This window comes from Nonomuraea sp. NPDC050643, assembly GCF_040654715.1.
GTDB lineage: Bacteria > Actinomycetota > Actinomycetes > Streptosporangiales > Streptosporangiaceae > Nonomuraea.
On record NZ_JBFAIM010000003.1, the window covers coordinates 1 to 113,017 of the forward strand.

The window sequence follows — 113,017 nt, forward strand, 5'->3', positions numbered from 1 at the left end:
AAGAACACGGTCATCATCATGACCACCAACCTGGGCACGCGAGACATCTCCAAGGGCATCGGGGTGGGGTTCGCCAAGTCCAACGATGCCGATTCCAACTACGACCGGATGAAGTCGAAGGTGCAGGAGGAGCTCAAGCAGCACTTCCGGCCGGAGTTCCTGAACCGGGTCGATGACATCGTGGTGTTCCATCAGTTGACGCCGAACGAGATCATCAAGATCGTGGATCTGATGCTGGCGCAGGTGGATGCCCGGTTGAAGGATCGGGACATGGGCCTGGACGTGTCGCCCGAGGCCAAGCAGTTGCTGGCGGATCGGGGTTACGACCCGGTGATGGGTGCTCGGCCGTTGCGCCGGACGATCCAGCGTGAGCTGGAGGATTCGCTGTCGGAGAAGATCCTTTACGGTGAGCTCCGGCCCGGCCAGGTGGTGAAGGTGGCCATCGAAGGCGAAGGCGACAACGCCGTATTCACCTTCAAGGGTGAGTCGTCCTCGACGGTTCCCGACTCGGCCGCCGCGATCGCCGCGCCGATCCAGAACTGACGGCGCCCCCGGCGCCTCTGGTTCGCTGGAAAGCCCCCGTGTGACTTCGGTCACGCGGGGGCTTTCCGCATGTTCGGAGGTCGTTCTTGGGCGTTCGGCCGTCCGGCCGGGGCGGCCCGGTGTAGCGTGAGCGCGGCTCATCATCCCGGACAGGCGTTACGACGCCCGGGGGTGGCTCGGGGTGCCGGGACGGGGTCTGGGGCCGGTGGCGGGCGTTCAGGGCCTCAGCGGGGCTGATGTGACGGGGGTCACTTCCAGCGCGGGCGTTTGACCCGAGAGGCTCACTTTCTGGACGCGGTGATGTGAGAAAGATGTCGTCGTTGCGTAATTGTTGGGCGCTCGGGTATACCGCCACCGCGAGTAGTACTACACTGCGTAGAGCTTCGCCAAGTCTCATCCAAGTGAGCCACAAGGGCGTGCTCCTAAGTTGAAGGCTGCTCCCACGGGAGTAGCCAGGAATCAACTCAGGGCGGACGCGCGCGCCACCCGTTAGCAGGCATGCTCACATGGTTCGCACGTCCGAGGCGGGCGACGGAACACACACAGCAAGCCGTGGAGGAAACCGATGCGCCTGCGTCACATTGACGGAACGCTCGTTCACCTCGCCTACAACGCAGGCGTCCACCCCGCTGAAGACCTGGAGAACCTTATTGCCCATCTGACCCGTTACGCGGTCCCGGTGCGCAAGAGGCTGGGTGTGGAGCGGATGGGGATCGGGCTGTGGCTGTCGCCGAGCGTCGCCGATCACCTCACCGCCGACCGCATCGAGCTCGTACGGCTGCGCCGCTCCCTGGAGGAGCGCGGTCTCGAGGTGGTGAGCCTCAACGGAACCGGCGGGCGCAACCAGGAAGTCCCCGGGCCCGACTGGGCCAAGCCCGAGCGATACCGCTACACCATGGCGCTGGCCAAGATCCTGGCGTTCCTGCTGCCGGAGGACGTGCGGTTCGGGAGCATCTCCACGATTCCGATCGGCTGGCGGCGCGACTGGCCGGCCGACCTGCACTCGATCGCCACCCGCCGGCTCGAGCGGCTGGCGCGTGAGCTGCGCGGCATCTACAGCGTGACCGGCAAGACGATCAGGGTCGGGTTCGAGCCGTGGCCCGGGTGCGTGCTGGAGACCACCGAGCAGGCCCTCGAACGGGTGTGCGGGATCGACTCCGAGCACCTCGGCGTATGCCTGGACGCCTGCCACCTCACCTGCGGGACAGAGGAGCCGGGCGCGGCCCTCAAGGGGCTGGCCGAGGCCGGTGCGCCTGTGGTCAAGCTGGGGCATGTGCACAATCACACGGGGGAGACGCGGAGCACGGGTGCCGTGCTGCACGACACGCTGACGGCGATGTTGTCGGGGGCGGTGAGCGGGAGTGCCCACATCGAGGTCGAGACCCACAACCTGACCGTTCCTGGGCGGGCCAAGGGGCCGGGGGCGCTGGTGTCGCTGCTGGCCGAGGAGCTGGCCTGGGCTCGTACGAACCTGACCAGCCTGGGGCTCCAGCTCGCAGCCTAACAACCATCCCGCCAAAGGCCGTCCTCACTGGGCGGCCTTTGCCGGTCCTATGGGCAGCCTCCCACTCGCCCCAACGGGACGGCCTTTCGCCAGTCTCACGGGGCGGCTCCCACCGTCTTCACCGGCCCGTCTTCACCGGCCCGTCTCCCTAGCCATCGCCCCGAGTCATCTCGCTGGGCTGGTCCCCGATAGGTCGTCGGGTTGGGTTGCCTGGCTGGCGGATTCACGTTGGTCTCGCTTGCCTCTCGCTGGCCGTCCTTGCCGAGTTATGTCGCCCGGGCGTTCGGCTGGGTTGCTTGGCTGGGTGGTCTCGCGTCGGGCTCGCTGGTCGTCTTTGCTGGTCGGCTGGTTGGGCCGCTTCGTTGGGTGGCGTTGTTGTGGCTTTTGTGTCGTTGTGGGGTTGGGGTGGTTGAGGGTTCAGAGGGTGCCGAACCAGCCGGGGGTGTCCAGGCGCCAGGGGTTGGCTGGGGTCATTTTGCGGAGGTCGGACTCCAGGGCTCGTAGGCGGTCCTCGCCCAGTTCGGTGGCCCAGTGGGCGCGCAGGGTGTCGAAGATGTGGGCGGAGCGGGTGAGGGCGTCCAGGCCGTAGGGGGTCAGGCGGACGATCTTGCGGCGGGTGTCCTCGGGGTCGGCGGTGCGTTCCACGTACCCGATGCGTTCCAGGGTGTCGATGGTCTTGCCCGCGGCCTGTTTGGAGACGCCCAGCAGGCGGCCCAGCTCGACGGCCGTGGTGCCGGACGGGCCGATCGCCTGCATGACGAAGCCGTGCATGGGTCTGATGTCGGGGTGACCCTGTTTGGCGAGCTCGGCGTGAAGCTCGTCGATCAGCGTTCTGAACGCGAGCAGGAGGCGGAGTGGCAGTTCGAAGCCTGGGACGTCGCTTGACACGATAGACAACCTGGTTAACTATATAGACAACGTGGTTGCCTATGTTAAGGGGTTCGTGGCGTGACTGTCATACGTGACGCTCAGGCGCGGCGGTCGGAGACTCCGGGCGGAGTCATGACGACGTTCGCTTCGCCGACGCAGGGAGGGGCCTCGCGGTCCCTGTGGAAGGTCGAGGCCGTGCCCGGCGCCGAAGGGCCGGTGCACGACTTCGACAGCGAGCAGGTGTGGAGCTGGATCGCCGGGGCGGCGACCGTCGAGCTGGGCGGTGAGACGTTCTCCGTCGGCGCGGGGGACACCGTGGTCATGCCCGCCCGCACCGTGCGGCGGGTGCTGGCCGACCCGGCCGCCGGGTACACGGCTGTGGTCACGGCCGCCGCCGGCGCCCGCGCGCTCGCCCCTGACGGAGCCGACTACGGCACGCCGCCGTGGATCGCGTGAAAGGAGATGCCGATGACCGTCGTTCTGTCGGGCGATGCCCGTAAGACCGAGACACCCAACGGGGTCATGACCACCCTGGCCTCCCCGACGCAGGGGGCCGCTGGACAGGCCGTGTGGCGGGTCGACGCCGTGCCGGGCATGGTGGGGCCGGTGCACGCGTTCGACGCCGAGTTGCTGTGGACGTGGCTCGACGGGGCCGCCGTGGTCGAGCTGGGTGGTGAGCGGTTCGAGGTGGCGGCGGGGGACACGATGGTGTTGCCCGCGGACGTGAGCAGGCAGATGTTCGCCGATCCGGAGCGCGGGTTCGTGTCCGTCGTGGTCGCCCCGGCCGGGGCCCAGGTGTACAACCCGGACGGCGTGTCGGAGCCGGATGCCTGCGACCTGGCGCCCAAGAACACCGAGCGCCTGGTGCCGGTCTGGGCGCGTTAGACCGCGATGTACGCGGCCGGCCCACGCCAAACGAGGTGGACCCACCGAGGCTGGATCGGGTCGCCGTCCACGGGAAGGTCCGTGGCGGGGTGGAAGGGCCTGCCGTGTAAGGGTTGTGCGTTCTGTGTGCGGGTTTGGGCGTTTCGTGCACGGGGTGGGCCTGTGTGTTCGCGTCGTGCGTGGTCAGTTCACGGCGGGTGTGGGATCCGGTCCGTCAAGCGTGTGTACGGTCGGCTCGGGATCGACGCGATTGGTCCACGGCGTGCGCCATTGGTCCGCGGTGCGTGCGAGCGGTCCGCGGTGCGTGCGAGCGGTCCGCGGTGCGTGCGAGCGGTCCGCGGTGCGCGCCGTCAGCCCGCGGTGCACCCCAAGCAGCCCGCGGTGCGCCCCCAAGCAGCCCGCGCGTCATCGGCTCCCGGTGTTCGCGGAGGCCCGTGGTTCACGCTGCGGACGGGAGTGGCTCGCGATCGGCCCGGGGTCTGCGCGGTAAGAGATGCGTGGGTGGGGCCCTGTGGGTTGTCACCTGGTGGGCGTGGGTGGTCAGGTGTGGGGGAGGCGGTAGGTGCCGTCGTCGAGGGCTTCGGCGAGGCCGTCGGTGATCAGGCCGTCGAGGGCGCGTTCGCGCTGCACCGCGTCGTCCCACACCACGTCCAGAGCCGCCTTGGGGACCGGCCCGTGGGCCTCGCGCAGCACCTCCAGGAGGCGGCCGCGGCACTGGCGGTCGGTGCCCGCGTACGTCTGGCCCTTGCGGGCGGGGCCGGTGTGCGGCGGTTTGCCCGCCAGGCGCCAGGCGCACAGGTGGGCGATCGGGCAGTCGGCGCAGCGTGGGGCGCGGGCCGTGCAGACCAGGGCGCCCAGTTCCATCACGGCCACGCCCCACCGGGCGGCGCCCAGCTCGGGGAGGAGTTGCTCCGCCAGCCGCCGCTCCGCCGCCGAGGTGGCCGTCGGCGGGTATTCCTCGGCGCTGACCGCCCTGGCGAAGACCCGGCGGACGTTGGTGTCGAGGATCGCGTGGCGGCCCCCGTAGGCGAAGCTGGCGACCGCGGCGGCGGTGTATTCGCCGATGCCGGGCAGGGACAGCAGGGTCGCGTGGTCGGACGGCACCTCGCCGCCGTGCTCGTCGGTGATCGCCTTGGCGCAGGCGTGCAGGCGCAGCGCCCTGCGCGGGTAGCCGAGCCGGCCCCAGTGGCGTACGGCCTCGCCGGGTGGTTCGGCGGCCAGGGCCTTGGGGGTGGGCCAGCGTTCCATCCAGTCGTGCCAGATGGGCAGGACGCGGACGACGGGGGTCTGCTGGAGCATGATCTCGCTGACCAGCACGCCCCAGGGGGTCGCGTCGTCGGCGCGCCACGGGAGGTCCCGGGCGTTGTCCTCGTACCAGTGCAGAACGGGGGTGCGTAGGAGGTTCGGCTCAACCACGCGGTCAAGCGTATTGGGAGATGGCCAAGTTCGGCGTGTCGTCACTCGCAGTCGTCGCCCGATTACCATCCTTGCTGTATGGATCCGGATTCGATGCGTGGCGACGGCCCCGACGTCTACTGGCGGCGCCGAATGAGCGTGCTGGTGGCGGTGCTCGTCGTGGTTGCCGTGGTGGCGTGGGCATGCTCGAGCGGGGGCAGCGGTCCCGGACGCACGTCCAGCGCGCAGTCCACGCCGAGCGTCACGCCCGCCGCCGATCCGCTGCTGGCGGGCCTCCGTACGCTCGCCATGGGGACGGCCAGCCCGTCGCCCACCCAGGCCACCCCGAAGGCGTCGCCCAGCGCGCGGCCCAGGCGGCCGGGGGAGATGTGCACCGAGCAGGACCTGGTGCTCAGCCTCCAGGGCGGCAAGGAGCAGATCTACGCGGGCGACAGCCGGCCCGGCTTCATGGTCACGCTGGTGAACACGGGGCCGGTGATGTGCAAGGCCGACGTGGGGCCGCGCGCCATGGAGGTGCGCATCACCTCGGGCGCGGACCGCATCTGGTCCACGGCAGACTGCGTGAGCGGCGCGGGCACGGACGTCCAGGAGTTGCAGCGGGGGGTGCCGTACGTGCGGGCGCTGGAATGGGACCGGCGCCGGTCGAGCTCCGACTGCCGCGCCACCCCGGCGACGGCCCTGCCGGGCACATATGTGGCCACGGTGCGCATGGGCAGGATGCGGAGCGCCAAGGGGGTCTTCCACCTGCGGTAGCGCTGGGGAACCCGGGTCAGACGTAGCGTTCGAGGATGGAGGACTCGGCGAGCCGGGACAGCCCCTCACGGACGCTGCGGGCCCGGGACTCCCCGACGCCGCCGACCGCCTGCAGGTCGTCGATGTTGGCCGCCAGGAGCTTCTGCAGGCTGCCGAAGTGGTTGACCAGGCGGTCGACCACCGTGGCCGGGAGGCGGGGGACCTTGGCCAGCAGGCGGAAGCCCCGCGGGCTGACCGGGCTGTCGAGCATGTCGGCGCCGTTGTGGCCGAGGACGTGGGAGACCACCGACAGGTCGAGCAGCTCGCTGCCCGACAGCTTGTCGAGGTCGTGCATGGCCTCGATGAGGCGCTTCTGGCGGCGGCCCGCGGGCGCGGGGAGGTAGTCGCGGATGACCAGCTCCCGCTCGGAGTCGACGCCGGCCACCAGCTCATCGAGCTGGAGTGACAGCAGGCGGCCGTCAGTGCCGAGCTCGACCACGTAGCCCTTGATCTCGTCGGAGATGCGGCGGACCATCTCCAGCCGCTGCGCCACGGCCGAGACGTCTCTGACCGTGACCAGGTCTTCGATCTCGAGGGCGGACAGGGTGCCCGAGACCTCGTCGAGGCGGTGTTTGTAGCGTTCGAGCGTGGCCAGGGCCTGGTTGGCCTTGGACAGGATGGCCGCCGACTCCTCAAGGACGTAGCGGATGCCGTCGAGGTAGAGGGCGATGATGCGCATCGACTTGCTGATGGCGATGATGGGCAGGCCCGTCTGCCTGGCGACGCGCTGGGCGGTGCGGTGGCGGGTGCCGGACTCGTCGGTCGGGATGGACGGGTCGGGCACGAGGTGCACGGCGGCACGGACGATCTTGTGGTCGCCGCTCACCACGATGGCGCCGTCCATCTTGGCCAGCTCGCGGAGCCTGGTGGCCGAGAAGTCGACGTCGAGCTCGAAACCGCCGCTGCAGACCTCTTCGACGGCCCTGTTGTAACCGAGCACGATCAACCCGCCGGTCTGCCCGCGCAGGATTCGCTCCAGGCCGTCGCGCAGAGGTGTGCCCGGCGCTACAGCGGCCAAGGCGTCGCGACGGCGGTCGTCAAGACTCCTATCCACCTGACCCCCGTGTCGATCGGTCACGCCCAGCTTAGCCGCGCTTATGTGACGTGTGTGAGAGCGTCCCAGACGTTCTCCGCCTGGATCACCTCGAAGCCGGGCGCGAACGCCACCGGCCCCACCGGCACCAGAGCCTGCTGCCCGTTACGCCGCCGGGTCCCCTCTTCGAGCGACCCGGTAGGGACGAGCGCGCGCTTGAACCCCAGCCTGGACGCCTCCGTCAGCCGTCTGCGCACGTCCTTGACCGGCCGCAACTCCCCGGCCAGGCCGACCTCGCCGAGCGCCACCAGACCGGCGGGCAGCGGCTTGTCGCCGGCGGCGCTGGCGACGGCCAGCATGACCGACAGGTCGACGGCCGGGTCGGCCAGCTTGATGCCGCCGACCGTCGCGGTGAACACGTCGCACCCGCCGAGCCGGGCGTTGAGCCTGCGCTCCAGGACCGCGAGGACCATCTGCACGCGGAAGGGGTCGAGGCCCGAGGAGGTGCGCCGGGGCTGCTGGGCTTCGGTGCGGGCCACCAGAGCCTGCACCTCGGCGGGGAGCGGGCGGGTGCCCTCGACCGTGACCGTGACGCAGGTGCCGGGCACCGGCTCGCTGCGCCGGGAGACGAACAGCCCGCTCGGGTCGGTGATGCCCTCGATGCCGCTCTCGTGCAGGTCGAAGCAGCCGATCTCGTCGGTGGGGCCGAACCGGTTTTTGATCGCGCGGACCATGCGGAGCCTGGAGTGGCGGTCGCCCTCGAAGTTGAGCACGACGTCGACCAGGTGCTCCAGCGTGCGGGGGCCGGCGATCGAGCCCTCCTTGGTGACGTGGCCGACCAGGACGGTGGCCATGTTGCGCTCCTTGGCCAGCCGCACCAGGTTGGCCGCCACCTCCCGCACCTGCGTCACCCCGCCGGGCACGCCGGTCGCCTGGGCGGAGCCGATCGTCTGCACCGAGTCGACCACCAGCATGCTGGGCTGGACCTTCTCCACGTGGGTGACCAGGGCCGACAGGTCGGTCTCCGCGGCGAGGTAGAGCTGGTCCTGGATCGCGCCGATACGGTCGGCCCGCAGGCGCACCTGGGCCGCCGACTCCTCGCCCGTCACGTAGAGGACCGTTGTGCGCTCGGCGATGCTGGCCGCGGCCTCAAGCAGGAGCGTGGACTTGCCGATGCCCGGCTCGCCCGCCAGCAGCACGACCGCGCCGGGCACCAGGCCGCCGCCGAGCACCCGGTCGAGCTCGGACACGCCGGTCGTGCGCGCGGTCGCCATCTCGGCCTTGACCTGGCCGATCGGCAGCGCGGGCGCGCTGGTGGCGCCCGGCTGCACGACGTTGACCCCGCCGCGCGCGCCCTCCTCGTCGACCGTGCCCCACGCCTGGCACTCGCCGCACCGGCCCACCCACTTCGTGGTGCGCCAACCGCACTCGGCACAGCGGTATCCGGGCTTCTGTGCAGTCTTGGCCATGCGGAGCAGGCTAGCGGCTGGCGCCGACATTCTTCGAGATCTCCGGTACGGGATCCGCGCCGGAGCGCCCGCTCATACCGTGAGGGTGGCGTCGAGCGGCCAGGAAGGCGGGTGATCGGTGAACCCGCTCGCGGCAGAGAAACCCGGCCAGGGGCGCCGGGACGAATCGGCCGTCGATCGGGAGGATCGGGAGGATCGGGAGGATTACGACAGGCCCAGCTCGGAGACGAGCATGCGCTTGGGCTTGGCCCCCACGATCTGCTTGACGGGCTCGCCGTTCTCGAACAGCAGCATCGTCGGCACGGCCAGCACGCCGTAGCGGGCCATGATCTCGGGGTTCTCGTCGGTGTTGAGCTTGCCGATCGTCAGGCCGTGCTCGGCCTCGATCTGCTCCAGCACGGGGCCGACCATCCGGCACGGCCCGCACCACTCGGCCCAGAACTCGACCAGCACCGGCTTGTCGCTCTTGAGCACCTGCTCCTCGTAGTTGTCGGTGGTCAACGTGATCATCTTTATCCCCTTACGAAGCAACCTGGGCATGACTGGGCGAGCTGCGCGGCCACTTCGGCCCGGCGCGCGAGCAGGACGCGGATCTCCTCGTCGATCTCGGTGAGCTTGCGCTCGTAGACCTCGACCGACTCGGAGCACGAACCGCCCGTGCTGTGCCCCCGGCGCAGGCAGTCGACGAACGGGCGGGTGTCCTCCAGCGTGAAGCCGACGCTGAGCAGGGCCCGGATCTCGGACACCAGCCGGACGTCGTCCTCGGTGTACTCGCGGTAGCCGTTGGGACTCCGGCGGGCGCTGAGCAACCCGTGCTGCTCGTAGTAGCGGAGCGAGCGGGTGCTCACCCCGGTGCGTTCCGCCAGCTCACCGATGCGCATATGACCACGGTAAACGTTGACACCGACGTCAATGTCAAGCCCTAGAAGTGGCGCCAGCGCAGGACGTTCGGATAGGCCAGTTCCAGGCCGGTCGTCTCGGCGATGGCCTGCTCGGCCACCTCGGGCGTGAACTCGATGCGCAGCACCGCCTCCAGGTCCGCCCGCCGCAGGAAGGTCATCCTGAGGTCGAGCGGCCGGCGCTGCCAGCCCTGCCGGTCCCAGAACGACTCGACCTCACGCGCGTTGTAGGTCGGCACGGTACGCGAGAACCAGCGCCCGAAAGACCCCCGCGTGGCGTCGAGGTCGACGACGAAGGCCGCGCCGCCGCGGCGTACCACGCGGGACAGCTCGCGCAGCCCCGGCTCGCAGCCGGGCCCGAAGAAGTACGCCCAGCGCGCCATGGCCACGTCGACCGAGGCGTCCGCGAGCGGCAGGTTCTGGGCCGCGGCGGCGTGCACGGTCACATTGGCCAGCCCGGCGCAGCGGCGGCGGGCCAGCAGCGCCAGGTCTCCGTGCGGCTCCACACCGATCACCTGCGCCGCCTCGGCGGACAGGACCGGCAGGTGGTAGCCGGTGCCGCAGCCGATGTCCAGCACGGTGGCGTCGTCCCAGGTCCGCAGGGTGCGCATCGCCGCGTCGGCGGCGCCCTCGGGGTCGACGGCGCGGTTCTCCAGCTCGTAGACCTGAGGGGTATTCCAGATATTCGGGCTCGGGATCGCGCCTCTGGCAATGCGGGGCATGTTCCAACGGTAGGCGCACTCACACCTCGGGCCCGCACCTCGGGTGAGCCGCGCCCGGCGGGCTCACCTGAGAGGCTCGCGCGCCAGATCGGCTTCACCGGCTTAGGCTGGCAACGTGGCTGATGTCATCCGCGTGCCCAATGCGAAGATCGCATTGTCCACCGCTTCGGTATATCCGGAACGCACTCCAGACGCGTTCGAGCTCGCCGCTCGCCTGGGCTATGACGGCGTCGAAATCATGGTCGGCGCCGACCCGGTGAGCCAGGACATCGACGTGATCGAGCGGCTTTCCGAGCACTACGAAATACCCGTTCTGGCCATCCACGCGCCCTGCCTGCTCGTCACGCAGCGGGTCTGGGGGCGCGATCCCTGGGCCAAGCTGGTCAAGGCGCAGAAGGCGGCCGAGCGTCTCGGCGCCTCGACGGTCGTGGTCCATCCGCCGTTCCGCTGGCAGCGCGACTACGCGAAGGACTTCGAGTCGGGGCTGGCCAGGATGCGTGACGAGACGAATGTCACGTTCGCCGTCGAGAACATGTTCCCGCTGCGGGCCAGGGGCAACGACGTCGTGCCCTACTCGCCCGACTGGAACCCGACCGACTACGACTTCCCCCACGTCACGCTCGACCTGTCGCACACGGCCGTGTCGGGCACCGACGCCATGGAGATGGCCGTCAAGCTCGGCGACCGGCTCGCCCACCTGCACCTGGCGGACGGTCTCGGGGTGACGAACAAGGACGAGCACCTGGTGCCGGGCCGGGGCAACCAGCCGTGCGCGCCGATGCTGGAGCGCCTGGCCGGCACCGGCTACACGGGGCTCGTGGTCCTCGAGATCAACACACGCAAGGCGGCCAGCCGGACCGAGCGGATCGACGATCTGGCGGAGGGGCTGGCCTTCGCCAGGCTGCACCTGGCGGCGTCCACATGAACATGGGCCCCATCAAGGATCTCGGCAGGGTGTTCGACCGCGTGGCGGACGCTTACGACGCGGGCAGGCCGACCTATCCCGACGAGGTCTACCGCGCGCTGAGCGAGGCGTCCGGCGTCGAGCTCGAGGGTGCCACCACGGTCGACATCGGCGCGGGCACCGGCATCATGACGCGCGCCCTGAGAGCCCGCGGCTCGCAGGTCATCGCGGTCGACCCGGGTGGGGAGATGCTGGCCAAGCTGGTGGAGCGCACGGCCGACGAGGAGGGCACCCCTGTCGCGGCCGTGCTGGCCGACGGCAACGCGTTGCCGCTGGCCGACGGCGTGGCCGACCTGGTGACCTACGCGCAGTCGTGGCACTGGCTCGACCCGGTGTCCTCGATCGCCGAGGCGAGGCGGGTGCTGCGCCCCGAGGGCGCGATCGTCGGCTGCTGGAACCTCAACCACGCGGCCCAGGCCGACTGGCTGGCCGCCTATGAGGCGCGGCTGGCCGCGGAGGTCCCCAGCTACTACGGCCCGGCGGTCGAGGAGTGGTCGGTGCCGCCGATCGCCTCGGCCTTCGAGGTGATCGAGGAGCGCTGGATCCCGTGGACCCGGCTGGTCGGCATCGAAGACTTCCTGCTCGGCCTGCGCTCCCACTCCTACATGGCGGCGCTGTCGCCGAGGCGGGCCGACGAGCTCGTCGAGCGGCGGCGGGGCGAGCTGCGCGACGCGTTCCCCGAGGGCGTGCTGTCCGTGCCGATGCGGGTCTACCTGGCGGTGGGCCGGTGACCCCAGAGAGCGCCGCGCGGCGTCCGGGGCGCCGGCCGGGTTCGGCCGACACGCGCGGTGAGATCCTGGCGGCGGCGCGGCGGGTGTTCGCCGAAAAGGGCTTCGACAAGGCCACCGTGCGCGGCATCGCGCGGGAGGCCAAGGTCGATCCGGCGCTCGTGCACCACTACTTCGACACCAAAGAGGGCATGTTCGCGGCGGCCATGCGGTTGCCGGTCACCCCTCACCAGGTCATCCCGCTGCTGCTGGAGGGCCCGCGCGAGGAGATCGGGGAGCGGCTGGTCCGGTTCATCCTGCGGGCCACGAGCGCGCCGGAGACGCGCGAGCCGATGGTGGCGCTTATCCGCTCGGCGATGACCAACGAGCAGGCGGCCACGATGTTCCGGGAGTTCATCTCCAACGCGCTGCTCTACCAGGTGGCCGACCGGCTGGAGGTGCCGCACCTGCGGGTCGAGGCGGCGTTCGCGCAGATGTTCGGCATGGTCATGGCGCGCCACGTGATCAAGCTGGAGCCGATGGCGAGCGCGACCCCCGACGAGCTGGTGGAGCTGCTGGCGCCGACCGTCCAGCGCTACTTCGCTGGATAGAGCATTGTTCGGTAGATGGCGGTGACCATAGGGTATGTCGCGTACCCGAGTAAAGTTACTCGTGGGTAGGATCGCGTCAGATGCCGGCGAAGCGGGTGACCGTACGCTGACAGCCAACGTCGTCTGTGGGAGGACCCGTGCTCTGGGTAGCCATCATCGGGCTTGTCATGACCGTCCTGGCGGTCGCCGTCGCAGGCCGCAGGGCGCTGTTCCTGTTCAAGCTCGCCACCGTGGGGCCACCCGCGCCCGAGCGGATCGAATACGCCAAGACGCATGCGGGCGATGAGGTCAAGGCGCAGATCGTCGAGGTGTTCGGGCAGAAGAAGCTGCTCAAGTGGACGCCGTCGGGCGTCGCGCACTTCTTCGTCATGTGGGCCTTCTTCATCCTGCTGACCGTCTACATCGAGGCGTACGGCGCCATCGTCCAGGGGGCGATCACCGGCACGCCCGACTTCCACATCCCGCTCATCGGGACGTGGGGGGTGCTGGGCTTCCTCCAGGACTTCATCGCGGTCGCCTGTGTGCTCGGCCTGATCGCCTTCGCCGTCATCCGGGTCAAGAACTCGCCCAAGACGCTCGGGCGCAGCTCGCGCTTCTCCGGCTCGCACCTGGGCGGCGCGTGGCTCGTGCTGTTCATGATCTTCAACATCATCTGGACGCTCTTCCTCGCCCGCGGCGCCGCCGCCGCCAACGGCAACTTCCCCTACTCCTCCGGCGCGTTCGTCTCGCTCGCGCTCGGGGACGCGCTGCCGCAGAGCGCGCTGCTGGAGGAGATCGCGCTGCTCCTGCACATCGGCTTCATGCTGGTGTTCCTGGTCATCGTGGTGCACTCCAAGCACCTGCACATCTTCACGGCGCCGCTCAACGTGCTCTTCTCGCGCCGCCCCGACGGCCTCGGCGGCGCGCCGGAGATGCGGGTGGACGGCAAGCCGGTCGACTTCGAGGACGAGGACCTCGACCCCGAGCGGCTCGGCCGCGGCAAGATCGGCGACACCACGTGGAAGGGCTTCCTCGACTTCTACTCCTGTACGGAGTGCGGCCGCTGCCAGTCGCAGTGCCCGGCCTGGAACACCGACAAGCCGCTCTCGCCGAAGATGCTCATCCTCGACCAGCGTGACCACGCCTTCAAGGTGGCCCCCTACCTGATGGCCGCCGCGGGCGGCGTCGAGCACAAGGACACCGACGTGCTCGCGCTGCTGGAGAAGCCGCTCGTCGGCGAGGACGGCGTGATCCACCCCGACGTGCTGTGGTCGTGCACCAACTGCGGCGCCTGCGTCGAGCAGTGCCCGGTGGACATCGAGCACATCGACCACATCCTCGACATGCGCCGCTACCAGGTCATGGTGGAGTCGTCGTTCCCGTCCGAGGCGGGGGTGATGGTGAAGAACCTGGAGAACAAGGGCAACCCGTGGGGCATGTCCGAGATGAAGCGGGCCGACTGGATCGAGGAGCTCGACTTCGAGGTCGAGCTCGTCGAGGACAAGATGCCCGAGGACGCCGAATACCTGTTCTGGGTGGGCTGCGCGGGCGCGCTCGAAGACCGGGCCAAGAAGACCACCAAGGCCGTCGCGGAGCTGCTGCACATCGCGGGCGTGAAGTTCGCGGTGCTCGGCCCGATGGAGGCCTGCACCGGCGACCCGGCCCGCCGGCTGGGCATGGAATACCTGTTCAACATGCTCGCCCAGCAGAACATCGAGACGCTCAACGAGGCGGGCGTGAAGAAGATCGTGGCCACGTGCCCCCACTGCTTCAACACCCTCGCAAACGAGTATCCGCAGCTCGGCGGCACGTACGAGGTCGTGCACCACACCCAGTTGCTGGCGAGGCTGGTGGACGAGGGCCTGCTCACCCCGATCACGCCGATCGAGGAGAAGATCACCTACCACGACCCGTGCTTCCTCGGCCGCCACAACAAGGTCTACTCCCAGCCCCGCGACATCATGTCGAAGGTGCCGGGCGTCACCACCCAGGAGATGCACCGCCACAAGGACCGGGGCTTCTGCTGCGGCGCCGGCGGCGCGCGCATGTGGATGGAGGAGCGCATCGGCAAGCGCATCAACACCGAGCGCGTGGACGAGGCCCTGACCACCGATCCCGACACCGTCTCGACCGCCTGCCCGTTCTGCATGGTGATGCTGGGTGACGCGATCAACGAGAAGAAGAACAACGGCGAGGCGAAGGAGTCGCTGGAAGTCGTGGACGTGGCGCAGCTCTTGATCAAATCAGTCAAAAGCGCGTCCTGACCACCGAAAGTCGGACTCCTCCACAAGCCTTGTGGAGGAGTTCCGCATGTCAACGGGTGTGACGACAAGAAATCTGGCATCCACATAACGGGAAAATCACGGTAACCTCAACGTCGCATGGCTCTATTCGACGGGGAGGGGGCTCGTGATGGGCGTCGTCGTCACGGACGCCGAGGTCACCCTGGCCGACGTTCTCTCCTTGCGACTCGCCATCGACGAACCACTGGAAGACGGCACCGAACTCGTTCTCAGGCATCGCACCACGGGGGTGGAACGCGACGTGCTGCTCGGCACGCCAGGCGCGCGGGCCCGCGAGGCCACGCTGGCGGTCTCGCTGGAGCCGCTGGAACTCAGCGCCGGACGCTGGGACGCCTATCTGCGCCGTGACGGCAGGCGCAGCAGGCTCCGCAGCGTCGATCCCGGCTTCTCCCTTGACCATCTCGACACCTACGCGCTGTGCAGGCGCACGCTCGCCTACCGCTCCTACCGCACGCGCAACGGCTTCCTCGCGCTGAAGATCTCCGACGCGGAGCCGGTGGCCGAGGTGCGCTCCATCTGGTTCAGGGAGGGCCGGTTCGAGGTGATGGGGCTGCTGGCGTACACGGGGCTCGAGGACGACGACTCGCGTCACGAGGCCACGCTGACCCTCGACCGCCGCCAGACGAACGCCCGGGTGTCGGCCACGGCGACCGTGCAGGGCGTGCGCTTCCACGCGGCCGTGTCGCTCGTCGACGTGCTGGCCGCCGATCCCGACGGCGGCGGCACCTGGGAGCCCGCGCTCGAGGTCGAGGGCGTGCCCACGCCGCTGCGGCTGGGGGCGCGGCTCGACGACGTCGACGGCAAACGGCGCCGGCTGCACTATCCGTCGGCCAAGGTGGACGGCGTGCCGATCAGGCCCTGCTACACCGCGGACGACGAGCTGCGGATCGAGGTGGGCGGATGAAGGTCAGCCTGGTCCTCGCCTCCGCGTACGGCATGCGCGGCGACGTACACGCCACGCTGAACCTCGCGACCGCCCTGGCCGAGCGGCACGACGTCGAGGTGATCAGCGTCCGGCGCCAGAAGGAGAAGCCGTTCTTCCCCGTCGGCCCCAAGGTGGCCATGCGCAGCGTGATCGACGCCCGGCCCGGGGTCAGGCACCTGCTCCCGCGCGGCCAGGTGCGCACCGAGGTGGCCCTGTGGCGGCTGCTGCGCAACCTCAAGTCCGACGTCCTGATCACGACCAGGCCGGGGATCGGCGTCCAGGCCGCCAGGCACGCGCCGCGCGACACCATCAAGATCGCCCGTGAGTGGGGGCGGCCGGCGGTGCCGGGTCCCGTCAAACGCTTCTACCCGCGGCTGAGCGCCGTCGTGACGGCCACGGAGTCGGCCCAGGAGGAGTGGATGAAGCTCCTCGGCGACGGGCCCGAGGGGCCGGCCGTGCACGCCGTCCTGGACGCGCTGCCCGGTGGCCCCTGGCCGCGCTCGCGGATGGACAACAGGATCGTGGCCGCCGGTGGGCGGTGGGTGCCGCTGAAGGCGTACGACCGGCTGATCAGGGCGTTCGCGATCGTGGCGGACAAGCGGCCCGACTGGCGGCTGCGGCTCTACGGCGGCGGCCCGGAGGAGCGGCGGCTGCGTTCGCTGGTGCGCGACCTCAACCTGCACAACCACGTCTACTTCATGGGCACGACGCCCGACCTGGCGGGCGAGTTCGCCAAGGCCTCGATCGTGGCCAACACCTCGCGCAGCGAGGACCTGGGGATGACGGTGCTGGAGGCCATGGGGTGCGGGGTGCCCGTGGTGGCCTTCGAGGGGGCCAGGGGGCCCAGGGAGTTCGTGGCGACGGGCTACAACGGCGTGCTGGTGCCCGAAGGCGAGGGCGACCCGCACCTCTTCGCGGCGGCGCTGCTGGCGTTGATCGACGACGAGCGCAGGCGGCGCTCCCTGGCCGCGGGGGCGCTGGACACGGCGGTGCGCCATTCGGCCGACGAGGTGGTCGAGCAGTGGGAGAAGCTGATCGCAGATCTCCGCTAGTCATACCTGTTACGGGTACCGTAGAAGCATGCATGGGTACAGCGGAGACAAGCAGGCATATCTGACGCGCCTCAGACGGATCGAAGGGCAGATCAGGGGCCTGCAGCGGATGGTCGATGACGACGCCTACTGCATCGACGTGCTGACCCAGGTCTCCGCGGCCACGCGGGCGCTGCAGGCGGTGGCGCTGGGGCTGCTGGAGGAGCACATCTCGCACTGCGTCGCCGACGCGATCAACAGCGGCGGGCCCGAGGCCGAGGCGAAGGTGAAGGAGGCTTCGGCGGCCATCGCGCGCCTGGTCCGTTCATAGAGCGATTGACTAGTTATGTGAAACCCCGGAAACCCTTGTTCCTGACCCCTTAGGAGTCGGGAACTAGGTCCCCGGGGCTAGTAATCGTCAGTCCTTCAGCGGCTCGCCGAAGTCCGCAATCCGAGCGCGTCGTCGAGTTCGTCCAAGGTCAACCGCCGCTCACTGACTGCGACGGCGGTCAGCACCTCGGCGTAGAGCGCAATCTCGTCCAACGCGACACGGTCGTGGACCCGAGAGTCCAGGTCATCGTGCCCCACCGCGTCGTCCTTCCTTCCGCAGCCCACACCCTCTACGAGGTTACGGCGGACGCCCCTCCGGGCGACATGGCCCATCGGAGTCATTCCTTTCCGCGCCTCGGGGGCCCCACCGGAGTCATTTCCCGAATCCGAGATCACAATTCAGCGAAATGGCTGTTATCGGAAGTGTTAGAACGATATAGGCGGAGTAAGGGTGAAATATCGGTATTAGTGGTTTAGATGGGTCCGGTGTGGTCATCGTCCCGTTCGTGGACGATCTTGCGTACGAGTGCGGACTGTCCCGCCAGCCCGCGCTCGGGCACCTTGGCCCCCGTCAGCCGGCCCCACGCGAGCCCCATCGCGTACGCGGCCCCGAGCACCTCCGCCGCGCTTCCCCGGTCGGGAGGCGCCACCTCCAGCACCGGCGCCGGCGCGACCGACACCCCGCCGGGACGGACCGGGAAGCCCTCCGGCTGCGTCGACTCGGCGGCCGACGTGCTCGTGAGCCCCGCCTGCCGCAGCTCCTCGTAGGCCATCCTGAGCCGGTGGTCCAGCCGCGCGGGCAGCGTCTCCCTGGAATCCGACAGGTCGGCCAGGAACGTGGCCGCGGCCCTGGGCGGCTCGGCCGTGAACGCGAGCGCCTCGACGAGGTCGTAGAGGGTGTGGGAGAAGTGCTCCGCCGGGTCGTTCTCCACGAGCAGGGCCCGGCACAGCCGCGCGGGGCAGCGCTCCAGCCACGCCCGGCGCGTCTCGTCGTCCTCGCCGGCGTCGCCCAGCCCCGGCCGGCGCAGCATGGGCTCGACCATCGTGAGCAGTGCCAGCGCCCGCGGCCTGAAGCGGGTGTCGAGGAGCAGGATCTGGGCCGTGTCCGCCATGACGGCGGCGAGCCTCAGCGCGGCCCTCGAACGCCCGGCGCGCAGCCGCTCGGCCACGAGCGTGACGAGGTCGAGCAGCGGCGGCGCGGGCAGCCAGCGCACCCACTCGTCGCCGGGCAGCGAGCGGCGCAGGTATTCGCCGAAGATGGTGATCAGCCGCTCGTTGCCGTCGAACGCGGGCGCGTACGCGCACCACATGATCGTCCCCCAGACGGCCGCGACCGTGCTGGGCACGTCCGAAGCGAAGATCTCACCGAACGCCGTCAGCGGGTAGTCCAGCTCTGACTTGCGCCCGCAGGCGCGTACGAGCACCCTGAGCTGCTCTGTGAGGCGCTCTGGCACGTCGGGCCCGACGAACGCCTGGGTCGAGCCCGGCTCGGCGTGGAAATCGTGGCCGTGGGGCACCACGGCGTCGGGCAGCGCCGCCGCGGCGTGGCCCACCTGGCGCGCCCGCGTGCCCCTGGGCGGCGGCGCGAGGTGCCACCGGCCGTCGGCCGGGTCGTGCAGATGCCAGCGCGCGTGGGCCCCGAAGAGCCACCTGTCTCCATCGGGGGTCACAAGTATTCGCGCGGCCAGCACGTGGGCTCGATCGGGCACCGAAAGCCCCTGCCAGCGAGGGTCCGCGACCATCGCGCGGACCTCCGCCTCGGCGGAGGTGAACGCATCCCAGGGTGGCACGGCCGTCATCGTACTGGGCATACTCGGATCATCCATCGGCATTTCACGGCAGAATGTCCGCTATGAGGGCGAAGGTAGCAGGGATGGCGGCGGTCGTAAGCGTGCTCTCCGGGTGCGGTACGTCCCCGCTCGCACCGCCGACGCCCTCAGGGCCCGGCGTGCTCACGCTCGACAACGCCAAGGCGCCCGCGCCCGGCGGCGAGGTGGGCGAGGCCTCGACGGAGTTCGACGACGCGGCCGACCTGTCGGTGTGGACGAAGCTCAGCCAGACCGAGAAGGACGTCGACAGGATCGCCAAGTACGACGTGAACAAGACCGCGAAGGGCTCGATGTACCTGGAGCCCAAGACCTCGGCCTGGTTCGACGGTTTCCGCGGGCCCTTCGTGTACCAGGAGCTCGCCGGGGACATCGTCATGCACGCCCGGGTCAAGGTCGAGGGCAAGAAGGGCGGGCAGCCCCAGCGGAAGTTCTCGCTCGGCGGCCTGATGGCCCGGCAGCCCGGCTCGTACGCCAAGCCCAACTGGGTGTCGGTCACCACGGGCACCGCCGAGAAGAGCGGGCAGGTCGAGGTGAAGTACACCCAGGACGGCAGCTCGAAACCGCAGGAGCTGGCCGTCAAGAGCGGCTGGGTGGAGCTGTCGCTGGCCAGGGTGGGCCGGGTCTTCGTCGCCCTCTACAAGGAGGAGGGCGGCGCGTGGAAGGTCGGCCGGCGCTGGCCCTCGACGCTGCCCGACGTGCTCCAGTGGGGGGTGACCGCCTACAGCGACTGGGACAGCTACAGCCTGCTCAAGAAGGACGCCACCAAGGGCAACGCCAAACAGGTCAAGGGCAACCCCGACCTCAAGCTCACGGTCGACTTCATCCGCTTCCTGAGGCCGGAGCTGCCCGAATACGCCGACCCGCTCAACACCGCCTCGGTGTCGGACGAGGTCCTGATCAAAGCGATGACGCCTGCCGGTGCCTGAGTGCCTTGGCCATGTAGTTGTCCGGCGTGCGGGCGAAGGAGTCGCGATCGCCGTCGGTGAGGTCACGCACGATCTTGCCCGGCACACCCGCGACCAGCACGCCCGCGGGGATCTTCTTGCCGGGGCCCACCAGCGCTCCGGCCGCCACCAGGGTGCCCGCCCCGATGCGGGCGCCGCCCAGCACGATGGCGCCGATGCCGATCAGCGCGCCGGACTCCACATGGGCGCCGTGGACCATGGCCTTGTGGCCCAGGCTGACGCGGTCTTCCAGGATCGCGGGCTCGCCCGGGTCGGAATGCAGGCAGCACAGATCCTGTACGTTGCACTCCTCGCCGATCTCGATCCGCTCGTCGTCCCCTCGGAGAACGGAGCCGTACCAGATGCTGGACGCCCGGCCCACCCGTACGCTGCCCACCACGACGGCGCCGGGCGCTATGTACGCATCGGGATGTATGTCCGGCACTGCTCCGTTGTCCAACGCTGCTATGTACATTCGAGACATCGTAATTCCAGCTCGGGGTATGGCGTTCGGGTTGCGGACGTGGGCAGATGGCAGGAAAGTCGTTTCCTAACGTCTCGTCGTCAGACCCTCACAACCCGCAGTTTTCCCCCGCCTCACGCAAACCACCCTTAGGTAACCCCCATGATGAACCAGCACGAGAGCATTCCCGATCTGATGCAAGAGGACACCTTCGAAGTCGTGATGCGCGGTTACAACCGCCGTCAGGTCCACGACTACATGATCCGTACCCGTAACCAGATACGGGATCTGGAAGAGCGGCTGGCACGGGCGATCGATCAGGCCGAACAGGGCCGCATCGAGCTGGCGGAGGCCAGGCGGCGCATGGTCGAGACGCCTCAGAGCTATGAAGACCTCAGCCCCAGGCTCGCGCAGATCCTCCGGCTCGGAGAGGAGGAGGCCGCCTCCAAGCGCGAAGACGCCGAGGCGGAGGCCGCCAGCGTCCGTGACGCGGCCAAGTCCGAGGCCGAACGGCTCGTCACGACCTCCCGTGAGACCGCCGACAAGATCCTCACCTCCGCGCAGGCGGAGGCCGAGCGGCGGGTGAGCGAGGCCACCCAGGCGGCCGAGCGCATGCTCGCCCAGGCCGGCGGCGACGCCGAGGAGCAGCTCACCTCCGCCCGCACCGAGGCCGAGGAGACGCTGAGCCAGGCGCGCGCCGAGTCCGAGCGCGTGCTCGCCACCGCCCACAACGAGTCGGAGCAGCTCCAGCAGTCGGCCGCCGCGCAGGCCGAGCAGCTCGTGGCGCAGGCGCGTGGCGAGGCCGACACGATGCTGGCCTCGGCCCAGCAGCGCACCGCCACTCTGGACGAGCAGGCGGGGCGCCGGGTCGAATACCTGAGCAACACCCACACGGAGGTCGTGCGGCGGCTGAACGAGATCAGCTCCGTGCTCGGCGACCTCATGCGCAGCGAGTCGTCCGCCGGTCCGCTGGTCCCCGACGCGGCGGCGCCTCCCACGCCGTCCTCGCCGCAGGACGACGTGCGGGTCATCGTCGAGGACGACGAGCCCGAGTCCAGGCTCGAGCCGCAGCCCGAGCCCGAGTCCAGGCTCGAGCCGCAGCCCGAGCCCGAGTCGCGGCTCGAGCCTGAGTCCGAGCCCGAGCCCGTGCGGAAGCCTCAGGAGGGCGTCTCGGACGACACCGACGTCAACATCGTCAGGCTGTCAGAAGCCCACAAGTAACCCCCCGCAGACGCCCTCGGTCCTCGTGGAGGATCGAGGGCGTCAACGCGTCGACAGGTAATACTCACCCCGGGGTGAGAGCCGGTAGCCGGTCTCCAGGCTGATCGTCAGGCCGAGGGACTTGAGCTTGCGGACGTTGAGCTTGAACCTGGCGAGGTCCTGGCCCACCTCCGGCGCCAGGTCGGCGGTGGAGGGCCACGCGGTGGATCGGGTCCGGCCCCCTCGCGTCGAGGTCGGACAGGAGGGCGGCGCGGTCCGCGTACCCCGCCGCCCTGGCCGCCTCGTCGGTGAGGTCGGTGCGAGCCGTGACGACCTCCACCGCCGTGACCTCGGCCATGAGGCCGTCGCCCATCCGGTAGCGCCCGCCCGCGGTGACCTGAGCACGCTTCCAGCGCCTGAAGGCCAGCGTGATCGAGCCGTCGCGGACGCCCTCACGCAGTCGTCGTTCGAACAGCATGAGACCGATGGTACGGAGCGGAAGCCCCCGCCCCCGATAGGGTCGGAGGCTTCCGCGATCGTGGCCCCTCCTGATTGGTGGCCCGGTGCCGGGGCCGCCGAGACGCAGGACCCGGCACCGGGCGGCTTGTGTGCGCAGACCGCGGAACGCTCCACGGCCTGCGTCAAGGAGGTGCGGGGCCGGCCCGCCACGGATGTTGCCGGCCGGCTCGCCTCTCCTGGTCCCGGAGCTGGTCGCGCAGTCCGCCCGGGTCGTCCGCGTCGATGGTCATCGCACATCCGGCATCGCGCTGCGCCGCGCTCAGCGGATGGTGTCTCGTGGCCCACCAGCGGCCCGCGTCGCTCCGCCAGATGGTCCACTGGGGGTATTCCCGGGCGATCTCGGCAAGGTGCCGATCAACGGACATCGCTGTCCACCTTTCCCGGGCCCCCAGGCGAGGTTTCCATCTCTTTAGAAGATGAGGCACCTCTCTAGAGAATTCAATGATCGTGACGGACAGGTCAACCTATCGCTTGACAGATCGGGTTGAACTACGCGTCGAAGTCGTACTGGAGTACGTACGCCGCCGAGTCCAGCACCATCTCGTTGAGCTCGACCGGCAGCCCGCCCGACGTGTACGCCGTCCGCGAGATCACGATCACCGGTGTCCCGCCCGGCAGATCCAGCAGCGCGCTCTCCCGGGGCGCGGGCATGCGGGCGCGTACCTCCTCGGTGAAGTGGACCGGTGGGACGCCGAGGTCGCTCAGCCTGGCGTAGACGCCGCCGGGCCCGGTGTCGGTGAGGGTGATCGCGGACCCGGCCACCAGGTGGGCGGGGAAGTAGGAGCTGGCGAGCTGTACCGGCCTGGTGTCGACCGAGTAGCGGCGCCGGCGTACCCAGACCTCGCCGCTTTCGAGGATGCCCGCCACGTCCTGTGTGGCTCGCTCCAATTGCACCTCCACCCGGTCCACGGTGAACGGCCGGCCGCGGGTGTCCGCATCCCAGATGGCCCGCCCCTGACCCCACTGCTCTCGTGACAGGCGGCGTGAGCCGTGCCTGCGTATCGGTTTGAAGAGCCGCACGTAAACCCCCGAACCTCGTTTGGGCACCGCCAGCCCTTCGTTGATCAGTACGGCAAGCGCCTGCCTGGCGGTGGCTCGTGCGATTGCGTATTCGGCCATCAGCGCGTTCTCGCCCGGTAGTCGGTCCCCGTCGCGCAGTTCGCCGGACAGAATCCGGGCGCGGAGGCCGTCGGCGATGCGTCGATAGATAGGGGGCTCGTGGGGTACCGGGGATTCAGACAACTTTGATCACCCTCTGTCACCAACCAGGTTGTGGCGTCTCCAGAGAACTTGCCCCGTCTTGTCCACGATCGCACAGATACAGAGGTTGGTCGCGAGCTTCTTTTGAGCGGATCGTGCCCGTGTGGTGAATTCCAGGGCGTTTTAGCGGGCCGTTACCGTGGAACGGTCCTGGCCGGTATTCGATCGGCCCACCAGCGGCGAGTAACCAAAGCGAAGATCACAGCACCCGTGGTGTTGAGGAGGACGTCGTCCACCGAGGAGAACCGGCCCAATCGGAGGGTGTACTGGAGCACCTCGACCAGGACCGAAAATGCCGCCGCGACCGCCGCAACGCGGCCGAGACGGGACATTCGGCGGCTGCGCACCGGTAGCAGCGCGCCGAGGGCGGCGAAGACCAGCAGGTTGCCTCCGACCTGCACCAACACCGCGTCCCATGGCGCGCCGAGCAGGTCCGTCAGGTCGGCGAACGGGACGAGGCCGACTCCGGCGGCCCCGTCCGACGGCGTGAGGATCATCCATATCCATGGAGCGGTCCCGACCGCGATGCCGACGTCGGCGATCGAGACGCGCAGGGGCGCCGGATGGCGGGCGCGAGCGCGGTGGCGGAAGAGAAGCAAGATTGCCAGCAAGGCCAGGGGGAGCGCAAAGGTACCAGCAATAATGACGTTTCCCCACAATTCCCACGTCCGCGCCATCCGACCATGATGACGATTGATCTAGGGGTACCGGAAGATGTCCTTCTGGACAGGTCCTCCCGGCCCGGGAAGGCGGGCGCGAAGGGTCACGGGCGGACCGGCAGGTGCTCGCCGAGGAACGCCGTCGCCACCGCCCACGTACGCTCCGCCGCCGCCGGATGGTGGAACATCGGCGCCTCGCTGTTGTGGAAGGCGTGCCCGGCCTCCTCCTCGACGTGCATGACCACGTTCGGCCTGCCCTCGGCGGCCTTCTCCACCACGGCCACCCGCTCGCGCGTGATGAAGGGGTCGCTCCCGCCGAACACCAGCAGCAGCGGCGCCTCGACGCGCTCCATCAGGCCGGTGGCGTCGGGCACCGCCGAGCCGTAGAAGGACAGGACCGCGGTCAGCTCGACCTGCGTGGCCAGCATGTAGGCGATCGAACCGCCCAGGCAGAAGCCCAGGGCGCCGACCCCGCCGCTCACCTCGGGCAGCGACCGCAGGTGGGAGACGGTGAGCGCGGAGTCGGCCACGCCCTGCGGGAAGTCGAAGCCGGCGGCCAGGTCGATCGCGGCCTGCGTGCCCTCAGGGGTGTGCTCACCCTGCCAGTGCGGGTGGAGGCGCCAGAACAGGTCGGGCGCGGCCACCACGTAGCCGCGGGAGGCGAGGTCGATCGCGACCTTCTCGATGTAGGGGCCGACGCCGTAGATCTCCTGCACCAGGAGCACGCCGGGGCCGCTGCCCGCTTCGGGCAGCCACACGCGGACGTCGAAGGTGCCGTCGTGGGCGGTGACTTGGTCGGTTCGGGTCTGCATGTCCACCAGCATCGCGCATGGCGCGCGCCGCGTTCCGGCGAGACGATGCGATGACGACACGACGACACGACGACGACACGACGACGACGACACGACGACGACGACACGACGACGACGGCTCGATCGAGGGTTCCGTGACCCGGGACACCTTGTTGTCCCGTCCCCCACGGCGATCTATACCGGGGAGTGAGGGAGAGATGAGGAGACTGTTGTGCTGACCCACTTCATCGGCGGCCAGCCGGTGGCCGCGGGAAAGACCTTCCCCGTCCACGATCCGGTGACGGGCGCCGTCGTCGGGCAGGCCCACGAGGCCGATCCCGAGGTCGTCGACCGCGCCGTGCGCGCGGCCAGGGAGGCGGCGCGAGACTGGGCGGCGATGCCCGCCGGTGAGCGCGCCGGGTGGATGCGGCGGCTGGCCGAGGGCATCGAGGAGCGTTTCGACGACCTGGTGGCGGCGGAGATCGCCGACACCGGCAAGCCGCTCGACCAGACCCGCACGCTCGACATCCCGCGCGGCATCGCGAACTTCCGCGCCTTCGCCGAGATCGCCGCCCAGCGGCCCGACGAGGCCTTCCACCTGTCGGGCACGCTGAGCTACACCATCCACAGGCCGCTCGGGGTGATCGGGGTGATCGTCCCGTGGAACCTGCCGTTCCTGCTGATGACCTGGAAGCTCGCCCCCGCCCTCGTCGCGGGCAACACCGTGGTGGTCAAGCCGTCGGAGCACACGCCCGGCTCGGCCGCGGTGTTCGCCGAGATCTGCGCCACCGCCGGGCTCCCGTCCGGCGTCGTCAACATCATCTTCGGGTACGGCTCCGCCGGGCAACTCCTCGTCGAGCACCCCGGGGTGGACGCCGTGACGTTCACCGGCTCCACCCCGACCGGCACGGCGATCATGAAGTCGGTGGCCGACCGGGTCAAGCCGATCTCGTTCGAGCTGGGCGGCAAGAACGCCGGGCTGATCTTCGACGACTGCGATCTCGACCGGGCGGTCGAGGGCAGTGTGAAATCGGTCTTCACCAACGGCGGCCAGGTGTGCCTGTGCACCGAGCGGCTCTACGTCCAGCGCTCGATCTTCGAGGAGTTCTGCGCGCGGCTGGCCGTACGCGCCCAGGAGATCGAGCCGCAGCCCATGATCTCCTCGGAACACCGCGAGAAGGTGCTGTCCTACTACGCCCTGGCCCGCTCGGAGGGAGCCAAGGTGCTGACAGGAGGCAGTGTCCCCGTGTTCGGTGATCATCGCGATTCCGGTTATTTCGTGGAACCGACCGTAGTGACAGGCTTGTCTGAATGGTCGCGGTTCAACAGGGAGGAGATCTTCGGTCCCGTGTGCCACGTCGCGCCCTTCGACAGCGAGGCCGAGGCGATCGACCTGGCCAACAGCAGCGAGTACGGCCTGGCCGCCACCCTGTGGACCACCAGCCTCGACCGCGCGCACCGGGTGGCCCAGAAGCTGGAGGCCGGGCTCGTCTGGGTCAACACCTGGTACCTGCGCGACCTGCGCACCCCGTTCGGCGGCGTGAAGCTGTCGGGCATCGGCCGTGAGGGCGGCACCCGGTCACTCGACTTCTACTCCGAACCCACCACCATCACCATCAAACTGGAGCAGCCCGATGCATGACGAATGGTCCCAGGCCGTGGACGCGCACGCCCAAGCCGCCGATCGGCTGATCGAGGCAGTGCGTCTGGGCAAGCCGTGCGCACCGATCAGGGACCTGGTCAGCACGGCGGCCGGCGGCTACGCCGTGCAGGAGATCAACACGCGGCGGGCGCTCGGCGAGGGGCGGCGCCCGGTCGGCAGGAAGATCGGCGTGACCAACGCGCTGCTCCAGCAGCGCTTCGGGATCGACCAGCCGGACAGCGGCATGCTGTTCGCGGACATGGCCTACGGCGACGGGCAGCCCATGCCGCTGGAGCGGTTCCTGCAGCCGCGGGCGGAGGCCGAGGTCGCGCTGGTGCTCGGGGCGGATCTGCGGGGCGGGCCGTTCACGATCGCCGACGTGCTCAGGGCGGTGGAGTTCGCGCTGCCCGCCATCGAGATCGCCGACTCGCGGATCGCCGACTGGGACATCACGCTGGCCGACACGATCGCGGACAACGCCTCGGCCGGCGCGTTCGTGCTGGGCGGCACGCCCGTGCCGCTCATGGGGCTGGACCTGCGGGCGGCCACCATGACGATGACCCGCGGCGGCGCGGAGGTCTCGACCGGCTCGGGCGAGCTGTGCCTGGGCAACCCGCTCAACGCCGCCGTCTGGCTGGCCACCCGGCTCGGCCCCACGGACCACGCGCTGCGGGCCGGGGACGTGGTGCTGACCGGCGCGCTCGGCCCGGTCGTGCCCGCCGGGCCCGGTGACGTGTTCGAGGCGCGGATCGAGGGGCTCGGATCGGTGCGGGCGGTGTTCGGCAAGTGAGACCCAAGGCCATCCGGGTGCCCGGCAAGGCCACTCCCCGAGGGAGGTTCCCGCACGTCAAGCGGGCAGGCGACTTCCTGTACGTCTCGGGCACGAGCTGCCGCCGGCCGGATGACTCGTTCGTGGGCGTGGAGGTCGACAAGTACGGGGCGACGAACCTGGACATCCGCGCTCAGACCAGAGCGGTGATCGAGAACATCGGCGACATCCTCAAGGCCGCCGGTGGCTCGCTCGCGGACCTCGTGCAGATCACCACGTACCTGGTGAACATGAACGACTTCAAGGGCTACAACGAGGTCTACGCCGAGTTCTTCGACGAGGAGGGCCCCACGAGGGCCACGGTCGCGGTGCACCAGTTGCCGCACCCGCATCTCCTCATCGAGATGCAGGCCGTCGCCTACCATCCACAGGAGCGATCATGATTCCCCCCATTGACTTCACCAAGTGGATCGACGAGCACGCCCACCTGCTCAAGCCGCCGGTCGGCAACAAGGTGGTCTTCGAGGGGGCGGACGACTTCATCGTGATGGTGGTCGGCGGGCCCAACGCGAGGACGGACTTCCACGTCGACCCGTACGAGGAGCTGTTCTACCAGGTGCGGGGCAACATGCACGTCAACGTCGTCACCGAGGACGGCCCCGAGACCGTGCACATCCGCGAGGGCCAGATGTGGCTGCTGCCGCCGCGGCTGCCGCACTCGCCGCAGCGGCCGGAGGCCGGCTCCGTGGGGCTGGTGGTGGAGCGGATCCGGCCGGAGGGCACGCTGGAGAGGTTCCAGTGGTACTGCGCGGCGTGCGGCCACCGGGTGCACGAGGTCGAACTGCAGGTACGCGACATCGTCAAGGACCTGCCGCCCGTCTTCGAGGCGTTCTACACCGACGAGAAGGCCCGCACCTGCGCTCAGTGCGGCGCTCTGCATCCTGGCAAGGGTTAGATGACCATCGACGTCCACACGCACTACGTGCCCAAGGGCTGGCCCGAGCTGGGCTGGCCCGGGGCGCCGAGACTGAGGATCGAGTCGGAGCGCGAAGCGACGATCCTCGTCAACGACCAAGATTTCCGGAAAATTCAGGATGACTGCTGGAATCCGCGGGTCCGGCTGGAGCGGATGGACCGGGACGGCGTGGACCGGCAGGTGGTCGCGCCCACTCCCGTCTTCTTCGGCTACGACCGGCCGGCCGCGGAGGGCGTGCGGATCGCGAAGGTCTTCAACGACCTGGCGCTGGAGATCTGCCAGGACGAGCGGCTGATCCCGTTCTGCCAGGTGCCGCTGCAGGACCCCGGCCTGGCCTGCGCCGAGCTCGACCGTTGCCTGGCCCAGGGCCACAAGGGCGTGGAGATCGGCAACCACGTCGGCGACCGCGACCTCGACGACCCCGGTGTCGTGGAGTTCCTGCGGCACTGCGCCGAGCGGAGCGTTCCCGTCTTCGTGCACCCCTGGGACATGCCCGCGGGGCCGCGCGTCGCCCGGTGGATGGCGCAGTGGCTGGTCGGGATGCCCGCGGAGACCCACCTGTCCATCCTGGCGATGATCCTCGGCGGCGTGTTCGACCGGGTGCCGGACACCCTGCGGATCTGCTTCGCGCACGGCGGCGGCTCGTTCGCGTTCTGGCTCGGCCGGGTCGAGAACGCCTGGCACCGCAGGCACGACCTGGTCGGCGTCTCGGAACGGCCGCCGTCCCACTACCTCGGCAGGTTCAGCGTCGACTCTGCCGTCTTCGACGAGCGCGCGCTGCGGCTGCTCGTCGACACTCTCGGGGAGGACCACGTGATGCTCGGCAGCGACTTTCCCTATCCGCTGGGCGAGTCACCCTCGGGTGACCTGATCCGGCGGGCCGGCTTCCTGTCCGGCACGGCCCGCGCCAAGCTCCTCGCAGCCAACGCCGAGGCGTTCCTGGGCTGAGGAAGGGAGCTTCCCCATGCGCGTTCCCGTGCTGGGGCTGGTCGTGTTGCTGGCGGCCGGATGCGGCGGGTCGCTGCCGCCGCCCGACGAGGACGACCGTCCGGTCAAAGTCGGCGCGATCATCTCGCAAATGGGCGTGTACGCCATGCTCGGCGACGACATGGAGACCGCCATGCGCCTCTACCTCGACGACCACGGCGGCCGCCTGGGCGGCAGACCCGCCGAGCTGCTCGTGGCCGACGACGGCGGCAGCCCCGAGCTGGGCCAGAAGGAGGCCAGGCGGCTCATCGACGACGAGGCCGTCAACGTGATCACCGGCCTGATCGCCTCGCCCGTCGCCGTCGCGGTGGTCCAGGAGGCCGGCCGCACGCCCGTGGTGATCGCCAACGCGGGCGCCGACGAGCTGGGCGGCCCGAACGTCTTCCGCGTCTCCTACACCAACCACGACCACGGCGAGGCGGCCGGCCGGTACGCCGCCGAGCGGTACCGCGGGCAGAACGTCGTCCTCATGGCCTCCGACTACTCGGCGGGCACCGAGACGCTCCAGGGTTTCGCGGACGGCTACGGGGCCGGGCCGCTCAAGCGGATCCTGACGCCGTACGGGAGGGTCACGGACCTGGAGCCGTACTTCGAGCGGATCCCGCCGGAGGCCGAGCTGCTGTTCGCGTTCTACGCCGGCGGCGAGGCGACCGCGTTCGCCAGGGCGTTCAAGCGGCTCGGCTACGACACCAAGATCAAGCTGCTGGCCTGCATGAACCTGACGGACGAGGACGTGCTGCGGGCCACCAGGGCCGACGCCGAGGGCATCACGAGCGTCGGCATGTACTCGCCCGCCCTGGACAACCCGGACAACGCCGCCTTCGTCGCGAGATGGCGGTCCAGGACCGGTCGCAACCCGTCGGCGGTGGCGGTGCAGAGCTGGGACGCCATGCGCCTCATCGACGAGGCCGTGGGCCGGGGCGGTGATCTCGTCCGCCGGCTGGGCGAGCTGGGGGAGCTGGGCGGGCCGCGCGGCAGGTTCCGGCTGGACGCGAGCCACAACCCGGTGCAGAACTGGTACGTCCGGGAGTATCACAATGGGGTGAATGGGGTAATTGCCACCATCCCCCCACAAAAGGAGTGAGCCTTGGACCGCGACCGCTGCCTGGCCCTGGATGCCGATGATCCGCTGCGGGCGTACAAGGACGAGTTCGTCCTGCCCGAGGGGGTCGTCTACCTCGTCGGCAACTCGCTCGGCGCGCTGCCGCGGCGTACCGCCGAGCGGGTCAGGCGCACGGTCGAGGACGAGTGGGGCAGGCAACTCGTCGGCGGCTGGAACCACGCCGGCTGGTACGACCAGCCGCTCAGCACGGGCGACCGGCTGGCCCCGCTGATCGGCGCCGGCCCCGGGCAGGTCGTGGTCGGCAACACCACCTCGATCGCGGTCTTCCAGGCGGTGACGGCGGCCCTGCGGCTGCGGCCCGAGCGCAAGGTGATCGTCTCCGACCTGCGCAACTTCCCCACCGACCACTACATGGTGCAGGGCCTGGCCGGGCTGCTCGGCGGCTACGAGCTGCGCGACCTCGCCGAGCGGCGCTTCGACGACGCGGCCGTGGTGCTGCTGTCGGAGGTCGACTACCGCACCGGCGCCCGCCACGACGTGCCCGCGGTCACCGCCGAAGTCCAGGCCGCCGGGGCGCTCATCGTGTGGGACGTGTGCCACAGCGTCGGCGCCATGGAGGTGGACGTCTCCCAGGCCGACTTCGCGGTCGGCTGCACCTACAAGTACCTGAACGCCGGCCCGGGCGCGCCCGCCTTCCTCTACGTCAACCCGCGCCACCAGGCCGCCGCCGAGAACGTCCTGTCCGGCTGGCACGGCCACGCCGAGCCCTTCGCGTTCGAGCCCGGCTTCCGCCCGGCCGAGGGCGTCAGGCGGTTCGCGGTGAGCACCCCGCACGTGCTGTCGTTCGCGGCCCTGGAGGCGGCGCTCGACGTGTGGGAACGGGTGCCGATGGCCCAGGTGCGGGCCAAGAGCATGGCCCTGACCTCGCTCTTCGTCGACCTGGTCGGCGACGCGCTGGAGCTCGCCTCACCCGCCGACCCGGCCAGGCGCGGCAGCCAGGTGAGCCTGCGCCACCCCGACGGCTATCCGATCATGCGCGCGCTCATCGACCGGGGCGTGCACGGCGACTTCCGCGCGCCCGACATCCTCAGGTTCGGCTTCGCGCCCCTCTACATCGGCTACGCCGACGTCCACGACGCCGCGACGACGCTGCTCGAGGTGCTGGACAAGGAGCTCTGGCGGGAGGAGAGGTACGCCACCCGCCTCGCCGTAACCTGAGCCGTCACCTGAGCCGTCACCTGAGGTCGAGTTCCTTGACCGCCCGCTTGGGGGCGATCAGCCGGAAGCTCTCCTCGACCCAGTCGACCAGCACGTCGGTCTCCGGCAGCTCCGACAGGAACGGCACGGTCACCCAGCCCGCCTTGCCCAGGCCGTAGCCGCTGGGGGCCGCGCCCTCGACGGTCAGGGCGTGGCCGTGCGCCTCCGAGTGCAGCTTCACGCCGAACGTCGGATCCCACTTCTCGGTCTGCTCGTCGAGCCCGAGGAACAGGAAGATCTTCTTGTTGACCTTGATGACCGTCTCGCCCCAAGGGTGATCCTCGTGCGCCTCGGGCAGGCCGAGCGCGAACGCGCGGAGCCCTTCCCTCACGTCTTGCCAGTCGCTCATGTTTTCGAGATTAGCGTGGCCGGCGGAACTCCTCGAGCTTGTGCTCGATGCGGTCCCTGATCCGCTCGCGGGCCTCCATCCTGGGCACCCCCGACATCAGCAGGCCGTCGTAGTCGGTGTCGAGGTGCCGGATCGAGGCGATCACGGCCAGGGTGATCGCGTTCTCGTCGAGCGCCCTGGCCGCGGCGGACCGGCCGACCCGGCCGCTGCCGCGCTGGCCGGCGTGCTCGGCGATCTCCCGCGCCCGCTCCTGCGGGCAGCCGGGGAACAGCCGGGCGATCTCGGCCGCCATCCTGGCCTGGAAGTCCACGTCCTGGTCGGCCCTGCGGATCCGGTCACGCTCGCGGCGGCGCAGGCGCACCTCCTCGTCGGCCAGGCAGCGCTCCTCGGCCGCGGCCCGCGCGGAGTCCTCCACCAGCAGGCCCTGACGCTGGTAGACCTTGCGCCGCCGGTTGTACTGCACGACGACCGCCGACAGGCCGCTCTCCTGCTTGGCGCGGCGGCTGAGCGCCGCGTTCCCCGCCGGCAGGAACACCAGGTGGTCCATGTCCGCGCAGGTCAGGCAGTGCGGCCGCGTATCCTCCATGATCAGGTAGGGGCCGGTGTCGCCGCAGGACGCGCACGTCCAGGGCTCCAACTGGGCCACCGCCACCAGGTCGGGCGCCTTGCTCTGCGCCTCGGTGAGCCGCCGCACCCTGGCCTCGCTGAGGTCGGGGGAGAGCCAGTGCACCCGGAAGGGCTCCTGCCCGTGCTTCGCGGTGAAGCGCAGCTCGCGGCGGTCGCGGGTGCCGGCGACGTAGGGGGTGTCCACCGGCCTGAGCCCCTTGGTACGGGCCCAGTCGCGCAGGAGCGCGGCCGTGTCGAGCAGGCGGTCCTCGTCGACGGCCGCCAGCTCGGCCAGCGTGGCCACCCGGCCCTGCCGCCAGGTGTCCACGTGCCTGGAGTGCAACCAGCGCAGCCCCGTCACCACGTCGATGAACGTCACGTATTTCCGGTTGCTCAGCGCGATCTCGGCCGCTTCCGCGACCCTCCGTGCGAGGTTGGGCTTGCTCACGGCCACCATCCTCCCGCGCCTTTGTCGTGAGATGGCGAGACCCGAAGCATTCCTTGCCCGACTTGCGGCAAGTAACTCCTTCGGATCTGGCCCTGGAGGAAATCGTGCGTCTGTTCTGGCCTGCCCTTCTCATGCTCGCCACCTCGTGCGGCGTGGCCGAGGACGGCACACAGCCCGTCGTCACGGGGAGGTTCGGCACCAAGCCGATCGTCGCCATACCCAAGGGGCAGCCGGGGCGCACGCCGCGGATCACGGTGCTGTCGGTGGGGAGCGGGCGGCGTACGGTCCCCGGTGACGTGGTGCTCGCGGACGTGGACATCCGGCGCTGGTCCGGCAACCGGCCCTTCATGAGCACCCATGACGGCAACCAGCCCACGACGGTCGTGTTCGACGGCAGGCAGGTGGCGGAGACCTGGCGGCAGTCGCTCATCGGACGGCCGGCGGGCAGCCGGGTCATGCTGATCAGCCCGGCCGCCGAGGCCGCGGGGCCGAACGTGCCGCTGACCGGGGTCCCGCCCGCGGACACGCTGGTGCTCGTCTTCGACATCCTGGGCGGCTACCCGCCCGACGCCCGGCTCGTCGGGCGTACGCTGCCGGTGATCCCCGCCGACCTCACCCCGTCCGCGCGGCCCCGCACGGTCATCGACGGGTCGGGCAGGGAGGTCGTGGCGGGGGCGAAGGTGGTCATCCAGTACGTGGCCGCGTCCTGGCCGGACCGGGCCGTCGTGGACTCGTCGTACCGGAGGGGTGGGCCCAGCGCGTTCACGCTGCGGCCCGGGTCGGTGCCGGCGGCCTGGCTGGACGCGCTCGTCGGGCAGCGGGTCGGCAGCCGCGTGGCCGTTCCGTCGCCGGGGGAGCGGCCGATGATCTACCTCATCGACATCCTCGACACGATCACGCACGCGTGAGCCGGACGGCGCCCTCGCCGCCCGGCCCTCGTGGTCACGTTCTCAGTCGCAGTGCTCCAGCGGGCTGTCGTAGGTGGCGGTGCCCGCCTTGCCGCCCCATCGCACGCAGGTCCCGGCCGCCGAGGCGATCACCGGTCCCGCGTAGTAGCCGAAGTTGCCCGAGTCGGTCTTCCGCGCAGTGCCCTGGACCTCCAGATAGGCGCTGGTCGGCGTGGCGGTGCCGAGGGACTTCGCCTTGATCGTGGCGACGCAGTTGTTGCCGTTGCCGCTGTTGTAGAGCAGGTAGACGGTGCCCTCGGTGCCGAGCGCGGCCGAGTCGATCACGTCGTAGCCCGAGCCGCAGACCTCCTGCGGGGTGTACGGGTTGCCGCCGCCCCCGCAGTTCCGCGAGCTCAGCGTCTGTACCGGGTAGCCGAAGGTGACGCCGTTGAAGACGGCCTTCTGGATGTTGGAGGGGTAGCTGGTGCCCAGCCGTACCTCGTAGTGCAGGTGCGGGCTGATGTTGTTGCCCGGCGCGCTGGTGTTGCCGACCGTGCCGATCTGCTGGCCCTGCGAGACCGACTGCCCCTCGCTGACCGACCGGGTGTTCAGATGGGCGTAGTACGTGGACCAGCCGCCCCCGTGGTCGATCTTGACCAGGTTGCCGTAGCGGTTCACCGAGCCCTGGTGCTTGGAGATCGCCACGGTGCCGGCCGCGGCGGCCACCACGGTGTCACCGAGGTCGGCGTCCGCGGTGCTGCCCCGGTTGAAGTCGATCTCCCACGACTGGTGCGCGCTGCTGCCGCTGGAGTTGCCCGTCCAGCTCTGGCCGCAGGGGAAGGGGAGCTGGAAGTTCGTGGCGAGTACCTGGGCCATCTCCGATTCCGGTACCGGGTCGGCCGCGGCGGCTGAGGCCGTTCCGATACTGAGTAACAATGCGAGGCCCGCGACCATTGCTCCGCTGAGCTTCATGGGGTGATCCTTTCCCGTGGGATCTCTGAGACCAGAGTCCGCACAGACCGCACAAGAATCGTCCAGAACCAGTACAAAGAGCTGTCAGGCCTCTATAGAGGAGCTGATGCGGATGATGACCACCTACTCCGTGCTCGGACCGCTCGAGGTCCGGTCCGATGGGCGTCCCGTCCGGATCTCCGGCAGGAAGCCGCGACTGCTGCTGGCCACGCTGTTGCTCGACGCGGGCCGGGTGGTCGGCGCGGACCGGCTCGTCGAGGTGCTCTGGCCGCACCGCCCGCCCCGCTCCGCCCAGGCCAACCTGCGCACGTACGTCAGCTCGCTCCGCTCCGACCTGGGCTCCGGGCAGTTGCGGGGCGACGGCTCCGGCTACGCGATCGACGTGGCCCCGGGCACGCTCGACCTGCTGGTGTTCGAGAACCTGGTCGATCGGGGCGAATACGCCGGAGCCCTCGCGCTCTGGCGCGGCGCGCCGCTGTCCGACCTGCCCGGCAGCCCGCTCTGGGACCGCCGGCTCGAAGCCCTGCACCGGTTACGCCTGCGTGCCGCCGAAGCCCTGATCGAGCGGCGGATCGAGCGCGGCGACCACGACGGGGCCATCGCCGAGCTGCGCGGGCTGCTGGCCGAGCACCCCTACCGGGAGGACCTGTGGGGCCGCCTGGTGCTGACCCTGCACAAGGGCGGCAGGAAGGCCGAGGCCCTGCGCGCCTACGCCGCCGTACGCGACCAGCTCGTGGACGAGCTCGGCGTCGAGCCCGGGGCGGAGCTGCGCGGCGCGTACGAGGTGATCCTGGCGGACACGGTGTCACCCGTCGCGCCCCGCCAGCTCCCGCCCGACCTGCCCGACTTCACCGGCCGGGCCGGCGCCATGACCGAGCTGGCCCGGCCGTTCTCCGTCGCGGTGATCTCCGGGCCGCCGGGGGCCGGCAAGTCGGCGCTGGCCGTGCACGCGGCCCACGCCCTGCGCGGGTCCTATCCCGCCGGGCAGCTCTATCTGGAGCTCGGCGGCAGGGAGCCGGACGGCCTGCTGGCCGAGGCGCTCCGGGCGTTCGGCATCGAGTCCCCGCCCCCGTCCGTGCCCGAGCGCTCGGCGTTGCTGCGGTCGCTGCTGGCCGAGCGGCCCATGCTGATGCTGCTCGACGACGCCCGCGACGCGGGCCAGGTGCGGCCGCTGCTCCCCGGAAACGGCAGCGCGGTGATCGTCACGAGCAGGCGCAGGATCACCGAACTGCCCGGCGCGGTGCTGGTCCAGCTCGGCGAGCTGACGCCGCAGGAGGCGCTCTCGCTGCTCGGCCGGGTCGCGGGAGAGGACAGGGTGGCCCGCGAGCACGCGGACGCGCTGGCCATCGTGACCGCCTGCGGGCTGCTGCCACTGGCCGTCAGGAACGCGGGCACCCGCCTGTCCGCGCGGCCGGGGTGGTCGCTGTCGGTGCTGCGGCAGCGGCTGGACGACGACTGGCTGGGCGAGCTGAAGGAGGTGCGGGCGAGCCTCGACCACGGGTACACCGGGCTGCCGCGCGAGGCCGCCCGCCTGCTGAGCACGCTGGGCCTGCTCGGCCTGCCGGCCCAGCCGGGGTGGGTGGTGGACGCGGCGCTCGGCCGGCACGGCGCGCACGAGGTCACCGACCTGCTGGTGGACGTCAACCTCCTCGACGTGGTGGGCACCGACCCGGTGGGGCAGCCGCGTTACCGGGTGCCGGGCCTCATCGCCCGCCACGCGCTCGAACGCGGCCCGTCCCTGCTCCCGGCGGACGGGGCCGGGCTCGACGCCGTGGGGCGCGTGCTGGCCGCGTGGACGGCGACCACAGAGCACGCCATGGCGCGGCTGCCGACCACCGTGTTCAGCCTCACGGCGGCCAGGGCACCCCGCTGGCGGCTGCCCGAGCCCACGCTCGAACGACTGACCTTCGACCCGGTCACGTGGTTCGAGGCCGAGCACGAGACGCTGGCCGGGGCGGTGGAGGTGGCGGCCGGGCTCGGGCTGGCCGAGTCCGCGTGGGGGCTGGCCGCCGCGATGGTGCCGTACCTGGATCTGCACTGCCATCTCGGTACGTGGCGGCGTACGCACACCGTCGCCCTGGCCGCCGCCCGCGCCACCGGCGACAGGTACGGCGAGGCCGCCATGCTCAGGGGCCTGGCCCAGGTCAGCCTCTACCAGGACCGGTACGAGGAGGCGGAGATGGGCTTCACCCGCTCCCGCCAGATATTTCACGACCTGGGGGACAGAAGAGCCGAGGCCACCTCCATCTGCGGCCTCGGCGCGGTCAACCAGTTCCGCGGCCGGTACGCCCGCTCGCTCGCCCACTTCCGGCAGGCCCTGACCATCTTCCTGGCCGCCGGTGACCGGCACGGGGAGGCGTTCGCCCGGCAGGCCATCGGCCGGGTGTGCCTGAAGTCCGGCGACCTGGCGCAGGCGTCGGAGTCGCTCGGCCTGGCCATGCGGCTGGCCCAGGAGCTCGGCGACGCCCACCGGGAGGGCTGCGTGTGCCTCCAGATGGGCCACCTGCACCAGGCGATGTCGTTCCACCGGCACGCGCTGGAGATCTTCGAGTCTCTGGGGGACCGGCACTGCGGGGCGTACGCACTGCAGAGCCTGGCCGGGCTGCAGGCGGCGCGCGGCGACCTGGCGCGGGCCTCGACCGGGCTCGAACGCTCGCTGGAGATCTTCAAGGAACTGGGCGACCGCAGCGGGGAGGCCTCGGCCACCCAGCTCCTGGGCGAGGTGCACCGCTCGGCCGGGCGTACGGGGCTGGCGCTCGACTACCTCAGGCACGCCAGCGCCCTGCGCCGCAGCCTGCCCGCCTAGGTCTTCGGAGTGATCAGGCCAGGTCGGAGCGGATCATGCTGTAGAGCACGCCGTCGTGCCACTGCCCGGCGCGGAACCCGCCGCCCCGCAGCACGCCCTCGCGGGTGAAGCCCGCCTTCTCCAACGCCCGCTGCTCGGCCACGTTCGTGATCTCGGTGGACGCCTCGATCCTGTTGGCCAGTGAGTGGTCGAACAGGTAGTGCGCGATCAGCCGCTGGGCGCGCGTGCCGTGACCCCGGCCGCGGTGCTCGGGGGCCACGATCAGGCCCATCGACCAGTAGAAGCTGGCCCGGTTGGCGACCTGCCTGCCCCACTGCACGAAACCGACCTCGTCGTCGCCGTCGGCGATGATCAGGATGCCGCCTTCGTCGTCGAGCATGCCGTTGGTGTTCCAGCGCTCGCGCAGCAGGTGGGGGTTCCGGAAGCCGTACCACTGAAACTCGCCCGTGCTGTCGGGGTCGCTCATGAGCCGGTTGAGGAAGGGCAGGTCGTCTTCGTGCACGGGACGCAGTCGTGTCGTCATGGACGGGACACTATGCGGCGTACGAGCCGTTTGAGGCGCGACTCCTGAGGCGGCGGGTTCTCCAGCTCCCGCAGCGCATCGGCGGCGGAGGGCCGCTTGGCCGGGGCGTGGTCGAGCATCCGGCGCACCACCTCGGGCACGTCGGGGCCGTGGGCGTCGGCGCTCGTCGGAAGGTGGCCGGTGAGGAGCTGGTAGGCGATGGCGCCGGCGGCGTAGACGTCGGAGGCGGTCGTCATCTGGTCGGGCCGCTCCTGGCACTCCGGCGCCACGTAGTGGGCGTCGAGCACGTTGCCCAGCTCGTGGGCCACCGTGTAGTTGCGCGGCCCCGGCTTGGCGTAGTCGAACCCGGTCAGCACCGCGTGCCCGTCGTCGGTGACCAGCACGGAGGCCGGGGTGAGCGCCCGGTGGACCACGCCGTTGGCGTGCGCGTGCGCCAGCCCGCGCAGGAGGTCCTGGATCACGATCAGCCGCGCGCCCTTGCCCAGCGACAGGTGCAGCGCCTCGCCGTGCACGTCGTCGAGGACCAGCACGAACCGGCTCTCGTCGTCGATGGCGAAGAAGTCGCGCGAGCGCACCACGCACGGGTGCGGCGGGATCCTGGCCAGCGTCTGGTAGGCGTTGGCGATGCGCTGCCGCTCGGCCGCCCGCGCCTCGTGGTCGGCCAGCGGATCGGCCTGGTAGACCCGCAGCAGCACGGTCTCGCTGCCGGGCAGCGTGGCGTTGAACGCGCGATATTCGGTGATCTTGGCGTCGCCGCCGAGCTGCTCCTCGACCTCCCAGTTGCCGAACCTGGGCGGCGCGGTGCTGCGCCGCACGGTCTGGTTGAGCGCGTCGAGGATCGCCGTCAGGTAGGGCTTGGCGTCGGGGCTGCACCCGCGCCTGACTCGCGTGACGTCGCTCAGCGTGGCGAGCAGGCCGGGCAGGTCGGTGACGTTGACCGCGTCGCGCCCGGCCGGATCGATCAGCTCGGCGTCGGGCGAGGTGAGCACGACCAGGCTGTCGACGTAGACCCGTTCGAGCTGGGTGGACCTGGACACCAGCAGGCCCTTGACCGCCTTGGCGGTGCCCCGCAGCTTGGCCACGGGCGAGCCGAACGCCTCTCTGCGCGGCGGGAACCAGCGCGTGCCGGAGACCTCGATGCGTCCTCTCGTGCCCTTGACGTCGACGACCACGAGCGAGTGCCCGGTCAGCACCAGCAGGTCGACCTCGAAGACGTCGTGACCGCGCGGGACCTCGACGTTGTGCAGCAGCAGCCAGTCGGCGGGCGCGTGGTCGCGCAGATACGCGATCACGCGCCGCTCGGCGTCGTTGACCGGACGTCCTCCGCCGACGATCTCTGCCATGGGGCCTATCCTCGCACGGGAATCGATTGACAACATGCTGTCGAAATGACAAGATACTGTCATGAAGGGAATCGTTCACCACGCCGTTTACGACACGCTCGCCGACTGGGAGACCGGTCATGCCACCGCGCACCTGCGCAACGGGAGCTACCAGCGCGAACCCGGCGGCTACGAGGTCGTCACCGTGGGCCTCACCGCCGATCCGATCCTCACCATGGGGGGCCTGCGGATCACCCCTGACATCACGCTCGCCGAGCTCTCGCCGGCCGGCAGCGCGCTGCTGATCCTGCCCGGCGCCGAGCTGTGGGACGGGGGCGACGCCCTGGCGCCGTTCGCGCGCAAGGCCCGCGAGTTCCTGGAGGCGGGCGTGCCGGTGGGGGCCATCTGCGGGGCCACGGCGGGCCTGGCCCGCGAGGGGCTGCTGGACGACCGCGACCACACCAGCGCCGTGGTGCACTATCTGCAGGCGCAGGAGGGCTACAAGGGCGCCGGCCGCTACCTCGACAAGGACGCCGTGCTCGGTGGTGACCTCGTCACGGCCGGGCCGACGGAGCCGGTGGCGTTCGCCAGGGAGATCTTCCGGCGGCTCGACATCTACACGCCCGAGGTGCTGGACGCGTGGTTCCGGCTGTTCAGCAAGAGCGACCCCACGGCCTTCGAGGTGTTGATGGCCGCATGAGCGAGAGCGGCGACCTGCTGTCCGGGCTGGCGTTGGGGGCCTTCCGGCTCAACGGGCAGTTCCTCCAGGTCGCGGAGGGGCTGGCCCGGCCGGCGGGGATGACGGCCGCGTGGTGGCAGGTGCTCGGCGCCGTGCTGCGCGAGCCGCTGCCCGTCGCCGGGATCGCCCGGGTCATGGGGATGACCAGGCAGGGCGTGCAGCGGATCGCCGACCTGCTGGTGGAGCGGGGGCTGGCCGAATACCAGCCCAACCCCGCGCACCGCCGGGCCAAGCTCGTCCAGCCGACGGCGGCCGGCCGGGAGGCCATCGCCAAGATCGTCCCGGCCCACCAGGCGTTCGCCGACCGCCTCGTCGGCGAGTTGGGCGTCGAGGGCGCACGACAGTGCCTGGAGGCGCTCCAGCGCCTGTCCACCGCCCTCGACCACTTCGAGAAGTAGCGGCGTTCGCTATCCGGCGGCTCTCCCACCCCGCCGGATGGCGCCGCGCGGTTTGAACACCGACAGCGCCGTCGCCGTCATCAGCATGACGATCTGCGCGCTCAGCGCGGCCACCTGTCCCCACTGCCGGGTGGCGCCGGCGGCCCGGCCGCCTTCGGTCACGGCGGCCATTCCCTCGGGATCGAACAGGAACATGCCCGCGCAGATCACGGCCACCAGCAGGACCAGCTTGGCCGTCACCCAGTAATGGCGGAACAACCTCCAATGGCTGGTCAGGCCCAGTGTGATGCCGGTGAGCAAAGCGGTGAGACTGAGCGGAATCCCGCCCGCGAACACCAGCAACGGCATCAAGCGATAGGCGGCGTGCGCCAGTTCCAGATCCTTTGTCAGCGCCGCCGCCGTATTCAGCACGACGAGTCCCCACACCTCCCCGAGCAGCGCGACCGACGCGATGACGTGGATGACCAGGACCGTCTTACGGATACGCGGCCGCATCGCGAGCCACCTCCTTTCCCGAACCCGGCGGCCATCCTCGCCGCTTTCCCGGCCCGGGACGTCAGCCTGTGGAGGGCTTCCCGAGTACGCCGGCGGGCGTACCGGCGATTCTCAAGTTTCGGGTGATCCTTGCCTATACGGCGGTGAACGATTCCGCCGCCGTTCTCGCGGCCAGCCAAAATAAATCTCGCTCGTCAGTTTGCCGGGGCAATGAATATGTCGTTCACCGTCCAGGACCGTGAAAATCGATCGCCAAGAAATCGAGGTTCCGCCTTGACCTCCGTGTGGGTTTTTCGAGTTGCGGATTTCGCTGCCTGCCGCGATTGTTATTGGCGGCACCTCACAGCCCTGCACAAACGACTATGGCGCCGGGATTCCGCGCCGATCCATGGAGGAAAGCAAACATGATCCGTCGCATTCTGGCCGGTGCAGCAATCGCGGCCGCGGCCCTCGGCTTCTCGGCCACCGGAGCCGCGGCCAGCGTCGGCCCCAACCCGCACAACAGCGGGCAGAGCATCCTGAGCCAGCTGAGCATCCTCGACGACCTGACCGCCCTGAACGACGTCCTCAACGACTCGGTCAAGTACATCGACATCATCACGCTGCTGCACCTGAACGACATCGACGCCGACGTCCTCAACAACGAGCAGGACACGGGCGACAACAACTGACGGCTCCTCGCGTGGCGTAGGCAGGAAGCCGATCGGCGACTCCCGGACAATGCCGGGGGCCCGCCCGGCCAAGGTCGTCTTCCTGGTGCCTTGAGGTGAACCGAACAGTACGGGCCGTGGACATTCGCGAGGTCACGGCACGGGCCCGGTGCGCACCGGGCTCTCACGTGCCGCGCGGCCCAGGTCGATCACTGCAGGACGACCTGGGCCGCGCGGCCGTGCTTTCCCGCTTCCACGTGCTTTCCCGGTTTCACGTGCCCTTCCGGTTTCGGCGGCCGGCGTCTTTCAGCGGTCGACGTCGTCCGAAGGGTCCTCCGGCGGGTCGACGTTGCTCGCGCTCTCGCTCGGCCGGACCACCCCCATGAAGGTCCCCCTGTCCAGCGGATCCAGCCGGACGAACTGCCCGGTGTACGGCGCGTGCACCATCCGCGTCGCGTCCACGGCCACGGCGACGTGCTCGGGCCCGGCCCGGCCCGTGTCGTTGTCGTAGAACACCAGGTCCCCGGGCTCCACCTCCTCCTTGGCCAGGCGGACCCCCGACCGCCACTGCTCGTACGTGGTCGTCCCGATGAGCACCCCCGCCCGCGCCCACGCGTACTCGGTGAGGCCGGAGCAGTCGAACCCCTTGACCTTCGCCCCCTTCCCGATCCCGTATCCGGGCCCGCGCACCCCGCCGCCGCCCCACGAGTACGGGACGCCGATCATTTCCAGCGCCGCCCGGACCGCGATGGCGCCGGCCCCCGAACGATTCGACTTGGCGAATGTGTGCCGGCAGAAATCCGTGATGCAGCCATTGTCGGCCAGTGCCGGTCCGACGTTTTGCGGAACATACGGAATCGCGATGGCCAGCACTATTAGCAGCAGCGACCGTCGTGCGTCCATGGCATATTCAGCGCTCCCCACCATCTTTCGCGCCGCGCCTCTCAGCGGCACCCTCCCGCTAACATTCCTCCTTCCCTATGCCGATAAAACGCCCTTTGGTCATGCGGGATGCGCGTATGGCCATAAGATGAAAAATTGCCGTCATGCCGCCCGGGGCAAAATGGTGCTACTCGGACATTTCCGGACTAGTCGTGATCACCGGCCAAGGAATTGGGGCGCGTATTTGACTTCGCCTTAGCTCGGTCAAGTTGCGGCGCGCCTGCGGGTCGCGAGATTGTTATTGCTGGAATCTCGCCGCCCTCTGCGAGCGATTGACGACAAAGGAGAAGTAGAAAATGATGCGTCGCATTCTTGCCGGTGCAGCGATCGCGGGCTTCCTGCTCGGCTTCTCGGCCACGAGCGCGTCGGCCGACGTCGGCCCCAACGCGTTCAACAAGGACAAGCAGATCCTCAGCCAGCTCAGCATCCTCGACGACCTGACCGTCCTGAACGACGTCCTCAACGACTCGGTCAAGTACATCGACGTCATCTCGGCGCTGCACCTCCAGGACATCAACCTGGACATCCTCAACAACGAGAAGAACACGGGCGACAACAACTGAGCCGCCTGGGCGGCGGCGGCTCCTGCGTACGCCCGTACGCCTGACATGAGGGCGCTCCGGTACCCACGACCCCTTCTCGTGGCGGCACCTTGCCGGGGCGTCCCTCAGGTCGCGTACAGGGCGGGCGCGAGCTCCCGAACCCGCCTCGAACCGTCCGGCCAGGCCGGCGACCGTCATGCCCGCAGCCGGCGCGGGTATGGCCGGCCTGTTCGGAAAGCGTTGCCCGTCATAATCTGCCCGAAATTGGGTCATTTTCCGGTGAAAAATGCAGAGTGATAATTCCCTCGTGTAGCCTGGATTTCGGGTCAAATCGCCAGCAGCCATGGCGGTCATTTCCGCAGGTGGCAGTCCGGCACACAACCCCCGGTGCGCGTTGGGGGTGAGGAGCGTGAGGGTCCAGGAACGGCTGCTCTACCAGGACGAGCAGCTCAGGATCACGGTGCGGGCGACGCCAGAGGCGCCGGCCGTCACACTGACCGGCGAGATCGACGCCACCAACAGCTCCGCGCTGGCCACCGCCCTGGCGAGTTGCCGCCAGGGCGCCCACATCGTCGTCGACACCGGCGAGCTGACGTTCATCGACGTCTCAGGGCTGCGCGTGCTGGTCATGCCCATGGTGCCGCCGTCGGAGCGGTGGATCCGGCTGCACAACGTCACGCCGTACCAGCGGCGGTTGCTGCGCATGATGGGCTGGTACTACCTGCCCAGGACCCACCACGTACCCCAGGGGGCCTGATGGCCGCGGCCGAGGTGCCCAGCCCCGTCGGACCGGCCAGCCGCCACGGCGGCGGCTCATGGTGGCGGCGCAGCGACACCTCGTCATAACGGTGGCAGTGGCGGTGCCAGTGGAGGATGCCGGCCAGCCAGTTGTGCAGCTCGGTCACGAACCCGTCCAGATCCCGCCGCGCGTCGGCGCCGAGGCCGAAGTCGTCGCAGATGATCGGCAGCTCGTGCGCGACGATGTGCTCGAACTGCTGGACCCGCGAGGTCAGCAGGTCGTTGACGATCTTCAGTGCCACCGGATGGTCGCAGTCGAAGAAGTTCTGCACCACCAGGACGCAGTTGTGCACCTCACCCTGGAACTCGATCTCCTTCTTGTAGGAGTAGATGTCGTTGACCAGGCAGCCGGCGTCCATCATCGCGTTCGTCAGCGCCACCATCGGGCCGCTCTCGTAGACCTCGTCCGGGATCCCCTTGGAGTGCCGCAGCCGGCACAGGTTCATCGTCAGGTGGGAGCCGAAGGTGTGCCGGCGCATCTCCATGTAGTCCACGGGATCGGGGACGCGGCGGGCGATCTCGTTCGCCAGCTCCCACAGCCAGCTCACGCACATGACCTCGACCGACTCACGCAGCGTGCGGCGGTCCGCGAGCGGCATCGGCCCGGCCGTACGCGCCCAGATGTCGGCCAGCCCGCGCTCCAGCGGGTTCGTGGGCGGCGGCGCGGCGGAGCCGTCGAGCGGCATGAACATCGAGAACCGGTCGACCATCACCTTGGCCGCCGACAGGTTGCGCGTCCGGCCGAAGACGACGGGGAAGTAGTCGTCCCCGTACGTCCCCCAGGCCAGCCAGAACGACGCCAGGTCCAGCTCCTCGGGGGTGGCGTCGGGGTGCAGGCCGGCCGCGCAGAGCGGCAGGTCGATGTCGATCAGCTTCCGCTCGTCCCAGACCGCCGAGCCGACCACCCCGTTCTGCGGCTCCAGCATCCCCATCTCCCCGCACCAGAGCACGGTGTTGCGCCGGGAGGCGTCGAGGTGCGGTGACAGCTTGAGCTCGAACGGCACGTACAGGTCGGGGATCAGCGAGGGCCCCACCGGCTGGTACGGCACGTGCGTGAAGTTGCGTACCCGCTTGGCCCCCAGCAGGTCGACGATCGACGACATGCCCAGCGGCCGGTCCGTCGCCGCGTTCTTGTTCATGTACCGGCTGGAGCGCATGTGCCACTCGTGCCCGCCCGACTGCCAGTCCTGCAGCCCCTTGACGTAGGCCAGCACGCCGGCCGCCGACAGCGGGTCGATGGCGTGCTCCACGAACAGGGGCCCCAGCTCCGTGAACACCGTGTGCTCGAACTGCTGCAACCGCGAGGTCAGCAGGTCGTTGACGGCGTCGGCCGCCTCCTGCGTGGTGCAGCCCAGGAACTTCTCCAGCACGAGCACGCCGTTGCTCAGCTCGCCCTCGTCCCCGACCTCCCGCTCGTAGGAGAACAGGTCGTTGCGCAGGTGCACGGCGTCGGAGAAGGAGTCGCTGAGCACCCGCATCGGCCGCGACGCGGCGATCCGGTCCGGCACCTCGGCCGCCACGGCGTGCTCGACCAGCCCCGCCGACCAGGGCGCGCCGCCGACCTTGCGCCGCATCTCGATGTACTCCACCGGGTTGGACACCCGGCCCTCGTTGATGTTGGCCAGCTCCCAGATCGACTCGTTGAGCAGGTTGCGGGTGCTCTCCGCGAACCGCGCCCGCCAGGCCAGGGACATGCTCGGCACCGTACGGGGCCACAGGTCGGCCAGCCCCGCCTCGACCGGGTTGGTCGGCTCGGGCACGGTCAGATCAGCGCCCATCGGCATGAAGAGGGCCAACCGGGCGAGGTATTCCTTGCCGCCCGCCAGGTCGCCGGTGCGCTTGAAGACCTCCAGGAAATGGTCGTCGAAGAAGAAGACCCAGATGTACCAGTCGGTGATCAGCCCGAGCTCGTCGCCGTCGCAGTCGGGATGGGTGTAGGCGCACATGAGCGGGTAGTCGTGGGCGTCGAGGTCGGCCTCCTCCCAGACGCCCGACCCTTCGAGCATGCCCATGTCGCGAGCCCACTGTTTGGAGTGCCCGCGAGCCTGCTCAAGGTGCTGGTTGAGCCGCGCCGGGTACGGCATGTAGAAGTCCGGCAGTTGGAACGGCTGGGTCATGCTCACTCCTTCACATGGGGCATCAGCGGGTCACCTCGGCGTTCTCCAGCACCCCGAGCGCGTCCGGCACCAGCAACGCGACCGAGTGGTAGGCGCTGACCAGGTAGGACGCGACGGCTCTGGAGTCGATGCCGGTGAACTTCACGCTGAGCCCCGGCTCGCGCTCGTCGGGGACGCCGCTCTGGTAGAGGCCGACGACGCCGTGGTCCTTCTCGCCCGTCCGCATGACGAGGATCGAGCTGGTGCCCTGCCTGCTGATGGGGATCTTGTCGCAGGGCAGGATGGGCACGCCGCGCCACGCGGTCAGCCTGGCGCCCTCGATCTCGACGCTGTCGGGGTAGACGCCCCGGGCGTTGCACTCCCGGTGGAAGGCGGCGATGGCCTTCGGGTGGGCGACGAAACAGCGGGACTTCTTCCTGCGGCACAGCAGCTCGTCGAGGTCTTCGGGACTCGGCGGGCCCGTGCGGGGGTGGATCCGCTGCTTCGCGTCCACCTGGTGCAGGAGCCCGAAGTCGCGGTTGTTGACCAGCTCGTGCTCCTGCGACTCGCGTACGGCGTGGATGGTCAGTTTGAGTTGCTCCTCCATCTGGTCCATCGGCCGGCTGTACAGGTCCGCCACCCGGGTGTGGACGCGGAGCACGGTCTGCGACACGCTCAGCTCGTACTCGCGCGGCCCCGGGTCGTAGTCGGCGAACGTGCCCGGCAGCGTGGGCTCGCCACGGTGGCCGGCGGCCGTGCCGATCGCCGCCTCGCCCCACTTGTTCTGCGGCGCGGCCAGGCGGGCGCGATGGCGGCCGAGCTGGGCGCGCAGCGCCGGCGACCGGTCGGCCACCGCGTGGAACTCCGTCCACGGCAGGGCCAGCACCGTGCAGTCGGTGCCGGCCTCCAGCGTGAAGCCCCACGTCCGGCCCTGGTCGGCCCCGGCATGGTCGCCGTCCGCCAGTGTGCCGAGGACGACGGGGTCGCCGTACGCGCCCTCCTGGAGCCTGGTCGCCCTGCCGTGGGCGATGAGCAGCAGCTCGTCGGCCGGCCGGCCCGCTCGGGCGATCGTGTCGCCGCGATCGAACTCCCGCTGCTCGAACAGCCCGGCGAGGGTGTCGAGCACGCGCGCGTCCTCGAGCCCGTGCAGGAGCGGCAGCTCGGTGAGGGTCGGCGGGATGACCCGTACACGAGCGCCGGTGTTGGAGAAACTCACCCGGCCACCGCCGACCGCGTACGTCAGCCGCCGGTTCACCCGGTAGACGCCGCCCGCGACGTCCACCCACGGCAGCACCCGCAGCAGCCAGCGGGAGGAGATCTCCCGCATCTGCGGCGCCGTCTTGGTCGTCGTCGCGAGATTGCGCGCCGCCGAGGTGTCGAGGCTCAGCCGCGCGTCCCGCTGGTCGGACTCGGTCAACTTGACCACCACCAATCCCGTTGCACCTGACAGACCCTGCTTGTCCCGTCGCCCACGTGCTCGCCTCCCAAAGGTGCGCCCCCGCCGGAGTGCGGCGGGAGCGGTCGTGGCGACGTGCGGGGAACGCGGTTAGCCGTTCCTGCCGAGCTCGATGTCCTCCAGCACGCCGAGCGCGTCGGGCACCAGGACGGCGGCCGAGTAGTAGGCGCTGACCAGGTAGGAGATGACGGCCTTCTCGTTGATGTTCATGAACCGCACGGACAGGCTGGGCTGGTACTCGTCGGGGATGCCGGTCTGGTGCAGCCCGATGACGCCCTGGTTCTCCTGGCCGGTGCGCATGAGCATGATCGAGGTCGTGCGCTGCCCGGTGACCGGGATCTTGTTGCACGGGAAGATCGGCACGCCCCGCCAGGCCGGCACCCGGTGCCCGTTGACCTCGCTGGACTGCGGGTAGATGCCGCGCTTGCTGCACTCCCTGCCGAACGCGGCGATGGCCTGCGGGTGGGCCAGGAAGAACGCCGGCTCCTTCCACACCGTGGCCAGCAGGTCGTCGAGGTCGTCGGGGGTGGGCGGGCCGGAGCGGGTGCGGATGCGCTGGCCGAAGTCGGCGTTGTGCAGCAGGCCGAACTCCTTGTTGTTGACCAGCTCGTCCTCCTGGCGCTCGCGCAGGGCCTCGATCGTGAGGCGGAGCTGCTGGTCGAGCTGGCTCATCGGCTGGTTGTACAGGTCGGAGACCCGGCTGTGCACGCGCAGGACCGTCTGGGCGACGCTCAGTTCGTACTCGCGGGGGCTCTGCTCGTAGTCCACGAACGTGCCGGGCAGCACGGCCTCGCCGACGTGACCGGAGGACATGTCGATCGCGGCCTCACCGTAGGCGTTCTGGGCGCGGTCACCGCTGGTGCGCCAGCGCTCGATGTGCTCGCGCAGATGGGGCGCGCGCTCGGTGATCTGGTCGAAGTCCTGGCGGGAGAGCGTGAGCACGGTGGTGGGCGTCTTGGCGTGGGCGCTGAAGCCGAACTCGCCGCCGTCGGTCAGGGTCTGCTCGCCCAGATGGTCGCCGTCGGCCAGCACACCGAGGTTCTGCTCGTCGCCGTACGCGCCGCTGGCGATCTTGGCCACGCGGCCGTGGGCGATGAGCACGAGCTGGTCGGCGGGGCGACCCTCAGAGACGATCTTCTCGCCCTGCTCGATCTCGCGCTGCTGGAAACGGTCGGCCAGCGCTTCGAGCACGTCCATGTCGGCGAAGCCGCGCAACATGGGCAACTCGGTGAGCTCGGCCGGGATGACCCGGACGTCGGAGCCCGTCGTGCTGAAGGTGATGCGGCCGTCGCCCAGCGTGTACGTCAGCCGCCGGTTGACCCGGAAAACGCCTCCGGCGCACTGCACCCACGGGAGCAGCCGCAGCAACCACCGCGAGGTGATCTCCTGCATCTGCGGCGGCGTCTTGGTCGTGGTCGAGAGTTGTCTGGCGGCATCCGTGCTGAGGCTGAGCTGCCCGTTGCCATTGCCGTTCTCAGGGGCGGTCGAGTGCGTCGTTTCGGTCATCGTGCTGCACCACCAATCTCGGTATGGGGTCTAGCGGGGGTCGCGGGAGGATCGGAGTTCTGGCGGAAGCGAGAACGTGAGGGTCTCCTCGGTCAAGGTCACCGACTCGACGTCGGCGTAGCCACGGGCGGCGAGCCAGTCGAGTAATTCACCGACCAGCCCTTCCGGTACGGAGGCGCCGGAGCTGACCCCGACGGTCTCCACACCGCTCAGCCACCCCTCATCGGCATCGGCGGCCCGGTCGACCAGGTAGGCCGCGTCCGCGCCCGCGTTGAGCGCGACCTCCACCAGTCGCTGGGAGTTGGAGGAGTTGGCCGAGCCCACGACGATGACCAGCTCGCACCGCGGGGCGATCCGGGTGACCGCCTCCTGGCGGTTCTGGCTGGCGTAGCAGATGTCGTCGCTGGGCGGGTCGACCAGCCCGGGGAAGCGTTCGCGCAGGTCGGCGACGGCCCGCATGGTCTCGTCGACGGCCAGCGTGGTCTGTGACAGCCAGGTCACCCGTCCGGAGCCGCCGGTCGTCGCCTCCTGCGGCCTGGCCGGGTCGACGACCTGGATGCGGTCGGGGGCCTCGCCGAGCGTGCCCTCGACCTCCTCGTGCTCGGCGTGGCCGATGAGCACGATCTCGTAGCCGGCCTCGGCCATCCGCGCGGCCTCTTTGTGGACCTTCGTGACCAGCGGGCAGGTGGCGTCGATCGTCCGCAGCCCGCGCAGCCCGGCCTCCTCCTTGACCGCAGGTGAGACGCCGTGGGCGGAGAAGACGACCAGCGAGCCGTCGGGGACCTCGTCGAGCTCCTCGACGAAGACCGCGCCGCGCCTGGTGAGGTCGTCGACCACGAACGTGTTGTGAACGATCTGTTTGCGCACGTAGACCGGTGGACCGAAGCGTTTCAGCGCCTCCTCCACGGTGATGATCGCGCGTTCGACGCCCGCGCAGTAGCCGCGCGGCGCCGCGAGAAGTATCCGACCCATGAGGAATCCCTCTACTTGGTGCGGTGGGCGAGCCGATCGGCCAGGAGGGTGAGCGCGTTCGCGGCCTCCGGTTTGATCTGCGCCGCGGCCAGTGCCGCCACGGACTCGCGCACGCGTTCTTCGATCATTTCCTCGACCCTGCCCAGCGCGCCCGTCTCGGTCATGATCTGCCGCAGCTCCGCGGCGCGCTCCTCGGTCAGCTCGGGGTTGCCGTGCCAGGTCCTGAGGTGGTCGAGCTGGGCGCGCGAGGCCTGCTGCACGGCGTGCGCGAACAGCACCGTGTGCTTGCCCTCCCGCAGGTCGTCGAGCGCCGACTTGCCGGTCTCCGACGACGAGCCGAAGGTGCCGAGCACGTCGTCGCGCAACTGGAAGGCCTCGCCCAGCGGCAGCCCGAAGCGCGAGTAGGACTCCAGCAACTCGGAGGAGGCCCCGGCCAGCGCGCCGCCGATCTGCAGCGGCCGTTCGACGGTGTATTTGGCCGTCTTGAAGCGGATCATCATCAGCGCCTCCGGCACGCTCGCCCCCGAGCGGAGCTGGGCGAGGATGTCGAGGTACTGGCCGCTGATGACCTCGGTGCGCATGGCGTCGAACAGGTGGTGCGCGGCGCGCAGCCGCGCCGGTTCCACCCCGCACGACGACAGCAGGGCGTCGGACCAGGCCAGGCTGAGCGAGCCGAGCAGGATGCCGCCCGCTTGCCCGAACGCCTCCGCGCCCGGCCCCTCGTGCAGCCCCGCGAGGTTCTTGTGCACGGTGGTCCGGCCACGACGCAGCTCGCTGCCGTCCATGATGTCGTCGTGGATGAGCAGCCCCGCGTGGCACAGCTCCAGGGCCGCGGCCGCGCTGATGATCTCCTCGGAGTCGTCACCGCCGGCGCCGCGCCAGCCCCAGTAGCAGAGCTGCGGCCTGATGCGCTTGCCGCCGCCGAGGATGAAGTCGGTCAGCAGGCCGTAGGCCGCTTCGACGCCGGGGTCGGAAACGGGGGCCCGCCAGGACTCCAGGAAGAGAGCCAGACGCTGGTCGATGCGTGATCCAAGGTAGTGCTGAGTGAAGCTCACCGGCATTCGCGCGGCTCCTTCGGGGAGTCGGTCACTACCAATAGTTATTCATTGAATACGGAGCGTGTAAAGTCTCTTGGGTATCTCCAGGCTTCTTTTGCCACAGCAGCCCCATCGCCCGGGGGTGTCATGAAGGACTCGGCACCGGGTCGCTGACGCGGGGCACGGTCAAGCCGGCGGGCGGCCTTGGGAGGCGGGTGGCCTTGGGAGATCGTCGCCCGCCCGTCATGCGGGCGCGGGCGTGGGGCGCGCGGCGGCGCGCTGGGTCACCGGGGCCGGTCGGCGGGCCCCGGTGCGAGGAGTGGTCGTGTCAGAAGACCCCGGTCACGGGGTGATGCCGGAGCGCCCCTGGCCGGGCAGTTGCTCCGGGCCGAGCTCGAACGTCATGCCGCGGCTGCTCGCCATGCTGGTCACCGGCCGCCGCGTCATCTCGCCGACCCGGTGCGCGACCTCCTGGAAGTGGCGCTGGAGCGCGGGGTCCTCGACGGCGGACAGGCGTACCGACCCCTTCTCGATCAGCTCCTTGGCGAGCCACTCGGACATGCTGCGGTGGAATCGGATCGCCTCGTCGGGGGTGAGGGGGGTGCGCTCGACCATGGACTCTCCAGTTTGATGCGCTATGTGGGGGTATGCGCCTTTTGTGCTCTGCTAGTGAGGAGACCAGCATGAAGGCAGTCACCTGGCACGGCAAGCGTGACGTACGGGTCGAGGAGGTCGCCGATCCGGCCATCAAGGAGCCCAACGACGCCGTCATCCGGGTGACGAGCACCGGGATCTGCGGTTCCGACCTGCACCTGTACGAGGTCCTGGGGCCGTTCATGGCCGAGGGCGACATCCTCGGGCACGAGGCCATGGGGGTCGTCGAGGAGGTCGGGTCCGCGATCGGCAACCTCAAGCCCGGCGACCGCGTGGTCATCCCGTTCAACATCGCGTGCGGCCACTGCCACATGTGCGGGATGGAGCTGTACGCGCAGTGCGAGACGACCCAGGTACGCGAGCAGGGCATGGGCGCCGCCCTGTTCGGCTACACCAAGCTCTACGGCCGCGTCCCCGGCGGTCAGGCCGAGTACCTGCGGGTGCCCGAGGCGCAGTTCGGCCCGATCAAGGTGCCGGACGGCCCGCCGGACGAGCGCTTCGTGTACCTGTCCGACGTGCTCCCGACCGCGTGGCAGGCCGTGCAGTACGCCCACGTCCCCGACGGCGGCAGCGTCACCGTCTTCGGGCTCGGCCCCATCGGCCAGATGAGCGCCCGCATCGCCCACCACCTCGGCCACCGGGTGATCGGCGTGGACGGCGTCCACGCCCGCCTGGAGATGGCCCGCCGCCACGGCATCGAGGTCATCGACGCGAGCGAGATCTCCGACGTGCCGGAGGAGATCCGCCACCGTACGGCGGGGCGCGGCACCGACTCGGTCATCGACGCGGTCGGCATGGAGGCCCACGGCTCGCCCGCCGCCAAGATCGCCCAGACGCTCACCGGACTGCTGCCCGGAGCGGTGGCCGCGCCGCTGATGACCAACGCGGGCATCGACCGCCTGGCGGCGCTCAGCCAGGCCATCGACTCCGTCCGCCGCGGCGGCGTCATCTCGGTCGTCGGCGTCTACGGCGGCATGACCGACCCGCTGCCCATGCTGCGCATGTTCGACCGGGGCATCACGTTGCGCATGGGCCAGGCCCACGTCAAGCGCTGGATCAGCGCGCTCATGCCGCTGGTCGGCGACGACTGCGATCCGCTCGGGGTCATGGACCTGACCACCCATCGCGTGCCGCTCGAGCAGGCGCCCATGGCGTACGAGATGTTCCAGAAGAAGGCCGACGGGGCGGTGAAGATCCTGCTGAAGCCGTAATATGCCAGGTCACAGGGGTTTCGCGGCCTGGGAGGCGGGCAGCGGTGCAGCCATGAGAGTCGTTGTGGTGGGAGCTACCGGGAACGTCGGCACCAGCGTGGTGCGCGCGCTGGCCGCGGACGACGACGTGACCTCGATCGTGGGGGTCGCCCGCCGCCTGCCCGGCTGGCGGATCGACCGCACCGACTGGCGACAGGCCGACGTCGCGACCGCCGACCTGGTCCGGATCTTCGACGGGGCCGACGCGGTCGTGCACCTCGCGTGGCTGTTCCAGCCGACCAGGGATCCGGTGATCACCTGGCGGGCGAACGTGCTGGGCAGCATGCGGGTGTTCCGCGCGGCGGCGGAGGCCGGTGTGTCCGCGCTGGTCCACGCCTCGTCCGTGGGGGCCTACTCGCCGGGGCCCAAGGACCGGGCGGTGGACGAGAGCTGGCCCACCCACGGCTGGCCGGGGGCCGCGTACGGGCGGGAGAAGGCGTACGTGGAGCGGGTGCTCGACGTCTTCGAGCACGACCACCCGGGCATCAGGGTGGTGCGCATGCGGCCGGGCTTCATCTTCCAGCGGGCGGCCGCGACCGAGCAGCGCAGGCTGTTCGGGGGGCCGTTCGTGCCACGGCGGCTGATCAAGGCCGGGCGGGTGCCGTTCGTGCCGGACATCCCCGGGCTGCGGCTGCAGGTGCTGCACGCCGACGACGCGGCGGAGGCGTACCGGCTGGCCGTCACCAGGCCCGTCAAGGGGCCGTTCAACATCGCCGCGGAGCCCGTGCTCGACGCGCAGGACCTGGCCAAGCTGCTCGACGCCCGGATCGTGCCGGTCTCGCGGCGGATGGCCAGGGCGGCCATGGCCGCGGGCTGGCACCTGCGCCTCGTCCCCGCCTCGCCGGGGCTGCTGGAACTGGCGCTGCGCGTCCCCGTCATGAAGATCGACAGGGCCAGGGACGTGCTCGGCTGGACGCCGCGGCACTCGTCCTGGGAGGCCATGCGGGAGCTGTTCGACGGGCTGCACGACGGCGCCGGCATGGACACCCCGCCGCTGGCCCCGGACGGAGGGCCCATCGACCGGGTGCGAGAACTCGCCACCGGCATGGGAGGCCGCCAGTAATTCGGTGACCGCGTGTAATTCCCCTTCGCCGGGGAAGAGGGACAACACGTGTGGTCCAGAAGCGCGGCCTACGTGTCACCGAGACACGGAGGGGCGCATGGACCACCGGGACGGGGCCGTTTCCCAGGGGGCCCTTCACTCACACCTCTCTCGTGAATGCGCGATGCCCATGTACTCTGCGCGCCGGCTGGAGGACGCTGCCATGCGCACGCTACTGACCCAGCCCTTCAGCCTCATCGACGTCACGAAGCTGCGTCGTGCGGTCGCCGAACATGCCGAGAACTCCGGACTGCACGGGCCCAGGCTGGACGACTTCGTCCTGGCCGTGCACGAAAGCGTCGTCAACGCCGTCGAACACGCCGGCGGGCACGGGCACTTCCGCCTGTGGACGGTCGACGGTGTCATCCGCTCCGAGACGAGCGACCACGGCTCGGGCATCCCCGACGCCTACGTCAACGGGGGCAACCGGCCGTCCGACCAGTCCTACACGGGCCGGGGGATCTACCTGATCCGGCGGTTGTGCGACGCGGCCGACTTCCACACCGGGCCCGGCGGCACCACCGTCCGGCTCACCATGCGCTTACCCACCGGCCCCGATCACGGCGGCACCCGCGGCGCCATGCGGCGCATCAGGGTGACGGCCTCCGGCGGACATCCGTTCGGCCGTTTCACCGCCTGAATCCCCGGCGGTTCCCGCGCTGTCTGACCTGGCCGGGTCGCAGGTAGGCTCGGACCGTGAGCGGCGCGCGGCTTTCCTCCGGAATCATCTCTCCCGTCCGGCGCATCGGGCGGCGGGAGTTCGATTTCGACCGCCAGATCGCCGTCATGGCCATCGTCAACAGGACCCCCAACTCCTTCCACGACCAGGGCCGCACCTACGAGCTCGACCACGCGGTCGCCGCCGCGACGAAGGCCGTGGACGAAGGGGCCGACTGGGTGGACATCGGCGGGTTCGCCTTCAGCGCCGCCCAGACACGGATCGGCGTGGCGGAGGAGATCGACCGGGTGGCCCCGGTCATCGCCCACGTGAGAGCCGCGACCGACGCCGTGATCTCCGTCGACACCCACCGGCCCGAGGTGGCCGCGGCGGCCATCGAGGCGGGGGCCGACGTCATCAACGACACCAACGGCCTGCGCGAGCCCGGCATGGCCGAGGTCGCGGCCCGGACGGGCGCGGTGGTGATCGTCACACACAGCCTCGGCGGGCCCGGCAAGCGGGTCTTCCGGCCGAGCTACGACGACGTGGTGTCCGAGGTGGCGGACTATCTGCGCGAGCGGGTGTCCTTCGCGCTGGAGGGTGGCATCGCGGCCGACAAGATCATCATTGACCCCGGGCACGACCTGAACAAGAACACCTTCCACTCACTCGAGCTGACGCGCCGGCTCGAGGAGATCACCGCGATCGGATATCCGACGCTGGTGGCGCTGTCCAACAAGGACTTCATCGGGGAGACCCTCGACCGGCCCCAGGGGGAGCGGAAAGAGGGCACGATCGCCGCCAACGTGGTCTCCATCCTCAAAGGCGCCCGCATCCTGCGTGTGCACGACGTGGCCGCGACGGTCGCGTCCGTACGCATGACCGAGGCCGTGCTGGGCTGGCGCGGCCCGGTGGCCCCCAGTCACAACCTGGCGTGAGGAGAGCGCTGCGTGAGCGATCGCAAGCCTGTCGGGCTTCCCTTCGAGACCTGGATCGATCGGCAGATCCGCGAGGCCGAGGAGCGGGGGGAGTTCGACGACCTGCCGGGCAAGGGCAAGCCGCTGCCGGGGCTCGACCGGCATCTCGACGAGATGTGGTGGATCAAGCAGAAGATCGAGAGCGAGGGGCTCTCGATGCCGCTGCCGCCCACGCTGGCGCTGCGCAAGGAGGCTGAGCGGGCGCTGGCCGAGGCGCGCGGGGCCAGGTCCGAGACCGAGGCCCGGCGGATCGTCGAGGAGATCAACCACCGGATCCGGGAGGCGATCAGGACGGGGTTGTCGGGGCCGCCGCTCAACCTCATGCCTTACGACGTGGACCAGGTCGTCTCAGACTGGCGCCGCGCCCACCGCCGGTAACCCCCTTCCCGGCGTCACCCGCCGTACTTCGGCGGGGTTCTTTTGGGTGGGGGAGGGCCGCTCTCGGGCGCGGGCTTCGTGGGTACGCGCACCTCGGGTGGGTGGGGAAAGGGGCTCGGGCGCGTGGCCCGGGCCCCTTTCCGGTGGCTGAGGGGCCCGGGTCAGGCGGGTCCCTCTGGCCGGCCGGGGGTCCTGGTCAGGCGGGTCCCCGGCCGGCCGGGTCCTTTCAGTTGATGGGCGGGTAGGCGTTCTGCAGCAACTGCCTGAACTGGGCCGAGAACCACTGGCCCGACAGCGGGGCGTCAGGCAGCGCGCCCGACATGTTGTTGCCGTTGAGGCTGTTGCCGGTGTAGGTCGGGTCGCACATCCGGTCGAACTTCTTGCCCTCGTCGTTCGGGATGTCCCGGCTGGCGCCGTCGGACTCGCCCGGAGGCTTGATCCAGACGTAGGCGTCGAAGCCGGCGGCCGGGTTGGCGGTCGGCCGTGCGCCCATGCCGGCGCCGTTCTGGTTGCACCAGTTGCCGGCGTGGATGCGGCGGTCGACGCGGGACTGGTTGACGAAGTCCTCAAGCTGCGTCGAGGTGCTCGGCCCGGTCGGGCGGGCACTGCCGCCCCAGCCGTTGCGCGAGGTGTCGATCAGCATGCCGAGCCCCTGCCTGAAGCCCCTGCCGATCAGGGCGTTGCGCAGGGCCGTGGCGAAGCTCTGCTCGTCCACGTACCAGTTCCAGTCCACCCACTTGGACTGCCTGATCGACGTGCCGTTCACCGTGGTGTTGATGGTGAAGTACGGCTCGGTCGTGGCCGAGGTGTTGGCGGTGTTGACGATGAAGCCGTCCACGCTGTCCACCCCGGCGGTGGCGCCGGCGACGGTCTCGTAGAAGAGGTTGACGGACGGGGTGAAGTTCGAGTCCCAGCCGAGCCACGCGTGGTGGGCGGCGTCGATGTAGGTGTAGACGTTGGTGATGGCGTGGAGCTGGTTGAGCGCGTACCGGACGCCGTCGCGGTAGCCGCCGGCGCCGTTGGCCTCGCGGCACTTCTCGAAGGCGTTGAGGTTGGTGACGAGGTTCGGCAGCGAGTCGGGCTCGATGATCGTGACGATGCGCAGGTTGGAGTACGACGAGCTGCGCAGGATCGCCGCGATCGGGTCGATGTACTCGGTCTTGTAGCGGTTGAAGCCGTCCTGCGCGATGAGCAGCTCGCCGTTGGAGGCGAGTGCCGAGCAGTCGCGGTTCGGCAGGTTGTAGATGACGATCTGGATGGTCAGCGGCGCGGAGCCGTTGGCGGCGTCCTGCCTGACGGCCTCGTCCAGGTGGGCGCGCAGGCTCATGGCCGAGGAGGAGCCGGCGATGGCCGCGATGCGGTCCATCCACACGGCGGTGGAGGTGTTGGCGACCGCCGAACCGCCGGGCTCGGCCGCGGCCCTGGCGCTCCAGTTCGGGTTCACGTAGCCGGTGGCGCCGGCGTACGGGTTCTCGACGTGGGTGGGGTTGCTGCCGCCGTCGTCGTCGGCCTCGGTGGCGGTGACCGTTCTGGAGGTCAGGCCGGTGGAGGCCACGGTGAAGGTGCGGCTGCCGTTCGTCGTGTCGGAGTCCTGCGCGGCGGCCAGGGTGACCGTCTGCGGGGTGCTCCAGTTGGACGAGGTGAAGGTGAGTGAGGCGCTCGAGCTGACGGTGAGGTTGGTGTCGCCGCTGCCCGCCGCCGAGGTGACGGTCACGTTGCCGGAGGGCTGGGCGGCCAGGCGCACGGTGTACGTCCCGGTGGCGCCCTCAGGTACGGTCACCGCGGTCGGGCTGACGATGATCGACTGCTCGACGGTGGCGTCGTCGTCCACCTCGCTCGCGTTCACGGTGGCCCCGGTGACGCCGGTGCCGCCGACGCTGAAGGCGGCGGTGCCCGAGGCGGTGTCGGAGTCCTGGGCCGCGGCCAGGGTCACCATCTGCGCGGTGCTCCAGTTGGACGGCGTGAAGGTGAGTGAGGCGCCCGAGCTGACGGTGAGGTCGGTGTCACCGCTGGTGCGAGCGGTGGTGACGGTGACGTTCGAGCTGGGAGCGGAGGAGAGCCTGGCCGTGAACGTGGCGGTGCCGCCCTCGTTGACCGCGACCGAACTGGAGCTGGTGACCACCGACGGGGTCGTGGGCCCGGTGCCGCCGCAGGTGGTGTTGTTGACGCTGAACGAGGTCGGGTTCGGGTTCGTGCCGGTCCAGGTGCCGTTGAAGCCGATGTTGGTGGAGGCGCCGGTGGCCAGGCTGCCGTTCCACGTCATGTTCGTGCCCGTGACGCGGGTGCCGGACTGGCTCCAGTTGGCGCCCCATCCTGTCGGGGTGTACCTCTGTGTGGTCGTCGGGAAGTCGAAGCCGAGCGACCACGACGTCAGCGGGTCACCGGTGTTCCTCAGTGTGATGCTCGCGGTGAAACCACCTTGGCCTGAGCCCCACTGGTTGGCTGTGTAGGTCACGTCGCAGGCGACGGCGGCGTTCGCGGCGGTGCTCTGACCGACGACGAGCCCTAAGGCCGCGACACTCGCGGCGGTCATGGTCACGGCCCATTTGCGGAGGCCGCGTTGGAGTCTCACGAGCGATCATCTCCAGGATCGAGTGGCTGGGAGCGCTCCCATGGTGAGCCGCGTACCCGGCCATGTACAGCGGGCGGCCGTCGAGAAGGCGTCCGCCGCCCCGCATGCTCGTTGAATGCCTCGGAACGAGGATGAAACTTTCATCCCGGGCAGCCTGGTGAGAGGAAACACGAGGGTTACCGAAATGCCATTCCGTTGACATACGGCTGAGGTCACCCACAATCCCCTTTGGGAGCGCTCCCACACCCCTACTCCCATGGAGATCCCGTGAAGTACAGACCTCCTCTCCTCTTGGCGCGCTTATCGAGGCGGCTCGCCGTGGCCACGACCCTCGTCCTCGTCGCCGGCGCGACCACGGCTGTGGCGGCCTCCCCCGCCCAGGCCGCCGTGGCCTGCGACGTGCAGTACACGGCCAACCAATGGGGCACCGGCCAGGGCGGATTCACCGCGAGCATCACACTGAGGAACACCGGTGACCCCCTGACGTCCTGGTCGCTCGGCTTCGACTTCCCGACCACCGGCCAGCGCTACACCCCGACGGGCTGGGGCGCGAACTGGAGCCAGTCCGGCACCCGCGTCACGGGCACCAACATGACGTGGAACGGGAACCTGGCCACCGGCGCCTCCACCAACATCGGCTTCAACGGCACCTGGACCGGCACGAACCCGAACCCGGCCTCGTTCAGCGTGAACGGGGTCACCTGCGGCGGCGCCCCAGGCTCCGCGCCGACCGTGTCGCTGACCTCGCCGACCGCCGGCCAGACGTTCACCGCCCCGGCCACCGTCCCGATCACGGCGAACGCCTCCGACTCCGACGGCACCGTGACCAGGGTGGACTTCTACCAGGGCACCACGCTGCTCGGCACCGACACCTCCTCGCCGTACAGCTACAGCTGGACGAACGTGGCGGCGGGCAGCTACTCGATCACCGCCAGAGCAACCGACAACGCCGGCCTGACCACGACGTCGTCGCCGGTCGGCATCACGGTCTCGCCGAACACGGGCCCGGCGCTCGTGGTCAGCCCGACCACCCTGTCGGTGCCCGAAGCGGGCACCGCGAGCTTCGGGGTACGCCTGTCGCAGGCGCCCTCCTCGAACGTGACCGTCTCCGTCGCGCGGGCCAGTGGCGACGCCGACCTCACCGTCTCCGGCACCGCCACCAGGACCTTCACCCCGTCCAACTGGAACACGGTCCAGAACGTGACGTTGGCCGCGGCCAACGACACCGACACGACGAGCGGCTCGGCCGTCTTCCGCGTGAGCGCCACCGGATACACCCCGGTGGACGTGAGCGTGAGCGAGGCGGACGACGACGTCGGCGGCAACAACCAGTACGTCCAGCGCTTCGTCGAGCTCTACAACGAGCTTCACAACCCGGCCAACGGCTACTTCTCGCCCGAGGGCGTGCCGTACCACTCGATCGAGACGTTCATGGTCGAGGCGCCGGACCACGGGCACGAGACCACGTCCGAGGCGTTCAGCTACTACCTGTGGCTGGAGGCGGCCTACGGGCAGGTCACCGGTGACTGGTCGAAGTTCAACAACGCGTGGGCGGTGATGGAGAGGTACATCATCCCGGCCACCGCCGACCAGCCGACGAACTCCTACTACAACCCGTCCGACCCGGCCACGTACGCGCCCGAGCACCTGCAGATCAGCAACTACCCGTCGGCCATGGACTCCAACGTGGCCCCGGGCACCGACCCGATCGCGAACGAGCTGCAGAGCGCGTACGGCACCCGCGACATCTACGGCATGCACTGGCTGCTCGACGTCGACAACACCTACGGCTTCGGCCGCTGCGGTGACGGCACGACCAAGCCCGCCTACATCAACACCTACCAGCGCGGCCCGGAGGAGTCGGTCTTCGAGACGATCCCGCAGCCGTCCTGCGACACCTTCGCGCACGGCGGCACCAACGGCTACCTGGACCTGTTCATCCAGGACGGCTCCTACGCCAAGCAGTGGAAGTACACCAACGCCCCTGACGCCGACGCCCGCGCGGTGCAGGCGGCCTACTGGGCGCTGACCTGGGCCAAGGCACAGAACAAGGCCGCGGACGTGTCGGCCAGCGTGGCCAAGGCCGCCAAGATGGGCGACTACCTGCGCTACGCGATGTACGACAAGTACTTCAAGCAGCCCGGGTGCACCAGCCCGTCGTGCCCGGCAGGCAGTGGCAAGAACTCGGCCGCGTACCTGCTGAACTGGTACTACGCCTGGGGCGGCGCGACCGACACGAACGCCGGATGGGCCTGGCGCATCGGCTCCAGCCACAACCACTCCGGCTACCAGAACCCGTTCGCGGCCTGGGCGCTGTCCAACGTGACCGAGCTGCGGCCGAGGAGCGCGACCGGCGCGGCCGACTGGAGCACCAGCCTCACCAGGCAACTGCAGTTCTACAAGTGGCTGCAGTCGAACGAGGGCGCCATCGCCGGCGGCGCGACCAATAGCTGGGACGGCCACTACGGCACCCCGCCGTCGGGTCTGCCCAAGTTCCACGGCATGACCTACGACTGGCAGCCGGTCTACCACGACCCGCCGTCGAACCAGTGGTTCGGCTTCCAGGCGTGGACGATGGAGCGGGTGGCCGAGCTCTACAACGTCACCGGCAACGCCGACGCCAAGACCATCCTCGACAAGTGGGTGACGTGGGCACTGGACAACACCACGATCAACGCCGACGGCAGCTACCAGATCCCGTCCACGCTGCAGTGGTCGGGCCAGCCCGCGGGCAACTTCAGCGCCACCTCCGGCATGCCGCCGGCCAACCCCGGCCTGCATGTGACCGTCGTGGACCACACGCAGGACGTGGGCGTGGCGGGCGCGTACGCCAAGGTGCTGATGTACTACGCGGCGCGGGCCAACCACACCGAGGCGCGTGACACGGCCAAGGCGCTGCTCGACGGCGTCTGGGAGAACCGCGACGCCGAGGGCGTGTCGGTGCCGGAGACCAAGGGCGACTACCGCCGCATCGACGACCCGGTGTACGTCCCGGCCGGCTGGAGCGGCGAGATGCCCAACGGCGACCCGATCAACTCGAACTCCACGTTCCTGTCGATCAGGTCGTTCTACGAGGACGACCCGGACTGGCCGAGGGTCCAGGCGTTCCTGAACGGCTCGGGTCCCGCACCGGTCTTCAACTATCACCGCTTCTGGGCGCAGGTGGACGTCGCCGTCGCCCTGGCCGAGTACGGGCGGCTCTTCCCGTGAGAAAAGCAGCACTGATAGCCGTGGCGTCGCTGGTCCTGCCCCTGATCGGGGCGGGGCCGGCGGCCCACGCCGCCGCACCCGCCTTCGCCTACGGTGAGGCGCTGCAGAAGTCGCTGTGGTTCTACGAGGCCCAGCAGTCGGGCGCGCTGCCCGACTGGAACCGCGTCTCCTGGCGCGGCGACTCGGGCCTGAACGACGGCAAGGACGTCGGCGCAGACCTCACGGGCGGCTGGTACGACGCGGGCGACCACGTCAAGTTCGGCTTCCCGATGGCGTTCTCCGCCACGATGCTGGCCTGGGGCGCGGTCGAGTATCGCGACGCCTACTCCTCGTCGGGCCAGCTCACGCATCTGCTCAACAACCTCAAGTTCGTCAACGACTACTTCATCAAGGCCCATCCGTCGCCGAACGTGCTCTACGGGCAGGTCGGCAACGGCGGCACGGACCACGCCTGGTGGGGCCCGGCCGAGGCGATGGCGATGACGCGGCCGGCGTACAAGATCGACGCCTCGTGCGGCGGGTCGGACCTGGCGGGTGAGACGGCGGCGGCGATGGCGGCCTCCTCGATGGTCTTCCGGCCGACGAACCCGGCCTATGCCGACACGCTGGTGACGCACGCCAGGCAGCTCTACTCCTTCGCCGACGCGGTCAGGAGGAAGTACAGCGAGTGCATCACCGACGCCTCGGGCTACTACCAGTCGTGGAGCGGCTTCAACGACGAGCTGGTGTGGGGCGCGATCTGGCTCTACCGGGCCACGAACGACGCCACCTACCTGGCCAAGGCCGAGAGCGGCTACGCCAACCTGGGCACCGAGCCGCAGACCACGACGAAGTCGTACAAGTGGACGATCGCCTGGGACGACAAGTCGTACGGCGCGTACGTGCTGCTGCACAAGCTCACCGGCAGGCAGCAGTACCTGGACGACGCCAACCGCTGGCTCGACTGGTGGACGGTCGGCGTCAACGGCTCGCAGGTCAGGTATTCGCCGGGCGGCCAGGCCGTCCTGGACCGGTGGGGCTCGCTGCGCTACGCGGCCAACACCTCGTTCGCGGCCCTCGTGCACAGCGACTCGATCACCGACGCCACGCGTAAGGCCCGCTACCACGACTTCGCGGTCCGGCAGATCAACTACGCGCTCGGCGACAACCCGCGCAACTCCTCGTACGTGATCGGCTTCGGCGCCAACCCGCCGAGGAACCCGCATCACCGCACGGCGCACGGTTCGTGGACCGACCAGCTCACCAGCCCCGAGCAGACCCGCCACACCCTGTACGGCGCGCTCGTGGGCGGCCCGCCCGACCCGAACGACGCCTACACCGACAAGCGTGACGACTACGTCATGAACGAGGTCGCCACCGACTACAACGCCGGCTTCACCAGCGCGCTGGCCCGGCTCTACCGGGAGTACGGCGGCCCGCCCGCGACGGGGTTCCCGGCGCAGGAGACGCCGGACGGCCCCGAGATCTTCGTCGAGGCGGGTGTCAACGCCTCCGGGAGCACCTTCACGGAGATCAAGGCGATCGTCCGCAACCAGTCGGCCTGGCCCGCCAGGGTCCTGTCCGACGGCTCGTTCCGCTACTACTTCACGCTCGACGGCGCCACGACGGCCGCGCAGATCAGCGTGTCGTCGGCCTACACGCAGTGCAAGGCGCCGACGCTGCACCAGTCGAGCGGCAGCACGTACTACGTCAGCGTCGACTGCTCGGGGCAGGCCATCGCGCCCGCCGGGCAGTCGCAGCACCGCAGGGAGGTGCAGTTCAGGATCTCCAGCGCGGGGACGTGGGACCCGGCCAACGACTGGTCGTACCGGAACATCCCCACGACGCCCGGCGCGACGCCGGCGCGCACCCAGAACATCACCCTCTACAGCGGCGCCACCAAGATCTGGGGTGAGCCGCCGGGTCCGGAGGTCGTTGACACGACGGCGCCCAGCAGGCCGGGCAAGCCCGCGGTATCCGCGGTCACGGGTTCCACGGCCCGGCTGAGCTGGACGGCGTCCACGGACAACGTGGGCGTGAGCGGCTATGACGTCTATCTGGGGTCCACCAAGATGGGCACGGCCACGAGCGCCTCCTTCGACCTGGGCGGGCTCACCCCTGCCACGTCCTACACGGCCACCGTGGTGGCCAGGGACGCGGCGGGCAACACCTCGGCGGCCTCCGAGGGCACGGCGTTCACCACGACGGACACGCCGGGGCCCACCGGTGGGTGCGTGGCGGCGTACAAGGTGACGAGCACCTGGGGCGGCGCGTACCAGGCCGAGGTGACGGTCACGAACAACGGCACCTCGGCGACCACCGGCTGGGCGGTCGCCTGGAACTCCCAGAACACGATCACTCAGCTCTGGGGCGGCAAGCACACCGTGTCCGGATCGTCGGTGACCGTCCGGAACGAGGGCTGGAACGGCGCGCTCGCGCCCGGGGCCGGCGCCACGTTCGGCTTCATCGCCAGCGGCACGTCCACCACACCCGACCCGATCACCTGCACCCCCGCTTGAGCCCAGACCCCGCCCCCGCCGCAGGAGCGGCGGGGGCGGTTCCAACGGGGCTCAGTGAAAGGCAGCACATGAGATCACTGCTGACCGCTCTGGCCGTCCTGGCGGCCCTCCTCGCCGTGCCGGCGGCCCCGGCGAACGCCGCCACCGGGCTGCACGGTGACGTTCACGCTGCCCGCCGGGCACACGCTCGCCGGCTCCTGGAACGCCGCGGTGACGGTCAGCGGCCAGACCGTGACGGCCAGGAACATGAGCTACAACGGCTCACTGCCGCCGAACGCCGGGACGAGCTTCGGCTACCAGGTCAGCCGCCCGAACGGCAACACCTCGGTGCCCTCCGGCCACACATGTGCCACCTGATCTGAACTCCCCTGCCCCAGGGTGCGTATGAGGAGGTGAGGCTGAAACATCATCCCTGCCCAACACAAACCATCCCGCCCGGATGGGACGGACGCGGCCGATTCCTCCAGTCGGCCGCGTCCGTTCGTGTTGCGGGGGTTTCACCTGGCGGTCTGTGAGACCTGCGCGAACCGCTCACGCGCCGCCTCGATCGCCGAGTCGTCACTGAACTCGGCGAACGCCTGCTCGTGGTACCGCTTCGGGATGAGGTTCCTGACCCGGTCCGGATAACCGGCCCCGGACTCGGGCACCCGGATCTGGGGCGGAATGTCGATCTTGACGGCGATCGGGCCCGAGGCCCGGACGGAGGCCGCCCAGTCGGGGCTCACGCCGGTGACCGCGCACATGTGGCGGGCGTAGACCCACCGCACCTCGACGAGGGCCTTGGCGCCGGGAGGTTCGGTGCCGAAGGGCTCCACGGCGCACACGACGCGCGATTCGAAGCTGTGCCCGTGGGCGTGGTGCTCATCGGGTGAGGCCTGCTCGAGCACCCGGGTCACCTGGGCGGCGAGCTCCTCGTTCAACTGCGACGACGGCTGTCTGGACGCGAAGAACATCACCCCGGCCAGGGTCAGGCCGGCCAGGGTGATGACTGCCGCGACAAGCCCGCGACGTGTTCTGATCACGGACTGGTGCAGGTCAGGGTCGGGGCTGGGCTCGGGATCGAGCCGGTGGCGTTGAAGCCGAACGTGGTGGACGCGTTCGGTGCGAGCTGCCCGTTGTACGTGGCGTTCTTGACCGTCACGTTCGGCGGTTGCCCGCTCAGCACGCCGTTCCAGGGCGAGCCGTCGAAGCCCTGGCCGCCGCTGTAGGTCCACTTGACCGTCCAGCCGTTCATGGAGCTGGTGCCCGTGTTCTTCACGGTCACCTCACCCTGGAAGTGGCCGGCCCAGCCGGTGTTGGTGGCCTTCCACGTGGCCGTGCAGGCGCCCGTGGGAGCGGGGTCGGTCGGCGTGACCGTCGGGTCCGGGCCAGGGGTGCTGCCGCCGGGGCCGACGCCGGTCACGTTGCCGTTGCCGCCGTCGAAGACGACGTCGGAGCAGCTGTAGAAGTTCTCGTTGCTGTCGGAACGGATCCAGTGCGTGAAGATGATGTGCCGCCCGCTCTTGCCGGACGGGAGCTGGGCGTTCCAGTAGTAGTAGTTGAGCCCGCCGGGACCGCCGGTCTTGGGCGGGTTGGTGACGCTGCCGAACGACTCCAGGTCGGACCACTTCAGTGCCCCGCCTGAGTTCCAGCCGTTCTTGGTGATGTAGTAGTTGAACGCGCCGGGGTGCTCGGCCCAGTTGCTGTGCCGCATCTGGATCGACGCCCCGGAGGTCAGGTGGGTCAGCGGCCAGTCGGAGCGGACGGCGTTGTAGGCGGAGAAGTCGTACGGGCCGCCGGTGCCGCCGCTGCAGATCTGGCCGTCGGGGATGAACCCGGTGGTCCGGCCGGCGCCGTCGGAGCGCAGCACCGCGAACCAGTTGTACAGGGGGGTCGCGCCGCTCTGGTTGACCGCGGCGCCGCACGCGGGGTTGTAGGGGATGATCTGCCCGTTGTCCCGCAGACCGTCCTGCCAGCACAGGAACGTCCGGCTACCGGGGAACATCGACACGCCGTGCATCTGCGCCTGAGTCTGAGACCGCGTCTGAGTCTGCGTCTGCACCTGTGCCTGCGCTTGCGTGGGCACCATCAAAACAGTAGTGATCAGGACCAGGACGGCGGTGAGAGCCGCCGACTTGAATGACTTCATGGGGATTCCCTTGCGCTGACGACAGAGGAAACCTGCCCACGACCTGCCCGCCCGGCCAGCGCATTGAATCATGACATTTGCGGATCCGACAACGAGCTGTGAAACTTTCAACCGATCTTGGTCACGGTTTCCGCTGGTGGCCTGGCCCGCTCCAGGTCGCTCAGGGTGGCGCCCGCTTGCCCTGCGTGGACGACGCCGCGAGGCTGGGGGTGGGAGCGCTCCCAGTACACTCCCTTGTCAGAGAGGCGGGAGCAACACGCCATGAGGCATGCGCACATCCACCTGATCATCGGGGCCTTACTCGCCACCGGTCTGTTCGCCGCGCCGGCGCAGGCCGCCCCGGTGCTCTGCGAGAAGTACGGCTCGGCCGCGATCCAGAGCAACCGCTACATCGTCCAGAACAACGTCTGGGGCGCGAGCACGGCGCAGTGCATCGACGTCAACCAGAGCGGCGGGTTCACGGTCACGCAGGCGGCGCACAACAACTCCACGAGCGGCGCGCCGGCCGGCTACCCGTCGATCTACGCCGGCTGCCACTACGCCAACTGCACCACCGGCAGCAACCTGCCCATGCAAGCCAGCGCCTCGGGCTTCGCCGGCCTCAGGAGCAGCGTCAGCATGACGTATCCGGGCTCCGGCACCTACAACGCCTCCTACGACCTGTGGTTCGACCCCACACCCCGCACCGACGGCCAGAACACCGGCGCCGAGCTGATGATCTGGCTCAACCGGGCGGGCTCGATCCAGCCGATCGGCTCCCGGGTGGGCACCGTGAGCCTGGCGGGGGCGAGTTGGGAGGTCTGGTTCGGCAACACGGGCTGGAACGTGATCTCCTACGTGCGCACCTCGCCCGCGACCTCGCTCGACTTCACGATCAACACCTTCTTCTCCGACGTGGTGAGCCGCGGCTACGGCCAGCGGTCCTGGTACCTGACCAGCGTCCAGGCCGGCTTCGAGCCCTGGATCGGCGGCACGGGCCTGGCGGTCAACTCCTTCTCCTTCGGCTCGGGCGGCACCGACACCTCGCCGCCGACCACCCCGGGCAACCCGGCCGCCTCCGGCACCACCTCGACCGGCACCACCCTGTCGTGGGGCGCCTCCACCGACTCCGGTGGCAGCGGCCTGGCCGGCTACGACATCCTGCGCGCGACCGGTGACACCTTCACCCGCGTGGGCGGCAGCACCACCACCTCCTACACCGACAGCGGCCTGAGCCCCGCCACCACCTACCGGTACCGGATCCAGGCCAGGGACGGCGCCGGGAACCTCTCGCCCGAGTCGGGCACCGTCACCGTGACCACCCAGCCGGGCGGGGGCGGCGGCGGAGGCTGCGCGGTCACCGCGACCACGCAGAACGCCTGGAACAACGGCTACGTCATCCAGCCCGTGACGGTCACCAACCGCGGCACGTCGGCGCTCAGCGGCTGGACGGTCACGTTCCCGCTGCCGTCCGGGCACACGATCACCGGCATCTGGAACGCGAGCTACACGGTCAGCGGCGGCACGGTCACGGTCAGGAACCTCGGCCACAACGGCGGCCTGGCGCCCAACGCCGGCACGTCGTTCGGCTTCCAGGCCACCCGGCCGACCGGGAACACGCAGGTGCCCAGCGGTTACACCTGCACATGAGGCTCGCGCGGGCACGCTTTGCGAGGGGCCCCGCCCGCGCGATGGAGGGGTACGGCTGGTGCTGCCGTACCCCTCATCAACCTCCTGCCCTCGTCAGTCCCCCTGCATCGCCGTGTCGAGGTCGTCGAGCCTGGCCTGCAGCTCGCTCAGGCAGGCCGGCGTGAGCCGGCCCTCCCGCCAGCGGTCGGAGAGCTTGCGCCGCAGGTTCTCGGTCGTGGACGCGGAGGGGCCGTGGTCCGGCGTCACGGCGTGGTCCAGCACCTGCCGCAGGTCGAGCACGACGTCGTCGTCGGTCGCGCCGCACGGCGTCCTGGCCGTGAGCACGGTCCTGAAGCCGGCCGCGGCCTGCTCGATCGTGATCGCCGATGACGGCGAGCTCTCGACCAGCTTGGACGTGGGCGACGGCGACGGCTTGGCCGCGCGCTCCGGCTGCTGTGGCGGCGCCGTCTGCTGGAACCACAGCAGGGCGGACAGCGCGATGGCCGCCGACCCGGCCACCGTGAGCCCGCGGCGCACGTGCCGGCCCAGCGTGGCCGCGCCGAGCGCGGAGGTCAGCGCCGTGACGATCTGTGCCGCGGTGGGCCGCTTCTCCGGCTCGTGCGCCAGGCAGCTCCGGCAGAGCGAGGCGACGGAGTTCGGCACCCCGACCACCCGGGGCGGGGGCGCGGTCCTGCGGACCGCCTCGATCTCCTCCCACGTCGTCTCCGGGTATGGCGTCCGCCCGGTGAGCATGGTGTGCAGCAGCACGCCGAGGGCGTACACGTCGACGGCCGGATGGGTCGGTGCGCCGAGCAGCCGCTCGGGGGCGACGTAGGGAGGGGTGCCGCGGTCGTCGTCGGGGTCTCCCGCCCACGCCGCGATGCCGAAGTCGAGCAGTTTGGGGCCGTCGGCGGTGAGCAGCACGTTCTCCGCGGTGACGTCCCTGTGCACGAGGCCGCGGGCGTGTCCGGCCATCAGCACCCGGGCCAGCCGGAGTGCGATGGCCGCGGCGTCCTGCCACGGCAGCGGGCCCCTCTCGACGCGCTCCGCCAGCGGCGTTCCGTCGAGCAGCGGCATCACCACGTACGCGGCGACGCCGCCGCTCGTGGTGACCGTTTCGCCGTAGTCGTAGATCTCGATCGAGTCGGGATGGATGAACCTGGCCGCGGCGCGGGCCTCGCTGCGCACGCTCACCCGTTCGAGGGGGTCGGTGTGCAGCGAGGCGGTGAGCACCTTGACCGCGATCATCCGGTGCAGGGACTGGTCGAAGGCGCGCCAGATGACCGACATGCCGCCTCTGGCCAGCGGATCCAGCAACAGATACCGGCGGGCCAGTACATCCCCAGGCTCAAGCCGACTCACGGATGACCAGTTCCGTGGGGAGTACGGGATCGATCCCCGCGGCCCCCGACAGGAGCAGCCGGGTGGCGACGCTGGCTAGTTCCTCGACGGGCTGACGGATGGTGGTGAGGGCGGGGACGGTGTGCCTGGCGACCGGGGCGTCATCGAACCCGATCACCGCCACGTCCGCGGGGACCTTGCGTCCCGCCCTGCGCAGGGCCTGGATCGCGCCCGCCGCCATCAGGTCGGAGGCGACGAACACGGCGTCCAGGCCCGGCGCGTGGCGTAACAGCCACTGCATGGCGTGGGTGCCGGAGGCGGCGGTGAAGTCCCCGTAGGCCACGGGCACGTCGGGGGCGCCTGCCGCCTGCAGAGTGCGGACCAGGCCCTCCAATCGGTCCCGGGCCCCGGGTAAGGAGGGTGGGCCGCCGATGGCGGCGACGTTGCGGCGGCCGGACAACAGGAAGTGCTCGGCCGCCTGGCGGCCGCCGTCGAGGTTGTCGACGTCGGCGTACGGGAGTTTGAGGTCGTGGGGCGGGCGGCCGATGTTGCGTACGGGGACGCCCGAGGTGGATAACTTGATCGCCAGGGGGTGACGCTCTCTTGCGCCCACGATCAGCACCGCGCCGGATAGGGCGGGCAGCGTGGACGAGGTGGGGGTGACGGTGGTCACCATGAGGTGGGTGCCGCTCTCGGCGATCACGGCGCCCGCCGCCGAGAGAAGCCTGGCGTAGTAAGACTCGGAGAAGAGCCGGGGGAGGTGGTCACAGATCACTGCCGTGACGCCGTCGGCCATGGTCTTGGCGGCCGTTCCCCGGGGTGCGCGCTGTCGGACGTATCCCATGCGGGACACGGCGTCGTAGACTTGCCGGCGGGTCGAGGTACTGACCCGCACCGAGCCCGTGAGGACTCGAGATGCGGTCGCGGGGGAGACCCCGGCCTCGGCCGCGACCTGTGCCAGTGTGGGCTGCTCGGTCATGGAGCACCTCGCGGAAAGATCCTGGGAGCGCTCCCACGTTACCAATGTTTCGCCGCTGTTAATAGGGTCTTTGCAAGGAGTGCGTCCCACTGTGCGGACGCACTCCGAATTTGCTCAGCTAGGGGCGGTGGTAACCATCAGGGGTTTCTGTGCCGGATGTGGATCACCGGCATATTTCCGCGCCCGATTTGTCTTATCTGACAATCAGGAAACCCCTCATGTCGAAGTTGATCAGTCGAGAACCGTGTCAACATCCGCGTCCTCCAGCACCCCGTCCGAGTCGTCGTCGCCCTGGGGCTCCTGCCGCACCGGCGCGCAGCTCGAACAGCCGCCGAAGCGGGAGTTGTTGACGGGGGTGAAGTCGGTCGCCGGGACGCCCTTCAGGGCGGAGAGCATCGTGTCCTTCCAGATCGGCCCGGGGATCGAGGCGCCGAAGACCGAGGGGTAGTAGCGGCCGCCGATGTTGATGTTGTTGAGCTTGTGGTCCTGGGCGCCGCGCGGGTCGCCGATGCTGACCGCTCCCGCGAGGTCGGGGGTGAACCCGGCGAACCAGGCGGTGGCCTGCGCGTCCGTGGTGCCGGTCTTGCCGGCGGCCGGACGGCCGATGCCCCCGACGCCCCGCATCGTGCCCTTGGTGAAGACGCCGGACAGGATGTTCGCCCCCGCGTCCGCGACCTCGGGGTCGAGGGCCTGCCTGCAATCGGGCTTGTAGTTCTTGACCTTGCCGTAGCGGTCGGTGACCTTGGTGATGACCATGGGCGCGCAGTATTTGCCGCGCGCGCCGATGGTGGCGTAGGCGTTGGCCACCGTCACCGGGTCCATGTCATTGGTGCCGAGCGTGAAGGTGGAGAACTCCTGCAGCGGCAGGCCGTCGGAGCGCTTGATGCCCAGGTCCTTGGCGGTCTTGATCGTGTCGCACAGGCCCACCTTCTGCTCCAGCATCATGAAGAAGGTGTTCACCGAGCCCCAGGTGCCGGTGGCCAGCGACTTGAAGCCGCCGCCGCCCTCGTCGTTGGTGACGGTGTGGCTGGGGTCGGCGATGTTCTCGCCCTTGCAGTTCTTGAACGTGGAGTAGTAAGGGGCGCGGTAGCCGCTACCGACGGAGAACCCGTCGTTGATCTTCATGCCCTCCTTGAGGGCGGTGAGCAGCGTGAACGTCTTGAACGTCGAGCCCGCCTGGAAGCCGGTGCCGCCACCGTGGACCGCGTCGGCCACCACGTTGTACGACATTTCCTTCTTGCGCTTGTTGTTGCCGTATTTGCGGCTGGCGGCCATCGCCTTGATCGCGCCCGTGCCCGGCTCCACCAGGGCCTCGGCGGCGACCGGGTGATCCGAGGCGAACACGTGCTTCTTGATCGCGCGGTCGGCGGCCTGCTGCATCTTCGGGTCGAGCGTGGTGTGGATCTCCAGGCCGCCCCGGTTGAGGAACCGGCTCCTGACCTTGGGCGTCTTGCCGAAGACCTTGTTGCTGAGGACCTCGTTGCGGACGTACATGCAGAAGTAGGGGACCTCGCTGGCCGTGCAGCCGCCCGGGATCGGGGTGCCCTTGTAGCCGAGCTTCTTCGTCTTGGCCTCGGACGCCTCTTCGGGCGTGATCTTGCCCAGCTTGGCCATCGTGTCGAGCACCAGGTTGCGCCGGGCCAGGAGCCGCGCCCGCTGCTGCTTGCCCAGGTTGGGGTCGGTCGCGTTGGGGTCCTGGACGGCGCCGGCCAGCGTCGCGGCCTGCGCCATGCTCAGCTCCGACGCCGGGACCCCGAAGAAGCGCTTGGACGCGGCCTCCACCCCGTAGGCGCCCGCGCCGAAGTAGGCGATGTTGAGGTATTTCTCGAGGATCTCGTCCTTGCTGTACTTGTCCTCGACCGCCATCGCGTAGCGCAACTCCCTGAGCTTGCGCGCGTAGCTGGCCTCCAGGGCCGCGTTCTTCTCCTTGTCGGTGGTGGCCGAGTTGAGCAGCACCTGCTTGACGTACTGCTGGGTGATCGACGAGCCGCCCTGGGCGATGCCACCAGAGCTGAGGTTCTTGGCCAGGGCGCGCATGGTGCCCTCGATGTCGATCGCGCCGTGCTCGTAGAAGCGGTAGTCCTCGATCGAGATGATGGCCGTCTTCATGACCTCGGCCACCTGGTCGAGCTTGACGTTCTCGCGGTATTCCTCGTAGAACCAGGCGATCTCGTTGCCCTTGGCGTCGAGCACGGTCGTCCGCTCCGCCAGCGGGGGCTCCTTGAGCTCCTCGGGTTTGATGCCCAGGTCCTCCGACGCCGAGACGAACATCGCTCCGGTGCCTCCGACCGCGGGCAGCGCGATGGCCGCGGCCACCACGCCGGCCGCCGCCGCGGCCGCAGTCAGGCGCGCGATACTCGACATACGGGAACCCATGCTGGTAAACCCTCCGCTTTGTGGCATTAGGGTGCATCCTAAACCCGGGCATGACGTGCCCATGTAAAAGTTTGGACGCTTCGGGGGGCGCGGAAGTTCGGGCGGTGGCGGGGTTTTTCACCGCGTGCGTGCGGATGGCGGAGTTCGCGCCGCGTGAGGGCCCCCGTGAGGGCTGTGACGGCCATCTCCTTCTCGCTCTTTTGAGATTCCGTCAGGCGGGGGCAAAAGAAGCGTGTCGCCCACCGGGGAGTGTCTCGCCGGTCTGGCAACGTCTACCAGGGCATTTCTTCCTGGCCTTGGTGGAGGGACATATGTGTCACGTCGGGGAGGGCGAGCACGTCGAACGACTGCTCGCCGCCGCCAGGACCTGCTGGGGAGAGGGTCCCGGTGGTGACGGGTGCGTCGTGGCGGAGGCCTTCGACGAGGACCTGCGGATCGTGGTGCGCACGCTCGTGGTCGCGCGGGCGGTCTGCGGGCTGGTCTCGGCGCGGCTGGTCGTGGCCGGGAGGCCGGAGTGGCGGCGGCTGGCCGAGGCCTTCGGCGCCGACGGCGACGTCCGGCCCGAGGTGTCGCCCGTGGCGCTGGTCACCAGCCGGGCGGATCGCTCCGTGCCCAGGGAGATCCCCGTCGTGCACGTGTACGGCACGGGGTCGCTGAGGGCGTACGCGTTGTTCCCCGACCAGGGGCCGTGCTCGCTGGAGGAGGAGCTGCCCGCCCGGGTGGGGGCGTTCTTCGAGCGGCACGTGTGGCCGTACCGGGAGGTGATCGGGCCCAGCGCGGAGCGGGTGGCCTGGCGGGCCAAGAGCGGATACCAGCTCCGTACGGAGACCGAGCGCCGCCAGCTCCGCTACTACGGCTGCGCCCGCCTGGGACTCGACGCGGGCCGGCCCACGATCGCGGTGTTCGGCCACGCGCCCGCGCGCGACGCCGAGATGTTCGCGACGACGGCGGAGTTCGCCGTCGCCGACGAGTCCGCGAACTGGCTGTTCCTCGACCCCCCTCCCGCCACCGGCTCCCCGCGGATCAGGTGCGTGAGCGGCTCGATGTCGGCCAACCTCCTGTGGAGCATGGCCGACGCGGCCGTCACGTTCGGCGACAGCGACCTGCCGGCCTACGGCATCCCCGTCATCCAGGCCGGCTGGTCGGAGGGCGGCGCCTGCGGAGCCACGCACGTGCCGCGCTCGCCCGACGAGCACCGCCTGCTGCTCGGGGAGGTCATCGCCAGGTACGCCAAGGGCGAGTCCCTCCTCGGCCCGGAGCAGCGCGAGCGCGCCCGGCTGTGGCTCTGGCTGCGCCGCTGCGGCGCCGACGTGCCCAGTCAGCTCCTGCCCCACTGGGAGCACGGCGCCGACTACGCCCGCACGCTCGCCGTCAACCTGCGGCACGGGGAGTGCGACGGCGATCCCCTCTACGGCGCGGTCGCCCGCATGTGGGAGCGGCGCGAACCCGTGCTCACCCGATTCGACTTCCACGACCCGGCAGGGCTGGCCACCACACTCACCCCCTCGAGGAGCATCAGATGAGCACCACAGGACCCGCCACCGAACTGGACCAGGTGGTTCTCCCCGCGATCCCGCCCGTGCACCTGCTGAGCGGCCAGGTCCCCGCGCTCCAGGTCACCGACCGGCTGCACCGCGGCAGCCAGATCGTGGGCAGGTTCGAGACGTCGGGGCTGGCCGGGTTCAAGGTGGCCGCGCAGGGGCGTCCGCTGCGGGTCTCGCTGTCGCTGTCCGCGGACGAGCGGTCGGTGAGCGGCTGGCACACCGGGCGTACCGACGTGGCGGCGCCGCCACGGCTGCTGCAGATCCGCTCCCAGGGCCGGCTGCGCCAGTGCGTGCTGCTGCGGGGCAAGAAGGCGCACGCCCGGGTGGCCTTCGACCTGTCGCCGGAGGAGATCCCCGACGACGGCCTGATCTGCATCGAGGCGCTCGACATCACCGAGGGCGACGGCGTCTGCGACGAGCTGCGCCAGGCCGTGTCGGGCCGCGTCGGCGCCGACGGGGTGGCCGGCGTGCGGCTGGACAAGGTGGTGTTCGAGGAGCCGCCCGCGGTGGACTACGACCCCGACACGCTCGACGGGTCGCGGTGCGAGCTGTACTCGCTGATCAGCGGGGGCGGCCTGGCCAACCTCAACCGGCAGGGCGTCCGCCTGCTGCGCTCGGGCATGTTCGTGGTCAACCCCGTGCTCAAGGACCGGTTTGGCTCCAGCGGCCGGATCACGCTGCGGCTGGGCACCCGGGCCGAGCCGGCCAGCGTCATCCCGGCGACGTGGCGACGGGTCAACAGCGAGGTGCGCTGGCTGCGTCACGCCACCAGGAAGCTGCTGCACACGGCGGCGCCGTCCGTGGAGCGGGTGATCGACTTCCGGGACGGCGACGCGGGACGGCCGGAGGTGACGGTACACGGCAACGTGATCGACCTGACGCTGCCCAGCCCCGCCACCTCACCGCTGCTGGTGATCATGACCCCGTGCCCGGGTGTGGTGCCGACGCTGGAGTCCGGTACCGCGCACTAGTACGGATACGCATAGTGTCCGCTCAAATAGGATGCGGAGTCATGGGCGACCCTATCGACAGGATCCTCGAGCAGTGGCGGCGCGAGCGGCCCGACCTCGACCTGTCGGCCATGGACGTCTTCGGGCGGCTCGCCCAGGCCACGCGGATGCTGATGCCGCAGGTGGACCGCGTCTTCACCAAGCGGGGCCTGCGGCAGGGGGAGTTCGACGTGCTGGCCGCGCTGCGCAGGGCGGGGCCGCCTTTCACGCTGATCCCCTCGGAGCTGTCCGACGTGCTGATGATGTCGCGGGCCGGCATGACCAACCGGCTCGACCGGCTGGAGGCGGCCGGGCTGGTCGAACGGAGCCTCGACCCGGCCGACCGGCGCAGTTTTCGCGTCCGGCTGACCGACGAGGGCCTGCGGATCGTGGACGACGCGCTCACCGAGCACGCCGCCAATCTGGCGCGCCTGGCCGCCCCTCTGACCCGCGAAGACGTCGACACGCTGTCGTCGATCATGCGCAAGCTGATGGACGGTCCTCTTGGTGACCGCGGGGGCGGAGGGGCCTGACGGCTCCGGAAAGTTGACGATCACCTGTGATAACGCCGCTCACGGGGCAGTTGATTGATGTGGGCAGGAGCGGCGTGCGAATCGAGACGATCCGGTACCTCCGTTGTACGGTCATGCGCGCCAGCGGCGAGCTCGACCACGCGGGCCGGGTCCGGTTCAGCGCCCGCATCAACGCCGTATGGGACTGGACACGCGGGCCCGTGCTGGTGTTCGACCTGGCCGAGCTCGACTTCTACGACTCGTCGATCATCGGGGTCCTCGCGATGGCGATGCAGCGGATGGAGGAGCAGGGCAGCGGCCGGATCATCCTCGTCCAGCCTTCCGGCCACCTCCTGTCGGTGCTGCGGCTGACGGATCTGCTGTCGCACGTGGAGCTGCGTGACAGCGTCGAGGAGACGGTGGCGGAGCTGATGCTGCAGCCCGGGCCACCGCTCGCCGACCCGGCGGCGGCCCCGCCGAGCCGATCGAGCGGCCTGTGACCCGGGAACTCACAGCCCGTACGTCTCCAGCAACCGCAACCACACCTCGCTGACCGTCGGGAACGACGGCACCGCGTGCCAGAGCCGCTCCAGCGGCACCTCGCCGGTCACCGCGATCGTGGCGGAGTGCAGCAGCTCGGCCACCCCCGGACCGACGAACGTGACACCGAGCAGCACCTTCCTGTCCTCGTCCACGACGGCCCTGGCCCGGCCGTGGTAGCCGTCGCCCATCAGGTAGGCCCCGGAGACCGCGCCCATGTCGTAGTCGACCACGCGCACCCGGAACCCCTCCTCGTGTGCCGCCGCCTCGGTGCGGCCGACCGCGCAGATCTGCGGATCGGTGAAGACGACCTGCGGCGCGCCGTAGCCGCCCGCCAGGTCCCGCATCGCGGGCAGCTCGTCGCCGCGCGCCCGGGCGGCGATCACGTCGCCGCAGATCCTGGCCTGGTATTTGCCCATGTGGGTGAGGAGCACGCGCCCGTTGACGTCGCCCACGGCGTAGAGCCAGCCGTCGGGGACGCCGGTGGCCCGCATGCTGTCGTCCACCTCGACGGGCTTGCCCTCGGTCAGGCCCACCGTGCCGAGCCCCACGTCGCGGGAGGCGGGCCGGCGGCCGGTGGCCACCAGCAGCTCGTCGGCCTCCAGCGGCGGCCCCTCGGTCAGGTGCACGGTGACCTTGCCGCCGGGCCCGGCCCGCTCGACCCTGACGACGTCGGCGTGGGTGCGCACGTCGATGCCCGCGTCGGTGAACGACTTGACCAGCATCTCCCCGGCGAACGGCTCCATGCGGTTGAGCAGGCCGCCGCCGCGGACGAGGAGGGTGGTCTGCCGGGCGCCCAGCCCGTGCATGGCCTGAGCCATCTCACAGGCCACCACGCCGCCGCCGAGCACGGCCAGCCGCTCGGGCACCACGTGGGTCGCGGTCACGTCGTGGCTGGTCCACGGGGCGGCCTCGGCCATGCCCGGCGTGGACGGTATGACAGGGGTGCTGCCCGTGGCCAGCACGACGGCCTGCCTGGCGGTCAGCACGCGCTCGCCGCCGTCGGCGGTGCTGACGCGTACGCGCTTGGGGCCGTCGAGGCGGCCGTGGCCGCGGACGAACTCGGCCGGGACGCCCTCGATCCACCGCACCTGGCCGGAGTCGTCGTAGTTGGAGACCGCCTCGTCGCGGTGGGCCAGCACCGCGCTCACGTCGATCGGCCCGAGCGAGAGCCCGGGGACCCGGCTCACCTCGCCCGCCAGGTCGATGGGGCGCAGCAGCGCCTTGCTCGGCACGCACGCCCAGTAGGAGCACTCGCCGCCGGCCAGTCGCTCCTCGACGATCGCCGCGGTCAGGCCACCCCGCACGGCCCGGCCCACGACGTTCTCCCCGACCGGCCCGGCGCCGATCACGATGACGTCGAACTCGTCAGCCACCCCTGCCTCCACAAGCACTCGACTATGGGACGAATGCTTTCATGCCCGGCGGCCGAACACACCGAGCCCTACCGGCGCGGATCGGCGTCGCTCACATCTCCGGCGCACCGCCGGCCCCATTCGTCTCCACGTACGGCTCTGGTCGGAGTCCGTTAACCCGGGGGCCGTAGCGTGCCGGCATGGCGGATCGTTATCCGACGTCGGTGCCGTATCGGCAGGCGACGGACGGCTATCACACGTACCGGATCCCGGCGGCCGTGGTGACCAGGGCCGGCACGGTCCTGGCCTTCGCGGAGGGGCGGCGGGGCTCGGCCGGGGACTCCGGGCACATCGACCTGGTGCTCAAGCGATCGGCCGACGGCGGCCTGACCTGGGGCGAGCTCGCGGTGGTCGCCACGGAGCCGCGCCGCGGCACGGCGGGCAACCCGGCGCCGGTGGTGCTCGACGACGGCCGGATCGTGCTGGTCTTCGTGCGGCAGGGCCCGTCGGCGACCGAGGAGAAGATCCGGCGCGGCCAGGTGGCGGCGGCCGACGGGCGGCGGGTGTTCGTCCAGGTCAGCGAGGACGACGGCGTCACATGGTCGGCGCCGCGCGAGATCACCGGCAGCGTGAAGCGCCCCGAGTGGCGCTGGTACGCCACCACCCCCGGGCACGCGGTCGTCCTGCGTCAGGGCCCGCACGCCGGGCGCGTCGTCGTGCCCGCCAACCACTCCCTGCCGCCCGGCGGCCAGGACAACGGAACCGAGGGCAAGTACAACGGCGGCCACTCGCTGCTGAGCGACGACGGCGGCCAGACCTGGCGCATCGGGTACGTCGACGACAACCCCGACGGCTACGTCAACGTCAACGAGACCACCGCCACCGAGCTGCCCGGCGGGCGCCTCTACCTCAACACCCGCACCGAGTCCACGGCCCCCGGCACCCGGGCCGACGCCTACTCGGCCGACGGGGGCCAGACGCTGGAGCTGCCCTTCCGCCCCCAGGCCGGGCTGGTCGGCCCGGTGGTGGAGGGCAGCGTCCTGTGGTGCGACTCCCCGGACGTGCTGCTGTTCTCCGGCCCGGCGGCGCCGGACGCGCGGGCGCTGATGACGGTACGCGCCAGCGACGACCACGGCCTCACCTGGCGGGTGGCGCACACGGTGTCCGGGCTGCCCGCGGCCTACTCCGACCTGGTCCGGGTGGACGGCGACACGGTGGGCCTGCTCTTCGAGACCGGCGGCTTCGGCCCGTACGAGAGCATCGCCTTCCGCCGCGTCCCGGTGGCCGAGCCGGCGCCGTAGGAGCCGGCCAGGGCTCGACCACGATCACCTCGTAGGTGGGCGAGATCGGCGGGATCGTGGCGAGCCGGCAGGCCGTGACGGAGGTCGGCGACCGTGGCCACCGCCATGCGACGTCCGCTCCGGCGGGCGTGCTCAGCGATCGACGGGCGGTCCGGGGTCGAGCACGTTCATGATCATGATCAGGCCGATGACGGTGTCGTGCTCCGTGCGCAGATGCGACAGGTGCACGGTCAGCGGCGCCGGCCGCCCACGGCGGTTGACCGCGTCGATCACCAGCCCCTCCATCTGTTCGAGGGAGTCGGACCCGTTGGCCAGCGCGGCCCGCAGCCGCGGGGTGAGCGAGTCGAGCGGCAGGCCGATGTCGAGCGCCGCGAGGGTCTCACCCACGGCCTCGTCCCCGCGGACCCCCCACAGCTCCTCGGCCCCGGAGCTCCAGACGATCACCCGCAGGTCGTCGTTCAGCACCACCACGGCATCGCCCAGGCTGCGCACCACCGAGGAGACGAACCGGTTGGCGTCGTCGAGCTCGATCGTGCGGGTGGTCAGGGCGTCGTTGATGTGCTGGAGCTCGTCGTTGGTGGACTGGAGTTCCTCGTTCATCGTCTCCAGTTCCTCGTTGGTGGACTGGAGTTCCTCGTTGGTCGTCTCCAGTTCCTCGTTGGTGGACTGGAGTTCCTCGTTGGTCGTCTCCAGTTCCTCGTTGAGCGACTGCAGCTCCTCGTAGGCCTGTTCGAGCTGCCTGTTGGCCTGCTCCAGCTCGTCTCTGAGCTTGCGGTAGCGGGTGACCTCGTAGAAGTGGATGCCTATCCCGACCAGGTTGCCCGAGGCCAGCAGGGGGATCACGGAGACGTCGAAGACGCCGGCGTCCGAGGCGCCGGCGCGGTGCCAGATCACTTCCGGCAGCTCGACCGGGCGCAGGTCCTGGCGGGCCTGTTCGATGATCGAGCGCAGCTCGATGGGACGATAGGACACCTCCAGATCCTGGAACGGGCGGCCCACGTCGCGCGGGTTGAGGCCGAACAGGGCTTCGGCCTTGGAGTTGGCCAGCGCCAGGTGGCCCGAGACGTCGATGACGATCTGGGCCACGGGCCCCGAGGCCAGCGCCACGGAGGCCAGCGCGGGCAGGCGTGAGGCGAGGTCGGCGGCCGCGCCCGTGACCGTCCAGGGCGTTCGGCTGCCGTGGCCGGCCGGCCTGATCTTCCTGAACACGCGCATGCGCAGATCGACCGGCTCGAACCTGTCGCTGTGGTTGAGCAGCATCTCGGCCTTGCCCAGGAACAGGAAGCCGAGGTCGGACAGCGCGAAGTGGAAGCGCCTGATGATGTTGAGCTGCATCTCCGTGTTGAAGTACATCAGCGTGTTGCGGGCCAGCAGCAGGTCGACGCGGGAGATGGGCGCGTCGTGGGTGAGGTCGTTGCGCCCGAAGATGAGCTGACGGCGCAGGTCACGGCGGAAGGCGAACCCATCGCCCACCGGCTCGAAGTACGTCTCGCGCAGGTCGATCGGCACGTCGGCGAGCGACCGTTCGGTGTAGACGCCCGTCCTGGCCGCGTGCAGCGCCTTCTCGTCGAGATCGGTGCCGTAGATCTTCACCCGGTCGCGGAACGCGTCGATGCCGAGCTCCTCGGCCAGCACCATGGCGATCGTGTAGGGCTCTTCGCCGGTCGCGCAGCCGGCGCTCCACACGCGCAGCGGCCGGTTCGCCGGCTGCTGGTCGAGCAGGGCGGGGATGACGGTCTCGCGCAGCCGCTGCCACGCGGCCGCGTCTCTGAAGAAGCTGGTGACATTGATCAGCAGGCTGTCGAAGAGTCTGGTGAACTCTTCGGGTTCCAATTCGAGTAGATCACGGTATTCGCCGTAATCGCGCAATTTCAACGCCTCAAGGCGGCGGACGATCCGTCGTATGAGGGTGTTGCGCTTGTATCCCGTGAAGTCGAACCCGCGTGTCTCCTTGAGGAGAAGGAGGAGGTCGTCGAACTCACGCTCTTCCTCTGTCGTCACACCGGAAGACTACGCCGATCCGGCGGATTCATCCCGACAGCAACGTGTCACCGTTACGGCCGATGCGTGATTGCAGCATGCGAATGGTGCCGAGGGCGTCGCGTGTGCGCTCCTCCTCGTCGCGGAAGTGCCGCGTCGAGACCTTCTGGTTGCGTTCCTCGGCGGAGCGGCGCATCCGGTCGAGCACCCGCAGCCGCTCCTCCAGCCGCTGAATGGCCATCCACAAGGCGCGCTCGACGGCATCGGCCTGAGCGTTCATCATGCTTTCCTTGGACCAGGCGTGGCCGACCTTGCAGATGTATCGAGAGGTGTTCTCGCCTTTCTGTTCATAAATAGGCCCATTGCACTCCGGGCAACTGAAGGCGATCGGCTCCCCATTGGGTACGCCCAGCGACGGAGTCTCCTTCAGGAACAGGTTGACCTCGCGCTCAATGTCGTCGTCGCGCACCTCGTCCGTCACACTGACGGGGGTGCGGCTCTGCCGCAGGACCCACTCCGCGAGTTCGCGCACCGGAAGCGTCGGCGCGGTCGGCACCGCGTGGGAGGCCGCGACGGGCATTCCGGGAAAAGCGGATTCCTGGAAATCCTGTACGGCGACCGCACCCCCATATCTGCTGATCGCCTCGCAGCCCTTGGCCCCGTCGTCCAGGGTGCCGCTCAGCACCACGGCCGCCGCCCGGGGCCCCGCGGCCACCGCCGCGCTCATGAAGAGCGGATCGGCCGCCGGCCGGTGCCCGTTCTGCCGTGGGCCGCGTGACAGGCGAGCCTGGTCCCGGTGCAGGAGCAGGTGATAGTCGGGGCGGGCGACGTACACGCGGCCCGGCCGCACCGTCTCCTCGTCCTCGGCGGGAGCGGCCCTCAGGGGGCCCGCGCGGTCGAGGATGCTGGCCAGCACGCTGCTGCCCTGCGGCGGCACGTGCAGGACCACGAGCACGGCGGCGGGCAGGTCTGGTGGCAGCCTCCGCAGCAGGCCGCGCAGCGGTTCGACGCCGCCCGCCGAAGCGGCGATGACGACCACGTCACGGCCTTCTGCTCGCATATCCCCGCACCTCTCTGGAAACGGGTGGATCATGCGTTTCCATGCTGTTCATGGGCAGGGATCGGAAATATGGGGCCCGGGACCGGCCTCCAGCGTGGTTCGCACGCTCATGAGGTTGACGCGCAGGGCTTCCATGCTGGCGTCACAGCGTTGGAGGGCCGAGGTCAGCGTCGTGCGGGCCTTGCTCGCCGTGCTGAGCCCGCGCCTGATCGCCTGCTGCTCGTGCCTGGCCTGCTCGCGCAGCGTGCGCGACCGGTGGATGACCGGCGGCAGCGAGGCGGCCTCCAGTTCGGCGACCGCGCCGGGAGACAGCGGAGGGTCGTTCTCCCACACGCTGGACCGAGGCTCCCGCCGGGCACGGGAGCGATCGCGGCCGCTGGGCTGGGCGCGGGGCATGAGGCGCATGCGCGGCAGGTGACGCGGGGAGGTGCCGGATCCTTCCGGCATCCGGTACGCCTCGACACCGGCCTCCGCGAGAGCCTCCGGCATGCTGGTGTAGACGGGGATCGCCGGGTGCGCCTGCTCGGTCATCAGCGCGATGAGACGGCGCAGCGGCGGCTGGGCCTCGGCCACGGCGAGGTGCCCGCCCTTCGCCTTCAGGGCGCGGTGGGTGAGCGCCAGGAGCTCGAGCCCGGTCATGTCGCAGAACCAGAGGTCACCCGCCGCCACGAGCACGAACTTGATCGGCGACTGCGGCAGAGGGTCGAGGAACGCGGCAAGCACGGGTCTGGTCGTGGAGTCGAGCTCTCCCGTCAACGCGATCACCAGAGTGGTGTCGTCGACAGGAACGAGCCGTACCGCCAGTTGCATCATTGCGAGAGCTCCTTCCTCTTGCCGGCGCGCGAATCGGGGATGGGCACGACAGCAGATGTTTCCGCTCGTGCCCATCCTCCTCCGCCCGGGCACCGAGGGCCAGGGACTTCGGTATTCAGAGGGCTGCCCTGGCGGTCAGGGGGTTGGGCAGTCTGGTCCAGCTATCTCCTGGCGGGGCGCCCTCCAGCCGGGTGAGCAGGTGGGCCTTCGCCGTGAGGTACGGAGCGAACAGGGCCTTCCGGTCGGCGTGGACGTCCCGTGTGGCGGGGAGCTCGCCGTACGCGTCGCGCGCGGCGGCGGCCACGACCGCCCAGAGCCGGGACTCCACGGCTCGGTCGCCCTGCCCGAAGAGGGCGACCAGGCTGCCGAACGTGGTGCCCACGAGGGAGCCGAAGAGCTTGGCGCGCAGGACCGCGGGGTCGTCGCTGAGCAGCCTGGCGCTGACCGGCGGGACCTCGACGCCGCCGCGTCCGAGCCGGGCGGGGCCGAGCCGGACGTCGGCCAGGTCACGATAGATCAACCGGCGCGGGAGGCCGTCCCCGTCGAGCGCGACCAGCAGGTTCTGGCCGTGGGCCTCCAACGCCGCGCCGAGGGCGAGCAGGCCCAGCAGGTCGGGCATCGCCAGCCGCGCGAACGCCGTCATCCAGGTGAGGGGGTCCCGGGCCATCGCCCGCGTCACCGCCGCGACGGGGAGCACGGTCACCGCCCCCGCGGGGGCGTCGAGCGCGGTCGTGAGGGCCGGGGTGGGTTCGCGGAGCATGGCCGACAGGTCGGCGCTGTGGTCGCCGAACGCCCTGGCGGCGGCCCCGGCCAGGTAGCGGGCGATGCGCAGACGGCCGCCGAGACGCGTGGACAGTGTCGTGAGCAGGTCCGACAGCAACACGCAGTCGCGTACCGAGCCGGGTGAGATGTCCCTGACGCCCGAGGTCATGCGCGTGGTGAACGCCGTCTTGACGTGCGGCCCGCCGTCGACGGGGGCGAGGGTGCGCACGGACATGAGGGGCCGGGCCGGCACGGCTCCCGTGGCGTACGGACGCATCCCCAGGACGGGCAGGACGTGCCGGGTCTGCCAGGGGTGCAGGGGCAGCAGGAGCCGGTCGCCGTCCATGAGGGAGGCCGGCCACGGCCCCGAGACCAGGCAGTCGCGGGCCGGCACCGCCAGCAGGTCCAGCAGCACCGTGGGCCGGTGCTCCGGCATGTACGCGAGCTGCTCCGCCACCGACACCCCCGGCCGGTTGCGGCAGCCCGGATGGTAGGGATGGCCGTCCACCACGCTCTGCTCGTGCTCCTCCGGCGTCTCGGGAGGCGTCGTGGGGGCGCCGGCGCGCGCCAGCGCCAGCGAGGCCACGCTGTTGCCGAGGTCCTCGACCAGCCGGGTCGTGCCGGGCAGGGCGAGGGCGGCCAGCAGCTCGGCGGGGTGCGGGTAGGGCCGTCCGTCCAGCCAGAGCGCGGGCTCGTGCCCGAGGTCGTACGGCAGGCGCGCCCGCCCCGTGAGCCGGCGCCCGTCGGCCAGCATGACGCAGGAGGGCCCGGTGGGGGTCAGGCCGGGGAGCGGCTCGTAGAGCAGGCCGCGCCACAGGCGGCCCAGGACGGCGGCGCGGGCCCCGGGGAGCGCCTCGGCGTACCGCGTGGACAGGGCAGGGCGCACGAGGGCCAGCTCCGCCGCGAACTCCGCCTCCAAGCGCCTCATATTTCACATCTTTTCCACAATCACGGCACCTATGAGGACAGGGGGTAGGAGTAGGTTCGCCATGGCATCCATCGACGGTCTGCTCCGCCCGTCCTCCGGGCCGGAGCGTGAGGCATGGAGAGACGCCGACGTCCTCGCGACGACGGCGCTGCTCAACTGCGTGATCCGTGAGGTGGCCAGGCCCGCCGGCCCCGGCGCCTTCCTGCTGCCCGCGACCGGCCGCCTGCTGCGCGCCGGCGGCGCCCGGTTCCCGGCCGCGCCCGCCCTGCTCACGCCGGACGGCTGGTGCCCGCTGCCGCTGGCCGAACTGGTCGCGTTGACGGCCGCCGAACTGCGCGCGGGCACCGGGGTCGCCAACGAGGCGCTGCCCGCCGAGATCCTGCACAGCCGGGATGTCACGGCGGTCCTGCTGGCGGCCAGGCGCGCCTCGGGGCCGCCCGCCGACCCGTACCTGCGCTCCGAGCAGGCGCTCGTCGCCGGGCACCGCTACCATCCCGCGCCCAAGGCCCGCGGCGGCTCCGGGCGGGAGGCGTGGCTGCGGTACTCGCCGGAGGCGCACGCGAGCTTCCCCCTGCCGCTGTTCGGCGTGCCCGCCGAGGACCTGGTGGAGGAGGGGGACGTGGGCGCGCTCGGCCGGCTCGGCGAGGCGGCGGGCGACGGGCTGGTCACGCTGCCGGTCCACCCCTGGCAGCGGGAACTGCTGGGCGGGCTGCGCGACGGCCGGTTGCGCGATCTCGGCGTCACGACGGCCACGGCGGTGCCGACCTCGTCGATCCGCACGGTGTACCTGCCGGAGCCGGACCTGTTCTGCAAGTTCAGCCTGGACGTGCGGATCACGAACGACGTGCGCCGCCTGTGGCTGGCCGACCTGCGCCGGCTGCCGGCGGTCGGCGACGTGCTGGACCGGGTCTTCGACGATCTGCCCGGCCACTACGCGCGCCCCGCCATGCTGCGCGACCGCGGCTACCGCAGCGCCGAGCTGGGCCGGGACGGTGGCGAGGCGCTGGCGGTGATCGTCCGCGACGGGCTGGGCGAGCACCTGCGCCCCGGGCTGACGCCGCTGCTGACGGCCGGGGTGAGCGAGGGCTTTCCCGGCAACCCGCTGGACGGGCTGGACGATGACGTGGCGCTCGCCTGGTGGGAGCGGTATCTGGGGCACGTGGTGCCTCCGGTGCTGCACGCGTACCTGTGTCATGGGGTGGTGCTCGAGTGCCACCTGCAGAACGTGCTGATCGCGGTGGACGGGCGCGGACTGCCGGCGCAGGCGCTGTTCCGCGACCACGAGGGCGTCAAGCTCGTCGCCGAGCGGCACCCGCGCCTGCGCGAGGCCGAGGCGCCCCTGGTGAGCGGGCCCTACGGGTGGGAGCGGCTGGTGTACTGCCTGCTGACCAACAACCTCTGCGAGATCGCCGGCGCCGTGGCGGCGCGCCACCCCCGGCTGCGCGGCGAGCTGTGGGGCAGGGCGCGGGCGTTGTTCGCCGCCGTGGACGAGGACCACGGCGGTCCCGCGGAGCTGCGCGACCTGCTGACGGGAGCGTCCATCCCGGCCAAGGCCAACCTGCTGCTGCGCTGGCTGGACGCGAGTGGCGGGGCCATGCGCTGTGTGCCGATCCCCAATCCGTTGAGACTCCTTACGCCATAAGCTATTCTTCCCACGTCAATTCTTTACGGTGTATGGAATTAGGGGGAGACGATGGCCGAGGCGACACTGCACGACGGGAGCACCATCGAGGTGGAGGCGCACGGTTCCGGCCCGGCCGTGCTGCTGCCCGTCGATCCACAGCCTGTGGAGGGCGAGCGGGCCGAGGAACTGCGGAAGTGGGGCATGGAGCCGGCGCTCGGGCGCGCGCTCATCAACGGGCTCAGCGACGCCTACCGGGTGGTCGTCTTCGACTACCAGGGGCATGTCATGAGCACCCCGAAACCTGACACGCTCACTCCGGACAACGTCGCGGCCGACCTGCTGGCGGTGGCCGACGCGGTGGGGGCCGAGCGGTTCGCGTACTACGGGTATTCGTGGCTGGCGCTCAGCGGGCTGCAGCTCGCGGTCCGCACCGATCGGCTGTCTGCGCTGGTCATGGGCGGGTTCCCGCCGTACGACGGGCCGTACGCGGAGATGCTGCGGGTCACCATGGCCACCTACGAGATGGCGGTCGATCCCCAGCCGGCCGCCCCTCCCGGCGACGCGAACGACTGGTCGTCGGTCGAGGTCAGCACCAGCGAGGAGCAGAGCCGCCAGTTCGTCACGCTCTACGAGGCGCTGCGCGGGTTCGACGACCGGGCGGTCCGGCTCTCCTGCCCCCGGCTGTGCTTCGCGGGCTCCGCCGACGAGATCCGGTACGACGAGCGGTGGGGCGGCGTCCTCGTCGACATCGCCGGGCCGCTGACCAGGAGCCGGGCCGAGCTGGCGGCGCTCGGCTGGGACGTCGAGGTCCTCGACGGGCTCGACCACATGAGCGCCATGCAGGCCGCCAACGTGCTGCCGATCCTGCGCCCGTGGCTGGACAAGGCCCTGCTGTGAGTCAGCCCTGCTGTGAGTCAGCGCTGCCGTGGGTCAGCGGGGCTGGTGCGGCCAGGGTGAGGCGGCCACCACGACGCCGTACAGGACGTGGTCGGCCAGCAGCGCGAGCCGTTCGGCGGCGGAGCCGCGCCGGTGCGGCAGGCCGAGCGCGGGTGCGAGGGCGCCTTCGAACAGGGCCCAGGCCAGCACGCCGTAGACGGGGCCCGCCCACCTCCGCTGCCGCAGCGTGCGCGGCAGAACGCCGAAGGCCGCGCCGCCGCCGGCCCCGTACAGCCAGTGCACGATCTCCACCACGGCCGGGCGCCGCTCGACCGGGACGCGGTGGAAGGCCCGGGGCGCGGTCCGCTCGATCACCCACTCCGGCGGAGTGGTCGGGACCAGCCCGAGCGAGGTCGTGAACTGCCTGAGGCCCGACATCGCCATGGCGGCGATGGCGCCACGGGCGGCGGCGCGGACGACCGGCTTGCGCCGCCGGGCCGGCCGGACCTCTTCGTCCAGGTCGGCTGGGGTCTCCAGGGTCTGTGTCATGGATGCCGCCTACCGAAGGGCGCCGGGGCTAAACCTGGGCGTCAGGGCAGCGAGCGCAGGCGGCCGATGATGGCGGTGGTCGATCGGTCGGGCAGGTAGCCGAGCACCCGTACCTCGCCGCCCAGCGAGCGGACCAGCGGCGCCTCCGCGAGCAGCTCCGCGGTGTGGTCGCCGCCTTTCACGTAGAGCTCGGGCCGGATCATCCTGAGCAGCCCCTCGGGCGTGTCCTCGTCGAACTCGGTCACGTAGTCCACGCCGTTCAGCGCGGCCAGCACCGACATCCGGTCCTCGCACGGATTGACCGGCCGGCCCGGCCCTTTCAGCCGGGCCACGCTGGCGTCGCTGTTGACCGCCACCACGAGCACGTCGCCGAGCAGCCCCGCCTGCTCCAGGTACGTCACGTGCCCCCGGTGCAGCACGTCGAAGCAGCCGTTGGTGAACACCACCCGCTCGCCCCTGCGCCGGTGCTCGTCCAGGAGCCGGGTCAGCCGCTCGGCGCTCTGCACGGCGCCCTCCTGACGCCGCAGCGCCCGCAGCAGCTCGTGGCGGGTGCACACCGCCGTCCCCGGGCGGCGGACCACGACGGAGGCCGCCGCCTGGGCGGCCTGCGCGGCCTCCTCCGGCGTCGCGCCGCCGGCCAGCCAGAGCGCGAACGCGGCCGTGTAGGTGTCGCCCGCGCCCGTGGCCATGTGCTGCGGCGCGGGCCGGGCATAGGTCCGGTACGGCGGGCTCCCGCCCCTGTGCAGCAGCGTGCCCTCCCCGTCCAGCGTGGTCACCACCATCCCGGCGCCGGTCAGCTCCAGCAGTCGGTCCGAACGGGCCACCAGGTACGCCGGCCGGTCGATCGTCTCCCCGCCGTCGCCGAGCAGGCGTACGACCTCGGCATAGTTCGGCAGCACCACGGCGGGCGCGCACTCGCGCCACGGCGCCACCGCGTGCGCGTCGACCACCAGCAGCGGCAGCCCGGCCAGCGCCCGGCGCACGGCCGGGGTGAACACCCCGCCGCCGTAGTCGCACGCGATCACCACGTCGGCGCCCGCCACGGCCTCGGCCACCCGTCCCAGCAGCTCCCGCTCGGCCTCGCCGGGGATGCCGTCGAGGTCCTCCTCGTCGTAGCGGGCGGTGAGCTGGCCGCCGGCGACAAGTCGCCGCTTGTGCGCGGTACGCCGCCCCGGCACGGTCAGCAGGTCGGTCTCCACGCCGAGCAGGCGCAGCGAGCGCTCCAGTTTGTCCCCGCAGGCGTCGTCGCCCACCACGCCGACGAGCCGGACGCGGGCGCCGAGCGCCACCAGGTTGGCCGCGGTGTTGGCGGCGCCGCCCGGGGCGTCCTCGGTCGCCTCCAGGCTCATCACGGGCACCGGGGCCTCCTGCGCCAGGCGTTTGACCGAGCCGTGCAGCCAGGAGTCGAGCATGACGTCGCCGACGACCGCGGCGCTGACGGTCTTCTCTGTGCCCATGAGGAGCGAGTACCTGTGAAAGCCCAGCTCAAACCCTATGCGGTGAAGTTAGGGACGGGAGGTCGGCGGGTAGCGGGGCGGCTATGCACGGCACTTCGGACGTTGCCGCGGCGGCGCTGGTCGGCGGCGTGCGCCGGATCGCGGTGCTGCGGGCCAACGCGCTCGGCGACTACCTGCTGGCCGTGCCGGCGCTGGAGTCGCTCAGGCGGGCCTATCCCGACGCGCGCCTGACGCTGCTGGGCACCCCGTGGCACGCCGAGTTCCTGACCGGGCGGCCCGGACCCGTGGACGACGTGGTGGCGCTGCCGCCGATCTCGGGTGTGTCCACGGTGGAGCCGGGGCACGCGGCGCCCGGTGAGCTCTGCGACGAGCTGCGCGGGCGCGGTTTCGACCTGGCGGTGCAGATCCACGGCGGCGGGCGCTTCTCCAACCCGTTCGTCCGCGGGCTCGGCGCCCGGGTGAGCGCCGGGATGTGCGCGCCGGGGGCTCCGCGCCTGGACCGCTGGGTGCCGTACACGCACTACCACCACGAGACGCTGCGCTTCCTCCAGGTGGCCGCGCTCGTGGGCGGGGTCGCGCTCGGCATCGGCGCGCTGGCCGCGCTCTACGAGCGGTGCGACCTGGTGATCGCCAACGACACGGGCCCGCGCCACCTGGCCGCGGCCGTCGGCACGCCCACGGTCGCCGTCTACTGGTGCGGCAACCTGATCAACGCCGGGCCGCTCAGCAGGACCGCGCACCGGCCGCTGATCTCCTGGACCACGGCCTGCCCGCGTTGCGGGGCGAGTGGCGTGGCTCCGGACGCGGAGCGCTGCCCGCACGACGTGTCGTGGGTGGGCGACGTCTCGGTGGACATGGTGGCGGAGCAGGCAGAGGAGCTGCTCGCCGGACCTACGGGGGAATGACGGATGACCGACCAAGCCGCGCTCGACGAGTTGCAGCAGGCCATCGACGAGGCGTTCGCGGGGCGCGAGCGGGTTTCGCTGAGGGAGGTGTACCTGCGGGCCTCCGAGCACGTCCACGTGCCGGCCGACCTGCTGGCCCACCTCAACGAGCCGCCCGAGGACGACTACACCAGAGCGGAGCTGACCGCGGCGATCAACGACGTGATCAGGCGCAGAGGCGAGCAGGACAGTCTCGGGCTGCTGGAGGTGCCCGGATCGGACGGTGACGATTCTCCGGGATGAGTCGCATAGCGGGAGCCTCGGGCGGCGTCTGAGAGGGTGACATCAATCCCCTGGAGGTGATCGTGGACGCCGTGGACGAGCAAGGTTTCCGCGAGTTCGTCGCCGCCCGATCTCCCGCCCTGATGCGGCTCGGGTTCCTGCTCACCGGTGGTGACCAGCACGCGGCCGAGGACCTGGTGCAGACCGCGCTGGCCAGGCTCACCGCGCGGCAGCGCGCGGTGCTGGTGCTGCGCTATTTCGAGGACCTGCCCGAGAAGGAGATCGCTCAGGTGCTGGGTTGTTCCGTCGGCACGGTCAGGAGCACGGCGCACCGCTCGCTGGCCCGGCTGCGCGAGATCGCCCCCGAGCTGGCACAGGTACTGGAGGTGACCGCGTGACCCGGCTGCTGCGCGACACGCTGGAGGAATGGGCCGGCGAGGCCAGGGTGCCGCACGACCTGGCCGACCGGGCGCTACGGAGGCGTGCCTGGAAGCCCGTCGGCGCCTTGCTGCTGGCGGCGGCGATGGTGGTGGCGGTCACCTTCGTCGTCTCGGGGACGCGCGACCAGGTCGACACCGTGCGCCCGGCCACCGAGATCACGCTGCCCGCCCGCCCGTCGCCCGCGCCGACGGACGTACGCACCGACCCCGCGAACAGCCCACCGAAGAAGCTGGTCGCGGCCGGGCGCATGGCGGTCTCCGCCTACTACACCGCCGGCCGCAAGCAGCTCGCGAAGGACCGGCAGCAGCGCACGTTGACGTGGTGGCTCTACGACCCGCGCACCGAGGGCTACGAGCAGACCCCCTACGCATGGGTGGACGTCGCCCCGGGCCTGCAGGTCGCGGCCGTGCTGGAAGGGGACTCGATCGGCAAGCGGGTGGGGATCCTCGACATGAACACCCGGCAGATCCTGTCCTGGATCGACCTGGAGCAGCCGGTGGGGTCGGTCGCCTGGTCGCCCGACGGCACGAAGATCCTCGCCACCACCTACAGGAGTTCCCCGGACATCATGCTGGGGAAGGGCGAGAACGTCGTCTCGGCGGGTGACAGCCCGCGGACCGGCTACTACATCGTGGACGCCACCACGGGTGAGGCCGAGCACCACGAGCTGCCGCCGCTGTCCGACGGCCGCGGCAACGAGAAGATCTTCGCCGTGGGTGACCGCCAGGACCTCGGCTGGACCGCGGACGGCGCCCTGCTCTGGGCGCCCACCAGCACCGACCCCGACCGGATCTTCTACGGCCTCGACGGCGAGCCGAGGCAGGCGCCGGAAGGGCAGCGGTATGTCCGTGGCCGCTCGATCTCGGCCGTCTCACCCGACGGCCGGCTGGTCCTGGGACCCGCCGGGCTGCCCACGAAGATCACGGAGGTCGGCACGGGCAAGGTCGTGGGCACCCAGCAGGTGATGCAACTGCATGCCTGGGCGGACGACGACAACGTGATCGCGCTGGGCTGTGAGGGACAGTGCACGAACGAGTTCAACGCCGCTCTCGTACTCGTGAGCGTCGACGGAACCCGGACGACCCGGCTCACCGGCTACAAGGACAGCAGGAAGGACGGTTACTGGGGGTGGGTCCTCACGCCCCGGTAGGCGTGTGTCGGAGCGGCGGCCCGGTCAGGAAGCGGACTTTTCTCTTCTTGACCGGGCCACTTCTTTTTTGACCGATCGTTCTCGATAGTGCTAGCTTGATCGGCGTGGCAAGGAGCAAGGAGTTCGACCCCGACGTCGCCCTGCAGCGGGCGCTCGAGCTGTTCTGGGAGCGCGGGTTCGAGGCGACCTCGATGACCGACCTCGTGGAGCACCTGGGCGTGGCCCGGGCGAGCATCTACGCGACCTTCGGTGGCAAGCGGGAGCTCTATCTGAAGGCGCTGGAGCGCTATCTCGAGCAGAGCGACGTGGTCGGGCCGCTGTCCCAGCCTGGTCCCGCGCTGCCGGCCGTCCGTGCCTTCCTCGACGCCTACGTGGCCGAATGCCTGGCCGACGAGCTGCGGCGGGGTTGCATGGTGGTCAACACGGCGGTCGAGTTCGCCTCGCGCGACGCGGTCGTCTCGCGCAAGGTGCTGGCGAGCTGGGCCGGGCTGGAGACCGCGCTGGCCGGCGCGCTGGTCAGGGCGCGCGCCCAGGGGGAGATCCCGGCGGGCAAGGACCCCTACGCGCTGGCCCGGTTCCTGCTCGTGCTGGTGCAGGGGATCAAGGTGCTCGGCAGAGCCGACCCCGAGCCGCGACGGTTGCGCGACGCGGTGGATCAGGCCATGAATGCTGTCCAAATTTAAGAACGATTGGTATGGAATTATGACAGGTCGTTTTACGGGCAAGATCGCACTCGTCACGGGCGCGAGTGGGGTCGTCGGGCGGGCCGCGGCGCTGGCGTACGCGCGGGAGGGCGCGGCGGTGCTCGCCGCGGGGCGCGACGAGGCCCGGCTGGCCGAGGTCGTGAAGCTGGCGGATGGGGGGCGGGTGAGCGCGTTCGCCGTGGACATCACCCGCTCGGCCGAGGTCGCCGCCATGGTCGAGGCCGCCGTCACCCGCTACGGCGGGCTCGACATCGCGCTCAACGCGGCCGGGGTCTTCGGCACGGTGGCGCCGCTGGCCGACTACGACGAGGACCTCTGGGACGACGTACTCGCGGTCAACCTCAAGGGCGTGTTCCTGTCGATGAAGCACGAGATCGCGTACATGCGGGGGCACGGCGGGGGCACGATCGTCAACGTGGCCTCCAACCTCGGCGCGCACTGGCGCCTGGCCGGGGCGAGCGCCTACGCCGCCTCCAAGGCCGCCGTCAGCCACCTGACCCGCACCGCGGCCCGCGACCACATCGCCGACGGCGTACGTGTCAACGCCCTCAGCCCGGGCCCGATCGACTCGCCCATGTCGATGCGGCCGGGCGAGACCACGCACGACCGGGACGAGCGGATGAAGGGCGCACTGCCGATCGGCCGCGTGGCCACCCCGGAGGAGATCGCGGCCGCCGCGCTGTGGCTGTCGTCGCCGGAGTCGAGCTTCGTCGTCGGCCACGACCACGTCATCGACGGCGGCGCCACGGCCTGATCCGTCAGCGCGGGGTTCGGAGCCGCCGTGGCAAGGTGCGACAGGCCCCGGGCAGGCTCAGCGCCAGCAGGACGAGGGCCGGCACCACGGTGAAAGACATCGGCGGCAAGGGACCACTGGGGAACAGGCTCAGGGTGAGCCAGGCCAACAGGCCCATGTCCAGCTCATCCATCGACATGGCCCCGCCGGCCACCAGGGACACGACCACGGCCCAGTAACCGATGAGGAACGCCGCCACCCGCCGAGCCACCACTCCGGCCGACGCCGGCGGCGGCTCCTCCGCGGGGCCTGTCATCTGGCCGGCGACCAGCACCAGCACGGCGGCCGTCAACAGGAGGAGCATGCTCGTGTTCGTCCCGAACCGGGCTCCCGCCTCCGCGAACCACGGGCCGCTGAAAACGCGCGCCTCGCCACAGGCTCCGGGGGTGAAATAGGTGCGGGTGAGTGGTTCGAGCACGGCGTACAACGTCAGGATCGCCGCCACCCGCCGCCCCATCACAGCGGACCGCGATCGGATCCAGGCCATCAGCACGACGAGCGCGGGGACGGCCCAGTGCAACGTGAGCGACAGCATGGCGCGGGTGTCCGCGCGCAGCGGCAGGACGTACTGATCCGACGTGACCGGCTGCGGGAAGAGCGCAGCGGGGCAGTAGATCCACCATCCAACGTCGGGCCCGATGCTCCACAGCTCCCACATCGGGTAGACGGCGGCACAAAGGGCTGCCGGCCACGCGAAAATGGCTGATCGCGACAAGTCGATCTCCGTTTTCTTGCGCCACCTTAGCGGCAGGCCGACCGGAGATCGTTGGTCCTCTCGTCCGGGATCGCGACTTCGACCGGCGCTCGTCGGGCGCTCGTCCGGCGCTCGTCAGGCGTGGTGGCGCGAGCCGGCACGTGGCGTTCCACCTGGGGCACCCCTCAGGACGTCAAGAAGTCCGTGACGTTCTCCTTGTCCGCGACCTTCACCGGCACCGCCACCGACTTCTTGATCGTCTCGCCGTTGGCGGCCTTGATGGCGGAGTCGACCGCCTGCTGGCCGAGGAGCCGGGGCTGCTGGGCGATGGTGGCGGCCATCGTGCCCGCCTGGACCGCTTTCAGCCCTTCCGGGGTCCCGTCGAAGCCGATCACCGTGACCTGCTTACCCGCCCTGGACCCGAGCGCCTTGATCGCGCCCAGCGCCATCTCGTCGTTCTCCGCGAACACGCCGGTCACGTCGGGATGCGACTGGAGGAGGTTCGTCATCACGTCGAGCCCCTTGGTCCGGTCGAAGTCGGCCGGCTGCCTGGCCACGACCTTGACGTCCGGGTACGCCGCGATGCCCTCGTTGAAGCCCCGGTCCCTGAAGTTCGTGGCGGAGGTGCCGGGCGTCCCCTGGAGCACCACCACGATGCCCCGCCTGCCGATCCGCTGGGCCAGTTCCTGCGCCGCCATCCTGCCGCCGGACAGATTGTCAGAGGCCACGGTCTGCGCCACCTCGGCCCCGGTGACGACCCGGTCGGCGGCGATCACCGGGATCCTGGCCCGGTCGGCGGCCTTGACCGCCGGGGCGGCGGCGTTGGAGTCGACCGGATTGATGATGATCGCCTTCATGTTCTGGCTGGTGAAGTTCAGGACCTGGTTCACCTGATGGGAGGCGTCGTTCTGGGCGTCGGTGACGGTCAGCGCGGCGCCCAGCCTGATCGCCTCGGACTGCGCGCCGTCGCGGAGCTGGACGAAGTACGGGTTGTTCAACGTGGAGATCGACATCCCGATCTTCACCCCGCCCGCGGACCCGGAGGGCCCGCTCCCTGACGAACCGCACGCGGCCAGGCAGAGCACTGTCATGACGATCGCGGGAATCCGCATGATCTCATCCCTTTCTAGTACGTACCCCTGCGCCGCAGGGTGTCGACGAGGACCGCGAGCGCGATCACCACGCCGATCACGACCTGCTGCCAGAACGCCGACACCGACAGCAGGTTCAGGCCGTTACGCAGGACGGCCAGGATGAGCGCGCCGATGAACGTGCCCAGCGCCTTGCCCTTCCCGCCGGACAGGCTCGCCCCGCCGATCACCACGGCCGCGATCGCGTCGAGCTCGTAGCCGGCCGCCGCCTGCGGTTGCGCCGAGGACAGACGGCTGGCCAGCACGATCCCGGCCACCGCGGCGAACCCGCCGGCCAGCGCGTACGTGACGAGCTGCTGCCGGCTCACGTTGATCCCGGACAGCCGGGCGGCCTCCGCGTTGCCGCCGATGGCGTACATGGCGCGGCCCGGGTAGGTCCGGTTGAGTATCACGGCCGCGATCACGCCCATGATCACCATCACCACGAGCGGCACCGGCAGGTAGCCGACCGTTTCGCCCAGGCGCGAGACCTCCTCCGGCATGCCGATCGGGCTGCCCCGCGAGATGACCAGGGCCAGGCCGCGGGCGATGCCCAGCATGGCCAGCGTGGCGATGAACGGCGGCAGCTTCCCGTACGCGATGAGGATCGCGTTGACCAGCCCGCACGCGACGCCGATCGCCAGTGACGCCAGCGTGGCCACCGGCCATGGCACCCCGGCGACGGTCGAGCTCCAGGCCAGGCCGATCGCGGAGAGCGCCGCCACGGAGCCGACGGACAGGTCGATGCCGCCCGTCACGATCACGAACGTGGCCCCGAAGGCCAGGATCGCGGTGACGGCGGCCTGGACGCCGACGTTGAGCAGGTTCGTCACGCTCAGGAAGTCGGCCGACAGCAGCGACAGCGCCACGACCAGCATGACGAGCGCGGCCAGCGCGCCGTTCTCGGCGAACCACGCGGCCACCGGGGACCGGCGCGTGAGTGCCTGAGCCGTCACGGGGACGCCTCCGACCCGGGTGGCGGCGCGGCGGCGCACGCAGGACGCCCCGACCCGGGTGGCGGCGCGGCGCACGCAGGACGCCCCGGCCCGGATGGCGGCGCGGCGGAGTGCGCAGGACGCTCCACGTGAAACACCTCAGCGGGCACGGGGTCCCTCCACTTCCGTGACCGCGAGGGCCATCACGCTGTCCTGCGTCGCCTGGCTCGCGGGCAGTTCGCCGACGAGGCGTCCTCGCGCCATGACCAGGACGCGATCGCTCATGCCGAGCACCTCCGGCAGGTCGCTGGAGATCATGAGCACGGCGTGCCCAGACTCGGTGAGCCCGTTGATGAGCTGGTAGATCTCGACCTTGGCCCCGACGTCGATGCCACGGGTCGGCTCGTCGAGGATGAGCACGCCCGCGTTCGCCACCAGCCACTTGCCGATGACCACCTTCTGCTGGTTGCCGCCGGACAGCGTGCGGACCTCCTGGTCGAGCCCCGTCATCCGGATGCCGAGCCGCCGGGCCACCTCGGCGGCGGCCTCGCGCAGCCTGGAACGATCCACGAAGCCGGCCCTGGTCGCGTCGCGCATGAGGACCAGGCCCAGGTTCTCGCCGATGCCGGCGCCCAGCACGAGCCCCTGGCCCTTGCGGTCTTCCGGGACCAGGCCCAGCCCGGCCTCCATCGCGAGGTGCACGTCGCCGGGCGGCAGCCGCCGGCCTCGTACGCGGACCTCGCCCGAGTCGTAGTGGTCGGCGCCGAACACGGCCCGCGCCACCTCCGTGCGGCCCGCCCCGACGAGCCCGGCCACGCCGACCACCTCGCCCGCCCGCACCTCGAACGACACGTCGTCGAACGCTCCCTTGCGGGTCAGCTTCGACACCCGCAGCAGCGGCTCGCCCGGCGCGGCCGGCCGGCGCGGGTACTGCTGGTCGATGGGCCGCCCGACCATGAGGCCGATCAGCTCGTCCGGGGAGGCGCTCGCGGGCATCTCGGCCACCGACCTGCCGTCGCGCAGCACGGTCACCCGGTCGCCGATCTCGGCGATCTCCTCCAGGTGGTGGGTGATGAACACGATCGCCACGCCCGCGTGACGGAGCTGGCGCACGATCGTGAACAGCCGGTCGACCTCACCTGTGGTGAGCACGGCGGTCGGCTCGTCCATGATCAGCATGCGGGCGTCCAGCCCCAGCGCCTTGGCGATCTCGACCATCTGCATGCGGGCGATGCCCAGCCGGGCGACGGGCGTGCGCGGGTGCACGTCCACGCCGACCTGGCCGAGCAGCCGGATGGCCCGCTCCTCCACGCGCTTGAAGTCGACGAACCCCAGCCTGCGCGGCGGGCGGCCGAGCGACAGGTTCTCCGCGACCGTGAGCTGCGGGACCAGGTTGAACTCCTGGTAGATGGTCGCGATGCCGAGCCGCTGCGCGTCGCCCGCGGTGCGGAGCGCGACGGGCTCGCCGTCGAGGAGCACCCGGCCGCCGTCGGGGTGGTAGGCGCCGGAGAGGATCTTGATCAGCGTGCTCTTGCCCGCGCCGTTCTCGCCCAGCAGGACGTGCACTTCGCCGGTGCGCAGGCTCAGGTCCACGCCGTCGAGCGCGACCACGCCGGGGAAGACCTTGCGCAGCCCCTCGGCCCTGAGTATCTCCTGCCTCACACCATGATCTCTTTCCGCTACACAGCGTGATGAATCATGGAAAAGTCACGGCCCGCGCCCGAGAGGAACGGGCGCGGGCCGTGGCGGTCAGGTCAGACCCGGCTGATGCGCACCGCGTCCGCGATGACGAGGCCGGTGCCCGAGGTCCATCTGCTCACGCCGACGACGTTCTGCGTGCCGGCGCTGAGGCTGAACGTGCCGATGCTGCGCCAGGCTCCGCCGCCTGAACGCTGGTCGACGTAGACGGTCTGGTTACCGCCCGCCGCCGCCACGATGTACGGCGCCGAGCTGTTGTATCCGGCGTCCGCCGGATACCAGACCTCCACCTGGTACGTGCCCGTGGTGGGGATCGCGGCCGAGTACCAGGCCGGGTCGCTGGCGGCGACCGGGTCGGCGAAGCGGTAGTCGGCGCCGTGGCGCTGGCTGGAGTAGGCGGAGGTGCCCCAGTTGGCGCTGGCGGTGAACTGGCCGGCGGTGGCGTTGTCCACCGTGGTCGTCCACGACGGGGTGCCGCCGCCACCGGTCACGTAGTTCATGTACGTGGTCCAGTTCCAGTGCGAGCCCGGGTCGGTGTGGGTCGCGCCCGGCACCTCGTTGTGGCCGATGATGCCGGTCCTGGTCTTCGGGATGCCGTACTTGTCGCACAGGGCGCGGGTCAGTGCGGCCGACGCCCGGTACATCGCGTCGGTGAACCACGAGGCGTCGTTGACGAAGCCCTCGTGCTCGATCCCGATGGAGCGGTTGTTGTAGCTGGAGTTCCCCGCGTGCCAGGCGACGTCCTTGTCCCGCACCATCTGGGTGATGGCGCCGTTGGACGACTTGACCACGTAGTGCGCCGAGACCTGGGCGCTGGGGTTCTGGAACCAGGAGATGGTGCCCGCGTACGAGCCCTGGGTGACGTGGATGACCACCCGGTCGATGTTGTAGCTGGTCTCGCGGTTGGACACCCGGTAGTTGGAGGAACTGGCCGCCACCCACGCGGCGGGCGGGTAGTCGGGGCTGGCGACCTCGGCCTGCGTGCCGCTGAGGTCGCGGGCCTTGGCGTACTCGCCGCGGTCGGCGGTGACCTCCTGCGGCTTGACCTGTACGCCGCGGGCGTCGATGCCGAGGCCGATCGGCTCGTAGACCGCGTCGGCGTAGAGGCGGGCCAGCTCGGGGGAGGTGGCGTTGCCGTACTTGGCCACGGCCTGGTACCAGCGGCCGATGTCCTTTCTGGCGGTCTCGTCGAGGCCCAGCTTGTCGGCGTGGGCGCGCAGGACGGCCGCGCCGCCGAGGATGTTGGCCTCGTCGTCGGACTTCAGCTTGTCGGCCGGGAGCTTGGTGAGCTCGGCGGCCTGCTCGAGCGAGTGGTTGGTGGGGTTGCTGACCAGGTGCATCAGGCCGAAGCCGTTGCTGGCGCTGGGCTCGCCGTTGTGTCCGTCGAGGTGGGTCTCGGCGTAGGCGAGGGCCACGAGCAGGTCGCGCGGCACGTCGTGCTCGGCGGCCGCCTTGGCGAAGGCGGCGGGGAGCGGGGCGTCCTTGACCTCGGACCACGCAGGCTGGGCTGCGGAGATGAGGAGGACGGCAAGGGCTGAGGTGGCGAGGGCTGCTAATCGCGTGCGGGCGAGAGTCATGGGGGTGCTCCTCGTTCACAGGTGACGGGAGCACGCTACGGCAGCGTCTGACTAATGTCGATAATTGACATTACTCGTGTGGTGGGTGAAACTTTCCGCCCTGACTTTGCGGGGTCAGAGATTGGGTCCCCTCGATGTTGTGAAAACTATTGCGCTTTGATTCGATTGCGCTGAAACTTCCCTTCGTGACCGCGCTCCTGCGTACCGTTCTGGCGGCGCTCACCGCCGCACTCGTCAGCATCGTGGCCCCTACCTCCGCCGCGGCCGCCGCCTGCACGACCGATCCCGCGATGCCGAAACGGCAGCTCAGGGCGATGTGGATCTCGTCTGTCGCCAACATCGACTGGCCCAGCCGCACCGGGCTGAGCGTGTCGGCACAGCAGGCCGAGTTCCGCGCGTGGCTGGACCTGGCCGTGGCCAAACGCATGAACGCCGTGGTCGTGCAGATCAGGCCGACGGCGGACGCGTTCTGGCCCTCGCCGTACGAGCCGTGGTCGCAGTGGCTGACCGGCACCCAGGGCGGCAACCCGGGCTACGACCCGCTGGCGTTCATGGTCGGCGAGGCCCACGCCCGCAACCTGGAGTTCCACGCCTGGTTCAACCCGTACCGGGTCGCCAACCACGACGACCCCGCCAAGCTGGTGTCCTCGCACCCCGCGCGGCAGCACCCCGACTGGCGTTTCGCCTACGGCGGCAAGCTCTACTACAACCCGGGTCTTCCTGAGGTCCGCGACTTCATCGAGGACGCGATCATGGACGCCGTCTCCCGCTACGACGTGGACGGCGTGCACCTCGACGACTACTTCTACCCCTATCCGGTGAGCGGCCAGGCCATCCCCGACTCCGCCGCCTACGCCAAGTACGGCGGCTCCTTCACCAACGTCGGCGACTGGCGGCGCGAGAACGTCAATCTCCTGGTACGCGAGCTCGACCAGCGCATCCACGCGGCCAAGCCGCACGTGTCGTTCGGGATCAGCCCGTTCGGCATCTGGCGCAACTCCGGCACCGACCCGCTCGGCTCGCGCACCTCGGGGCTGCAGTCGTACGACGCGATCTACGCCGACAGCAGGAAATGGGTCAAGCAGGGCTGGGTGGACTACCTGGCGCCGCAGATCTACTGGCACATCGGCTTCTCCTCGGCCGCGTACGAGGTGCTCACCGCCTGGTGGTCCGACGCCGTCAGGGGCACCGACGTGCAGCTCGTCATCGGCCAGGCCGCCTACCGAGCGGGCGCGTCCGGGCAGGAGGCCGCCTGGCAGGATCCGGCCGAGCTGAGCGACCACCTGACCGACAACAGGAAACATCCCGAAGTGGTCGGTGACGTCTTCTTCAGCGCCAAGGACGTCAAGGCCGACCGGATCGGCGCGTTCACCAGGGTCGTCAACGCCCACTACGGCAAACCGGCGCTGCTGCCCGCCCGCGGCTCCGCGGCCGCGCCCGCCGCGCCGTCGATCACCTCGGCCACCCGCGTCTCGAACGGCGTCCAGCTCGCCTGGACGGGCTCGGCCGCGTCGTACGCGGTCTACCGGGTGGACGGCACGCCGTCGGCCGCCGACCCGTGCTTCTTCGCCGACGCCCGCAACCTGGTCAGGACGACCACGCAGAAGACGTTCACGGACACGACCGCGACCGGAACCGCCTACACCTACTACGTGAGCGCGCTCAACCGGACCCACCAGGAGAGCGCGCCGAGCGCCGGCCGGGCTGTGGGCTCCGGCGGGGGCGGCACGTTCAGCGTGGTGATCGACAACGCCGACGACGGGTTCGCCGCGAGCTCGTCCTGGGGCACCTCGACCTTCTCCGGGCAACTGCACGGCGGCGACTACCGCTTCGCCGACCCGGTCTCGGCCAGCGATCCGGCCTGGTACCAGGCGGCCATCCCGAGCGCCGGCAACTACCGGGTGGAGGTGTGGTATCCGGCGAACGCGGGCTACAACAGCGCGACGCCGTACATCGTGGCGGCCTCGGGCGGGAACCAGACCGTCACCGTCGACCAGCGCTCGGGGGGTGGGCAGTGGCGGGTGCTGGGGACGTACGCGCTGGCGGCGGGGACGTACAACGTGGTCGGGGTGAGCCGGTGGACCTCCACGACGGGGTACGTGATCGCCGACGCCGTCCGTGTCACCCGGGTCTGAGTCGCCGATCAGAGGCTGGGCAGGCCCGGCGGGTGATCGTACGATGAGCCGGTGGACGGTGCCCGCCCGCGACCGATCGACGCGATCGCGGTCCTGGTCGCGGCAGGCTTGACGCCGGCGACCGGCTACACGGGTCCGGGCCTGGTGATCCTGCTGGTGGGGGCGCTGCCGGTGCTCTGGATGCGCCGGGCGCCCCTCACCGTGGCCTGGATCAGCGCGGGCACGGCGATCGCCCTGCCCGTGCTGTCCGTGCTCGTGCCCGCCGCCGTGCCGCCGCCCGCGGCCGACGCGCCGCTCTGGCCGCCCACGTGCGCGTTCGCCGCGTACGGCGCGGTGGTGTTCACCGCCGAGCGGCACCGCGGGCTGGCCCAATGGCTGCCGGTGACGGTTCTCGCCCTCGCCGTCCTGTCGCTGCCCGACCGGCTCCCGCTGATCGCCCGCACCGAGGCCGTCATCGCGCTGGCCTCCATCTACGGCATGTACGTCTCCGTCAGGGAACGCCTGCGCCACGAGCTGGCCGAGCGTTCCGAGCGGGTGGAGCGCGAGCGGCTGGCCGGCGAGATGCACGACGTGGTCACCCACCGCGTGAGCCGGATGGTGCTCCAGGCCGGGGTGCTGGCCCTGGCCGCCCGGAACGAACGCGCCAGGGCGGCGGCCGAGGACATCCGCGCGACCGGCTGCGAGGCGCTGGACGAGCTGCGGCACATGGTGGCGCTGCTGCGGCGCGGCACCGGGGAGGGCTTCGACCTGGGGCTGCCGCTGCCCGACCTGCGGTCACTGGTGACCGAGTCCGCCCGGGAGGGCATGCCCGTCGAGCTGACGGTCGACGGGACACCGGTGCCGGTCTCGGGGCTGGTGGGGCGGACGGCGTACCTGGTGGTGCAGGAGGCGCTGGCCAACGTGCGCAAGCACGCGCCGGGGGCGGACGCGACCGTGCGGGTGCGTTACCTGCGCGGCTCGGTCCGGATCGGCGTGCGCAACACTCCGGGGCAGCCGGAGGCGTGGGTCACCGCCGCCGAGCCGGGCATGAGCCTGCTCGACCTGCGGCGGCGGGTGGAGCTGGCCGGCGGCACTCTGGAGACCGGTCAGGAGGAGGACGGCGGTTTCCACGTCGAGGCGACCTTCCCCGCCGCACCGTCGTGAACTCAGCTCCAGTCGGTCAGCAGGCGCTGGAACCGCTCGCTCGCCCCCACCGGGTCGAAGTCCGGGATGGCCGCGCGCATGAGGTCGTGCGTCTGCCGCTGGGCGTCCTCGCGGGCCGCGTGCACCGCGGCGAGCGTCTGCTCGGCCAGCTCCTGGCTGCTCACCCGGGTCGCGCGGGGCCCGTAGGTCACGCCGAGGACCCGGCCGTTCACGTCCACGGTCGCCTTGACCTGGCCCGCCGCCGTCTCGCCCGCCCCGACGATCTGGTCCAGGTCCTCCTGCGCCGTCTCCAGCCAGGCCAGCACCTGCCCGCCCTGGCGGGCCACCTCGTCGATGCTCTGGTCCGTGATGTCAGCGGGGTCGAACTGCCGGCCGTGCACGCTTGCCTCCCACACCCTAGGAAAGAAGATCGCGGGCGGCCTGCTCGACCCGCCCGCGTACGAAGGTCTCGTCGAGCGGCTGGGGCAGCGCGGCGGCTCGTTCGGCCGCGTCCATGATCTCCTGCGCCTTGCTCGCCGCGTCGTCCTGCGCAGCCCGGAGCACGGCGGTGACCTCACGGCCGAGCGCCGATTCGCCGAGCCGCAGCGCCCGCGGGTCGATGTGCAGCCTGGTCAGCCCGCTCTCGCCGTCGGCGGCCGCCTCGAACAGCCCGTCCTTGCTCTTCGCCAGACCTTCGACCTGCCGGATCGCGGACTGCGCCGCCTGGAGGTCGCGAATGACCCGCTGACCCTGGGCGGCGTATTCGACCAGGTATTCGGCGTCGTTGTCCGGTGTGGGTGGCCGCATGTCGGACCTCCGGCTGTCAGGAGAACGGACAGTCGCCCAGTGTAGACACATACTGCCGCGATCTTGACGCTGAGATGTAGATCTCATGAATGACAAGTACCGAAAAGATCATGACTTGTAACGATATGGTGCTGCGGCATGACGGGACTTGAGATCGCTTTGGGGGCGGTGGGGCAGGAAGCCACCCGGATCAGGACCCATGGTGAGGACTACAACACCGCGCTCGACCCGCTCAGGGTCCGCGGCGACGGGGTGTCCTCATTCGGGGACGACGGCCTGTTCGGCATGTTCACCAGCATGTACGCCGAGTGCCGCGCGGTGTCGATGGCCGCGCTCGACGGACTGTCCACGGTCATGGCCGAGACCGGCGACGGCCTGAACACCGTGGTCAGGAACACGCGTGACGGCGAGGCCGTGAACACGGAGCAGACCCAGAATCTCGGTCGCACATGGCTGTGATGCTCCCCCCGGAGGCGGCCGGGATGATGCAGTTGCTCGGCCCCTGGCCGAACATGAACGAGGACGACGTCAGGGCCGAGGGCAACGCCACACGCGTCGCCCAGTCCGGTACGGCGCCCGCGGCGGGCGCCGCCGATTCGGCCGTCCGCGCCACGCAGCAGGTCTACCGTGGCGAGTCCGCCGCCAACATGGAGAGCCACTGGAACAAGACCGGCGCGCAGGGCGGCCACGTCGCCCAGGCGAACTCGGCGATGAAGGTGATGCCGGTCGCCCTGGAAGGCACCGCTTCGGTGGTGTCGGCCGTGAAGGTGGCGGCGGGCACGCAGGCGGTGTTCACCGCGGTCGGTGTGGCCAAGGCGCTCATGTTCGGCGGGGCGGTCGGGGCGACGGTCGCGACGGCCCGGGTGCTGGCGTCGCGTCAGGCGGTCAGGAAGATCCTGCGCGAGGGCAGCGAGGGCACCGGCAAGGTGATCGCTCCCATCGTGCGCCGCCGGGTCACCGACCCGATGCGCCGCATCCTGGACGACCTGCGCCGCCCGGGAGGTCCCGGCCCACGCCTGGCCGCGGCCGGTCCGCGCGGTGGAGTCCCCCTGCGGACGTCCGGCCTGCGCAACCCGTCCGGCCCTCGGTCCCTCAAGGACGGCATCGCCAAGATGGGCCGCAACAACAGGCGGAACAACAGAGGCAACGGCCGCGACGACGGCGGGCGCAGAGGCGGCGGCTTCTTCGGCGGCCGAAGCTCGAACAGCAGCTCGGGCCGATCTTCCTGGCGCTCGGAGAACGACGGAAGAATCCACGGCGATCCGCCCAACAGCGCCAAGGGTATGACGGAGAAGGAGGCCAAGGAGGCCAAGGCCAAGCTCGAGAAGAGCATCAAGACGAGGAAGAAGGAGGAGGACCAGAAGGGCTACGAGGTCGGGCACGCGGAGCGCATCAGACGGGAAGAGAGGGCTCTCAGAGAGCTCAACGACAGCATCCGGCGCAAGCAGTACGACGCGCCGGTGGACTCGACGCCCTCGTCCAGCGGTGGCACGTACAACAGTGGGAGTTCGCAAGCCCAGGCCGACCGGTATCCCACTGACGAAGAATGGGCGAAGCAGCAGAGGGAGAGGAAGTGGTAGGCCCGATGCAGGCGCAGGCAGGCGAAGACCTGATCGAGCGCATCCGCACGCATCCGGACGACGGCGACATCGTGGGCGTGGCGGCCAACGACCTGCTGAGCGAGCTGTACGCGGGATACCCCGTCGAGAACCTCACCAGGCTGCTCCACAGCGGCGATGACCGGATCCTGCCGACGGCGGCCTGGTTGCTGTCGGAGCTGGCCGAGCTGGCCGAGCCGCTGATGGACGAGGTCCCGGCCCTCCTGTCGAGCCCGATCCGGACCGTGCGATACGACGCGATCGCGGTGGTGCTGGAGAACGCCGACGAGCGGCACGGGCCGATCGTCGCCCAGGTCATGAACCTGAGCGGTGATCCCGAGAGCGCCATCCGCTGGAAGGTCCTCGAGTTCCTGACCGAAGCCTCGATCGAGCAGCTCGAGGCAGGGGCGTCAGCCCTGCCCCCCGGTCAGGTCAGGGAACTGGCCGAGTGGCTGATCCTCCAGGACACCGAGGAGCCCGACCTGCCGGGCATCGTCATCCGGCTGGAGGAGGGCGACCCGGTGACCAGGCTGTTCGCCGCGGCGGCCGCCGCGAGCCTGTCCGACGAGCAGGACACGAGCCTGCTGCAGCGCGCGGCCCTGGTCGATCAGGAGGAGATCCGCTCGTTCGCCCAGGAGCGGCTGGACGAGCCGGAGTGAGCCGGGCCGAACCCGGCTGGGGAGCCGGAGTGAGACGGCCGTAGCGCGACCCTGGTCTGACGGCGTCGTCCTTCCGGAGTACGAGACGGAAACGTCCTGTGGAAGGATGCCGGGCGCGGTGCCGCGGGAGACCGTGGAGACATGCATCGACATCTTCGGACGGCCGCCTTACTCGTCGTGGTCGTCCTGCTCGCCTCGTGCGGTGTGGCGCCGACGTCCGCGGCCCCGGCCGGCCACTCGGGCCATGCGGCCAAGCCGACGGCTCCGGCGTCCCCGCTGCGCGCCGGTGAACGGTTCGTCAACCTCACCATGGCCGAGCCGTACCGGCCTGCCCGGCCCAACGGCGGCACGGATGACTATCGCTGCTTCCTCATCGATCCCGGGTTGACGAGCCGGGTGTCCCTGACCGGCGCCCAGTTCCAGCCGCAGAACACCGACATCGTCCACCACGCGATCTTCTTCAGGATCGCTCCCGACCAGGCCGCGAAGGCACGCGAGATCGACGCCGGCACACCGGGTCAGGGCTGGACCTGCTTCGGCGACGAGGGCGTCGGCGAGGCGTCCTGGGTGGCGCACTGGGCCCCCGGCACCAACGAGGCGCTCCTCGATCCCCGCTATGGCTACGACCTGCCCCCGGGCAGCCGACTGGTCATGCAGGTGCACTACAACACGCTGAACATCAAGGGTGAGCCGGGAACCGACCGGTCCGGCATCCGCCTCAGGGTGACCGACCAGCGACTGCGTCCTCTTGAGACCGGGCTGTTCGCGGCGCCGGTCGAGCTGCCCTGCACACCGCAGGAGTCGGGCCCGTTGTGCGACAGGGCCGCCGCCGTGAAGGACATCGGCAGGCGGTTCGGCACCGAGGCCCAGGAGGACTCCACGGACATGGAGCGGTTCTGCGGCCAGAAGAAGCCCGGCCCGACCCAGCACTGCGACCAGCCGATCCCCGCGCCGGCCGTGATCCACGGCATGGCCGGGCACATGCACCTGCTCGGCCGCGCGATCAAGGTGGAGCTCAACCCCGGCACGCCGAAGGCCAGGACGCTGCTCGACGTCCCCGAGTACAACTTCGACGATCAGTCGCTGCGCAAGCTGCCGGAGCCCGTTTCCGTCAAGAAGGGCGACGTGGTCCGGGTGACGTGCACCCACGACGCGAAACTCCGGTCCATGCTGCCGGAACTGCGCGAGCTCCAGCCCCGGTACGTGGTCTGGGGCGCCGGCACCAGCGACGAGATGTGCCTGGGCATCGCCATCATGTCGCTCACCTGACTCGCCCTGCCGAGGCGGCGGGCAGGGAAGAACCGATGACGCCGTCCCCCGCCACCGGGGTCTGCCCGGGCGGCGGGGATATGCGAGGGGATGTATCCGGCCTGGCCGGCGCGGGAGGGGGCGGCGTCGGTCACGTGCCGTACAGGATCGACAGGAACCGCACCAGCACCGTCTCCCGGGCCGCCGCCGGCAGGGCGTCCAGCACCGTGTTGACCACCGCCATCTCCGGCTGCCCGGCCCCGGGCCGCAGGTCCACCCCGATCGACGCGCTCAGCTCGGCGAACGTCGCGTCGTCGATCGCCTCCAGGTCCGTCTCCGCCACCAGCTCGACGATCCCGCCGGGCACCACGGCGGGGCCGCGCTCGCGGGCCGCCTCCGCCGACTCGGCGATCACCTTCAGCATGGCCTCGACGCCCGCCAGCGTGACCCCGGTGACCGTGACGTGCAGGTTGGGCGGGATGCCCGCGTAGGAGAGCTGCGGCTGCAGGAACCAGCCCCGAGCCCGCGCCTCGTCCGCCAGCACGAACACGTCGATCCCGTCGCCCGCGAACGCCACCAGCGACGACTCCGGCTCCCCGAGCACCCGCAGCCCCGGGATCGCGGCGATGCCCGCGCGCAGCCTGGCCGTGGCCGCCAGCGTGGCCCGCCCCAGCTCCAGGTAACCCTGCCGGCCCAGCGCCTGCAGTGTGGCCCAGGCGCCGCCGAGCGGGCCCGCCGACCTGGAGCTCTGCACGGTCGCGTTGATGACCGTGTAGCCGGGCCAGGCGGCCGAGGCGAAGTACGCCCTGCGCCGCATCGCGGGATCGGCGAAGAGCACGACGGAGGCGCCCTTGGGGGCGTAGCCGAACTTGTGCAGGTCACAGGAGATCGACGTGACCCCGGGCACGGACAGGTCGAACGGCGGGACCGCCGCGCCCGCCTCCCGCAGCCACGGCAGCAGCCAGCCGCCCACGCACGCGTCCACGTGACAGGCCACCCCCGCCGCCGCGGCCACGGCGGCCACCTCCGCGACGGGATCGATCACGCCCTGGGGATAGGACGGCGCGGAGGCGACGACCAGGATCGTGTCCTCGTCGACGGCCGCCTCGACGTCGCGCGCCCGCACCTTGTACGTCTCCAGGTCCACGGGCACGGCCACGACCTCCACGCCGAGGTAGTGCGCCGCCTTGTGGAAGGCCGGATGCGCGGTGACCGGCAGCACCAGGTTGGGCCGGGGCCGCCGGGCCGCGTCGCGGGCGGCCTTGACCGCCAGCATGATCGACTCGGTGCCGCCGCTGGTGAAGATGCCGTGGCCGCCGCCGAGCAGGTCGGCCACGGCGCCGACGACCTGCCGCTCCATCTCCACGATGCTGGGGAACGCGGTCGGGTCGAGGCAGTTGACCTCGAGCATTTCGAGGTAGACGCGGGTCGCGGCGTCGTTCACCTCGGCTCGGCCGGTGTCGTAGACGTAGGCGGTCACCTGGCCGCCGCGTACGGGCAGGTCGTGCGCCTTGAGCCGGGCCACCTCCGCCAGTAGATCTGTTACGGGCCTTCCGGCCGGGGGGAGGTTCACGCGACCGAAGGTAATTCGGTCGCGTCCTCCCGGTCAATCAGTCCGGTGCCCAGTACTTCTCCATGATCTTGTCCAGGTCACGCACCACGGGCTGCCAGGTCGAGGGCAGCGTGTAGCGGCTGACGCGTCGCTTGTCATAGGTGAGCGTGTACTTGATGAAGTCCGCGCCCTGCGGCGGTCGTTCCGTGCGGCCGATCCTCAGTTTCCCGAGGTGGCCGCGGAGCCGGCGCTTCTCCTTCGCGGTCAGGCACTTGTCGATCGTCGGCCCGGTACGCCGGCTGAGCCGGACGCACCCGCTGCCGTACACGATCACGCGGTCGTCGAGCCCCGCGAAGCCGCCCTGCTTGCGGAGGTCCACCAGCACCCGTTTCGATGCGATCTCCGCCTGTGCCGGTGCCATGGACGAGCTCAGCGCCAGGACGAGCACCGGCAGGAGCACGATTCGCCAGATCCTCATGTCCTCTTGGACGTTTCCGGGCCCGGAATGGCTCACCTGAGTGCGTCCACGGGCTCCATCCTGGCCGCGCGCAGCGCCGGGTAGAGCCCGGCCAGCAGCCCCACGACGGCGCCGGCGACCGGCGCGGTGATCGCCAGCCGCGCGTCGAGGAGCGGCGTCCACTGTTTCGCGGCCGAGACGGCGACGACGGTGACCACGCCCAGGGCGGCGCCGATCACGCCGCCGGTGAGTCCGATCAGCGTGGACTCCAGCAGGAACTGGGCGGCGATGTGCCGTCTGGCCGCGCCCAGCGAGCGGCGCAGGCCGATCTCGGGCACCCGCTCCATCACGGTGACGAGCGTGACGTTGGCGATGCCGACCGCCCCGACGACCAGCGAGACCAGGCCGAGGATCAGGAACAGCGCGTTGACGTCGTCCTGCGCCTGGTCCCTCGCCCGGGTGGGGCTGGGCGGGGCGACCACCTGCAGCAGGCTCTCGTTGCCGGGGCTGAGCGCGGCCGGGGCCTGCCCCGTGATCAGCCCGGTGGCGCCGAGGCTGGTGTTGACCAGCACCCTGGTGACGTCGCCCAGCCCGAACTGCCGCCCCACGGTGGGCGGCACGAGCACGGCGGTGCTCAGGTTCCGCTCGCGGCGCAGATCGCCGAGGATGCCGATCACCGTGTACGCGTGCTTGCCGATGAAGATCGCCGGAGCCCGGTCGAGCCGGGTGACGCCGAGCATCCTGGCCGCCTGGTCGCCGATCACCGCCACCCGGTCGCGCCGCCGGATGTGCCCGGCGTCGTAGAACCTGCCCCGCACCATCCGGCCCCGTGCCGCGTCCGGCAGCCCGGTCGTGGCGGCCAGCACGGTCAGGGAGTGCGTGGTGACCCTGGCCGGGTCCACGAGGTCGTTGGAGCGCACGGACAGGTTGGCGCCCTCCTCGCTCTCGGCCACCGCGGCGGCGGACTCGACGCCGCGTAGCCTGGTCAGCCGCTCGACCGCGTCCCATTCCACGAGCGGCCGGTCGGGGTTCTCCGGCACCTCCACGGTGATGGCCGTGGCCACCAGCGCGTCGAATCGGCCGACGATCTGGTTGCCCGCGGTGGCGGCCACGCCGAGCGTGACGACCAGCGTGGTGATGCCGAGCACGGTCCCGAGCGTGGTGAGCGCCGTGCGGACGGGCCGGGCCAGCATGCCGGCGACGGATTCGCCGACGAGGTCGCGTACGTGCATCACTCCTCCACCAGCGCGCCGTCGGTGATCCGCACCCGGCGCCCGGCGCGCCGGCTGACCTCCTGCTCGTGCGTGATGACCACGATCGTCAGTCCCTGCTCCCGCAGCTCGTCGAACAGGTCGAGCACCGCCTCGGTGTTGCGGCTGTCGAGGTTGCCCGTGGGCTCGTCGCAGAGCAGCAGGGACGGGGTGGCCATGAGGGCTCTGGCGATGGCCGTACGCTGGCGCTCGCCCCCGGACAGCCGGTCGGGCGGGAACCCGACCCGGTGAGCGAGGCCGACTCGCCCCAGCGCCGCCAGGGCCCGCTCCCGCCTGCCCTTGCGCCCCTGCGCGCCGTAGACCTCGGCGAGCATGACGTTCTCCACCACACTGCGGTGGGAGAGCAGGTGGAAGGACTGGAAGACGAAGCCGATCCGGTCGCCGCGCAGCCGGGTTCTGGCTCCGTCCCGCAGCGTGGTGGTCTCGGTGCCGTCGAGGCGGTAACCACCGGAATCGGGGCGGTCCAGCAGGCCCAGCACGTTCAGCAACGTGGACTTGCCGGAGCCCGAAGGGCCCACGATCGCCAGGTAGTCGCCCCGGCCCACCCGCAGCGAGACGTCGTCGAGCGCGCGGACCGGCGGCCGCGCGGGGAACTCCCTGCGGACCCGGGTCAGCTCGATGACCGGCTCAGGCACCGCTGACCACCACCCGGTCGCCCTCCTTGAGCGCGCCGGCGACCTCGACGTTCCCGTCGGCGGTCAGGCCCGTGCGCACCTCGACGTCTTGGGTCCTGTCCGTGGCGTACTCGACCCGTACCCGGGCCTTGCCGTCCGCCGAGGTGATCACCGCGGCCACCGGCACGACCAGCACCGGCTCCTCGGTCGCGCCGACCGTCACCCGCGCCGTCACCGCGGCGCCCGTCCGCAGCCCCTTCGCCGAGGACGGCGTGAACAGGACCGGCTGGGCACCCTCCACGGGCTGCTCGGCGCCGGGCACCTTGGCCTTGTCGCCGATCGCGGTGAGCCTGGCCGGGTACGACCGGCCCGTGTCCAGCTCGATGGTCGCGTCCATGCCGGCGCGCAGCAGCTCCGACTCGGCGGGCTCGACCGACCCGGTGACCACGAACGCCGAGCCGGTCACGGTGGCGACCTCGTCCTCGACGCGCTGGCCGGGCTTCACCGAGACCTTCCGCACCCGGGCGGGCAGCTTCGGCAGGAACACGATCTCGCCGGGCGGCACGGACACGCCGTACGTGCGGCTGTACTCGGCCAGCATCGCCCTGGCCGCCGCCACGTCCTGCCTGGCGCCGGCCACCTTCAGCCGCGACGGGGAGAGCTGCCTGGCCTGGCGCAGCGCCTGCTCGGCGGTGACCACCGCGTCCTTCGCGGTCCGCACGGCCTTGCGCAGCTCTTCGAGCTTGGCGGCTCTGGCCTGGCGCGCCTCCTCCAGGGCCAGCTCGCGCGCCTGCCTGGCGTCCGCCAGGTCGGCCCTGGCGTTGTCGGCCTTCAGCTCCAGCAGGCTCGTGTCGGTGGCCGCCGGCGGCGTGGGAACGGCCGTGGGAGTGCCCGTCGGGCCGGTCGTGGGCGCGGTCGTGGGCGCGGTCGTCGGTTTGGTCCTGGCCTCATCGAGCGCCCGCTCGGCTTCCTGCAGCTTCTCCTCGGCCGCGCGTACGGCCGCGTCGGCCGCCGCCAGCCTGGTCTCGTCCGCGGGCGTGAACTCCCGGGACCCGGCCTCCTGGAGCGCGGCGCGGGCCGACGTGAGATCGGCTCGCGCGTTGGTCAGCCTGACCTTCAGCGGCAGCACGTCGCGCCCCTGGTCGAGGGTCCGCTGCTCGGTCGCGAGGCTCTCCTGGGCACTCCGCACGGCCTTGCGCAGCGTCTCGTACGTCTGCCGGTCGGTCAGCGTCGGCTGCTGGGCCTCATACCCCTTCCTGGCGTAGAGCCTGGTGACGGCGGCGACCGTGGCCTGGTCGAACACGCCCGAGACCGGGGCGGTGTGGCCCAGCCGGCGCAGGGCCCGCTGCAACTGCTCGACGTCGTCCCCCCTGCCGCCGGGGGCGATCGTGCGGTGCATCGGCACCTGGCCGCGCAGCGCGAACACGGGGCGGCCGTTGACCTCCATGAGCACGGCGCCCTCCTTGATCCTGCCCTTGCGCGGCGCCCGGGTGGCCCGCTGCATCTCCGACGTGCCGCCGACCACCCCGGCCAGGGTGATCGGCAGCGGGGAGCCGTACTCGAGCGTGCCGCTGAGCACGACGGTGCTGACGAGCTTGCGGCGTTCGACGGTGGCCGTGATGAGTGAGGCGGCGGGCGCGGCGCGGCGGGCCGCCTCGTCGGCGGGGGAGCGCAGGCGGGTGCTCACCGCCCAGCCCGCGCCCGCGATGAGCACGACGCCCGTCAGCACGCCGGCGAGCGTTCTGTGTGACGATCTCATGAGGTGTCACATGCCGAACCGGTCGAAGACCTGCCGGTCGATCGCGAACGAGCGCGGCTCGTAGGCCGGGTAGAAGTCCTTGCCGCACTCCAGGTCGTCGAGCGCCGCCTTGATCTCCTTGTCCAGGTACGGCCGGGCCTCCTCGGGAGTGAGGGTCGGCGGGTAGAACATGGCGATCTTCCCGTCCTTCACCGAGGGCGCGACGTCGGGCACGTCGGGATCCTGCGCGCGGCCCAGCTTGTCCTCCTGGGCGAGGAAGGCCTTCTGGCCGCGCCCTGACATGGCGCTCGGCGTGGTGTCGCCGACCGTGTGGCCCTTGCCCTTCAGGCACGTGGCCATGGCCCCGGCCAGCTCCACCAGCTTGGGGTCGCTGTCGAGCTGCTCGTTCACGGCGCGCTGGACGGCCGCGTTCATCTGCTCGTAGTAGTCGTCGTACGACTTCAGCTCCAGGCCGAGCACCTGCTTGGCGGCGGCGATCATGCACACGTCGCCGGCCTTCTTGTACGACCCGAGCTGCGCGCCGGAGAGCTGCCCCTGAACCTTCTTGTTGGGATTGTCCGCAGGCTCGGTGCCCGGCTGGTTCATCTCCTTGGGGTAGAC

The 113,017-nt window shown here is 70.5% G+C and carries 109 protein-coding genes (1 of these 109 cut by a window edge); 56 read left to right on the forward strand and 53 right to left on the reverse strand.

Annotated features, from left to right (window positions below; genetic code table 11):
• Positions 1–543, forward strand: a 543-nt coding sequence (locus AB0I15_RS04195) for an AAA family ATPase (RefSeq protein ID WP_358089852.1), incomplete at its 5' end; no start/stop codon positions are given.
• A 565-nt stretch (positions 544–1,108) separates the two neighbouring features.
• Positions 1,109–2,047, forward strand: coding sequence for a TIM barrel protein (locus AB0I15_RS04200; protein ID WP_358089854.1), 939 nt, complete (start codon positions 1,109–1,111; stop codon positions 2,045–2,047).
• Between the two features lie 417 nt (positions 2,048–2,464).
• On the opposite strand, the gene AB0I15_RS04205 is transcribed toward AB0I15_RS04200, so the two are convergent.
• Positions 2,465–2,935 (reverse strand): MarR family winged helix-turn-helix transcriptional regulator, encoded by a 471-nt coding sequence (locus AB0I15_RS04205; protein WP_358089856.1) that lies wholly within the window; start codon positions 2,933–2,935, stop codon positions 2,465–2,467.
• Between the two features lie 114 nt (positions 2,936–3,049).
• On the opposite strand from AB0I15_RS04205, the gene AB0I15_RS04210 reads away from it, so the two are divergent.
• Positions 3,050–3,373: a cupin gene (locus AB0I15_RS04210; protein WP_358089859.1), complete on the forward strand. Its 324-nt coding sequence runs from the start codon at positions 3,050–3,052 to the stop codon at positions 3,371–3,373.
• A gap of 12 nt (positions 3,374–3,385) precedes the next feature.
• A complete protein-coding gene (locus AB0I15_RS04215) occupies positions 3,386–3,802 on the forward strand; it encodes a cupin (protein ID WP_358089861.1) in 417 nt (138 codons plus the stop codon).
• 540 nt (positions 3,803–4,342) lie between these two features.
• Here AB0I15_RS04215 and AB0I15_RS04220 read toward each other — a convergent pair.
• Positions 4,343–5,218: an A/G-specific adenine glycosylase gene (locus AB0I15_RS04220; RefSeq protein WP_358089864.1), complete on the reverse strand. Its 876-nt coding sequence runs from the start codon at positions 5,216–5,218 to the stop codon at positions 4,343–4,345.
• Positions 5,219–5,296: 78 nt separating this feature from the next.
• Between AB0I15_RS04220 and AB0I15_RS04225 the strand changes: the two genes are divergently transcribed.
• Complete coding sequence (locus tag AB0I15_RS04225) at positions 5,297–5,971, forward strand: hypothetical protein (protein WP_358089867.1); 675 nt, start codon at positions 5,297–5,299, stop codon at positions 5,969–5,971.
• A gap of 16 nt (positions 5,972–5,987) precedes the next feature.
• Here the strand turns inward: AB0I15_RS04225 and disA are convergent, their stop codons facing one another.
• The 5 genes from disA to AB0I15_RS04250 form a co-directional block, all read right to left on the reverse strand.
• The gene (disA, locus tag AB0I15_RS04230) at positions 5,988–7,064 is read right to left on the reverse strand and encodes a DNA integrity scanning diadenylate cyclase DisA (protein WP_358089870.1); all 1,077 of its coding nucleotides are present in this window, start codon (positions 7,062–7,064) and stop codon (positions 5,988–5,990) included.
• Between the two features lie 41 nt (positions 7,065–7,105).
• Positions 7,106–8,512: a DNA repair protein RadA gene (radA, locus tag AB0I15_RS04235; RefSeq protein WP_358089873.1), complete on the reverse strand. Its 1,407-nt coding sequence runs from the start codon at positions 8,510–8,512 to the stop codon at positions 7,106–7,108.
• A gap of 204 nt (positions 8,513–8,716) precedes the next feature.
• Positions 8,717–9,022, reverse strand: coding sequence for a thioredoxin (gene trxA / locus AB0I15_RS04240; protein ID WP_358089876.1), 306 nt, complete (start codon positions 9,020–9,022; stop codon positions 8,717–8,719).
• A 2-nt stretch (positions 9,023–9,024) separates the two neighbouring features.
• Positions 9,025–9,393 (reverse strand): MerR family transcriptional regulator, encoded by a 369-nt coding sequence (locus AB0I15_RS04245; protein WP_358089879.1) that lies wholly within the window; start codon positions 9,391–9,393, stop codon positions 9,025–9,027.
• Between the two features lie 41 nt (positions 9,394–9,434).
• Positions 9,435–10,133: a class I SAM-dependent methyltransferase gene (locus AB0I15_RS04250; RefSeq protein ID WP_358089882.1), complete on the reverse strand. Its 699-nt coding sequence runs from the start codon at positions 10,131–10,133 to the stop codon at positions 9,435–9,437.
• 115 nt (positions 10,134–10,248) lie between these two features.
• Between AB0I15_RS04250 and AB0I15_RS04255 the strand changes: the two genes are divergently transcribed.
• The 7 genes from AB0I15_RS04255 (at position 10,249) to AB0I15_RS04285 (ending at position 16,984) form a co-directional block, all read left to right on the forward strand.
• Complete coding sequence (locus AB0I15_RS04255; RefSeq protein ID WP_358089885.1) at positions 10,249–11,058, forward strand: sugar phosphate isomerase/epimerase; 810 nt, start codon at positions 10,249–10,251, stop codon at positions 11,056–11,058.
• Positions 11,055–11,828, forward strand: coding sequence for a class I SAM-dependent methyltransferase (locus tag AB0I15_RS04260; RefSeq protein ID WP_358089888.1), 774 nt, complete (start codon positions 11,055–11,057; stop codon positions 11,826–11,828). The genes AB0I15_RS04255 and AB0I15_RS04260 overlap by 4 nt, the downstream gene beginning before the upstream one ends.
• Positions 11,825–12,415, forward strand: coding sequence for a TetR family transcriptional regulator (locus AB0I15_RS04265; RefSeq protein ID WP_358089891.1), 591 nt, complete (start codon positions 11,825–11,827; stop codon positions 12,413–12,415). Before AB0I15_RS04260 ends, AB0I15_RS04265 begins: the two co-directional genes overlap by 4 nt.
• A gap of 137 nt (positions 12,416–12,552) precedes the next feature.
• Complete coding sequence (locus AB0I15_RS04270; RefSeq protein WP_358089893.1) at positions 12,553–14,658, forward strand: (Fe-S)-binding protein; 2,106 nt, start codon at positions 12,553–12,555, stop codon at positions 14,656–14,658.
• A gap of 148 nt (positions 14,659–14,806) precedes the next feature.
• On the forward strand, positions 14,807–15,601 hold the full coding sequence (locus AB0I15_RS04275; protein WP_358089896.1) for a hypothetical protein: 795 nt from the start codon (positions 14,807–14,809) through the stop codon (positions 15,599–15,601).
• Positions 15,598–16,674, forward strand: a complete 1,077-nt coding sequence (locus AB0I15_RS04280; protein ID WP_358089899.1) for a glycosyltransferase — start codon at positions 15,598–15,600, stop codon at positions 16,672–16,674. Before AB0I15_RS04275 ends, AB0I15_RS04280 begins: the two co-directional genes overlap by 4 nt.
• Positions 16,675–16,702: 28 nt before the next feature.
• Positions 16,703–16,984, forward strand: a complete 282-nt coding sequence (locus AB0I15_RS04285) for a metal-sensitive transcriptional regulator (protein WP_043615428.1) — start codon at positions 16,703–16,705, stop codon at positions 16,982–16,984.
• A gap of 472 nt (positions 16,985–17,456) precedes the next feature.
• Here the strand turns inward: AB0I15_RS04285 and AB0I15_RS04290 are convergent, their stop codons facing one another.
• Positions 17,457–18,782: a hypothetical protein gene (locus AB0I15_RS04290; RefSeq protein WP_358090748.1), complete on the reverse strand. Its 1,326-nt coding sequence runs from the start codon at positions 18,780–18,782 to the stop codon at positions 17,457–17,459.
• A 74-nt stretch (positions 18,783–18,856) separates the two neighbouring features.
• Between AB0I15_RS04290 and AB0I15_RS04295 the strand changes: the two genes are divergently transcribed.
• Positions 18,857–19,738 carry a hypothetical protein gene (locus AB0I15_RS04295; RefSeq protein WP_358089902.1) on the forward strand — a complete coding sequence of 294 codons (882 nt, stop codon included), beginning with the start codon at positions 18,857–18,859 and terminating at the stop codon, positions 19,736–19,738.
• Here AB0I15_RS04295 and AB0I15_RS04300 read toward each other — a convergent pair.
• Positions 19,710–20,240, reverse strand: a complete 531-nt coding sequence (locus tag AB0I15_RS04300) for a gamma carbonic anhydrase family protein (RefSeq protein ID WP_358089905.1) — start codon at positions 20,238–20,240, stop codon at positions 19,710–19,712. The genes AB0I15_RS04295 and AB0I15_RS04300 overlap by 29 nt on opposite strands.
• A gap of 141 nt (positions 20,241–20,381) precedes the next feature.
• Here AB0I15_RS04300 and AB0I15_RS04305 point away from each other — a divergent pair, with 141 nt between their 5' ends.
• Complete coding sequence (locus AB0I15_RS04305) at positions 20,382–21,440, forward strand: hypothetical protein (protein ID WP_358089908.1); 1,059 nt, start codon at positions 20,382–20,384, stop codon at positions 21,438–21,440.
• 64 nt (positions 21,441–21,504) lie between these two features.
• On the opposite strand, the gene AB0I15_RS04310 is transcribed toward AB0I15_RS04305, so the two are convergent.
• The 5 genes from AB0I15_RS04310 to AB0I15_RS04330 form a co-directional block, all read right to left on the reverse strand.
• Complete coding sequence (locus AB0I15_RS04310; RefSeq protein WP_358089911.1) at positions 21,505–21,897, reverse strand: hypothetical protein; 393 nt, start codon at positions 21,895–21,897, stop codon at positions 21,505–21,507.
• A gap of 163 nt (positions 21,898–22,060) precedes the next feature.
• A complete protein-coding gene (locus tag AB0I15_RS04315; protein WP_358089914.1) occupies positions 22,061–22,303 on the reverse strand; it encodes a hypothetical protein in 243 nt (80 codons plus the stop codon).
• A 124-nt stretch (positions 22,304–22,427) separates the two neighbouring features.
• A complete protein-coding gene (locus AB0I15_RS04320; protein ID WP_358089917.1) occupies positions 22,428–23,180 on the reverse strand; it encodes a GntR family transcriptional regulator in 753 nt (250 codons plus the stop codon).
• 152 nt (positions 23,181–23,332) lie between these two features.
• Positions 23,333–23,875: a VanZ family protein gene (locus tag AB0I15_RS04325; RefSeq protein ID WP_358089920.1), complete on the reverse strand. Its 543-nt coding sequence runs from the start codon at positions 23,873–23,875 to the stop codon at positions 23,333–23,335.
• 86 nt (positions 23,876–23,961) lie between these two features.
• A complete protein-coding gene (locus AB0I15_RS04330) occupies positions 23,962–24,669 on the reverse strand; it encodes a dienelactone hydrolase family protein (protein ID WP_358089922.1) in 708 nt (235 codons plus the stop codon).
• 211 nt (positions 24,670–24,880) lie between these two features.
• Here AB0I15_RS04330 and AB0I15_RS04335 point away from each other — a divergent pair, with 211 nt between their 5' ends.
• From AB0I15_RS04335 to kynU, 7 genes are read left to right on the forward strand one after another with little or no spacing between them, the layout of a single operon-like run.
• Positions 24,881–26,290 (forward strand): aldehyde dehydrogenase family protein, encoded by a 1,410-nt coding sequence (locus tag AB0I15_RS04335; RefSeq protein ID WP_358089925.1) that lies wholly within the window; start codon positions 24,881–24,883, stop codon positions 26,288–26,290.
• Positions 26,283–27,080, forward strand: coding sequence for a fumarylacetoacetate hydrolase family protein (locus tag AB0I15_RS04340; protein ID WP_358089929.1), 798 nt, complete (start codon positions 26,283–26,285; stop codon positions 27,078–27,080). Before AB0I15_RS04335 ends, AB0I15_RS04340 begins: the two co-directional genes overlap by 8 nt.
• Positions 27,077–27,502, forward strand: coding sequence for a RidA family protein (locus tag AB0I15_RS04345; RefSeq protein WP_358089932.1), 426 nt, complete (start codon positions 27,077–27,079; stop codon positions 27,500–27,502). Before AB0I15_RS04340 ends, AB0I15_RS04345 begins: the two co-directional genes overlap by 4 nt.
• Positions 27,499–28,014: a 3-hydroxyanthranilate 3,4-dioxygenase gene (locus AB0I15_RS04350; RefSeq protein WP_358089935.1), complete on the forward strand. Its 516-nt coding sequence runs from the start codon at positions 27,499–27,501 to the stop codon at positions 28,012–28,014. Before AB0I15_RS04345 ends, AB0I15_RS04350 begins: the two co-directional genes overlap by 4 nt.
• Positions 28,015–28,983: an amidohydrolase family protein gene (locus tag AB0I15_RS04355; protein WP_358089938.1), complete on the forward strand. Its 969-nt coding sequence runs from the start codon at positions 28,015–28,017 to the stop codon at positions 28,981–28,983.
• Positions 28,984–28,999: 16 nt separating this feature from the next.
• The gene (locus AB0I15_RS04360; protein ID WP_358089941.1) at positions 29,000–30,106 is read left to right on the forward strand and encodes an ABC transporter substrate-binding protein; all 1,107 of its coding nucleotides are present in this window, start codon (positions 29,000–29,002) and stop codon (positions 30,104–30,106) included.
• Positions 30,107–30,109: 3 nt separating this feature from the next.
• Entirely contained in the window at positions 30,110–31,303 is a 1,194-nt protein-coding gene (kynU, locus tag AB0I15_RS04365) for a kynureninase (protein ID WP_358089944.1), read from the forward strand.
• A gap of 16 nt (positions 31,304–31,319) precedes the next feature.
• Here the strand turns inward: kynU and AB0I15_RS04370 are convergent, their stop codons facing one another.
• A complete protein-coding gene (locus tag AB0I15_RS04370) occupies positions 31,320–31,691 on the reverse strand; it encodes an MmcQ/YjbR family DNA-binding protein (protein WP_358089947.1) in 372 nt (123 codons plus the stop codon).
• Between the two features lie 10 nt (positions 31,692–31,701).
• Positions 31,702–32,754: a DUF2293 domain-containing protein gene (locus AB0I15_RS04375; RefSeq protein WP_358089950.1), complete on the reverse strand. Its 1,053-nt coding sequence runs from the start codon at positions 32,752–32,754 to the stop codon at positions 31,702–31,704.
• A gap of 95 nt (positions 32,755–32,849) precedes the next feature.
• Between AB0I15_RS04375 and AB0I15_RS04380 the strand changes: the two genes are divergently transcribed.
• Complete coding sequence (locus AB0I15_RS04380; RefSeq protein WP_358089953.1) at positions 32,850–33,653, forward strand: FKBP-type peptidyl-prolyl cis-trans isomerase; 804 nt, start codon at positions 32,850–32,852, stop codon at positions 33,651–33,653.
• 42 nt (positions 33,654–33,695) lie between these two features.
• Here AB0I15_RS04380 and AB0I15_RS04385 read toward each other — a convergent pair whose 3' ends face one another.
• On the reverse strand, positions 33,696–34,508 hold the full coding sequence (locus AB0I15_RS04385; RefSeq protein WP_358089956.1) for a M23 family metallopeptidase: 813 nt from the start codon (positions 34,506–34,508) through the stop codon (positions 33,696–33,698).
• A gap of 208 nt (positions 34,509–34,716) precedes the next feature.
• On the opposite strand from AB0I15_RS04385, the gene AB0I15_RS04390 reads away from it, so the two are divergent.
• Positions 34,717–37,410: a BTAD domain-containing putative transcriptional regulator gene (locus tag AB0I15_RS04390; protein WP_358089959.1), complete on the forward strand. Its 2,694-nt coding sequence runs from the start codon at positions 34,717–34,719 to the stop codon at positions 37,408–37,410.
• 13 nt (positions 37,411–37,423) lie between these two features.
• Here the strand turns inward: AB0I15_RS04390 and AB0I15_RS04395 are convergent, their stop codons facing one another.
• Positions 37,424–37,933: a GNAT family protein gene (locus AB0I15_RS04395; protein ID WP_358089962.1), complete on the reverse strand. Its 510-nt coding sequence runs from the start codon at positions 37,931–37,933 to the stop codon at positions 37,424–37,426.
• Positions 37,930–39,276 (reverse strand): NERD domain-containing protein, encoded by a 1,347-nt coding sequence (locus tag AB0I15_RS04400; protein WP_358089965.1) that lies wholly within the window; start codon positions 39,274–39,276, stop codon positions 37,930–37,932. Before AB0I15_RS04400 ends, AB0I15_RS04395 begins: the two co-directional genes overlap by 4 nt.
• 61 nt (positions 39,277–39,337) lie before the next feature.
• Between AB0I15_RS04400 and AB0I15_RS04405 the strand changes: the two genes are divergently transcribed.
• Both AB0I15_RS04405 and AB0I15_RS04410 read left to right on the forward strand, forming a co-directional pair.
• Positions 39,338–39,955 (forward strand): DJ-1/PfpI family protein, encoded by a 618-nt coding sequence (locus tag AB0I15_RS04405; protein ID WP_358089968.1) that lies wholly within the window; start codon positions 39,338–39,340, stop codon positions 39,953–39,955.
• Positions 39,952–40,392 (forward strand): helix-turn-helix domain-containing protein, encoded by a 441-nt coding sequence (locus tag AB0I15_RS04410; protein WP_358089971.1) that lies wholly within the window; start codon positions 39,952–39,954, stop codon positions 40,390–40,392. The genes AB0I15_RS04405 and AB0I15_RS04410 overlap by 4 nt, the downstream gene beginning before the upstream one ends.
• A 9-nt stretch (positions 40,393–40,401) precedes the next feature.
• Here the strand turns inward: AB0I15_RS04410 and AB0I15_RS04415 are convergent, their stop codons facing one another.
• A complete protein-coding gene (locus tag AB0I15_RS04415; protein ID WP_358089974.1) occupies positions 40,402–40,887 on the reverse strand; it encodes a hypothetical protein in 486 nt (161 codons plus the stop codon).
• Between the two features lie 404 nt (positions 40,888–41,291).
• Between AB0I15_RS04415 and AB0I15_RS04420 the strand changes: the two genes are divergently transcribed.
• Complete coding sequence (locus AB0I15_RS04420; protein WP_358089977.1) at positions 41,292–41,558, forward strand: hypothetical protein; 267 nt, start codon at positions 41,292–41,294, stop codon at positions 41,556–41,558.
• A gap of 285 nt (positions 41,559–41,843) precedes the next feature.
• Here AB0I15_RS04420 and AB0I15_RS04425 read toward each other — a convergent pair whose 3' ends face one another.
• Positions 41,844–42,263: a C40 family peptidase gene (locus AB0I15_RS04425; RefSeq protein ID WP_358089980.1), complete on the reverse strand. Its 420-nt coding sequence runs from the start codon at positions 42,261–42,263 to the stop codon at positions 41,844–41,846.
• A 512-nt stretch (positions 42,264–42,775) separates the two neighbouring features.
• Between AB0I15_RS04425 and AB0I15_RS04430 the strand changes: the two genes are divergently transcribed.
• The gene (locus AB0I15_RS04430) at positions 42,776–43,042 is read left to right on the forward strand and encodes a hypothetical protein (RefSeq protein ID WP_358089983.1); all 267 of its coding nucleotides are present in this window, start codon (positions 42,776–42,778) and stop codon (positions 43,040–43,042) included.
• Between the two features lie 388 nt (positions 43,043–43,430).
• Positions 43,431–43,778, forward strand: coding sequence for an STAS domain-containing protein (locus tag AB0I15_RS04435; protein WP_358089987.1), 348 nt, complete (start codon positions 43,431–43,433; stop codon positions 43,776–43,778).
• Here AB0I15_RS04435 and AB0I15_RS04440 read toward each other — a convergent pair.
• From AB0I15_RS04440 to AB0I15_RS04465, 6 genes are all read right to left on the reverse strand, one after another.
• Positions 43,696–45,936, reverse strand: coding sequence for a terpene synthase family protein (locus tag AB0I15_RS04440; RefSeq protein ID WP_358089991.1), 2,241 nt, complete (start codon positions 45,934–45,936; stop codon positions 43,696–43,698). The two genes, AB0I15_RS04435 and AB0I15_RS04440, sit on opposite strands and share 83 nt — an antisense overlap.
• Before the next feature lie 22 nt (positions 45,937–45,958).
• The gene (locus tag AB0I15_RS04445; protein ID WP_358090751.1) at positions 45,959–47,332 is read right to left on the reverse strand and encodes a family 2B encapsulin nanocompartment shell protein; all 1,374 of its coding nucleotides are present in this window, start codon (positions 47,330–47,332) and stop codon (positions 45,959–45,961) included.
• A 129-nt stretch (positions 47,333–47,461) separates the two neighbouring features.
• Positions 47,462–48,877, reverse strand: coding sequence for a family 2B encapsulin nanocompartment shell protein (locus AB0I15_RS04450; RefSeq protein ID WP_358089995.1), 1,416 nt, complete (start codon positions 48,875–48,877; stop codon positions 47,462–47,464).
• 30 nt (positions 48,878–48,907) lie between these two features.
• Entirely contained in the window at positions 48,908–49,840 is a 933-nt protein-coding gene (locus AB0I15_RS04455; RefSeq protein WP_358090754.1) for a 4-hydroxy-3-methylbut-2-enyl diphosphate reductase, read from the reverse strand.
• Positions 49,841–49,860: 20 nt separating this feature from the next.
• A complete protein-coding gene (locus tag AB0I15_RS04460) occupies positions 49,861–50,904 on the reverse strand; it encodes a polyprenyl synthetase family protein (protein ID WP_358089998.1) in 1,044 nt (347 codons plus the stop codon).
• A gap of 324 nt (positions 50,905–51,228) precedes the next feature.
• A complete protein-coding gene (locus tag AB0I15_RS04465; RefSeq protein ID WP_358090001.1) occupies positions 51,229–51,501 on the reverse strand; it encodes a hypothetical protein in 273 nt (90 codons plus the stop codon).
• A gap of 68 nt (positions 51,502–51,569) precedes the next feature.
• Between AB0I15_RS04465 and AB0I15_RS04470 the strand changes: the two genes are divergently transcribed.
• The 5 genes from AB0I15_RS04470 (at position 51,570) to AB0I15_RS04490 (ending at position 55,905) form a co-directional block, all read left to right on the forward strand.
• Entirely contained in the window at positions 51,570–52,751 is a 1,182-nt protein-coding gene (locus AB0I15_RS04470; protein ID WP_358090004.1) for a zinc-dependent alcohol dehydrogenase, read from the forward strand.
• A gap of 52 nt (positions 52,752–52,803) precedes the next feature.
• Complete coding sequence (locus AB0I15_RS04475; RefSeq protein WP_358090007.1) at positions 52,804–53,853, forward strand: NAD-dependent epimerase/dehydratase family protein; 1,050 nt, start codon at positions 52,804–52,806, stop codon at positions 53,851–53,853.
• Positions 53,854–54,055: 202 nt separating this feature from the next.
• The gene (locus tag AB0I15_RS04480) at positions 54,056–54,532 is read left to right on the forward strand and encodes an ATP-binding protein (RefSeq protein ID WP_358090010.1); all 477 of its coding nucleotides are present in this window, start codon (positions 54,056–54,058) and stop codon (positions 54,530–54,532) included.
• A 56-nt stretch (positions 54,533–54,588) separates the two neighbouring features.
• Positions 54,589–55,488 carry a dihydropteroate synthase gene (gene folP / locus AB0I15_RS04485; protein WP_358090013.1) on the forward strand — a complete coding sequence of 300 codons (900 nt, stop codon included), beginning with the start codon at positions 54,589–54,591 and terminating at the stop codon, positions 55,486–55,488.
• Between the two features lie 12 nt (positions 55,489–55,500).
• The gene (locus tag AB0I15_RS04490; protein ID WP_358090016.1) at positions 55,501–55,905 is read left to right on the forward strand and encodes a DUF1992 domain-containing protein; all 405 of its coding nucleotides are present in this window, start codon (positions 55,501–55,503) and stop codon (positions 55,903–55,905) included.
• A 226-nt stretch (positions 55,906–56,131) separates the two neighbouring features.
• On the opposite strand, the gene AB0I15_RS04495 is transcribed toward AB0I15_RS04490, so the two are convergent.
• Complete coding sequence (locus AB0I15_RS04495) at positions 56,132–58,438, reverse strand: glycoside hydrolase family 6 protein (protein WP_358090019.1); 2,307 nt, start codon at positions 58,436–58,438, stop codon at positions 56,132–56,134.
• 357 nt (positions 58,439–58,795) lie between these two features.
• On the opposite strand from AB0I15_RS04495, the gene AB0I15_RS04500 reads away from it, so the two are divergent.
• From AB0I15_RS04500 to AB0I15_RS04510, 3 genes are all read left to right on the forward strand, one after another.
• A complete protein-coding gene (locus AB0I15_RS04500) occupies positions 58,796–61,687 on the forward strand; it encodes a glycoside hydrolase family 48 protein (protein WP_358090022.1) in 2,892 nt (963 codons plus the stop codon).
• Entirely contained in the window at positions 61,684–64,185 is a 2,502-nt protein-coding gene (locus AB0I15_RS04505; RefSeq protein WP_358090025.1) for a glycoside hydrolase family 9 protein, read from the forward strand. Before AB0I15_RS04500 ends, AB0I15_RS04505 begins: the two co-directional genes overlap by 4 nt.
• Before the next feature lie 156 nt (positions 64,186–64,341).
• Positions 64,342–64,542: a cellulose binding domain-containing protein gene (locus AB0I15_RS04510; RefSeq protein WP_358090028.1), complete on the forward strand. Its 201-nt coding sequence runs from the start codon at positions 64,342–64,344 to the stop codon at positions 64,540–64,542.
• Positions 64,543–64,682: 140 nt separating this feature from the next.
• Here the strand turns inward: AB0I15_RS04510 and AB0I15_RS04515 are convergent, their stop codons facing one another.
• Together AB0I15_RS04515 and AB0I15_RS04520 are read right to left on the reverse strand one after the other, a co-directional pair.
• Entirely contained in the window at positions 64,683–65,207 is a 525-nt protein-coding gene (locus AB0I15_RS04515) for a hypothetical protein (RefSeq protein WP_358090031.1), read from the reverse strand.
• Positions 65,204–66,313 carry a lytic polysaccharide monooxygenase gene (locus tag AB0I15_RS04520; RefSeq protein ID WP_358090034.1) on the reverse strand — a complete coding sequence of 370 codons (1,110 nt, stop codon included), beginning with the start codon at positions 66,311–66,313 and terminating at the stop codon, positions 65,204–65,206. Before AB0I15_RS04520 ends, AB0I15_RS04515 begins: the two co-directional genes overlap by 4 nt.
• 261 nt (positions 66,314–66,574) lie before the next feature.
• Here AB0I15_RS04520 and AB0I15_RS04525 point away from each other — a divergent pair, with 261 nt between their 5' ends.
• Positions 66,575–67,942 carry a cellulose binding domain-containing protein gene (locus tag AB0I15_RS04525; RefSeq protein WP_358090037.1) on the forward strand — a complete coding sequence of 456 codons (1,368 nt, stop codon included), beginning with the start codon at positions 66,575–66,577 and terminating at the stop codon, positions 67,940–67,942.
• Positions 67,943–68,035: 93 nt separating this feature from the next.
• Here AB0I15_RS04525 and AB0I15_RS04530 read toward each other — a convergent pair whose 3' ends face one another.
• From AB0I15_RS04530 to AB0I15_RS04540, 3 genes are all read right to left on the reverse strand, one after another.
• Positions 68,036–69,283, reverse strand: coding sequence for a serine/threonine-protein kinase (locus tag AB0I15_RS04530; protein WP_358090040.1), 1,248 nt, complete (start codon positions 69,281–69,283; stop codon positions 68,036–68,038).
• Positions 69,270–70,241 (reverse strand): LacI family DNA-binding transcriptional regulator, encoded by a 972-nt coding sequence (locus tag AB0I15_RS04535; RefSeq protein ID WP_358090043.1) that lies wholly within the window; start codon positions 70,239–70,241, stop codon positions 69,270–69,272. The genes AB0I15_RS04530 and AB0I15_RS04535 overlap by 14 nt, the downstream gene beginning before the upstream one ends.
• A gap of 231 nt (positions 70,242–70,472) precedes the next feature.
• Positions 70,473–72,605: a transglycosylase domain-containing protein gene (locus tag AB0I15_RS04540; RefSeq protein ID WP_358090046.1), complete on the reverse strand. Its 2,133-nt coding sequence runs from the start codon at positions 72,603–72,605 to the stop codon at positions 70,473–70,475.
• Between the two features lie 323 nt (positions 72,606–72,928).
• Between AB0I15_RS04540 and AB0I15_RS04545 the strand changes: the two genes are divergently transcribed.
• The 4 genes from AB0I15_RS04545 to AB0I15_RS04560 all read left to right on the forward strand — a co-directional run bounded on the left by AB0I15_RS04545 (position 72,929) and on the right by AB0I15_RS04560 (position 76,162).
• Positions 72,929–74,140 (forward strand): hypothetical protein, encoded by a 1,212-nt coding sequence (locus tag AB0I15_RS04545; RefSeq protein WP_358090049.1) that lies wholly within the window; start codon positions 72,929–72,931, stop codon positions 74,138–74,140.
• Positions 74,137–75,132 carry a hypothetical protein gene (locus tag AB0I15_RS04550; protein ID WP_358090052.1) on the forward strand — a complete coding sequence of 332 codons (996 nt, stop codon included), beginning with the start codon at positions 74,137–74,139 and terminating at the stop codon, positions 75,130–75,132. The genes AB0I15_RS04545 and AB0I15_RS04550 overlap by 4 nt, the downstream gene beginning before the upstream one ends.
• Positions 75,133–75,173: 41 nt before the next feature.
• A complete protein-coding gene (locus tag AB0I15_RS04555; protein WP_358090054.1) occupies positions 75,174–75,683 on the forward strand; it encodes a MarR family transcriptional regulator in 510 nt (169 codons plus the stop codon).
• Positions 75,684–75,757: 74 nt separating this feature from the next.
• Entirely contained in the window at positions 75,758–76,162 is a 405-nt protein-coding gene (locus AB0I15_RS04560; RefSeq protein ID WP_358090057.1) for an STAS domain-containing protein, read from the forward strand.
• A gap of 9 nt (positions 76,163–76,171) precedes the next feature.
• On the opposite strand, the gene AB0I15_RS04565 is transcribed toward AB0I15_RS04560, so the two are convergent.
• Positions 76,172–77,578 (reverse strand): NAD(P)/FAD-dependent oxidoreductase, encoded by a 1,407-nt coding sequence (locus AB0I15_RS04565; RefSeq protein WP_358090060.1) that lies wholly within the window; start codon positions 77,576–77,578, stop codon positions 76,172–76,174.
• Between the two features lie 179 nt (positions 77,579–77,757).
• On the opposite strand from AB0I15_RS04565, the gene AB0I15_RS04570 reads away from it, so the two are divergent.
• On the forward strand, positions 77,758–78,858 hold the full coding sequence (locus AB0I15_RS04570) for a sialidase family protein (protein ID WP_358090064.1): 1,101 nt from the start codon (positions 77,758–77,760) through the stop codon (positions 78,856–78,858).
• A 132-nt stretch (positions 78,859–78,990) separates the two neighbouring features.
• Here AB0I15_RS04570 and AB0I15_RS04575 read toward each other — a convergent pair whose 3' ends face one another.
• The 4 genes from AB0I15_RS04575 to AB0I15_RS04590 form a co-directional block, all read right to left on the reverse strand.
• Positions 78,991–80,859 (reverse strand): CheR family methyltransferase, encoded by a 1,869-nt coding sequence (locus tag AB0I15_RS04575; RefSeq protein ID WP_358090067.1) that lies wholly within the window; start codon positions 80,857–80,859, stop codon positions 78,991–78,993.
• A gap of 28 nt (positions 80,860–80,887) precedes the next feature.
• On the reverse strand, positions 80,888–81,877 hold the full coding sequence (locus AB0I15_RS04580) for a chemotaxis protein CheB (RefSeq protein WP_358090070.1): 990 nt from the start codon (positions 81,875–81,877) through the stop codon (positions 80,888–80,890).
• Positions 81,878–81,946: 69 nt separating this feature from the next.
• Positions 81,947–82,711 carry an STAS domain-containing protein gene (locus AB0I15_RS04585; RefSeq protein WP_358090073.1) on the reverse strand — a complete coding sequence of 255 codons (765 nt, stop codon included), beginning with the start codon at positions 82,709–82,711 and terminating at the stop codon, positions 81,947–81,949.
• A gap of 115 nt (positions 82,712–82,826) precedes the next feature.
• Positions 82,827–84,401, reverse strand: a complete 1,575-nt coding sequence (locus tag AB0I15_RS04590; RefSeq protein WP_358090076.1) for an IucA/IucC family protein — start codon at positions 84,399–84,401, stop codon at positions 82,827–82,829.
• 61 nt (positions 84,402–84,462) lie between these two features.
• Between AB0I15_RS04590 and AB0I15_RS04595 the strand changes: the two genes are divergently transcribed.
• Together AB0I15_RS04595 and AB0I15_RS04600 are read left to right on the forward strand one after the other, a co-directional pair.
• On the forward strand, positions 84,463–86,043 hold the full coding sequence (locus AB0I15_RS04595) for an IucA/IucC family protein (protein ID WP_358090079.1): 1,581 nt from the start codon (positions 84,463–84,465) through the stop codon (positions 86,041–86,043).
• A 51-nt stretch (positions 86,044–86,094) separates the two neighbouring features.
• The gene (locus AB0I15_RS04600) at positions 86,095–86,922 is read left to right on the forward strand and encodes an alpha/beta hydrolase (RefSeq protein ID WP_358090081.1); all 828 of its coding nucleotides are present in this window, start codon (positions 86,095–86,097) and stop codon (positions 86,920–86,922) included.
• Positions 86,923–86,955: 33 nt separating this feature from the next.
• On the opposite strand, the gene AB0I15_RS04605 is transcribed toward AB0I15_RS04600, so the two are convergent.
• Complete coding sequence (locus tag AB0I15_RS04605; RefSeq protein ID WP_358090084.1) at positions 86,956–87,450, reverse strand: hypothetical protein; 495 nt, start codon at positions 87,448–87,450, stop codon at positions 86,956–86,958.
• 41 nt (positions 87,451–87,491) lie between these two features.
• Positions 87,492–88,907, reverse strand: coding sequence for a D-glycero-beta-D-manno-heptose 1-phosphate adenylyltransferase (gene rfaE2, locus AB0I15_RS04610; RefSeq protein ID WP_358090087.1), 1,416 nt, complete (start codon positions 88,905–88,907; stop codon positions 87,492–87,494).
• 83 nt (positions 88,908–88,990) lie between these two features.
• Between rfaE2 and AB0I15_RS04615 the strand changes: the two genes are divergently transcribed.
• From AB0I15_RS04615 to AB0I15_RS04640, 6 genes are all read left to right on the forward strand, one after another.
• Positions 88,991–89,812, forward strand: coding sequence for a glycosyltransferase family 9 protein (locus AB0I15_RS04615; protein WP_358090090.1), 822 nt, complete (start codon positions 88,991–88,993; stop codon positions 89,810–89,812).
• A gap of 3 nt (positions 89,813–89,815) precedes the next feature.
• Complete coding sequence (locus AB0I15_RS04620) at positions 89,816–90,094, forward strand: hypothetical protein (protein ID WP_358090093.1); 279 nt, start codon at positions 89,816–89,818, stop codon at positions 90,092–90,094.
• 62 nt (positions 90,095–90,156) lie between these two features.
• Positions 90,157–90,471 carry a sigma-70 family RNA polymerase sigma factor gene (locus AB0I15_RS04625; RefSeq protein ID WP_358090096.1) on the forward strand — a complete coding sequence of 105 codons (315 nt, stop codon included), beginning with the start codon at positions 90,157–90,159 and terminating at the stop codon, positions 90,469–90,471.
• Positions 90,468–91,664, forward strand: a complete 1,197-nt coding sequence (locus AB0I15_RS04630) for a hypothetical protein (protein ID WP_358090099.1) — start codon at positions 90,468–90,470, stop codon at positions 91,662–91,664. The genes AB0I15_RS04625 and AB0I15_RS04630 overlap by 4 nt, the downstream gene beginning before the upstream one ends.
• A gap of 104 nt (positions 91,665–91,768) precedes the next feature.
• Complete coding sequence (locus tag AB0I15_RS04635) at positions 91,769–92,347, forward strand: TetR family transcriptional regulator (RefSeq protein WP_358090101.1); 579 nt, start codon at positions 91,769–91,771, stop codon at positions 92,345–92,347.
• A 19-nt stretch (positions 92,348–92,366) separates the two neighbouring features.
• A complete protein-coding gene (locus AB0I15_RS04640) occupies positions 92,367–93,122 on the forward strand; it encodes an SDR family oxidoreductase (protein ID WP_358090103.1) in 756 nt (251 codons plus the stop codon).
• A 4-nt stretch (positions 93,123–93,126) separates the two neighbouring features.
• Here AB0I15_RS04640 and AB0I15_RS04645 read toward each other — a convergent pair whose 3' ends face one another.
• The 5 genes from AB0I15_RS04645 to AB0I15_RS04665 form a co-directional block, all read right to left on the reverse strand.
• Entirely contained in the window at positions 93,127–93,819 is a 693-nt protein-coding gene (locus AB0I15_RS04645; RefSeq protein WP_358090105.1) for a hypothetical protein, read from the reverse strand.
• 221 nt (positions 93,820–94,040) lie between these two features.
• Entirely contained in the window at positions 94,041–94,967 is a 927-nt protein-coding gene (locus tag AB0I15_RS04650; protein ID WP_358090108.1) for a substrate-binding domain-containing protein, read from the reverse strand.
• A gap of 14 nt (positions 94,968–94,981) precedes the next feature.
• Positions 94,982–95,941, reverse strand: coding sequence for an ABC transporter permease (locus AB0I15_RS04655; RefSeq protein ID WP_358090111.1), 960 nt, complete (start codon positions 95,939–95,941; stop codon positions 94,982–94,984).
• Positions 95,942–96,079: 138 nt separating this feature from the next.
• Positions 96,080–97,582 carry a sugar ABC transporter ATP-binding protein gene (locus AB0I15_RS04660; RefSeq protein ID WP_358090114.1) on the reverse strand — a complete coding sequence of 501 codons (1,503 nt, stop codon included), beginning with the start codon at positions 97,580–97,582 and terminating at the stop codon, positions 96,080–96,082.
• A 92-nt stretch (positions 97,583–97,674) separates the two neighbouring features.
• The gene (locus AB0I15_RS04665) at positions 97,675–99,195 is read right to left on the reverse strand and encodes an N-acetylmuramoyl-L-alanine amidase (protein ID WP_358090117.1); all 1,521 of its coding nucleotides are present in this window, start codon (positions 99,193–99,195) and stop codon (positions 97,675–97,677) included.
• Positions 99,196–99,380: 185 nt separating this feature from the next.
• Here AB0I15_RS04665 and AB0I15_RS04670 point away from each other — a divergent pair, with 185 nt between their 5' ends.
• A complete protein-coding gene (locus tag AB0I15_RS04670) occupies positions 99,381–101,330 on the forward strand; it encodes a family 10 glycosylhydrolase (protein ID WP_358090120.1) in 1,950 nt (649 codons plus the stop codon).
• A gap of 51 nt (positions 101,331–101,381) precedes the next feature.
• Positions 101,382–102,473, forward strand: coding sequence for a histidine kinase (locus AB0I15_RS04675; protein WP_358090123.1), 1,092 nt, complete (start codon positions 101,382–101,384; stop codon positions 102,471–102,473).
• A 2-nt stretch (positions 102,474–102,475) separates the two neighbouring features.
• On the opposite strand, the gene AB0I15_RS04680 is transcribed toward AB0I15_RS04675, so the two are convergent.
• Together AB0I15_RS04680 and AB0I15_RS04685 are read right to left on the reverse strand one after the other, a co-directional pair.
• Positions 102,476–102,853: a YbaB/EbfC family nucleoid-associated protein gene (locus AB0I15_RS04680; RefSeq protein WP_358090126.1), complete on the reverse strand. Its 378-nt coding sequence runs from the start codon at positions 102,851–102,853 to the stop codon at positions 102,476–102,478.
• A gap of 16 nt (positions 102,854–102,869) precedes the next feature.
• Positions 102,870–103,259 (reverse strand): YbaB/EbfC family nucleoid-associated protein, encoded by a 390-nt coding sequence (locus tag AB0I15_RS04685; RefSeq protein WP_358090129.1) that lies wholly within the window; start codon positions 103,257–103,259, stop codon positions 102,870–102,872.
• Positions 103,260–103,397: 138 nt separating this feature from the next.
• Between AB0I15_RS04685 and AB0I15_RS04690 the strand changes: the two genes are divergently transcribed.
• From AB0I15_RS04690 to AB0I15_RS04705, 4 genes are all read left to right on the forward strand, one after another.
• A complete protein-coding gene (locus AB0I15_RS04690; RefSeq protein ID WP_358090132.1) occupies positions 103,398–103,718 on the forward strand; it encodes a hypothetical protein in 321 nt (106 codons plus the stop codon).
• Positions 103,709–104,839 (forward strand): hypothetical protein, encoded by a 1,131-nt coding sequence (locus tag AB0I15_RS04695; RefSeq protein ID WP_358090135.1) that lies wholly within the window; start codon positions 103,709–103,711, stop codon positions 104,837–104,839. The genes AB0I15_RS04690 and AB0I15_RS04695 overlap by 10 nt, the downstream gene beginning before the upstream one ends.
• Positions 104,833–105,516 (forward strand): hypothetical protein, encoded by a 684-nt coding sequence (locus AB0I15_RS04700; protein WP_358090138.1) that lies wholly within the window; start codon positions 104,833–104,835, stop codon positions 105,514–105,516. The genes AB0I15_RS04695 and AB0I15_RS04700 overlap by 7 nt, the downstream gene beginning before the upstream one ends.
• Before the next feature lie 141 nt (positions 105,517–105,657).
• On the forward strand, positions 105,658–106,785 hold the full coding sequence (locus tag AB0I15_RS04705) for a monooxygenase (protein ID WP_358090141.1): 1,128 nt from the start codon (positions 105,658–105,660) through the stop codon (positions 106,783–106,785).
• 130 nt (positions 106,786–106,915) lie between these two features.
• Here the strand turns inward: AB0I15_RS04705 and AB0I15_RS04710 are convergent, their stop codons facing one another.
• The 6 genes in view from AB0I15_RS04710 to AB0I15_RS04735 are tightly spaced (at most 37 nt apart) and all read right to left on the reverse strand, a layout consistent with a single transcriptional unit that may run on beyond the window.
• A complete protein-coding gene (locus AB0I15_RS04710) occupies positions 106,916–108,337 on the reverse strand; it encodes an aspartate aminotransferase family protein (RefSeq protein WP_358090143.1) in 1,422 nt (473 codons plus the stop codon).
• A gap of 37 nt (positions 108,338–108,374) precedes the next feature.
• Positions 108,375–108,794: a hypothetical protein gene (locus tag AB0I15_RS04715; RefSeq protein ID WP_358090146.1), complete on the reverse strand. Its 420-nt coding sequence runs from the start codon at positions 108,792–108,794 to the stop codon at positions 108,375–108,377.
• 32 nt (positions 108,795–108,826) lie between these two features.
• The gene (locus tag AB0I15_RS04720) at positions 108,827–110,005 is read right to left on the reverse strand and encodes an ABC transporter permease (RefSeq protein ID WP_358090149.1); all 1,179 of its coding nucleotides are present in this window, start codon (positions 110,003–110,005) and stop codon (positions 108,827–108,829) included.
• A complete protein-coding gene (locus AB0I15_RS04725; RefSeq protein WP_358090151.1) occupies positions 110,005–110,679 on the reverse strand; it encodes an ABC transporter ATP-binding protein in 675 nt (224 codons plus the stop codon). The genes AB0I15_RS04720 and AB0I15_RS04725 overlap by 1 nt, the downstream gene beginning before the upstream one ends.
• Positions 110,672–112,417 (reverse strand): peptidoglycan-binding protein, encoded by a 1,746-nt coding sequence (locus AB0I15_RS04730; protein WP_358090154.1) that lies wholly within the window; start codon positions 112,415–112,417, stop codon positions 110,672–110,674. Before AB0I15_RS04730 ends, AB0I15_RS04725 begins: the two co-directional genes overlap by 8 nt.
• Positions 112,418–112,423: 6 nt before the next feature.
• Positions 112,424–113,017: the 3' portion of a hypothetical protein gene (locus AB0I15_RS04735; RefSeq protein ID WP_358090157.1), read on the reverse strand. 300 nt of this gene lie beyond the right edge of the window; only the last 594 of its 894 coding nucleotides appear in the window; the start codon falls outside the window, past its right edge — the gene reads right to left on this strand; it ends in the stop codon at positions 112,424–112,426.

Bases quoted from the DNA above. Each gene is read 5' to 3' on its own strand.
- AB0I15_RS04495 (WP_358090019.1), bottom strand. From the start codon at position 58,438: ATGACCGCCGCGAGTGTCGCGGCCTTAGGGCTCGTCGTCGGTCAGAGC.
- AB0I15_RS04685 (WP_358090129.1), bottom strand. From the start codon at position 103,259: ATGCGGCCACCCACACCGGACAACGACGCCGAATACCTGGTCGAATAC.
- AB0I15_RS04350 (WP_358089935.1), top strand. From the start codon at position 27,499: ATGATTCCCCCCATTGACTTCACCAAGTGGATCGACGAGCACGCCCAC.
- AB0I15_RS04475 (WP_358090007.1), top strand. From the start codon at position 52,804: ATGAGAGTCGTTGTGGTGGGAGCTACCGGGAACGTCGGCACCAGCGTG.
- AB0I15_RS04620 (WP_358090093.1), top strand. From the start codon at position 89,816: ATGACCGACCAAGCCGCGCTCGACGAGTTGCAGCAGGCCATCGACGAG.
- AB0I15_RS04340 (WP_358089929.1), top strand. From the start codon at position 26,283: ATGCATGACGAATGGTCCCAGGCCGTGGACGCGCACGCCCAAGCCGCC.
- AB0I15_RS04715 (WP_358090146.1), bottom strand. From the start codon at position 108,794: ATGAGGATCTGGCGAATCGTGCTCCTGCCGGTGCTCGTCCTGGCGCTG.
- AB0I15_RS04315 (WP_358089914.1), bottom strand. From the start codon at position 22,303: ATGTCCGTTGATCGGCACCTTGCCGAGATCGCCCGGGAATACCCCCAG.
- rfaE2 (WP_358090087.1), bottom strand. From the start codon at position 88,907: ATGGGCACAGAGAAGACCGTCAGCGCCGCGGTCGTCGGCGACGTCATG.
- AB0I15_RS04600 (WP_358090081.1), top strand. From the start codon at position 86,095: ATGGCCGAGGCGACACTGCACGACGGGAGCACCATCGAGGTGGAGGCG.
- AB0I15_RS04325 (WP_358089920.1), bottom strand. From the start codon at position 23,875: ATGGCGCGGACGTGGGAATTGTGGGGAAACGTCATTATTGCTGGTACC.
- AB0I15_RS04360 (WP_358089941.1), top strand. From the start codon at position 29,000: ATGCGCGTTCCCGTGCTGGGGCTGGTCGTGTTGCTGGCGGCCGGATGC.
- AB0I15_RS04730 (WP_358090154.1), bottom strand. From the start codon at position 112,417: ATGAGATCGTCACACAGAACGCTCGCCGGCGTGCTGACGGGCGTCGTG.
- AB0I15_RS04355 (WP_358089938.1), top strand. From the start codon at position 28,015: ATGACCATCGACGTCCACACGCACTACGTGCCCAAGGGCTGGCCCGAG.
- AB0I15_RS04555 (WP_358090054.1), top strand. From the start codon at position 75,174: ATGGGCGACCCTATCGACAGGATCCTCGAGCAGTGGCGGCGCGAGCGG.
- AB0I15_RS04470 (WP_358090004.1), top strand. From the start codon at position 51,570: ATGAAGGCAGTCACCTGGCACGGCAAGCGTGACGTACGGGTCGAGGAG.
- AB0I15_RS04285 (WP_043615428.1), top strand. From the start codon at position 16,703: ATGCATGGGTACAGCGGAGACAAGCAGGCATATCTGACGCGCCTCAGA.
- AB0I15_RS04310 (WP_358089911.1), bottom strand. From the start codon at position 21,897: ATGCTGTTCGAACGACGACTGCGTGAGGGCGTCCGCGACGGCTCGATC.
- AB0I15_RS04720 (WP_358090149.1), bottom strand. From the start codon at position 110,005: ATGCACGTACGCGACCTCGTCGGCGAATCCGTCGCCGGCATGCTGGCC.
- AB0I15_RS04615 (WP_358090090.1), top strand. From the start codon at position 88,991: ATGCACGGCACTTCGGACGTTGCCGCGGCGGCGCTGGTCGGCGGCGTG.
- AB0I15_RS04465 (WP_358090001.1), bottom strand. From the start codon at position 51,501: ATGGTCGAGCGCACCCCCCTCACCCCCGACGAGGCGATCCGATTCCAC.
- AB0I15_RS04400 (WP_358089965.1), bottom strand. From the start codon at position 39,276: ATGGCAGAGATCGTCGGCGGAGGACGTCCGGTCAACGACGCCGAGCGG.
- AB0I15_RS04590 (WP_358090076.1), bottom strand. From the start codon at position 84,401: ATGAGGCGCTTGGAGGCGGAGTTCGCGGCGGAGCTGGCCCTCGTGCGC.
- AB0I15_RS04545 (WP_358090049.1), top strand. From the start codon at position 72,929: ATGTGTCACGTCGGGGAGGGCGAGCACGTCGAACGACTGCTCGCCGCC.
- AB0I15_RS04420 (WP_358089977.1), top strand. From the start codon at position 41,292: ATGATCCGTCGCATTCTGGCCGGTGCAGCAATCGCGGCCGCGGCCCTC.
- AB0I15_RS04535 (WP_358090043.1), bottom strand. From the start codon at position 70,241: ATGACCGAGCAGCCCACACTGGCACAGGTCGCGGCCGAGGCCGGGGTC.
- AB0I15_RS04300 (WP_358089905.1), bottom strand. From the start codon at position 20,240: ATGTCTCGAATGTACATAGCAGCGTTGGACAACGGAGCAGTGCCGGAC.
- AB0I15_RS04415 (WP_358089974.1), bottom strand. From the start codon at position 40,887: ATGCGGCCGCGTATCCGTAAGACGGTCCTGGTCATCCACGTCATCGCG.
- AB0I15_RS04480 (WP_358090010.1), top strand. From the start codon at position 54,056: ATGCGCACGCTACTGACCCAGCCCTTCAGCCTCATCGACGTCACGAAG.
- AB0I15_RS04665 (WP_358090117.1), bottom strand. From the start codon at position 99,195: ATGACTCTCGCCCGCACGCGATTAGCAGCCCTCGCCACCTCAGCCCTT.
- AB0I15_RS04605 (WP_358090084.1), bottom strand. From the start codon at position 87,450: ATGACACAGACCCTGGAGACCCCAGCCGACCTGGACGAAGAGGTCCGG.
- AB0I15_RS04690 (WP_358090132.1), top strand. From the start codon at position 103,398: ATGACGGGACTTGAGATCGCTTTGGGGGCGGTGGGGCAGGAAGCCACC.
- AB0I15_RS04245 (WP_358089879.1), bottom strand. From the start codon at position 9,393: ATGCGCATCGGTGAGCTGGCGGAACGCACCGGGGTGAGCACCCGCTCG.
- AB0I15_RS04290 (WP_358090748.1), bottom strand. From the start codon at position 18,782: ATGACGGCCGTGCCACCCTGGGATGCGTTCACCTCCGCCGAGGCGGAG.
- AB0I15_RS04390 (WP_358089959.1), top strand. From the start codon at position 34,717: ATGATGACCACCTACTCCGTGCTCGGACCGCTCGAGGTCCGGTCCGAT.
- AB0I15_RS04250 (WP_358089882.1), bottom strand. From the start codon at position 10,133: ATGCCCCGCATTGCCAGAGGCGCGATCCCGAGCCCGAATATCTGGAAT.
- AB0I15_RS04305 (WP_358089908.1), top strand. From the start codon at position 20,382: ATGATGAACCAGCACGAGAGCATTCCCGATCTGATGCAAGAGGACACC.
- AB0I15_RS04410 (WP_358089971.1), top strand. From the start codon at position 39,952: ATGAGCGAGAGCGGCGACCTGCTGTCCGGGCTGGCGTTGGGGGCCTTC.
- AB0I15_RS04585 (WP_358090073.1), bottom strand. From the start codon at position 82,711: ATGATGCAACTGGCGGTACGGCTCGTTCCTGTCGACGACACCACTCTG.
- AB0I15_RS04260 (WP_358089888.1), top strand. From the start codon at position 11,055: ATGAACATGGGCCCCATCAAGGATCTCGGCAGGGTGTTCGACCGCGTG.
- trxA (WP_358089876.1), bottom strand. From the start codon at position 9,022: ATGATCACGTTGACCACCGACAACTACGAGGAGCAGGTGCTCAAGAGC.
- AB0I15_RS04330 (WP_358089922.1), bottom strand. From the start codon at position 24,669: ATGCAGACCCGAACCGACCAAGTCACCGCCCACGACGGCACCTTCGAC.
- AB0I15_RS04540 (WP_358090046.1), bottom strand. From the start codon at position 72,605: ATGTCGAGTATCGCGCGCCTGACTGCGGCCGCGGCGGCGGCCGGCGTG.
- AB0I15_RS04525 (WP_358090037.1), top strand. From the start codon at position 66,575: ATGAGGCATGCGCACATCCACCTGATCATCGGGGCCTTACTCGCCACC.
- AB0I15_RS04595 (WP_358090079.1), top strand. From the start codon at position 84,463: ATGGCATCCATCGACGGTCTGCTCCGCCCGTCCTCCGGGCCGGAGCGT.
- AB0I15_RS04295 (WP_358089902.1), top strand. From the start codon at position 18,857: ATGGCGGCGGTCGTAAGCGTGCTCTCCGGGTGCGGTACGTCCCCGCTC.
- AB0I15_RS04225 (WP_358089867.1), top strand. From the start codon at position 5,297: ATGGATCCGGATTCGATGCGTGGCGACGGCCCCGACGTCTACTGGCGG.
- AB0I15_RS04650 (WP_358090108.1), bottom strand. From the start codon at position 94,967: ATGCGGATTCCCGCGATCGTCATGACAGTGCTCTGCCTGGCCGCGTGC.
- AB0I15_RS04695 (WP_358090135.1), top strand. From the start codon at position 103,709: ATGGCTGTGATGCTCCCCCCGGAGGCGGCCGGGATGATGCAGTTGCTC.
- AB0I15_RS04280 (WP_358089899.1), top strand. From the start codon at position 15,598: ATGAAGGTCAGCCTGGTCCTCGCCTCCGCGTACGGCATGCGCGGCGAC.
- AB0I15_RS04570 (WP_358090064.1), top strand. From the start codon at position 77,758: ATGGCGGATCGTTATCCGACGTCGGTGCCGTATCGGCAGGCGACGGAC.
- AB0I15_RS04425 (WP_358089980.1), bottom strand. From the start codon at position 42,263: ATGATCGGCGTCCCGTACTCGTGGGGCGGCGGCGGGGTGCGCGGGCCC.
- AB0I15_RS04275 (WP_358089896.1), top strand. From the start codon at position 14,807: ATGGGCGTCGTCGTCACGGACGCCGAGGTCACCCTGGCCGACGTTCTC.
- AB0I15_RS04520 (WP_358090034.1), bottom strand. From the start codon at position 66,313: ATGAAGTCATTCAAGTCGGCGGCTCTCACCGCCGTCCTGGTCCTGATC.
- AB0I15_RS04450 (WP_358089995.1), bottom strand. From the start codon at position 48,877: ATGACCGAAACGACGCACTCGACCGCCCCTGAGAACGGCAATGGCAAC.
- AB0I15_RS04640 (WP_358090103.1), top strand. From the start codon at position 92,367: ATGACAGGTCGTTTTACGGGCAAGATCGCACTCGTCACGGGCGCGAGT.
- AB0I15_RS04375 (WP_358089950.1), bottom strand. From the start codon at position 32,754: ATGGTGGCCGTGAGCAAGCCCAACCTCGCACGGAGGGTCGCGGAAGCG.
- radA (WP_358089873.1), bottom strand. From the start codon at position 8,512: ATGGCCAAGACTGCACAGAAGCCCGGATACCGCTGTGCCGAGTGCGGT.
- AB0I15_RS04370 (WP_358089947.1), bottom strand. From the start codon at position 31,691: ATGAGCGACTGGCAAGACGTGAGGGAAGGGCTCCGCGCGTTCGCGCTC.
- AB0I15_RS04395 (WP_358089962.1), bottom strand. From the start codon at position 37,933: ATGACGACACGACTGCGTCCCGTGCACGAAGACGACCTGCCCTTCCTC.
- AB0I15_RS04405 (WP_358089968.1), top strand. From the start codon at position 39,338: ATGAAGGGAATCGTTCACCACGCCGTTTACGACACGCTCGCCGACTGG.
- AB0I15_RS04200 (WP_358089854.1), top strand. From the start codon at position 1,109: ATGCGCCTGCGTCACATTGACGGAACGCTCGTTCACCTCGCCTACAAC.
- AB0I15_RS04385 (WP_358089956.1), bottom strand. From the start codon at position 34,508: ATGGCCCAGGTACTCGCCACGAACTTCCAGCTCCCCTTCCCCTGCGGC.
- AB0I15_RS04645 (WP_358090105.1), bottom strand. From the start codon at position 93,819: ATGTGGGAGCTGTGGAGCATCGGGCCCGACGTTGGATGGTGGATCTAC.
- AB0I15_RS04440 (WP_358089991.1), bottom strand. From the start codon at position 45,936: ATGACCCAGCCGTTCCAACTGCCGGACTTCTACATGCCGTACCCGGCG.
- AB0I15_RS04215 (WP_358089861.1), top strand. From the start codon at position 3,386: ATGACCGTCGTTCTGTCGGGCGATGCCCGTAAGACCGAGACACCCAAC.
- AB0I15_RS04550 (WP_358090052.1), top strand. From the start codon at position 74,137: ATGAGCACCACAGGACCCGCCACCGAACTGGACCAGGTGGTTCTCCCC.
- AB0I15_RS04705 (WP_358090141.1), top strand. From the start codon at position 105,658: ATGCATCGACATCTTCGGACGGCCGCCTTACTCGTCGTGGTCGTCCTG.
- AB0I15_RS04430 (WP_358089983.1), top strand. From the start codon at position 42,776: ATGATGCGTCGCATTCTTGCCGGTGCAGCGATCGCGGGCTTCCTGCTC.
- AB0I15_RS04210 (WP_358089859.1), top strand. From the start codon at position 3,050: ATGACGACGTTCGCTTCGCCGACGCAGGGAGGGGCCTCGCGGTCCCTG.